The sequence below is a fragment of the Streptomyces sp. NPDC087263 genome (assembly GCF_044744645.1).
Classification (GTDB): Bacteria; Actinomycetota; Actinomycetes; order Streptomycetales; family Streptomycetaceae; genus Streptomyces.
Genome location: NZ_JBIUYT010000003.1, coordinates 229,547 through 330,231 on the forward strand (window position 1 = coordinate 229,547; position 100,685 = coordinate 330,231).

Here is a 100,685-nt window from a genome sequence, read left to right on the forward strand (position 1 = left end):
GATTCCACCATGCCGCCGGACCGGCATCTGTGGCGCCGGACCGGCAGTGCTCGTCCCACCCAAGACCACATACGCCGCTTCGCACAAGGGTGCGTTTCACGGCTTTGGGGGCCCGGGAAACACTGTTTGCAAGCCCGGGAAACTCTGTTGCGCCGCATGACCAGCATCGCTCACGATGCGTTCATGAGCACGACGGGGGAGATCGCGCGGGACGCGCTCGTGGCGCGTACGGGGGTGGCGCCATGAGCGCGCGCCTGCGCGGTATCGCGCATCACACGGAGGAGATCGTCGCGGCGGGTTCGTACCGCGCGTCCGACGGACGCGAGGTGCCGATCGCCGCGGCGGTCGAGGCCGCGCGGGCGGGGACGCGGATGTACGGGCCGGAGCCCGTGGGCGCGTCCCTGGCCGACGCCGTGGACACAAGGTTCGAGGTCACGGGCGAGAGCAGCCTGGAGGCCGCCCGGCGGCTCGTGGATGGAACAGACCCTGTCGCCGTCCTGAACTTCTCCTCGGCGCGCAATCCCGGCGGCGGCTATCTCAAGGGCGCGCAGGCCCAGGAAGAGGCCCTCTGCCGGGCCTCCGCGCTGTACACCTGCCTGCTGCGGGCGCGGCCGTTCTACGACCACCACCGCGCTCACCGCGACCCGTTCTACACGGACCGTGTCATCCACTCACCCGCCGTGCCCGTCTTCCGTGACGACCGCGGGCGCCTCCTGGACGAGCCGCACCCGGCCGGTTTCCTGACGGCCGCGGCACCCAACGCCGGAGTCGTCCGGCGCACCGCCCCTGACCGCGCGCCCGAACTGCCCCAGGCCCTGGCCGTACGCGCCGAGCGGGTCCTGGAGATCGCGGCGGCCCACGGCTACCGACGGCTGGTGCTCGGCGCATGGGGCTGCGGGGTCTTCCAGAACGATCCGGCGCAGGTGGCGGGCGCCTTCCACGGCCTGTTGGTCAAGGGCCGCTTCGAGGGGTACTTCGAGCATGTCGTGTTCGGGGTCCTGGACCGTACGGCGGGTTCGGCGACGCGAGGCGCATTCGAGCAGGCGTTCGCATCGGAACTCTGGGCCGGTAAAGCGCCCCGCTAGGGGCGCGGGGAACTGCGCGACCAGCCACGACGGCCCCGCAGGTTCTCCACAGCCTTTATGCGCGGGTGGCGCTCAGCGCCACCCGTACCGCTCCTGCAACCGCCGCACAACAGAGTTGAACCGCATCCGGTCCAGCGCACACGCCTCGCGCCGCATCCCGTCCTCGTGCAGCCGCAGTACGCGATCCACGTCCACCCACGAGTCCCGGCCGGTTCGGTCCCACGGCCCGCTCCCGATCGGCACCCACTCCCGGTCGCCGTCGTGCCGCTTGCTCGACAACTGGACGGCGAGGAAGGTGCCCGCGGCCTCGCGGGCGACGACGAGCACCGGGCGGTCCTTGCCCCGGCCGTCGTTCTCCTCATAGGGCACCCACGTCCAGACGATCTCGCCCGGGTCGGGGTCGCCGTCGTGCGCGGGGGAGTACTCGGTCCGCACCCGGCCCACCTTGCGGGGCTCGGCCTCCGTGGTCGCGGAGGGGCCGTGGCGGCCGGGGACATCTTCATCGGTCGATGCAGTCACGAGGGTCACGTTACTTCGGGGGCGGGGGGCCCAGGCTTCGGGGGCAGGGGAGGTCAACTCCCCTGCCCCCGAAGCTCACCGCCTCACGCCTTGTCCTGCTCCACCGGCACCTTCTCCGAACGCGGCGGCGGCACAACGCCGTTGAGCCCCGAGGGCCCACTCTCCGCACTCGTACCGTTCTGGTTCATCGACGCGAGCACCTGCCGTGCCAGGCCGAGCCCCGTACCGCCCATGGTGAGTGCCTTGGCGAACATGTCGGACATGCCGTCCGCGCCGTTGAGCAGCACCATGTGCTCGACGTTGCCGAAGGCGCTCGCGCCGGCCCGGACGATCTCCGGCCAGTTCTCGGCGAGTTGCTGGGCGACCACGGCCTCCTGGTTCTCGGCGAGGGCGGCGGCCCTCGCCTTGATGGCCTCGGCCTCCGCGAGACCCTGGGCGCGCGTCGCCTCGGCGGCGGCGAGCCCCTTGGCCTGAGCGGCGGCGGCCTCGGCCTCACCGGTGGCCCGGGTCGCCGTCGCGGCGGCGGCGCCCCGCGCCTTCGTCGCCTCGGCCTCGGCGCCCGCGGCCGCCTTGACCCGGTTCGCCTCGGCCACTGCCGCGAGCTCGGTCTCCTGCGCCTTGGCCTGCGCGGCGGAGATCCGGGCGTCACGCTCGGCCTCGGCCCGTGCGCGTGTCTCGTACGCCTTGGCGTCGGCCGGCTTGCGGACGTCCGCCTGGAGTTGCTGCTCACGGCGCTGCGCCTCGAGTTCGGCGATCCGCGTCTCCTGTACGACGACGTCCTGCCGGGCGGCGGCGTCCGCGAGCGGTCCGGCCTGCTGTGCCTTGGCGGATGCCTTGTCGCGCTCGGCCTGGTAGCCGGCCTGGAGGATCTCGCTGTCCCGGGTTGCCTCCGACATCCGGGCCGCGGCCTTCTGTTCGGCCTCGGTGGCCAGCCGGTTCGCCTCGGCCTGTGCGATGCGTGCGTCGCGCTGTACGGCGGCGGCGTGCGGCATGGCCAGGTTCTTGATGTACCCGGTCGGATCCTCGATCTCGTGGATCTGCAGCGAGTCGACGATCAGACCCAGTTTCTCCATCTCCGTCCCGCAGGCGGCCCGCGTCTGGCCGGTCAGTTTCTCCCGGTCGCGGATCATTTCCTCGACGGTCAACCCGCCGACGATGGACCGCAGATGACCGGCGAACACGTTGTGCACCCGCTCCGACATCAGCTTCTGCTGGTCGAGGAAGCGACGGCCGGCGTTGGCGATCGACACGAAGTCGTCGCCCACCTTGAAGATGACCACGCCCCGCACCTTGAGCGGAATGCCCTGGTGGGTCACGCAGTCCACGTGCAGTTCGGTCTCGTTGAGGTCGAGCGAGATCTTGCGCACCGCCTGCACACCCGGAATGACCAGCGTGCCGCGCCCCGTCACGATGCGGAATCCCATGCCCTCTTCGAGGCCCTCGGTGCGATGCTTCGAACCGGAGATGATCAGAGCTTCGTTGGGCTCCGCGACCCGCCACATGAGCTTGAAGACCACCACGATGAAGATCAGTGCGAGAACGACCGTCCCCGCCACGACGCCGACAATCATCGGCATTCGCCCCCTTTGGATGGTGCCCTTTCGGCACCGAACGAAGGGAGTGTGCTCCTGCGCAACACCGCGGTACAGACGCTGACGAATCCTTGTTGCAATCTTGACGACTACGGCATCTCACCTGGGACGAGAGGCGCACAGACGAGCCATTGACGCACCAACTGCCTTATGCCGCGGGGGAGTCGGCTGCCGCCCGCCCGAGGATGCGTCAACTGCCGTACACCGCCGACGAGGCAACTGGCCTTACGCCGCTGACGAGTCGATTGTCCTACGCCACGGACGCGTCAGCCGTCGTACGCCGCTGACGAGTCGACTGTCCTACGCCGCGGACGCGTCAGCCGTCGTACGCCGCTGACGAGTCGACTGTCCTACGCCGCGGACGCGTCAGTCGCCCTACGCCGCGGACGCGTCAGCCGTCGTACGCCGCGGAGACGTACACGGTCCGCGGCGGCAGGTACTCCACCACCATCACCACCGTGCCCGGCTCGATGCGGTCCTTCGCGGCGGCGGCATACGCGAGGAAGTGCTCGGCGCCGCCGCGCACCCGGACGATCACCTCGCCGACAAGCCCGGGGCCGACCGTGCCGGTGACCCGCCCCATCAACCCGACCATCGACGCATCGCCCATGGTCACAGACTACGGCCGGTGGCGGCCGGTCACAGCGTGCCGGACGAACTCCCTTACTTCGCAGGGAAGTCGGCGGCCGTGGCGAGCGGCGGCCACAGCTCGGGCCAGCGCTGATCCGCCTCCAACTGCGCGGCCAGCGAGATGAGCAGTGGCTCGCTGTTCGCGGGGCCCAGCAGCTGCGCCCCGACGGGCAGGCCGTCGCCCACGAAGCCCGCGGGGACGTTCACCCCGGGCCAGCCCAGCACGTTCCACGGCCAGGCGAACGGGCACGCGGCGATCATCGCCCGGTCGGTGCCGAGCCCGTTCAGATCCACCATCGAGCCGATGCGCGGCGGGGGAGCGGCGGTCGTCGGCGCGAGGAGAACGTCGTACGACTCGAAGAGCGCGCCGATCCGCCGGTGCAGTGCGGCCTCGGCCCGGCGGGCCAACCGGAGCGGGGTTCCGCCGAGGACGCGGCCCAGGCGGGCGGCGTCGCGGGTCCGCCGGTCGAGAAGGTCCTGCTGCGGTACGTCGCGTACGCGTTCGGCGAGGCCGACCGTCGCGCGCGGGATGAACGACAGCCCGATCCGCCCGTACCGCGGCTCCGCCTCCTCCACCGTGTGCCCGAGCGCCGTCAGCCGCTCCGCGAGTGCGAGAACCTGCTCTCGTACGGCGGGATCGAGGCGGGCGGGCAGCGCCGTGAACGGCGGCTTCAGCGACAGCGCGATCCGCAGCCGGCCCGGATCGCGGCCCACCGCGTCCGACACGCACAGCGCGGGGGGCCGGTGCAGATCGCCGTCGTGCTGACCGCTCGCCGCGTCCAGGAGCAGGGCCGCGTCGGCGACGGTGCGGGCGAGCGTGCCGTTGACGGTGATGCCCTGGAACGACTCCGGGCGCGGCCAGGTCGAGATTCGGCCACGCTGCGGTTTGATGCCGATCAGATGGGTCCAGGAGGCCGGGATGCGGACCGAGCCCGCGCCGTCCGAGCCCAGCGCGGCCGGGACGAGCCCCGCCGCCACGGCTGCCGCGGAGCCCCCGGAGGAGCCGCCCGGTGTGTGATCGGTGTGCCAGGGGTTGCGGGTGGCGCCGAAGGCGGGTCCCTCGGTGAAGGGCCACTGCCCGAGTTCGCAGGTGTTGGTCTTGCCGACGACGATCGCGCCGGCCGCGCGCAGCCGGCGTACGGCTTCCCCGTCAGCGGCCTGGCGCGGGAACTCGCCCCGGCAGCCGAACGCGGTCGGCTCGCCCGCCACGTCCATGTCGTCCTTCACCGCCACCGGCACCCCGAGCAGCGGCCGCCGTACCCCCGCGGCCAGTTCCTTGTCCGCCGCGTCGGCCTCGGCGAGCGCCGCCTCGGCGCGCACCAGGCGGAAGGCGTTCAGGGAGGGCTGGGTCGCCTCGATCCGGGCCAGCGCGCGTTCGACCGTCTCGCGCGCGGTCACCGTTCCGTCGGCGAGGGAGCGCGCACATTCGGATAGACCTGGGGCACGGTCGGGAGCCGTGTCTGGAGTCATGTCGGGAGCCAACGAGGACACCTCCGAAGCACGTCGTCTACCGAACGGTAACCTCCGGGCGGGCCGTCCGGTACGGGTTGTCGAACATCCTTTGTGGAAGGGGGAGTTCCAGCCACCTGGTGCCCGCGGGCTTCTCTCGGCGCGGAGCGGCGTGCCGCGGTTCTGCAAGGATGCGTCCCGTCATGGTGCAGATACCAAAGCAGTCCGCCCCGTCAGCGCCCACACAGCGAACCGTGCCGACGAGTGCCGATGTGGCCCGTCTGGCGGGCGTCTCCCGCGCGACCGTCTCATACGTCCTGAACAACACCAGCGCCGTCCGGATCAGCGAACCCACCCGCCGCCGCGTCCACGAGGCGGCCAAGGAACTCGGGTACGTCCCGCACGCCGCCGCCCGCAGCCTGCGCGCCGGCCACAGCCGCATGGTCCTGATGCCCGCGCCGTCCGTACCGGTGGGCCTGCTCTACAGCCAGTTCTTCAACGAACTCCAGTGGGCACTGAGCCGCCTCGACTACACGGTCGTGCAGCACGGCAGCGCCGGCCTGCACGACGACGAGGCCGCCCGTGTCTGGGCCGAGCTGCGGCCGGTCGCCGTACTCGTGCCCGACAGCAGGCTCGGCCCGGAGGGCGTGGCCGTCCTCAAGGGCTCCGGCGCCCGGGCCGTCGTCACGATGGGACCTGATCGCGTCGAGGGCGCGCACGCGCTGCTCATGGACTACGAACGAGTGGGTCACTGCGCGGGCGCCCACCTCGTGGCCCGTGGCCGCCGCCGCATCGGCGTCGTGGTGCCGCGGGAGGCCGGCCTGGACATCGTCTCCGGGCCCCGCCTCGAAGGCGTACGGCGCGCCCTGCACGGCACCGACGCGACGGTGACCGAGCTGCCGCTCGCGTACGAGGAGCAGGCCGCCGCCCGTCTTGCGGCGCGCTGGCGCTCACTCGGCCTCGACGCCGTGTTCGCGTACAACGACGAGTACGCGATGCTGCTGACCCGCGCCCTCCAGGACGAGGGCATCGCCGTCCCGGACGAGACGGCTGTGGTCGGCGCCGACGACCTGATGCTCGGCAGGCTGCTGCGGCCCCGGCTGAGCACCGTGCACATCGAGCTGCCGTCGGGTCGCGACCTGGCCGAACTGGTGGACCGTGTGGTGCGCGAGCCCGGTGCCGCAACCGAAACGCACGAGGTGCTGGGCGCGAGAATCGTGCACCGCGAGTCGAGCTGAGAGAGGCTGGGGACTGTTCCCCGGCCGAAGCCGGGGACCGTTCCCGGGCTGGATCGGACACGGAGGCGCGTCATGCGGACCACGGTCGGCATCATCGGCGGGGGTCCCGCCGGGCTGCTGCTGGCCCGGCTGCTGCACCGGGCGGGCATCGACTGTGTCGTCCTGGAGAGCAGGACCCGGGCGTACGCCGAGCAGCGCCAGCGCGCCGGAATGCTGGAGCAGGGCACGGTCGACGCGCTGCGCGAGTGCGGCGCCGCCGACCGGCTGGACGCCGAGGGCCTGATCCACCACGGCATCGAGCTGCGCTTCGACCGCGAACGCCACCACATCGACTTCCCCGCCCTTACCGGTGGCCGCACCGTCACGATCTACGCCCAGACGGAGATCGTGAAGGACCTCGTCACCCTCCAACTCGCCGACGGACCACCGCTGTTGTTCGAGGCGGAGGCGATCGCCATCGAGAAGCCCGACAGCGACGCGCCTCTCGTGCGCTTTGTGCACCAGGGTCGCGAGCAGACCCTGAGCTGCGACTACGTGGTGGGCTGCGACGGTTCCCACGGCATCGCGCGCCAGGCGTTCCCGGCCGAGGTGAGCCGCACCTACGCGCACGACTACCCCTACTCCTGGCTCGGGATCCTCGCCGATGTGCCGCCCTCCTGCGAGGAGTTGATCTACGCGCGCGGTGACAGGGGCTTCGCCCTGCACAGCATGCGCTCACCGTCGGTGTCGCGGCTGTACCTCCAGGTCCCCAACGGCACCGATGTCCATGACTGGCCCGACGAGCGCATCTGGGACGAGCTCGCGGCGCGGTTCGCGATCGACGGCGACTGGCGGCTGGAGCGCGGGCCCATCACGTCCAAGTCCGTGACGACGATGCGGAGTTACGTCCACGAGCCGATGCGCCACGGACGGCTCTTCCTCGCCGGGGACGCCGCCCACATCGTGCCGCCGACCGGCGCCAAGGGGCTCAACCTCGCGGTGTCCGACGTCCGGGTGCTGGCGCGTGGCTTCGCGGCGCTGCACCACACGGGATCGGCCGAACTCCTCGACCGCTACTCGGAGTTGAGCCTGGCCCGAGTGTGGCAGGCGACTCGCTTCTCGTACGACATGACCAGGATGTTGCACGCTCAACCAGACGGGGACGCCTTCGAACGCCGGGTGCAGCTCGCACGTCTGCGCCGGATCACGGCATCCCGTCCCGCGGCCGCCGAACTGGCCGCGAACTACACGGGGTTACCCCTCGCCCTGTGATGTCCAGCGGCCTCTCGCAGAGCCGTCGTGCCGCTGCCCGACCTCAAGACCTGAGCGTCCCGCCCGCTGTCGGTGCGGTGAGTACGCCGTCACCGAGCCAGCCGCCCGCGAGAGGCTCGGCAGCGTGACACTCGCCACCGCCGAGGACATCACGAGGACCGCAGGGGACCGCCCGCGCCACCCAGTCGCCCCGTCGTCCAGTCGGACAGGCCCTCGGGCGCCCGCACTTCGCCCGCGCCGCCGTCCTGCGCAAGGTGGGCAAGCTGTTCGCCTCGCACGCCGACGAACTGCGCGACTGGAGCGTCCGAGAGCCCGGCTCCATCCCGGGCAAGGCCGACTTCGAGCTCCACGTCGCCGCCCACGAGTGCTACGAGGCTGCCGCGCCGGCCTCGCGCCGACGGGCTGCACATACTGCCCGGTGGCCCGGTGGCCCGGTGGCCCGGTGGCCCGGTGGCCCGGTGGCCCGGTGGCCCGGTGGCCGGGCGCGCACCGGTTGCCGACCCCCACCAGGTGCCGGTGTCTCCACGTCGACCTGGGGCTCGTTCTCCCACCTGGGCCGGATCTGCATGACGACGGGCCGCCGGTCTAGTGCGCGCCTTGCTCTACGAGGAGTACGTCGAGCGGCTCGCCCCGAAGGCCCTCTCCCCCTCAGGCGGCATCGCGGCCTCCGGCGCCGGCGCCCGCCTCGGCGGTGAAGCCAACCTGGAGGCCTTCACCGAGGTGCGCTGGACGACGGTGAGCGGCGGCGCGGCGCCGTACCCGTTCTGAGCGTGGAAGCGGGGCGGGGCTTACTGGCCGGCCTGGGCCTGCTGCTCCGCGACGGACTTGCGGACCTCGTCCATGTCCAGCTTGCGGGCCTGGCCGATCACGTCCTCCAACGCGGCCTGGGGCAGCGCCCCGGGCTGGGAGAAGATCGCGACCTGGTCGCGGACGATCATCAGCGTCGGGATCGACCGGATGTCGAAGGCCGCGGCCAGCTCGGGCTGCGCCTCCGTGTCGACCTTGGCGAACACCAGGTCCGGGTTGGCCTCGGCGGCCTTCTCGTAGACGGGGGCGAACCCACGGCACGGCCCGCACCACGACGCCCAGAAGTCGATCAGGACGAACTCGTTGTCCTTGACCGTCTGGTCGAAGTTCTCCTTGGTGAGCTCCACGGTGCTGCTCATGCCTGTCTCCCACTTTCTCGAGTCGGTTCGTGCCGGTTCGCACAACGCCGCCTTCCGGTGCCGTATTCCGCGCCCGTACCCGTGTGGCCATGAAGCACACCAGGAACCAGACTGGTCCCATGACGGAAACGGAATCCATCGCGTACGACGTCGTGGTGCTCGGTGCCGGGCCCGTGGGGGAGAACGTCGCGGACCGCGCCCGCGCGGCCGGCCTCTCCGCCGCGATCGTGGAGAGCGAACTGGTCGGCGGCGAGTGTTCCTACTGGGCCTGTATGCCCAGCAAGGCCCTGCTGCGCCCGGCCATCGCCCGCGCCGACGCCCGCCGCGTGCCCGGCCTCGGCCAGGCGGTGCAAGGCCCCCTCGATGCCCCCGCGGTCCTCGCCCATCGCGACTCCTTCACCTCCCACTGGAAGGATGACGGCCAGGTCGGCTGGCTGGACGGCATCGGCGCCGACCTGTATCGCGGGCACGGACGGCTCGCGGGACCACGCACAGTGACGGTCGAGGGGCCGGACGGTGAGCGGCAGGTGCTGACCGCCCGGCACGCGGTCGCCGTATGCACCGGCACCCGCGCCCTGCTCCCCGACCTGCCGGGACTCGCCCAGGTCAAGCCCTGGACCAGCCGCGAGGCCACCAGCGCGCAGGCCGTGCCCGGCCGGCTCGTCGTGGTCGGCGGCGGTGTGGTCGCCGTCGAGATGGCCACCGCCTGGCAGGCCCTGGGCTCCCAGGTCACGGTCCTGGTCCGCGGCAAGGGCCTGCTGCCCCGCATGGAACCCTTCGCCGGGGAACTGGTTGCCGAAAGCCTGAAGGAGGCGGGCGCGGAGGTGCGCACCGGCACCTCGGTGTCCGCGGTGACCCGCGAGGGCTCGACCGTGGTCGTCCTGACGGACACCGGTGACCGCCTTGTGGCCGACGAGATCCTCTTCGCGACCGGCCGGGCGCCCCGCACCGATGACCTGGGCCTTGACACCGTAGGCCTGGAAGCGGGGGCCTGGCTCGACGTGGACGACAGCCTCCGGGTGATCGGCAGCGCGTGGCTGTACGCGGTCGGCGACGTCAACCACCGCGCGCTCCTCACCCACCAGGGCAAGTACCAGGCCCGTATCGCGGGAGCCGCCATCGCCGCCCGCGCGGCCGGCGTACCGCTCCTGGAGTCGGACCCCTGGGGCGCCCATGCCGCCACCGCCGACCACGCGGCCGTCCCCCAGGTCGTCTTCACCGACCCGGAGGCCGCCGCGGTGGGCCTCTCACTGGCCGAGGCCGAACAGGCGGGCCACCGGGTCCGGGCCGTGGACGTGGAGATGTCCGCGGTGGCGGGCGCGGGTCTGTACGCGGACGGTTACCGCGGCCGGGCCCGCATGGTCGTCGACATCAACCGCGAGATCCTCCTCGGCGTCACCTTCGTCGGCCCCGGAGTGGGCGAACTGATCCACTCCGCGACCGTCGCCATCGCCGGCGAGGTCCCCATCGGCCGCCTGTGGCACGCCGTCCCGTCCTACCCGACGGTGAGCGAGGTGTGGCTGCGGCTGCTGGAGGCCTACCGGGACGCGTAGCCGAGCGGGCCCGGTGCCCATGTCGGGGTACGGGGCCCAGGGAGACGGTGCGGTTCAGCGGGGGAGGTCGAAGCCGAGGGCTGCGGCTGCCTCTTGTGGTGTCGGCTGCGGCTGCTGGGAGGCCTACCGGGACGCGTGGGCGAGCCGGCCGGGTTCCCCGACGGGATACCCGGCCCAAGCAGACGGCGCGGCTCAGGCAGGGAGGTTGAAGCCGAGGGCCGCGGCCGCCTCCCGCGGCGTCGGCTGCGCCCAGTGCTCGGCCATTGCCTGGTTCGAGGACAGTGAGCGCGTCTCCGCAAGGTCGAGATAGAGCACACCGCCCAGGTGATCCGTCTCGTGCTGGACGATCCGCGCGGGCCAGCCCGTGAACACCTCGTCGACCGTGTGACCCTCCTCGTCCAGTGCGCGCAGCCGCACCTCGGCATGCCGGGGCACCACGGCCTGCCAGCCCGGCACGCTCAGGCAGCCCTCGAAGAACACCGCACGGGCGGCGCCGATCCCCTCGTACGACGGATTGACCAGCACCCGGAACGGCTGCGGCACCCGTCCGCGGACCAGCCGCACCTCCTCGGACACCGGCGCCGGGTCCTCGACGACGGCGAGCCGCAGGGGTACGCCGACCTGTGGCGCCGCGAGGCCGACACCGGGCGCCGCGTGCATCGTCGCGCGCAGGGCGGCGACGAATCGGGCCAGCAGCCCCGCGTCCAACTGGCCGTCGAAGGGCTCGGCGGCCCGGCGCAGCACCGGGTCTCCGGCGGCCACGATCGGCAACGGGCCTTCGTGGGAGAGGAGTTCCTCGACCTGGTCGCTGAGGGAGCGGGAGGTGCTGGGGTCACGTTCGGTTGCCATCGCGCCAGGATGTCAAGCGGTCCGACGCGGAGCGAGTCGGCACGGGGCGAGTCCCCACCTTCTCCAATGTGACGCATGCCACTCGCGGGCCCGGGAACTCCTCGCGCCCGCGCTCCGACTACTGGACCGCCACCGGTGAAGGGAGCCCCACTCCCGGCCCACGGCCCGATTCCGTCCCCTTCCTGACCGGAGAACCCCGCCGATGTCCACCGCTCCCCCGATCACGACGGACGAGTCCCCCCAGTCCGCCACGCCGGCATCCACCCGAAGAGCCTGGTCCTCGCTGCGTCCCCTGGTGCTGCGCCTGCACTTCTACGCAGGAGTGCTCGTCGCCCCCTTCCTGCTGGTCGCCGCGTCCACCGGCTTCCTGTACGCCGCCTCGTACCAGGCCGAGAAGATCATCTACTCCCACGAGATGACCGTCCCGGTCGGCGACGAGAAGCTGCCGCTGTCCGAGCAGGTGGCCGCGGCCCGCAAGGCCCACCCGGAGGGCACGATCTCGGCGATACGCCCCTCGCCGGAGGCCGATGCGACGACCCGGGTGATGCTGTCGGGCACCCCGGGCGTCGACGCCGACCACACCCTCGCGGTCTTCGTCGACCCGTACACCGCGAAGGTGCGCGGGGCCCTGGAGCAGTACGGTTCCACCGGCGCGCTCCCGCTGCGCACCTGGATCGACGAGTTCCACCGCAACTTGCACCTTGGCGAGAACGGCCGCCTCTACAGCGAACTCGCCGCGAGCTGGCTCTGGGTGATCGCGAGCGGCGGCCTGGTGCTGTGGTTCGCGCGCCGACGTTCGCAGCGCAAGGTGCGTGGGACCAGCGGGCGCCGCCGCACCCTGGGGCTGCACGGCACCGTCGGCGTCTGGGCGGCGGTCGGATTCATCTTCCTCTCGGCGACCGGCCTGACCTGGTCGACGTATGCCGGGGCGAACATCGACGTCCTCAGGACCTCGCTCGGCCAGGCGACGCCCTCGGTCTCCGCTGCGGCGGGCGGCGAGCACGCCGAACACGAGGCCGCGGCCGCGACGGGCGACGCGGAGGGCGGAGCGGGTATCGACGAGATCCTCGCCGCGGCCCGCGCCAAGGGCCTCGGCGACCCGGTCGAGATCACCCCGCCCGCTGACGCCTCTTCCGCCTACGTCGTCAAGCAGGTCCAGCGCAGCTGGCCCGAGAAGCAGGACGCGGTGGCCGTCGACCCGACGACCGCCGAGGTCACCGACGAACTCCGCTTCGCCGACTACCCGGTGCTCGCCAAGCTCACCCGCTGGGGCATCGACGCCCACATGGGCGTCCTCTTCGGCCTGGCCAACCAGATCGTGCTGATGGCCCTCGCGGCTGCGCTGATCCTTCTGATCGTCCTGGGCTACCGCATGTGGTGGCTGCGCGGACGCGCCTCCGCGTTCGGCCGCCCCATCCCGCGCGGCGCCTGGCAGCAGGTCCCGCCGCAGATCCTGGTCCCGGCCATGGCGGCCGTCGCCGTGCTCGGCTACTTCGTGCCGCTGTTCGGCATTCCGCTGGCGGTGTTCATCGCCGTCGACGTGCTGCTCGGCGAGATCGCGCACCGGAGGGGGAAGCGCGCGTACGTCGCTGAAAACCCTTAGCCCGTCCGGCATTTGAGGACGAGCGCGTTCCGCGCGATACGGGGTCTGGGGGCGGAGCCCCGGGGGACGGGAAGGGGCAGGGGTGGAGGGGGCGAAAACCCGTCGACCCCAGCCACCACCGGCCCGTTGCTGTTGCTCTGCGTCAGCCATCCACCCGGCCCTCGCCGAGGGCGCACGCGAAAAGGCCGGTCACCGCGGTGACCGGCCTTTTCGCCGCAGGGCTGTTACACCCGCTCGAAGTCGCCCACGAGCGCCGAGGCGATCCGCAGGTGCGGCTCCGCCTCGTCGGCCCGTCCCTGACGCTGAAGCGTGCGCCCCAGCATCAGCCGGGCGTAGTGCTCGACCGGGTCGAGCTCCACGAGTACGCGCAACTCGGCCTCGGCGCGCCACAGTTGGGCCGAGTGGTAGTACGAGCGGGCCAGCAGCAGCCGGGGCCCGACCAGTTCCGGCGCCTCCTCGACCAGACCACCCAGAACCCGCGCCGCCCCGGTGTAGTCCCTGGCATCGAAGAACATCCGCGCCCGCTCCCAGCGCTCCGCGGCCGTCCCGTGGTCGTAGTACATCGTGTCCACCGCTGACCTCCTTTGACGGCCTCAACAGGCGCAGGTGGTTGAATATTCCACTACTGCAAGGTGGTGGGATTACACGTCTGCGAGCTCCGCGTTGGCCCGCTCGGTGACCAGAGTGAGTACGCGACCGGCGGTCGCCAGGTCCTCGGCTGGGATGCCCGCGTACAGCCGGGCCGAGACCTCGCGTACGCCTGGCTGGATTCGGTCGAAGAGCTCCTGGCCGCTGTCCGTGAAGGACACCTGCCCCGAGCTCGACTCCTCCAGCAGCTTCAGAGCTGTCAACTCGTCGACGATCTCCCGGGCCGCCGACTCCTCGATCTTCAGTGACCCGGTCAGGCGGCTGATGATCCAGTCATCCTCGACGGTGCCGCCCTGACTCGAGACGGCATTGAGGGTCACCGACTGGTGGAACGTGGTTCCGGTGCGGGCCAGTACCGTCTCCAGTACTGCCCGGGCTGCGTAGTGGGCCAGGGCTATGACCTGGCCGTTGGCGGGTGGAGTGGCGGTGGTCATGAGTGCTCCTTCTCGGAAAGTACTTGCTTGGGGTGTTCCTGTTCGGGGCGTTCCCTCTGCGGGTGTTCCTGCTCGGAACGTGGATCGAGTGGTACGTCGAGCAGTGCCGCCAACTCACGGCTGAACGCCTGTGTGCGCTCGCCGTGGAATCCGCCGAGGGGTTCGAGGAGCTGGTCCAGGAGGTCGTGGACCACCCCGATGGCGCGGCGCGTGACCTCGTGTCCCTCCTCCGTGAGTGACAGCTGCATCGCCCGGGGATCGGCCGGATCCCGTGTCCGGTCGACGATCCCGGCCGTCTCCAGGGCGCGGGCGAGCTTCGAGACGTAGAGCGCTTCGAGTCCGGTGTGGTCGGCGAGCGCACGCTGGCTCGGCCGGCGGCCACCCCTGTGCATGCCGTACAGCGATGCCACCAGCGAGTACTGCGCGTGGGTCAGACCCAGCGGCGCGACCGCCCGGTCGACGGCCACCCGCCACTTCATCGACAGGCGCCAGACGAGGAAGCCGGGCGTCGCGTTCTCAGGTACCGAACTCATGCAAGAAACCGTACATGGCTACTATATCCATGGCTACTATTTTGAGATCGGTCCGACCAACGGCGTACGCGTCCGAGGCCTCGGACCTAGGCCCGGACCTAGGCCCGGACCTAGGCCCGGACCTAGGTCCTCTGCCCGGATCTGCGCCGAGTGCCCCTCAATGGGCGGGTCGATGGCCTGACGTCGGGTCCCCGGCGGGGCTAGGTTGTGGGCCATGAGCAATCTTGATCGCGAGGCAGTGCCCGCCCTGTGCGGTGGCCGCGGTTTTGTGGTGGCCGAACCGGTGCGCGAACTCCTCAGCCCCCGCAAGGTCAAGCTCGGTGAGTCCACCGAGGTCCGCCGCCTGCTGCCCAATCTGGGCCGCCGCATGGTCGGCGCGTGGTGCTTCGTCGATCATTACGGGCCCGACGACATCGCCGAGGAGCCCGGCATGCAGGTCCCGCCGCACCCGCACATGGGCCTGCAGACCGTCAGCTGGCTGCACGAGGGCGAGGTGCTGCACCGCGACTCCACGGGCAGCCTGCAGACCATCCGGCCGCGCGAACTGGGCCTCATGACCTCCGGCCGGGCCATCAGCCACGCCGAGGAGAGCCCCAAGTCGCACGCCCGCTTCCTGCACGGCGCGCAGCTCTGGGTCGCCCTGCCGGACAGCCACCGCCACGCCGACCCGCGCTTCGAGCACCACGCCGACCTGCCTCTCGTCACGGCCCCCGGCCTCCGTGCCACGCTCATCCTGGGTACGGTCGACGGCACGGCCTCACCGGGCACGACGTACACCCCGATCGTCGGCGCCGACCTGGCCCTCGCGAGCGGTGCCGACGTACGCCTGCCCCTGGAGCCCGACTTCGAGTACGCCGTACTGGCCATGTCCGGAGAGGCCCACGTCGACGGCGTACCGGTACTTCCCGGCTCGATGCTCTACCTCGGCTGCGGCCGCACCGAACTTCCGCTGCGCGCCGAGTCCGACGCGGCCCTCATGCTCCTCGGCGGCGAACCGTTCGAGGAGGAGCTGATCATGTGGTGGAACTTCATCGGACGGTCCAACGAGGACATCGCACAGGCCCGTTCGGACTGGATGGCAGGCTCGCGGTTCGGTGAGGTGGTGGGGTACGACGGTGCGCCGCTACCCGCTCCTGAACTTCCGCCGGTGCCGCTGAAGCCGCGGGGACGGGTGCGCTGACCTCGGGGTTCAGCCCTGGTGCAGGCCTCTCGGGGGAGGCGGCGTCCCTGCTCGACACCCCGTCATCCTGAGGAGGAGATCGCTCCTGGGGAATCCCTCGACGGACAGCCTGCGTTCTCATGTCTGGACATCTGCGGGCGGGTCAGCCTCATGCTGACTCAATGTCGCCGGTCGTGTTCACGCTCCACGTACGCGGGAAATTGCGGCAACCCATCGTTGTCGCCCACGCTGATCGACCGGTGAACCTCCAGAGCGAAGGGCCCAGGAGGGTGAAGGGGGAGCCCAGCGGCCGGACCAGCTGGGCCCTCATCCACGTTCTGCCCACTCGCTCCGTCACGTCCGTGACACGCCACCCGGCCTGGCGGGCCAGTGCTGCAGCCGCCGAGACAGCGTCGACCTGTACGGTCGGAATTTCAGATGAGCCGATGATGCGGTGCACGGAATCCTTCGAGGGGCCGCCCGGCAAAGTATCGTCCGCCGCGACCCGCAGCGGCGATGCGCTCCACGCCGGGGGCACCCGCGGCAAGGTACAACCGGTAGCGCAGATCCTTCAGGTCGGCCAGGGGTCCCGGCGTGACGCATGGCTGGTCGATGCGCCGTTGGCTGCCGCGCTGCGCCCTGGGCTCATCGTGACTCGTCTCGGCATCGTGACCCACCAACTCCCTGTGAAGCGACCGTACTTGACGCATGCGTCCCCGTCCGCTTCGGATCATCGCAACTCATCGGCGACTGCGTGGAGTCCCACGGCCGGCGCCTTCTACTGGAAGCTGTGGTTCGGTCCTGGCTTCGACTACAACCTGCTCAGCAACACGGTCGAGGTGGAGCGGATCGAGAAGTTCTGGCTCGACACCGGAATCGACGGATTCATGTGGGACGTGGGCACGACGGACTCCCGCTGGAAGAATGCCGCGATCGACCTCCCCACGACCTACACCCCCACCGACAAGTGGCTGACCCGCGAACGCGCCAACTCCTCCAACGCCGTGGAGAGCCAGAAGTTCGGATTCACGTCCTGGTTCAACTACGAGGACACCGACACGGAGAACGACTACTCACGGATCGTGGACGGCACCACCGACGCGAACGGTCTGGAGGCCGCACTCCACAACACCGACATCGCCCGCGAGCTGGGAGCGACCACACACACCTGGAGCATCTGGGGCGACGATCCGGCCACGAACCTCGAACCGCACACCTATCCCACGTATCCCAGGGATGACGTGATGCGGGTCCAGGAAGCCGCGCTGCTCGCCGGGTCCGGAATGCTTTACGGATCGGGCATGTACGACCAGTACATCCGTTGGTCTCCGAAGCTCAAGACCAACTGGGAAAAGGTGCTGCAGACCGTCAACGCCAACAAGGCCCTGCTCCCAGCAGCCAGCCGGAGGCGCGTTCCCGTCGGGGATGACCCGAAGGCGTACGCCATGCAGCGCACGAGCGAGGACGGCAAGCAGACGGCACTGCTCGTCTACAACTTCAGCGACACCGCGAAGAACGTGACAGTGCACCTGAACGGTACGGGCATCGACACCACGCAGACGCCGAAGGACCTCTACAACGGCGGCAAGGCGCCCGCCATCAAGGGCACTGAGTACACGGTCAGCCTGCCGGCGTACGGATTCAAGATCCTTGACGTGACGGATCGTTAGCCTTGATCGTTCAATGGCCCCCGTCAGTTCGCTGACGGGGGCTTTGTGCTTGTCATTCCCCCGTTCCGTGGAGACCTTCCCACGCAGTCAGGTCCTCGGTGAGACTGGCCGTGGAGTCTCCTCCTCCGCGCCCGGGATCGAGTCGGACAGCGTCGCCGGCCGCTCCGCGCACCCACCCTGCGGGCGGTGGTCAGCGTGATCTCGCACGCCTGGCTGCACATGTTCGGCGTACTGGACGGGACGAGGGTCGTGCCGCCGGAGGGGCCCACGCACGGACCACGTGTCGGGCTGGTCAACGGCCTAGACGACCAGCCTTCCGTTCTCGCCGGCACGCTGCTGACGGTGGCCAGGGCAGCCGACGTACGGCAATCGCGCGGACCCGCAGGCGGTGTGCGGGTCTTGTGACCGTAGGCCATCTTCTTCAGCCGCTCACCCTCGGCGGCGGTCAGCAGCACGGGGCGGGCGCAGGCTATGCACCTGGCAGAAGGAACGGCCGATCTCGCGAAGTGAATCACTGACGGTTGTGCAGGCTGCCGCGCCGCGGTGGCGTCGCAGGCTCGCCCAACAATGCCCTGGACTGCGCCTGCGGCCTGCACTATGACGGACCGGCCCTGCGGTCCGAGTCGTGTGCGGGGTGCAGGCTACGGGCGGTCAGGCGTTCCCGGCCGTCTGCTTTCCCTGCCGTTCCTCCTGGTCGGCCAGCAGCCCATCAAGGACGTTCAGGGCGCGCCACGTCCGGGTCATCCCGAAGGTCGCGGTGGCTCGGACGGCGGCGCGGACCTCATCGGGCGTCGCCCCTGCTCGCAGCGCGCGGCCGATGTGGACGCGGAAGCTCTCCTGGAGGGTCTGGTAGAGGACGTCCACCGTCATCGTGGCGAACGTCCTCTCGCGGATGCTGATCCGGGACATGCCGGCGCGCATCCGTGACTGCAGGTCCATGTAGTCGGCGAAGCCCGGGTCGAGAGCGCGCACCTCAGCGCGCGTCGGCGCAGGGATAGGACTGCCCGTACCGTCCGCGTTCACCGGGTGGCCCTGGCCGGTCGGGCCGGGCAGGCCGTGTTTGCGCTCGATCTCAGCCAGCCGCTCCAGCGCGGCCAGCGCCGCCGGATAGCCGCTGTCGTAGGAGATGAAGCGGAGCAACTCGCGCAGGTCGTCGGCGTCGAGGCCGTTGTCCAGGGCGGCCCGCACGTGCAACTCGTAGGGCATCCCGAGAATCTGTTCGCAGACGTCGGCAACGAGGCTGAGCAGGATCCGCTCCCGCGGCGTCAGTTCTTGTCCTTCCCCGGCGAGTTGGAAGCTCGCGGCGGCCATCTCGGCGAACACCGGGTCCAGTTCCTTGACTGTGGCCTGGGTGGGCAGCGTCATGGTGAATCCCCTTAAGTTAACGGCTGTAGGGCTACGACTGTAGCCCTAAGGGCTGTCCCATTACAATGCCGGATCATGGATGCCAGCACGCCGGCCCGAAAAACCGCCCGCGCTGCGCCGCGCGGCCGTAACCCGCGCGGCCAGGGTGAGCGGCTGCGCGCCGAGATCGTCGAGGCGGCGCTGCGGCTGCTCGACGAACTCGCCGACGACCAGGCACTGTCGCTGCGTGCGGTCGCCCGCGAGGTGGGCATCGCAGCAACCTCCGTCTACATCCACTTCGCCGACCGCGACGCGCTGGTACTGGCCGCGCTGGAGCAGTGCCATGCGGGCCTGCTGCGCGCGGTGGACGACGCGGAGTCGGGCGCCGCCGACCCGGTGGCCGCGTTGCGCGCCCGTACAGCGCTGCTCGGCGCGTGGTCCCGCGAACACCCGGGCCTGTACAAGGTGCTGCACGAGAGCACCCTCAATCGGCGCACGGACATGTCCTTCAGAGGTGAGATGGCCGAGCGCACGACCGCGGCGATCCGCCGCTGCATGGACGCCGGGCTGGCACCCCGCGACGACGCGGAGACCGTCTCCCTGGACCTGCGCACGGCCGTCCACGGCGCAGTCTCGACACGCGTCAACCAGCCCGAGCTGCCCTGGCCCCCACTGGAGGAACAGGTGGACCGGTTCCTTGTGAAACTGGTCGGCGTCCCACCCGCTAGGAAGTGACGGCGGTGGGGTGCGCGGCGAGATGGCTCGGTGCTGCGCCACGGGTGACCGATCCAGGCAGACCTGGCTCCGCGCTCCGGACCCGGCGCAGGGCTTGGTCGCGTCCTGGGCGAGCCGCTGGCGTAAGGCGGAGGCCGAGGCTGGAGATGCAGCGCGCGGTGAGCTTCCGCAGCCAGTTTCGGGAACAGGCGGGTGCGGCCGAAACGATGGCCGATACGCAGGAAGAGGTCGTCGAGTTCACGGCCCTAAGCCACGTCCGGAAGGTCGTCGCACACGCCGGAAGCCTGGCCCGACCGCGTCCCAGGCGGCTCTCGGTCCACTCCTTGGTGGGACCGTCCACCACGACCGCACCTGACACACCATCAGCCAACAGTATTCCCGACGAGGCTTCTGACCAGGCCAGATAGCGAAACGCTGCTGGAATCAGTACTCCGGCCGTAGATCGTGATCTTCATGCCCGCGCGGCTTGTCACTGGCAGCGGCAGGCCCGGGCCAGCCGCTGCCAGTGGGACGTGTCATGGAGGGGCGGGCGACGAAAGGTGTTTTCCCGGCCTCGGCACCCAACTCGGCGCCCGGGTGCTCGCCGAGATCGGAGACGACCGACAACGGTTCCCCGACGCCCGCGGCCTGAAGGCATACGCTGGCGCCTCACCCATTCGCCGTGAGCAGGGTCGAAGCCGGGGCGCAGCACCGGATACACAGAACTCGCGGGGTTGTTCCGCCGGGCGGTGGTGGACGTCAACGAGGAACGTTTGCTTCGCGAACTGACTCCGGCTGCGATCGTTCACCGCTCCGGACTGTGGGGTCGGTGATAGCAATCTTGGAAGTAACGCCGAGGGCCGGGGCGGAGTCAAAGGGATTGCCAGGCCGTGAGCTTTGAGCTGCTTGGTGGGCGTGAAGTCTCGCCGGTTCGCGCGGACTGGAGACGGAATGCCTGTGCTGAACTCCGCGTCTGGGCTGATCCTCTGTGGAAGTGGCGCTGCTCCGTCAGGTGGTTTTGACGGCGAGGAGGATTCCCACGCTGATGAGCCAGAGGTTGGCGCTGACGAGGAACACCCTCTCGAACAGGCCGAAGATCTTTCGCAGGCGGGGGAGCAGCGTCACGACCAGGAGGACGAGCGACACCAGGGCGATCTCGCGGAGAGTGGACAGGAGTCCGTGCGCGGACTGCCAGGGCGCCAGCGGTTCCAGACGGGATGTCATCCCGGAAATCGCCGCGTAGGTGAACGCGAATGCGGCGATGGCGAAAAGGTAGTGCAGGCGACCGGTGTTGGTGAGTTTCTCGCCCTCCAGGTCAGTGGGGAAGAGGGCCATGCCCAGACGCATGAGCGGAACCAGGTAGAGGAAGACGAGCTGGCTCACCGCGAGCGGCGGAGCTCCCGGCTCAAGGGTGAGGCCGACCGCCAGGAACGCGACGCCCAGCGAGGAGACCAGCAGCCCGAGGCGGAACAGCGAACCGTACCGGCCCACGGCGTAGTCACTGACTGCGTGCCGGACGGGATGGTAGCCGGTGGGCAGCACGTGCAGAGCTACGAAGATTCCCAGATACCCGACCAGCCCGATGAGTCCGAGAATCGCGAAAGCGAATGCGGTAGCCGTCATTCCGTCATCGTTTCACGCCACGCCTTGGACTTCGTGCAGGGCCAGGTCGGTTGACCGGGTGGAGAAGGAATGACGACCTCTGGCGGATCGTCGGCAAGGCATCGACTGATCGCCGGGATTGCGGCACCAGCCCTGGCCGCTACGTCGGCGGGCGTGCTCCTCGGCACCGTGCGCAGTGCTCGCCTTCGTATCCGCCCCTCACCATCCCAAAGCGCCACATCTCAGGGGTGGCTGATGCCCCTTCAGGTCACGTGGAGGCTCGCAGCAGTGCGAGGTACAGCCGCCGGCCGCCCACTCGTAGACGGTGGTGTCGGCGTACATCGGAAGGTGGACCGGTCGGTGCGGCCCACGATGCACAGTCCTGAGGAGACGCTGCCCGTCATGCGATGCCGGCACGTGTCCGGTCCTACGCGGCCGGTGCCGCCAGGCGGAAGCCCACGCCGATCGCTTCAAGATCCGGCTCGTAGGCGCCGTGCCGGCGGGCGCACCGGGCCAGGTCCCGGTCGTGGCGGAACGCGCCGCCTCGGGTGATGTGCCGGTCGAAGGCCCAGTCCTCGGTGTTCGGCACCTCGGCGGGCGCGCCGGGGTAGGGGGCGTAGAGGGTGGAGGTCCACTCGTCGGCGTTACCCGCCATGTCCAGCACCCCGAAAGGGCTGGCGCCTTCGGGGAAAGAACCAACTGCCGTCGTGGTGCCGATACCGAGGTCCACCAGATTGGCCAGGCCGGTGCGGTACTCCGCACCCCATGGGAACTCCCGGCCGTCGTCGCCCCGCGCGGCGCGCTCCCACTCGTCCTCCGTGGGCAGCCGTACATCGAGGCCGTCGAGCCGTTCGCCGAGCCACCGGCAGTAGGCCGTCGCCGCCTCCCAGGCGACCCCGGTGACCGGGTGGTCCGCCGGCGCCCGTGGGACCGGCCGGCCGGTGGCCGCTGCGAAGCGTGTCCACTGGCCGACCGTGACCGGTGTACGGGCGATCCGGAACGCCGGGACGTGGATCTCCGCGCGGGGGACTTCCTTCAGGTACCACTCCACCGGCACCCCGGTGTCCGCATAGTGCCGGGCCACCGCCGCCACCTCGTCGGCCGGCGTACCCCGACGCAGCAACCCGGCCGGGACCCCGACCCAGTTCACCTGCTCCACCTGCATGGCTCCTCATCGCCTCGACCGGACAACCCTCATGATCACCTCGGTGGTCGGGGCGGGCATCGGCCGATGGACCCATTTCGACAGCGACCCTGGAACCAGGACATCGGGGAACGGAAGGCTGTGCTCCGGCATGGAAAGCGGTGCCCGAACCCGTGTACCAGGCTGAGCATCTTCATGGGTTACGCCGACGCACACAGAAGGAGCCGGGGCAGCATGCCGTTGCGAAGCCGACAGGACGTCGGAGAGCAGGCCCAGTTGGTGAGAGTGCTGTCGATGTCCTTCCCAGGAAACCGCGTGGATTCGTCGGGTCAGGCAGGCCTGGCCCATGGACACTCGTCCGTGGAGTGCTCCGCGAGGTTGATGAGCGCGGTCCGCGGTCCTCCGGCCGATGTCCGGCGGTGCCGGTGTGCTTGCTGAAGTGGCCGCCCTCGCACGCGAGTTGACGTCCGAACCGCCGCTCGACGACGTCGAGGACGTCGTCGAGCGGAACGGCCGAGAGCTCGTCCAAGGTGGCTTGCACCCTTGGTCTTTCCTGGACGGGGCTCTGTGGAGGTGTCCACGGTCTGCCAGATCGATTCGGCCGCGGTTCCCGCGGAGGGAGCCACCCACGACACCACCAGGCGCTACCCGGAGGAGATCAGAGGGGACGCGGTCGCGCTCGTCCACTCCTCCGGCAAGAGCGTCATCGACGTGGCCCGGAAGATCGGGGTCAGCACCGAGTGGCTGCGGAACCGGATCAGGCAGGGCACGGTCGACCGCGGGCAGGGGGCTCAGGATGGGTGAGCCCGGATATGCCGAACAGGGGTCGGCGTCAGGGGGAAGGTGATCCCACCGGGACGGCCTCCTCGTTGAAGCTCGCGATGTCCTCCAACAGCTTCGCCAGCATGTCCTCCCGGCTGTGGGCGACAACTCCCAGGCCGATCTTGCCGGTTCGCCACGGGGCGTCGTCCCGGGCCGGATACTCCAACTGCACGAAGGGGAAGAGCTCTTCGAGGTTCTCCTTGCGCAGTGTGCTTCCGGAGTCCTGGCGGAGATGGATGTAGCCGTACAGCTGCTCGGGTTCGTGAGGTGCCACGGTGGCCTTCTCGCCGAGGGAAAGGCTCACCTCCGCGTCGAAGAGGTTGACGCCGTAGGTCATCTCCAGCAGTTCGGGGTACTGCGTTCCGCTCAGCCGCATGGCGCACTCGCTGAACGCGGTCCGCTCCTCGTCCTCGAACGCCTCCATGTGGAAGATGCAGTCGGGGGTTTCGAGGGATGCGAGGCTCTTCTCCGCCAGCGCCACCGCTCGCCGGAGCGACTCCGCGGACTGTTCGGGGGAGGCGATGTAATCGACCAGGACGTGTCCCGCGGCGAGCTGTACGAGCGGCTCCCGGTAGCGGCCCAGCGCCGCCCACTGCAAGGCGCCGTCCTGCCAGATCCCGTCCACGTGCAGTTCCCGGCCGGAGACGAACGATTCGGCGACGAAGGCGACGTCCGAGGACTGGGTCGCCAGCGTTCCGAGGAAGCGGTGCTTCTCGCTCGCGAGGAGCAGCTCGTGGAACTGGTCCTCACTGCGTACGACCGAGGTCCTGATGGAGCCGAAACCCGCCGCCGGCTTGACCACGAAGGGAAGTCCGAGGTCACGGGAAAGCTCGTCGAAGCGGGTACGGGACGTGACGTACCGGCACCGGGCCCGGGGGATGTCGGCGGCGAGCCTGCTCTTCTGTAGGTACTTGTCGCGGAACACGGAGGCGCGGGCGTGGTCCCGGCACCCCGGCAGCCGCAGCTCGTCGCGCAGGACGGCGGCGCTGAACACCCCCTGCTCGTGCCCGGTCACTACGCCCTTCACATCCGACAGGTCGCTGCTCGCGACCGCTCGCAGGACTTCCTGGACGTCCTCCAGGTCACTCACCCGGCAGAACTGTCCCTCCTTCAGGCCCGGGACGTCCCTCTCCACGATGGAGAACGGCACCTCGCCGTGGCGCTCGATGGCTTCGGCCAGAGGCTGGCGGTAGCCCAGCAGAATCACAGTCGACATATCAGAGCACTCTTTCTGTGAGTCACGATGTTGCGAAAACGGGAGAACTCGATAGCGGGAGAACGCGAAAACGGGAGAAGGGGAGGGGATTCACGGGATGTGGACGAGAGCGGACCGCAGTTCCTCCATCTCGTAGTCCGTCATCCCGCTCTCCCGGGCCCACAGGTCCCAGCCGCCCCAGGTGCTCGACACGTGGTCGAGCAGTTTCTCCATGGCGTGCGCGGGCGCGTGGTGGACCTCGGGCGGCAGCAGGTTCATGGCGGCCTCGGCGCTGGGACTGCTGCCGTAGAGCTCCATGATGTTCGCGAACGCGGCGTCGGAGCGGTGGTAGTCGGCCACGATGACCTCGGGGGTGGCGCCGAGAAGTCCGAGGAGCGCGGCCACGAGGACGCCGGTACGGTCCTTTCCCGCCGTACAGGCGATGAGGACCCCTCCTGCGGTGAGCGCACGTGTCACAGTTCTGAGCGCGTCGACCAGATAGGCGGAGCACTCGTCCAGCAAGTGCCCGTATGTGACGGGGAGCAGATCGTCGATCGGGATCCGGCTCAGATCCTGGATCGCCGTTCCCAGGGGGATCCGGTAGAGGGTCTGCGCCGCGGACACGGGGGCGGTCCCGTCCATGACCGCCTCGCGCTCGGAGCGGAGGTCGACGATGCCGGAGATGCCGAACTCGGTCCCGAGCTCGCGCAGTCGGGCCGCGGCGAGCAGGTGGAGGCCGGCTCCGCGGAACAGTGTCCGGGGCGCTATGCATCCCTTGAACACCGGTGTTCCGCCCAGATCGCGGAAGTTCACGGGGTCGCGCATCATCAGTTCCCCCTGGGGCTACAAGGTCCGGAGCGCGCTGCGCCCATGTGTGCTGTCACCATTCGACGTTCAGACCTTCCACGCCGTAGACGAAGGCGCCGTCGGCGAACAGGGGAGGCGCGCCGTCCCTGGGGAGGCGCATGTTCGGAAAGAGCCTGGGCAGCGTCTCGAACACCACGCGCAGTTCCGCACGGGCGAGGGTGTGGCCGAGGCACAGATGCAGGCCGTAGCCGAAGGCCAGATGCCGCGGCGCGACGCGCTCCGGGTGGATCCGCTCCGGCGCGCCGAACACGGCGGGATCGTGGTTGCCCCCGGCGAGCAGCGCGATGACCCCCTCGCCGGCGCGAATCAGCGTGCCGGACAGCATGACGTCCTCGGTGGCGACCCGCGGGACACCGGACTGCACCACGGTCAGGAGGCGCAGCAGTTCCTCGACGACCGGTCCGGAGTCCCGTGTCCCGCGCGCGAGGCTCTGCCAGATCTCGGGCTCGTGGAGGAGCCGCAGCACGCCCAGCGAGATCATGTTGGCGGTCGTCTCGTGCCCCGCGGTGAGGAGGACGACGGCCACGGTGACGATCTCGTCCAGCGTGAAAGCGGACTCGTGGGCGATCAGCCTGCTCAGGACGTCGTCGCCGGGATGGGCCCGCTTGGTCTCGACGACCGCCGCGATGAGGTCGAACAGGTCCTGGTTCGCCCGGTCCACCTCCTCGGTGCCGGCGACCCTGCTGAGGACCACCTGGGACCGGGACTGGAAGAACTCCGCCTTCTCGTAGGGGACTCCGAGCAGTTCGCAGATCACCAGGGACGGCACCGGGAGGGCGAACAGCTCGACCAGGTCGGCGGGGCGAGGTTCCTTCGCCAGCACCTCCGCCTGGCTCTCCACGATGCTGCGGATGCGCGGCTCCAGCGCGGCGATGCGCCGGGTGGTGAACTCGCCGATCAGCGGCGCCCGGTAGCGGGTGTGGGCCGGCGGGTCGAGGACCATGAACGCCGCGGGCGGAACGGACGTGGGTGCCGCGGCCTGGATCTGGGGGAAGCCGGGCCGCAGGATCTCGGAGCTGAACCGTGCGTCGGCCAGGACGGTGCGTACGTCGTGGTAGCCGGTGACGAGCCAGACGCTCTGCCCACTGGCCAGACGGACCCGGGCGACGGGCGTCTCGGCTCGGTGCGCGGCGTACGCGGGAGAGGGGAGCAGGGGGTCGTGGCGAGGAGCCGGGAACGCTATGTCGTGTGTGGTGGACAAGGCCTTGGCGCCTTTCTCATCGGTCGGCCGCACGGGTGTGCCCGTGGCTGGCCGGGTGCGTCACGTCGTGACCAGGAGGACGACGAGGGGAAGGATGGCGGCCGCTCCCGCGAGGAGCCGGCTCCGTACGCGGACCGTGGCTTCCGTCAGGGGCGTGCGTGCGGGGACCAGTCGTACGACGGTCCAGGCGAGGACAGCGATGGTCAGGGCCGATGCCGCCGCCGCGGCACGCAGTACGTGCGCCGCCGTCGACAGGGACTGCGAGGAGAGGGGCGGGTGGCCGCCGGTCGCGAGCAGCGCCCCGGCCGCCACGAGGGCGGAGAGGATGACGGCCAGTACGCCGAAACGGCTCCAGGACGAGGCGAACGCGGACAGTGTGGCGGACGCGCGTGCGGTCCGTACGGCCGCGGCGAGCTGGGCGGGCCGGGAGTTCACGTCGACGAGGTCGGCCTGCGACTTGGCCTCGGCGAGACCGCTGTGCAGGGCGATCCCGACGTCGGCCTCGCGCAGGGCGGGCGCGTCGTTGTCGCCGTCCCCGACCACGGCGACCGTGGCGGAGAGGCCGCGCCAGGCCCTGATCTCGGCGATCTTGCGGTCCGGGTCCGCTTCGGCGACCACGCCGTCCGCGCCGACCGCCTCGGCGGTGGCCCTGGCCACCGCCCCGCTGTCCCCGGTGAGCACCACGACCTCGACACCGAGGTGCTGCAGGGCGCGGATCCCGCCGACGATGTCGGCGCGGTAGGTGGAGTCGAAGACGACGGCCCCGGCCACGCCCGGATCCTGTCCCGGTCCCGAGCCCGCCGCGGACACGACGACCAGAACCGTCTTGCCGGTGGCCTCCAGGCCGGCGATCGCCGTGTCGAGTTCGACGGGCCACGCCAGCCCCTGCCCGCGTGCCCACTCCCTTACCGCCGCCGGGGCTCCTTTGCGGAGGCGTCGGCCGGAGTCCGGTCCGGCGACGTCCACGCCGCTGATCCGGGTCTGCGGGCTGAAGGGCACGGACGACCACGAACCCTCCGGCGGAGGGGCCACCGCCTCCGGCCCGTGGCTGCGCCCGACCAGGTCGAGCGAGGAGCGGCCCTCGGGTGTGTCGTCCCCGAGGCTGGCGAGGGCCACCGCCCTGGCGAGGTCCGCCTCCCGCACACCGGGCGCGGGGAGGAGCCGCTGCGCCCGGCGCTCGCCCTGGGTGAGGGTGCCGTTCTTGTCGATCAGCAGGACGTCGGCGGCGGCGAGGACGGTGCCGGCCTTCTCGCTGCGGGCCAGCAGGCCCAGGTCCGCCAGGTCGAGGAGGCCGAGGCGGTGCAGCAGACCGGCGAAGGGCGAGGGCCGGTGCAGGAGTACGGCGCCGATCAGCACGGCCGCGGTCAGCGCGTCGATGCCGGAGACGACCGCCCTGCCGGCGGACGGGAGGAGGCCTGCGCAGGCCGTGACCACTCCTTCGGCCACCAGGACGCCGCCGAACCACCACCACACCGTCAGGCCGTCGTCCGCGTCGAGCAGTGCGGCCGACCGCGCGATGAGCGAGTCGCGGCTGGAGCTGACGAGCTCCAGCCGGAAGTCGCCGTCCAGCACGCGGGCACCACCGGTGACGGACGACCGGTCGTACCCCTTCTCGCGCGCCAGGACGTCCCCGTCCAGCCCCGGGTGACGGTACGGCAGATCACACACCGAACCCCGGCCGTCGATGACACGGGCGTCCCCCGGAACGAAGTCGCCCGGGCCCACCTCGACGATGTCGCCCGCCGCGAGACCGGCCTTCCGCAGCCGCGCTCCGGCGGCGCGCAGCCCGTGATGACGGTCCGTCACCAGTCGGCGCGCACCGGCCAGAGCGGCCAGCAGGCAGGCCCCTCCGGTGGCGAGGACGAGGCCGTCCGCAAGCGACCCCACGCCGCAGCCAATGCGTACCACGACGACCACCGCGAGGGCGGCTGCCAGGACCGGGACAGCCGCGTGGACGGCCGCGTCCGCCCTGTCCACTCCCTCCGCGCCGGAGCGTGGACGGGAGCCCGGAGCTGCGGCGGCGGGCTGACCGGCGGCCGCTGCGGCGATCCGGTCGGCGGTCGCCGCGGACGCCTCGCCGACGTGCACGACCTGTGTCCGGGAGGGCTCTCCCAGGTGGGCGGCAGCCGGCTCCCCGTTCTCCGGAGGAGCGAGTGGCAGTCCGCGCATCCAGCCCGGCGCCCGGCCGTCAGCGCGTCGCGAATGCACGTGCCACCGCCCGGTGTTCGTGCGGGTAGCGGGCGCAGGAGCCGGCGTGCCCCGGGACGCCAGGGGTCGTGCCGCGATCCGTTTCCGGGGTCGTGGCCGTGGTGCGCGGCCGGTCGAGCGGTGCGGGGCTGTGGCCGACGGGTTCCTCAGCGGTATGCATGAATCCTCCTTCGTGGCGGTGGAGTTGTCCGACGGGGCGTCCGATGCCGGTCTCCGGGTCGGCGGCAGGCAGTGCGGGGCCCCGTTCAGTTGGGTGCTCACAGGTGGCCCGTCTGGATCAGTACGTCGGCCGGCAACTGGTCGGGGGCGGCGACCTCGGCCCGGCGCAGCGCGGCGACGGTGGCCGACCAGCCGACCAGGACCAGGAGGCAGACGCCTGCGATGAACCAGCCGTCATGACCGGCTCGGTCCAGGGCGAGCGCCGTGGCGGGGGCGAAACCGCCGAAGACGGCGTCGGCCACGCCCTGGGAGAGGCCCACGCCCAGACCCCGCAGCTCCACCGGGAACATCGAGGTCATGGCCTGGGGCAGCGCCAGGCCCTGGAAACTGGACAGCAGCATCCCGACACCGCAGGCCAGCACCAGACCGCCATAGCTCGGGGAGAGGGTGGTGTACAGCGCCGGGAGGGCGACCAGGAAGCCCACGCTGGTGAGGGCGAGCACGCGGCGCAGCCCGATCCGCTCCCCGAGGTAGCCAAGTGGCAGTACCAGAAGCAGGAGCAGGCCGGTGACCAGGGTGTTCGCGCCCAGGACGGTGGAGGGCGAGGCACCGAGCCGTTCCTGGGCGACGGTGGGCACGATGACCGCGAAGGTCGTGGTGGAGGCCGAGGCCGCGGCGGCCAGCGCCGCGACCGTCAGCAACGCGCGCCAGTGGGAGGCAAGGACCCGCAGCGGTGGCCGGCGGGGGCGCGCCTGCTTCGCGGCCGTGGCCCGGAGGTTCAGGAAGGCGGGGGTCTCGGGCAGTCCGCGCCGCAGCAGGCACAGCAGGAGTGACAGGGACCCGGCGAGGAGAAAGGGCACTCGCCAGCCCCAGGACACCAGTGCGTCGTGGGAGAGGACCGACGACAGCAGGGTGCCGAGCGCCGAGGCGGCGAACCCGCCTGCCGTGCACGTGAAGATGAAATAACTGCCGTACCGCAGCCGTGACTTGTCGGTCGCCACCTCCATGAGGTAGGTCACCGCGGTCGGCCACTCGGCGCCGAACGCGAGCGCCTGGGCGCTGCGGGCGAGGACCAGCAGAACCGGTGCGCACACGCCGATCGCCGCCGATCCGGGAAGTGCGCCCATGACGAGCGAGGCGACGCCGGCCACGCTCATCCCCACCACCATGGCCTGCCTGCGGCCGGACCGGTCGGCGATGAATCCGCCGAGCGCACCGCCCACCGGGCGCAGCAGCATGCTGCCGCCGTAGACGAGGAACGCGCCGACCGTGGCCCCCACCTGGTCGCCGCCGAAGAACTCCTGGGCGAAGACCGGGGCGAACAGGGAGTAGACGATCCAGTCGAAGAACTGCAGGAAGTTGCCGCCCGTGACCACGAGCCGGGCTCCGCGGCGGACTTCCACGGGGGCGGTCATGACACCGCCGGATTGCCGGACGCGTCATCACGAGAAGAGACGGACCATGCGCGGTCAATGGGTTCCTGAGCAGTCCACAAAGGCACGAAGCGCCCTCCAATAAAGTTCCACGGCCGCATCAGGATGAATTCGAAATTGAATCCGCGCGGTGCGGTGGGTTCTGTCGGTGAGCTGGCAGCACGGGCAGGAATTCGGCTGAATGCTCCGACGCTGAAAGACCGTAAGCCATCCGATGAGAGACCGTCAATCGAAAAGGGGATTCCCTGGTGGAACCCCTTGTGGTGTACCTGTCATCGAGTGTGTTGAATAGGGGCCGGTAGGGGTGGTAGGGGGTGGCCAGGCTCTTTGCGGGGTCCGTAGGTTGGAGGCCATCTGAGGCAATATCGAGGGGGTGCTTCCCGAATGGCGATCGGAATTCTCGAAGTCGGTCATTATGTGCCGGACAGGGTTGTCGGAAACAGCGACATTGCCGATTGGGCGGATGTCCCTGAAGAATGGGTCACGGAACGTACCGGAATCAGGGAAAGGCGCTATGCGCCGCCCGGCACGGCGACTTCCGACCTCGGCCACGAGGCGGTGCGCGCCCTGCTGGCCCGGCGGCCCGTGGCCGGTGGCGACATCGGGTGCCTGATCGTGGCCACCGCCACCCCTGACCAGCCGCAGCCGGCGACGGCCGCGGTGCTCCAGGACCGGCTGGGACTGGACGGCGCTGCGGCCTTCGACGTGAACGCCGTCTGCTCCGGTTTCGTCTACGGGGTCGCGGTGGCCTCAGGAATGCTGTCGGCCGGCTCGTTCACCGGCCCCTATGCCCTGGTCGTCGCCGCGGACATGTTTTCCTCCGTGATGAACCGGCGCGACCGCAGGACGGTCAGCCTCTTCGGTGACGGCGCCGGCGCCGCGCTCCTCGGCCCGGTGCCGGAGGGGTACGGCATCCGCGCGTCGCGGCTGGTCTCGCACGGAAGTCTGCGGTCGCTGGTGGAGGTGCCGGCAGGTGGCACGAGGAAGCCGCTCACCCCGCAGGCGTACCGGGCCGGAGAACACCTCTTCCGTATGGACGGCAGAGCAGTCGCCCAGTACGCGGTGAAGGTCCTCCCCGAAGTCGTCCAGGACGCGCTGACGACTGCGGGGATCGGCCTGGACGACATCGACCGTTTTATCTTCCATCAGCCCAATGTGCGTCTCCTGGAAAAGCTGACAGCCGAATTGGGAATCGACCCGGACCGGGTTCAGGTGACGGCTACGGAGTTCGGCAACACCGGGGCTGCCTCTGTTCCCATCACGCTGCGGGCAGCTCAGGAAAAGCGGCCGTTCCGCCGTGGTGAACGGATCCTGCTGGCAGCGGTGGGTGGCGGAATGACGGCGGCGGCCGTCGTCCTCGTCTGGTTCTGAGAAGAGTTTTCCGGTGCTCCAGGGAAAGCGGCGGCGCTGCTTTCCGTACGGGAGCCCGTACTTCGACACGTATGAGAAGGGTTTATCCATGGGTTATTCCTCGACGAACGCGGTGGGTACGGCAATCGAGGACGACGAGGCCACCGATGCGGGCGGAGGCCGGTACGAGGTCCTCGACGGCCGTATGACGCAACAGGAGCTGCAGGAGGTGGTCCACTCGGTAATCCGGGGGGAGGGTCAGCCAACGCCCGAACTCCAGATGCGGTCCGGGAGCATTCTGACCTGGCTGGACGGGACTCGGGTGGAGGTCCGCAGCAGGCCGGTGCCGCACCCGGAACCCGGCACCCTGGACCACATCCATCCCGCGGCCGGCGCCCTGCAGATCCTGCTCACCGCCTCCGGCCCGCTGTCCGACGCGGCGCAGGCCACCTTCGACCGTCTCGTCGACGCCGTCGCGTTGCGGAGCCGGCGCTACACCGCCGCCGAGATCGACTCGATCGTGCGGGGCATGCCGCTGGTCGCGCGCTACGCCACCCCCGAACCGGCCTTCGCCGACTGGGCGTTGATCTTCCGCGACCACTACGTCGAGAACAGCGTGGGCTTCCTGCTGGGCATGGAGCGCGCCGGCATGGACCGGGAATGGATCTTCACCTTGTCGAAGGGCGACCGGACCCTGCACCGCGACCGCGTCCACGCCTGGTTCCTCGACCACGGGTACCTCAGCGACACGCTGGACAACTCGGTCATCAACGGTACGGCCGACACCGGCGCACTGGCACACGCCCTGGGGGTCAACGCACGGGTGGACGACTTCATCCGCCGTGCGCACGAGGCCGGCCGGAAGGTCCTGGTCATCGACGACGGCGGGCTGCTGGCCCAGGGCTACGGCGCCCACGGCGCACTCGAGGAGAACATCGACGCCGCCGTGGAACTCACGGTCAGCGGGCTCAAACGGATCGTCAACGCCCCCGGCGAACTGTCCGTACCCGTCATGAACATGGCCCGGTCGCAGCTGAAGACCATGCTCGGCTACAACGAGATCGCCGACTCCTGCGTGCGCCGGCTGCGCGCCATCCTGCCCGGTGAGAAGTTCATTGGCAGGCACATCCTGTTGCTCGGTTTCGGCACGCTGGGGGCGCGGGTGGCGCACGCCCTGCGCTCCCTGGGATGCCGGGTCGGTGTGGTGGACCCCCAGGTCCTGCCGCTCATCGCGGCCGCCGAGCACGGCTTCGAGACCTACACCAGTGCGGCCGAGGCGCTGCGCGAACACTCCCCGTTCCTGATCATCGGGAACAGCGGCGAGCTGGCCATCACCGCCGAGGACCTTCCGCTCCTGCCCGACGGGCTCTATCTGGCGGGCTTCGCCACCAAGGACTTCAGCCTCCTCAGCGAGGGCTTCCCCGGAGTGCGCTCCGCGACCGTGCCGTTCGTCGGCGTGCGCCACACCCTGCCGAGCGGCGCCACCGTGACGGTCCTGGGCGACGGCCGCTCGTTGAACCTGTTCGAGTACGAGGGAATCGCCAACCGCGGGTACGACGCCTACCGGGCCGGGACACTCATCGCGGCCAAGGAGCTCTGCCGGAACGCCGACGGGCTCCCGCCCGGCCTTCATCTGGAACCCGTCGACCGGGCGATCGACGAGGCCGGCCTGTTCGAGGCGTACTACCAGGAGTACCTGGTCGCCGGAGGACGCCGCCCACAGGCCGGAGCCGTTCCCGCCGACGCTCCGCTCGCCGCACGGTGAGGCCCCCGGTGTCCAGGACCCACGTGTGCGTGATCGGCCACGGCACCGCCGGCCGACTGCACGAGCGACTGCTGAGCGATCTCGGATTCCGGGTGAGCCTCGTCGATCCCGTGCAGACCGCGACGTCCCACCGGACGCCGGTCTTCGGCGGCCTCGGGGACCTGCCGGACGACCCGCCGGTCGACGTGTGGTCGGTGTGCTCGCCCACCGCCGCCCACCTGGAGAACGTGGCGGCCGTGCTGGCCGTCGACCCCGCGGCCAGGCTGCTGGTGGAGAAACCGGTCTGCCGCTCGTGGGAGACCTCCGCCCTGCTCTCGCTGCTCGCCCGCCACGACCGGGCCCGACTGGTGGTGATGGACCAGTACAGCCACGCCCAGGCGCTGGCGCTGTTCCGCTCGGCCCGGCAGGAGTTCGCCCCGGGGCACCCGCTGCGCGCGCTCCGCGTCGGCTTCGGCAAGGACCGGTTGGCGGACATCGCGGCCGGCCGGTTCGTCGATCGCGACCACGGGGTCTTCGGCTACGAGTGGCTGCACATGCTCGCGCTGGTACGCGGCCTCCTGTCGTCCGCGACGTACGACCGATATCTGAGCACCGAGCCGGACAGCAGTTCCCTACGGGTCGCCGCCGATCCGGAACTCGTCAGCACCGCGGCCTACGAGACCGTGACGGTGGACGGCACCGCTGTCGAGCTGTACTCCACCATCGCGGGTCCGGACACCACCGGTCAGGTGCCCACACCGCCGTGGTTCGTCCCCCGCTCCGCCGAGGAGAGCAGGCAGCGGTACGTGGAGGCGGTCGCCGGTCCGGTGCGGTTCAGCCTCCACCTGGACCCGGTCGTCCTGCCCAACGGGACCCCGCTGCCGCGCAACATGCACCTTCTGAGCGCGGAGGGCCCCGGCCTGCGGCGGGAGTGGATGATCCACGACTCTCCTCTGGAGAACGCCCTGCGCTCGTCGATCGCCACCCTGCTCGGCCACCCGGAACCGGCCGGTCCGGACCTCCGGGGCATCACGCGCATCGGCCGACTCGCCGCATCCTCCCGGTCCACCGGGCGGGAGCCGCTCACGATGTCTCCCCCCGCCACCCCTTCCGCCCGCCTGTGAGGTCATCCGCCATGCGCATCTGCCTGGTCATTCCCAGCAACCGATTCGACCAGTACTTCATCCAGGTTCCGCTCGACGTCCTGCTGGCCGCGGGTCAGCTCCGCGCCGAAGGCCACTCCGTCACCGTGTGGGACCAGCGACTGCAGGACTCCGCGCCCGCCGTCGACCAACCGGACATCGTGGTGGTCTCGTCCGCCATCGCCGACCGCGCGCAGTGCTACCCCCTGGACATCGGACCCGTCCGCGCGGCCGCCGACCGGGCCCGGCAGGTCTTCCCCACGGCCCGCACCCTGGTCATCGGCCCGCACGGCACGCACCTTCCCGAGGCGACCCGGAGCGCGCTCGCCGTGGACCACATCGCCATCGGCGAGGCCGACTCCGCCGCGGTCCATGCCGTGCGCTGCCTGGACAGGGGCGTCACCGCCCCGATCCTGTCCGGCGACCTCGCCACCGTCGCCTCACCCCTGGCCATCATGGGTGACCGCTTCACACCGTTCCCGAACCTCCCCCTGGACGACTGGGCGCTGCCCGCCTACGACCTGGCGCCCATGGACCGCTACACCTCCGAGGTCGTCGTCGACGGCCTCCCGCAGCCCGGCCCGTGCGGCATGGTGCTGGCTGCCCGCGGCTGCACGTACGGCTGCACCTTCTGCCACCTGCCGTTCGGCACCCGTATGCGCACCGGACCGGTCGACCGCGTGATCGCCGAGATCGAGGCGCAGCGTGCGGCCGGCCTGGAGTTCCAGTTCTTCCTCGACTACGTCTTCGGCATCAACAAGCCCTTCTACAGCGAGATCTGCGACCGGATGAAGGGGCGCGGAATCGGCTGGGTCGGCCAGACCCGGGCCGAGATCGTGCTGAAGACGGATGTGCGGGAGTGGGCCGCCGCCGGCTGCCAGGGCATGTGGCTGGGCGCCGAGTCCCCCTCGGTCGCCGGCACCGACGTCCACAAGCGCGTCACCGAGAAGCAGATCCAGGAAGCCGTGGTGAAGCTGCGCGACGCGGGGATCACACCCTTCGCCTTCGTCCTGCTGGGGCTGCCGAACGACGACGCCTGCATCTCGGACTGGCTGGTCGACTGGGCGTCGGGCATCCCCGCCTGGTTCGGCATCAACCAGCTGTTCCTGCGACCCGGGACCACCCTGTACGACCAGCATGCTCCGCTGTACAACTCCGGTGTCCTGCCCACCACATGGGACCAGGTACAGCAGGTGACGGAGCGGTACCGGGAGGCCTACCCGGCCGACCTCGACGACCAGGAGCGCCGGCTCACCGCACTGCCCAACTACCTGGGCAACGCCATCACCCCGGTGGGATGAGGCATCCATGCTGACCTTCGGGATCATCGGATGCGGCTCCATCGGCGGCTTCCTGGGACGCCTGCTCACCCTGACGGACCCCGAACTGGCGGGCCGGGCACGGCTGGTGGCGATCGCCGGCCGCGACCCGGCCGGCGCCAAGGCGCAGTCCGCCGAGCTGGGCTGTGAGCCCATGGACACGGCCGGCCTGCTGGCCCGGCCCGACATCGACGCTGTGATCGTCGGTACACCGACCGGAACCCACGCCGAGCTGGCGACCGCCGCCCTGCGCGCGGGCAAGCACGTGCTGGTGGAGAAGCCCATCGACGTGTCGACCCGGGCCGCCGACCGGCTGATCGCCGTCGCCCGGCAGGAGGGCCGCGCGCTCGGGGTGATCTCCCAGCATCGCTTCGACCCGGCGGCCCGGCTGGCGCGGGCCGCCGTCGAGAGCGGAGAACTGGGGCGCATCACGTCGGTGACGGTGGAGCTGCCCTGGTGGCGGGACCAGTCGTACTACACGTCCGGCTCCTGGCGCGGCACTCGCGAACTGGACGGCGGAGGTGCGCTGATGAACCAGGCCGTGCACGCGGTGGACCTGGTCCAGTGGCTGGTCGGACCGGTCGTGGAGGTCACGGCGCAGACGGCGCTGCTCGGCCACCACGGCATCGAGGTGGAGGACGTCGCCTGCGCCACCCTGCGTTTCGCCGGCGGTGCCCTCGGCTCCCTTCTGGCCACGACGGCGGCCTACCCCGGCCGTACGGCCCGCACGTCCGTGTACGGCGACCGGGGTTCGGTGGTCATCGACAACGACGAACTGGCCTACTTCCACGCCGCACGCGACGGCGAACGAGCCCCCGCCTACGGGGCCTTCGGCAGCGCCGACCAGTCCGCCGAGCATGCGGCCTCCCAGCAGCGGGACCTGACCAGGGACCGCAACGGCCTGCTCTACCAGCCGCACCGCGACCAGGTGCTGGACTTCTGCGACGCGGTGCGCGACGGCCGTCCGCCCCTCGTGGACGGACCGGCCGGACGGCAGGCAGTGGCCGTGGTGACGGCCGTCTACGAGTCGGCCAGGACCGGCTCCCGGAAGCGACTGGACACCGGAGCCAGTCCCGAACAGGAGAAGAACCAGTGAGCGACGTCGTACACGACAGCGTGAAATCATCCCTCGCCCAGCTCTTCGACCGCAGTGCCCCGACCTACGAGAAGGTCGGCGTCGACCACTTCGCTGACCTGGGGCGGCGGCTGGTCGACCACGCCGGCATCGCGGCCGGGGAGCGTGTCCTGGACGTGGGATGCGGAACCGGCGCCGTGCTGGTGCCGGCCGCCCGCGCGACCGGACCTCGGGGCGAGGTCATCGGCGTCGACCTCTCGGCGGGCATGGCGGCGCGCGCCGAGGAGGAGATCGTCCGGCACGGTCTGCCACAGGCGCGGGTGGTCGTCGGGGACGCGGAGACGCTCGCCGCGGACGGCATCCCGGCCGACCCGGGGAGCTACGACGCCGTCCTTGCCGGGATCTGTCTGTTCTTCTATCCCCGGCCTGAGGAGGCCATGGCCCGCTACCGTCGGCTGCTGAAGCCGGACGGACGGTTCGCCCTGTCCTGGTGGGGGAGGCCGGATCCCCGTTGGGACGCGGTGTTCACGGCCAGCGCCCCCTTCGGTCGCGGACCCTCCTCGCACGCCCTGCCCGGCGACAGCCCGTTCCGTTCGGTCGAAGCCCTGCACGCCGCGCTGTTGACGGCCGGGTTCGACGACGTCGACACCGTCGAGGAGGACTGCGTCACCCGCTTCGACAGTGACGAGCAGTGGTGGCAGTGGGTGTGGTCCACCGCGGGCCGCCAGTTCTGGGAGAGCGTGCCGGAGGAACTGCGGCCGGACGCCGTCGCCGCCGTGAACGCCGAGCTGGCCCGGCTGAAGGCCGCCGACGGCAGCCTGTCGAGCACCTCGAAGGTACGGTTCACCCTGGCCCGGAGGGTGAGTTGAGGACCGCCCCGGCCGAGCTGGTTCCCTTCGCCGCGACCGGCCGCCACCCGCTGTTCTCGACCGAGTGGTTCGCCTGCGCGGCGGCGGGCTCCGCCCGGCTGCCCCTCGACGAGTCCTCGGCGATCCGTGTCCGACTGGACGTCACCGACGCCCCCCGGGGCACCGCGGACACCCTGCTGATCCTGGCCGACCTCAACACCGGGACGCTCCGGTTCCTGGCGGGTCCCGCGTCCGAGCGGCCGACGCTCGCCTTCACCCTCACCCACGCCGACGCCGCAACGCTGCTCTTCGGCGACCAGGAACAGCGGGTAGGGCTGTTCGAGCACGGCGGGCTGCGGCTGGAAGGCGCGTTCCTCTTCATCTTCTTCCTCGACCGACTGCTGGCGCAGGACGCGCCGGGAGCGCTGTCCGCCCTCCGGGCCCGCACCGCCGGTCTGCCCGGCGCACCTGCCCCCGCCCGGTGGCCGGACCGGTCAACTCGCGTTCCGGCCCCGGAGGAGGAGGCCGCGCTGCGGGAGGCGGAAGAGGTGTTGCCGCGGACCATGGCGGCGCTTCGCGCGGAGGTTGGCGTCACCACCCCGGGAGCCCAACTGTACGTATCGCACCGGGCATCGGGCGCCCTCGTCTCGGCCGCCCTGGGCGAGAGCCGGCCCGGTACGCCCTTCGCCCGCGACTCCTGGCCCATCTGGTACTGCTGCTCCAAGGCCGTCGGAGCCGTGGCCATCGGCCGGTTGTGGGAGCAGGGCCTGGTGGACCCGCAGGACCCGGTCGCGACGTACCTGCCGTGGTTCCGCGACAGCGGCCGGGAAACCATCACCCTCTTCCAGATACTGACCCACACGACACCGGTGCCCATGGCACTCGATCCGCTCCACGGCAGCTGCGCCGCGCCGGTCGCGCTGCGGCGCGAGCAACTGAGGACGATGACGGTCCCGCCGGGCAGCCGTCCGGGCGAACGCATCAACTACGCGCCGTGGTGGGCGTGGTTCCTGCTGGCCGAGGTGGTCCGGGCGGTCGACGGCCGCAGCTACGAGCGCTACCTGTCCGAGGAGATCCTGGCGCCCTGCGGGATGGACGACACCCGGGTGGTGCTCACTCCGCAGGAGTACCGGGCGGCCGCGGACCGGCTGCCGCTGATCCACATCGCCGGCGGCGGGTTCCCGGTCCAGCCCACCTACTGGTACGCCACCGAAGCGGCCTGCACCCGGCCGATATTCGGGCTCAACATGCGCGGACCGGTCCGCGACCTCGGCCGCTTCTTCGAGATGTTGCTGGCCGGTGGCCGGGGGAGGAACGGCCGGGTGCTGCGGCCGCAGACCGTGACGGCCATGACGTCCCGTCATCGGGTGGGACTGACCGACCCGTTCGGCAACGCGGACTGGGGACTCGGCTTCCGTGTGGAGTCCCGTCATCTGGGCGAGGCGTACACGGCCTTCAGCCGCCACGCCTCACTCCGCACCTTCGGGCACTACGGACTGTGGACGTCCCTCGCCTTCGCCGACCCCGATGCCGGTCTCGTCGCCGCGCTCCACCTCAACGGCAAGACCCTGCAGGACGATCACCAGCGGCGCACCCTCGCCGTCGGTGATGCCCTCTACCAGGACCTCGGCCTCTCGTGACCGAGGCTGCCACGAAAGGAGAACCGATGGCCCCGGTCCCGGTCGACGCCCGGTCATCGCACAACGTCATCGCTCTCGCCACCGCCCCCTGGACCTCGAAGGCGCTGCTTGCCGCGATCGAGTGGGGAGTGTTCACGGAGCTGTCCCGACGCGAGGGCACCGTCGCCGACCTGTGCGGGCGCATGGACATCGAGGACGGCAACGTACCGGAGTTCCTCGACATCCTGGTCGCGCTGGGCCTGCTGGACCGGACCGACGGCGTCTACCGGAATGCGGCGCCGGCCGACGCGTACCTCAATCCGCACGAGCACGGCGCCGACATCACCCCGTACCTGTCCTTTCTCAATGCCGGCCGCGACGGCTGGTCCCGGCTGACCGACGGTCGGGCCGCCGGTGGCCCCCGGTCGGCGGGGGCCTCCTCCAGCGCCGCCTTCGGCGAGGCGATCGCCGCCTTCGAGCGGTTCACGGGCCTTCCCGGCAGCCCTGAGGACATGGACGCGGGCGGTAAACATTAGGGAACGGCTGCTCGACCTAAACGTTTGTGAAAGTCTCCTCCAACTGCTCGCCTGTAAACAGTAAGAGGGGCCCAGGGGGGCAGATGAGCGGTGATATCTTTTTCCGACGGGGACCAGAGGATGATTCCGTGAGCGCATAGGCGGTATCGTGGATTCGTGCAGCTACAATCCGCATGCAAAGACGCTTGATGAATTACTGGCGGGAGATGAGCAATCCGAGGGTGGCGTCATCATTCTCCATGGCGGACCGGGAACCGGGAAGACCGCTGCATTGCGTAGTCTCCGAACGCACTGGACCGCCTCAGGGTCACTTTACCTGGCAGCCACCGGATTTCACAACGAACGCGAAATAGCTGGCAGCACGATCGAGCAACTCGCGCAGACCCCCGGAATACCCGATCCGCTACAAGGTACGCTGCGGCAGCTCATGGGCCGTCTGACCGCACCCGCCGCGAGCGCCACCGCGAGAATCCGCTGTCTGCACGGGTTCGTCGCCACGCTGACCGGCACGGCGCGGCATGCGCGGCCGGTGATCGTCGTGGACGACATGCACAACGCGGATCGGGCCTCGCGGTCCAGCCTGCTCCACATCGCCCGGCGTGCCCGGGACGTCGGCATCGTCGTGGTCTTCTCCTGTACCCGGGAGTTCTGGGAGAGCGGTGTCCACAGTCCGGGCCTCCTCGGGCTACCCGACTGCCGGACGGTCGAGGCGAGCGCACTGTCGGATCCCGATGTACGGCTGCTGCTGGAGGGGGAGGTCGGCGCGGAGGCGGCCGCCGCTTTCGCCGGCTCCGCACACCGGATCTGCGGGGGCAACCCCAGGCTTGTCGCCGGGCTCCTCCAGGATCTCCGTACGGACGGTGTGCCGCCCGACGCGTCGCCGGTTGCGGTCGGTGGCGCCCTGCGGGGGGCCTATCGGGCGGCCCTCGCGCGCCATCCCGCGCTCTGGGACTGCGCCCTGGCCCTGGCCGTGCTCGGTGACGGTGGCACCTCCGCACAGGTGGCCCGGCTGTTACGGCGTGACGTCGACGAGGTCGCGCACCAGATCGGGGAGCTCAACCGTGCGGGCTTTCTCCGGGACGGCGCGTTCCGGCATCCCGGTATCCGTACCGCGGTGCTGGAGGGGGCGGACCGTGTCGAGCGCTCCTTCCTCCACCGGCGTGCGGTAGCGCTGCTGCAGGGCGACGGGGCGTCGCTCTGCACGCTCGCCGGGCATCTCATCGCAGCGGACCGTGTCCCGGATGAGGTGGAGGTGTCGATCCTGCTGTCCGCGGCACGCGAGCTGCTGTCGCGCGGTCAGGCGGAGGAGGCGCGCCGCTGTCTGCGGCTGGCCGACCGGGCCGAACTGGACGAGCAGACCCGGGCGGATGTCTCCACCGATCTGGTCGACGCGCTCTGGCACGTCAACCCTGCGGCGGCCAGGCAGGACGCCGAGTTGCTGCTGGCCGCCATGTCCGCGGGGCTGCTCAAGGAGCACGGGCTGCGGCTCCTCATCCTCCTGCTGCTCTGGTTCGGGCGCCACGAGGAGGCCGAGGAAGCAATCCGCAGTCTGAAAAAGATCCCTCCGTCCGTCCAGACGGAGGGACGAACCCGGGACCTGGCGTTCCTCGTCGGCTACTTCCGGCCGGAACTGCTCGATGCTCTCCCGGTGTCTCCGGTGGACCAGTCCCGCTCGGGTGTCGCGCCGGCCGCTCAGCTGGGAAAGACCGTACCCCCGCCTTTCGGCAGTACCTGGATCGATATCACCTCGGGTGAGCGGTCTTCGCTGTGCTCTTCGCCGCAGGACGGCGAAGGAATAGGTGCCTGTATTCGGTGGGGGCCGACCGCTCCGAATCTGTCGCGGTTCTGGGACCGCAATGTCATATATCTGCTGGAACTCCTCCAGCACGGGCACCTGCTGGACACCGACCGCCTGTGTGGAGAGTTATTGATTCGATTGCCCGCAGCCGAATCGCCGGGACGTCAGGCATTCCTGACCGGCCTGCAATCACATGTGCGGATGCTCCAGGGGGACCTGCGCACGGCGGTGCGACAAGGTGTCGCCGCGTTGGAATTACTTCCCCTGCACAGCTGGGGGGTCGCCATCGGCGCTCCGCTGTCCGCGCTGATCTCCGCCCATACCTTTCTGGGCGAGACGGACGAGGCCGCTCGTTACCTGGAATATCCGGTCCCGTATGAAATGATGCAATCGTACTTCGGTGCGACGTATCTGATGTCCCGCGGACACCACTTTCTGGCCACCGGCCGTCCGGACGCGGCGTTGAGCGACTTCACCGCGTGTTCCTCGCTGGCCACCCGGCAGCGGGGAACGCCCCTCGACCTGATCGGCTGGCGCAGCAGTGCCGCGGAGGCGCATCTGGCCATGGGGGCGCCGCAGATGGCCCGACAGCTGGTCACCACGGAGCTCTCCCTCCTCAGTAGCCGGCCCAGCCTGCCGCGGGGCCGTGCGCTGTGCACCATGGCCGCCGTCGACGAACCCGAGCGACGGCGAGCGTGGCTGGAGGAGTCCGTGCAGGTCCTGCGCGCGTGCGGTGGCCGCATCTCGCTGGCGGGCGCACTCGCCGATCTCAGCCAGTTCCACATGGAGTCCGGCGACACCGAGCTGGCGCGCGCCCGGTGGCACGAGGCGCTGCGCATGACCGACGAGTGCGGCCTGTCTCGCCCGATGGCCGAAGTCGCGGTCTCTCGACCCGATCGATGGTCCGTGTCAGCGCTCCGCAAGGGGCCCGCCGACGGAGAGAGCGCAACCGAGACGGACGGCGAGGTCCTGTCGGAGGCGGAGTGGAAGGTGGCCACCCTGGCCGCCGGCGGCAGGTCGAACCGGCAGATAGCCGCCGAGTTGTACGTAACGGTGAGCACGGTCGAACAGCACCTCACCCGCGTGTACCGGAAACTCTCGGTCAAGCGACGGCCCGACCTTTCCAAGGTGCTGGGTTCATTCGGCCTCGGCACCGGTCAGCAGCACTCCTTCACCGGGAACATCAGCTGACCGCAGGCGCAGCGGCCGGGGCGGCGGGGCAGCGGCGGCGGGACGGCGCACCCTGGACAAGGGTGCGCCGCCGCCCCGTTCCAGGAGGGGGGCCAGCACCGGCGCCGTGGCCAAGCCGGACGCGCCCGGGGCACGGGCCCGCTCACGCCGCCGTTCAGCGCGGCGTTGTTCAGGCCGATCGTTCCCGGAGGGGAGGGGGAGTGTCAGGTGCTGGCGGAGTCGCCGTAGTCGACGGGCTTGCTCAGCAGCTCGCTCGCCGCCCGGTTGACCTTGGCCAGAGCGTTCAAGAGGGATTCACGCTCGGTTTCGGTGAGGTCGGCGGTGACCTTCTCCTCGATCAGCCGCCGTTCCGCTTCGACCGGTTTCTGCAGCGCACGCCCCGCGTCGGTGAGCCAGAGCCGGACGAGGCGGTTGTCCCGGTCGTCACGGCGACGGGTGAGCAGCCCGGCCGTGGTCATCCGGTCGGCCATCTTGACGACGGTGGGCGTCGTGACATTCAGCGCGGCGGCGACCTCGCCCGGCGTGCTGCCATCCCGCTCCCACAGCGCCGCGAGCAGGTAGTTCTGTCCGACATGCAGTCCATGGCGTCGCATGGCCGTGTCGGCCAGTGCCCGGAGGGCCTTGGACGTCCTGCTGTGCAGGTCCAGGAACTCTGCCATCGCGGCCTTTCGGTGATGTGCGGAAGCGGCTGTCCGAGCCGCAAAGCAAGTCGATTGACGGCTAATCATTTACCGGCTAGCGTTCCCTGCGACTCGTTAGACGGCAATCGACTTTGGGAAGCCTTGATGATACTGGTCACCGGAGCCACCGGGAACATCGGCCGGGAACTCACCCGCGAACTCGACGGGAAGGGCGCGAAGTCACGTCTCCTCGTCCGCGACCCGGCCCGCGCCGCCGGACTGCCAGACCGCTCGGAGCGCGTCGTCGGGGACCTGGGTGAACCCTCGACGCTGGCGTCGGCATTCGCCGGCGTCGACAAACTCTTCCTGCTCACCCAGGGCATCGGCACCGACTACACCGCCGCCGCCATCACTGCCGCCGAGGCTGCCGGGGTGAGCCACATCGTGCATCTGTCTTCCCTTCACGTCACCCTTGAGCCGCTGCCGGCCATGGCCCGCTGGCACCACGAACGCGAGGAGATCATCCGGGCCTCCGCGATACCCGCCACATTCCTTCGGCCCGGCGGTTTCATGACCAACGCCCTCGACTGGCTGCCCACCATTCGCGAGGGAAACCACGTCCTGGACCCGGTCGGCCCGGGCCGCTACGCACCGATCGACCCCGCAGACATCGCCGCGGTGGCCGCCCTCGTCCTCACCGAGGCCGGCCACCAGAACAAGGAGTACGTCCTCACCGGCGACGAGACGTTCACCATCACCGAGCAGGTCCGGGTCATCTCCGAGACGGTCGGCCGCGACATCGAGGTCCGAGAAGTGACCACACCGGAGGAAGCCGTACGGTTCCGCTTCCCCGACGGGGCGCCTCAGGCGCTCGCCGACGCCCTGATCGAGGGTCTCAATGTCATGCGCGCAGACACGGTCGGGTTCCGGACGGACACCGTCGAGCGGCTGCTCGGACGCAGGCCGCGGACCTTCGCGGACTGGTGCGCGCGTAACGCCGACTCGTTTCGACGGACCGAAACCGCCTGAGCCGGGAGGCGGGTTGCTCCGGTCCGCGTCCGTAAGGGGTGACGGGCGAGTCATGTGTTCGGCCCGCGCCCGCCCTGGCGCCCTCGCGACGCGTTCGCGCGTACGCCTTTACCCGATCTGACAAAACATGCATATAGTGTCAGCATGTCAGTCACCGTCGAGGGCAAGCGACTTCATATCGCCCGTGCCGCCCTGGGTGTCTTTGTGAGATACGGCTACCGCCGCACCTCCATGGACCTCCTCGCCCAAGCGGCCCGCATGTCCCGGCCCGCCGTCTACCAGCACTTCAAGAACAAGCAGGAGATCTTCCTCGCCGCAGCGACCCTCGTCACCGAGAAGATCACCGCTGCGGCGCGCGAAGCGGGCGCGGGAGACCAAGCCGCCGCGGAGCGGATCTATCGCGTCCTGGTCGTGAAGCTGAACGCGTTCTCCGACGCCGCCCCCGCCGAGTTCCACGCCGACCTGTTCACCGAGGCCGCAGACATCGCCCCTGACCTCGTGCGGTCCTTCGAAGAGGACTACCGGAACGTCATCGAGGCCGCCCTGATCGACTGCGCCGAACTCGACCTGCTCGAAACCGTGCTGCCCGCCCGCGACTGCGCCGCACTCCTGCTCGACGCTCTCAAGGGCATCACCCAGACCCAGCACGACATACACGTCAAGCGCACCCGTCTCCTCCGGCTGGCCGAGCTCACCGTCCGCGGTCTCACCGGCACGTCCCAGGAGTCCTCCGCATGTTGACCTCAGTCCTGAGTTTCCTGGCCGGAGTTTTGGCCGCCAATGCCACGCCGCACTTCGTCAAGGGCATCACCAAGGAGCGCTTTCCCACTCCGTTCGGCGACGGCCCCTTGATCAACCTGGTGGCCGGGTGGGGCATGTACGTCATCACCGCCCTGCTGGCCGCCACCGCCGACATGACCGAACGCCCCCTGCTCGCCTTCACGGCCGCAGCCCTCGGTGTACTCGTCATGGGCGTCTTCCATGCCACCATCGGCGCTTTCGGTAAGGGGCGGGCACCCGCGTAGAACGCATCGATATCCCGGGGAGCGATTTCCGGTCGCGGGGGCATGGTCGTGCGAGGACGGCAATGTGTACTCGGTGTACGCCTCGCCCGGGCCCAAGGTCCCCGCCTGCTCCCGGACTACTGCCCGGCGGCTTGACGCCATGGTCGCAGCGCCAGTTCCGTCGCCTGACGCAGCCGCGCCCGCAGGTGGTCGGCGTCCGTGCCGTCGGTGTCGTTCTCGTCCATGAGCGCGTCGAGTGCGCCACTCACCGCTCCGGTCAGGCCCCCGGCGAGCGCCGCCGCAGTCACCCGGCCCAGTTCGTCGGGGAACGCTGTGTGCAGCTCGCGGGCGATCTCCCGCTGGGCCGCGAGTTGGACCTGCAGCGCCTTGCCGCGTACCGCGGGGACGGTGTGGAACAGCCGCATCCGCACGTTGGCCATCGGGCTCACCATGTCGGCGTCGCTCTCGGCGATGCTGTCCAGCGCCCGCAAGAGCACGTCCACGGGGCCCTCGGCGGGGTCTCGGTCGGTGATCGCCGCGATCGTGGCCCGCGCACGTGCGTCGCTGTCGGGGAACAGGATGTCTTCCTTGCCGGCGAAGTACCCGAAGAAGGTCCGGGTGCCGATCTCCGCCGCCGCGGCGATCTCGGCGACGGTCGTCTCGTCGTACCCCTGGCGCTCGAACAGCTCCGCGGCCGCGTCGATCAGCGCCCGGCGGGTGCGCGCCCGCTTCCGTTCCCGCAGGGAGGGCTCCGGAGTGGCGGTTTCATGTCTGGCCATGGTGTAGAGATTAGTGCATTGACGGCTAAGTTGCACTCGATGCAGACTTGCATCAGATGCAGATTTGTTGTTGGGTTGCAGAGGAGATCGCTATGGATGTTCACGCCAAGACCGTTCTTGTCACGGGTGCCACCGGCAATCAGGGTGGCGCGACCGTCCGTCATCTGCTCGCTGCGGGCTGGCGGGTCCGTGCCCTCGTCCGGGACGACCGCGCCCCGGCGGCCGCAGCGCTCGCCGCTGCCGGGGCCGAGCTCGTCCGCGGCGACCTGGACGACCGCGCCTCCCTCGATGTGGCGGTCCGCGGCGCGTACGGCGTCTACAGCGTCCAGTCGGCCAACGGCAACGAGATCACTCAGGGCAGGAACGTCGCGGACGCGGCTACGGCCGCGGGCGTGCGGCACTTGGTGTACTCGTCGGTCGGCGGCGTCGAAAGCCAGAACCGGTTCTACGTGGAGCAGGGCTGGGGTCCCATCGACAAATGGCAGATCGAGGAGCACATTCGCGACCTGGGCGTGCCGACGACGATCCTGCGCCCGGCCGGGTTCATGGAGGACTTCACCAGCCCGGCGCGGTTCTTCCGGAACGGTTCGCTCGACGTGCCGTGGCGCGATGAACTGGTCATGCAGCTCATCGCCATCGACGACATCGGTGTGTTCGCCGCGCTGGCTTTCGCGGAACCAGACGCCTACCTGGGCAAGGCCGTGGAGATCACCGGCGACAGGCTGACTGCCCCGCAGATCGCCGACGCGCTGAGCACGGCGGCCAACCGCCCGATTCCGCACACCCGGGTTCCACTGAAGATCCTCTGGGAGCACCACCCCGAGGCGGCGAAGGTCTTCACCTGGGCGAACGAGACCTACTACGACACCGACCTTGTACCGTTGCGCACGGCCCACGCCGACCTGATGGACTTCAGCAGCTGGCTGGACCGATCGGGCAAGGAGCGCCTGTTGACACAACTGGACCCCCTGCCGGTGTGACCGGTCACCCGCTCCCGGTCGGAGAGCTTCCGCGGTCAGCCGGCGTAGACGCGCTGACAGATGTGTTCGGCCACCATGATGACGGTGACCTTGGTGGTGGAAGAGGGGACCTCGGGGAGGATCGACGCGTCGGCGACCCGCAGCTCGCTGACGCCCTTGACTGCGCCGACGGAATCGACGACGGCCCAGGGATCGCCGGGGCCGCCCATCGGCCCCGTGCAGGTGGAGCGGCCGTAGACGGCGGGATCCGCGGAGATGGTCCGGGACAGGATGTCGTGTAGAGGCATCCCCGCCGTGTAGGTCCTCAAGGCCCCCGCGACCGTGCTGCCGGCCCGGGCCGCTTCTCGGCTCAGGCGGGCTCGCAGGAGGCAGAATTCGTTGCCCTCCGGGTCGACCGGGCAGTGCCAGGGCTCCACGCCGCTCTGGCCGATGTCGGCGGGGCGCGCCCCGAGCTTCAGGAGGCGTTCGAGTTCGGCGTCCTGGTTGCGGTCGGTGGCGTTGACGTCGATGTGCAGCCGCAGCTTGCCCGTCCTGGGCTCGGTGGTGGGGCTGAAGGCCAGAGTGGGCTGCAGTCCGCCGAACCCTTCCGGTGGCCCGAACTCCACGGCGCCGTCGTCGGTGTCGAGCACGATGAAGTCCAGTACCTCGCACCAGAACTCCGCGAGCCGTTGCGGATCCCGGCAGTCGATCACCAGCTCGGAAATGTGACTGGTCGTATTCGGAGGCTACAGGGCACCAATCGCACGTAGCCAGCTCTTGAACGGCCCAGGGCCGTGACGCGGCGGGTGCCCGGGAGCGGCGGTCGGGCCCGGTCCGCTCCCGGCCCCGACCGCCGTGCACACAGGGATGAGCGGCTTCTTGTCAGCCGAACACCTTGAACTCGTATCAGCCGAAGACCTTGAACTCGTAGACGCGGGTGGCGGGGTCGGTCGTCTGGGTGGGAGTGGTGACGTTCAGCCGGACATAGCGGGCGGAGGTGCCGGTGAGGGTGTGTGTGGTGACGCCGGCGGTGTTGGCGGTGGCCTGGGCGACGGTGGTCCAGGTGCTTGCGTTGGTGGAGACCTGCACGGTGTACGCCCGGGTGTTGTAGGACGCGGCCTCGCCGCCCGCGCCGGCGTGGTCGATCTCAAGGCCGGTGAGGGAGTAGGTCGAGCCGAGGTCGACGGTGAGCTGTGACGGGGAGGTGAGGGAGCAGAACTTGTCGCTGTTCCCGCCGCTCACCGTGCCGTTGACGGCTTTGGCGGCTGTCTCGTTGCTGTTGCAGGAGGTGCTGCCGGTGGCGCTCTTGCCGAGAGCGAGGTTGGTGGGGCCGGTGCCACCGCCCATCGCGGCGCTCACCGAGGCGGCCCACTGCCAGGGTGCGCTGGTGCCGCCGGGCAGGGAGTTGAAGTACTCCCAGCCGGAGACGCCGCCGAAGGTGGGGTACCTGGCGGCGAGCGTGGCGAGGGTGCTGTTCAGAACGCTGGGATCGACGTAACCGCTGCCGCAGTTGGCCGGATTGGTGAGGGTGCCCGCGACGACCCGGTCCGCGGGGATCACGCCGCGGTTGATGATGGCGTCGTAGCCGCTGGTGGAGCTGAGCGAGCCCCAGCCGCAGTAGAACTGCGCGTTGAACCAGGCGATGGAGCTTGCGCGGTCGCGATAGAGCTGGTCGTAGTTGAAGCCGGAGAGGTTGCCGCCCCCGCTCAGCGCGGTGGCGACGGGTGCCAGGGTCACGATGAAGCCGGCGCCGAAGTCGGTGTGGAGCTGGTCGATGAGCCGCTCCACGCCGGCCAGGGACATGGACTCCTCGACGTCCAGGTCCAGGCCGTCGAGGTGGTAGGTGGACACCACATTCTTCAACAGCGGGTAGTAGGTGGCGAAGTTGGTGTCCAGGCGCTGGAAGCTGCCCTGGGCGGCCCCGCCGACCATGCCGATCGCGTGCACGCCCTTCGCCTGCATCGCGGCGACGTCCGTCCACATCTGGTTGAACATCGCGTTGCCGGGCGGGTTGTCGTTCAGATGGACCGACAGGTCGCTGTTGAGATGGATGGCGCCGATCAGCAGGTCCGTGACGCCGGTGTTGTTGTTGGTCAGGCCCAACGGGGAGACGTAGGACCCGTTGGAGTACTGCGTCTGGTAATAGACCACGACCCGCTTGCTGCTTGCCGCAGCCGCGGGTGTCCCGGTGCCGAACAGGACGGTCGCGGCTGCGACCAGTCCGGCCACCATGCGGACGAGTGTTGTCCTGACAGTCATGCCTTGGCCTCCTTGGCCCCGCGGGCGGGGGGCGGTCGCGGTGACGACCACAGCAGCCCCAGCCCGATGGCGATGTTGTCATGAACACTCCGACGTTGTCAGAGGCCATCCGGCTGGTCGATTCGTATACGTGTTTCAGGGGGCGGCGACACTCCCGTACTGCCGCCGTGTGTTGAACCTGTGAAGCCGGTTGTCGGAGCCGTCCTGTCGCGGCAGTCCTCCCAATAGCTCGCGCTTCACAGGAAGTTGCCAGGTTGAGCGGAAGGGAAGTCGCTTGGTCCAGACCTATTGCGGACTGTGCGCTTCAGCAGTTCAATCCCCCACAGACCACAAACCGCATGCAGTAGTGCTCGGCGTGGTGTGTGCCTGGGCGGGCCCGCACCTTCCCCACCGCAAGCCTGCGCAACAGAGCGGAAATCTTTGCACGAACTTTCGGGCCCTTGCGCCCGAGTGCGGGTCAGGGACGCTGAGTTCAGCTGTTGAACATCGGAGTCGACCATGGGTGTGTCACGTCGTACGTTCCTGGCCACGGCAGTCGGCGGTTCGGCCGCCGCGGGGCTGTCCGTGCTCGGCCTGGCCCCGACTGCGTCGGCGGCGAGCCCGCCGGGTGACGTGGTGGGAAAGGTCACGGTCGGCTACCAGGGCTGGTTCGCGTGCATCGGGGACGGTGCGCCGATCAACGCCTGGTGGCACTGGGCCCCCAACTCCGGCCAGGCGCCGTCCCCGTCGAACAACGGCATCAAGTGCTGGCCGGACGTGCGCGAGTACACCAGGACGTACCAGACCGGTTTCGCCGCGCTGGGCAACGGCGGGCCCGCGACGCTCTTCTCGTCGTACGACCAGCAGACGGTGAACACACACTTCCTGTGGATGCAGCAGAACGGCATCGACACCGCGGCCCTACAGCGGTTCAACCCCAACGGAGCCGAGGGCCCGACCCGCGACGCGATGGCCACCAAGGTGCGCAGCGCCGCGGAGGCGTACGGCCGGAAGTTCTACATCATGTACGACGTCACCGGCTGGACGAACATGCAGTCCGAGATCAAGACGGACTGGACCAACAAGATGAAGGCGCACACGGCGTCTTCGGCGTACGCCGTCCAGAACGGCAAGCCGGTCGTCTGCATATGGGGCTTCGGCTTCAACGACAGCAACCACCCGGCCACCGCGGCCGCGGCCCTGGACGTGATCAACTGGTTCAAGGCACAGGGGTGTTACGTGATCGGCGGCGTGCCGACCTGGTGGCGGACCGGCACCAGCGACTCCAGAGCCGGGTTCCTCGACACCTACCACGCCTTCAACATGATCTCCCCGTGGATGGTCGGCCGGATCGGCAACGTCGGCGACGCCGACAACTTCTACAACGTGGCCACCGTGCCCGACCTCGCCGACTGCGCCGCGCGCGGCATCGACTACCAGCCGTGCGTCCTGCCCGGCGACGTTTCGGCACGGCAGCGGGCGCACGGCGACTTCATGTGGCGGCAGTTCTACAACATGGTCCGCGCCGGGGTTCAGGGCATCTACATCTCGATGTACGACGAGTACAACGAGGGCAACCAGATCGCCAAGACCGCCGAATCCCAGGCCTGGACACCGACCAACGGCGGCATGCTGGCCCTGGACGAGGACGGCACCGCCTGCTCCGCGGACTACTATCTGCGGCTCACCGGTGACGGCGGGAGGATGCTCAAGGGCCAGATCGCCCTCACCGCCACCCGCCCCACCCAGCCCATGGTCTCCGGCACCACGCCGGGTGTCGGCTCCGTGATCTCGCTGAAGGCGCTCGCCAACAGTCTCTACGTCTGCGCGGACAACACCGGGACGTCCCCGCTGATCGCCAACCGTACGAGCGCGGGCGCATGGGAGCAGTTCACCCTCGTCGACGCGGGCAACGGCAACGTCGCCCTGCTCGCCCACGCCAACAACCAGTACGTCTCCGCGGACAACACCGGGACGTCCCCACTCATCGCCAATCGGACGGGCGTGGGCACCTGGGAAAGCTTCCAGCTGATCAGGAACGCCAGCGGCACGGTCAGCCTCAAGGCGCTGGCCAACAACCTCTACGTCTCCGCGGACAACACCGGGACGTCCCCACTCATCGCCAACCGTACGGCCATCGGCACCTGGGAGCAGTTCACGATGGCCACCGCGTAGTCCTCCCCAGGGCAGGGCACTCCGGAACCGGTGACGGCGTCCCGGTGGGACCGCCGGTAGGAGGAACGGCGCCACCGGTTCCGGAGGGTCGGGTGGCCCATCGCGGGGCCATGGATGGGCAGTTGGGGTTCAGCCGACGGCGAGGCGTGCGACCAGGGAGTCGTGGATCTCGCCGGCTCGGATGGCCGTGGTGGACAGGAGGGTCGAGGTCAGTCCGTGGGTGTGCTCGGTGCCGCCTTGGAGGTAGATGCCGGCGGTGACCTCCGGCGCGACCTCGACACGGTGGTCGCGGCCGGCCCGGACGGCGTCGCCGTCGTCGCGCAGGCAGTACTTGGCGCATTCGCCCAGCAGGGTGCCGATGTCCTGGGAGCGGTATCCGGTGGTGTGGACGAGGAGGTCTGCCTCCAGGGCCTGCCGCTCGCCGGTCGGCAGGAACTCCACCGTGACGCCGAGGCGGTTGTCCAGGGCGCTCACGTCCCGGATGCGGGAAACGTCGAGGAAGCGCAGCCGCTCCTGGCCCTGCACCTTCTTCCGGTAGACCGTCGCGTACACGGCTTCGATGAGATCCATGTCGACGACCGAGTAGTTGGTGGAGCGGTGGTAGTCGACGAGTGACTGCTTCACCTCGGACGGAGCCCGGACGGAGCCCGGACGGAGCCCGGAAGGAGACGTCGACGGCCTCGGGGTCCAAGATCCGGTTGGCGAAGGGGCTGTCGTCGGCGGGTGCGTAGCCGTACGTGGCGAACACCGCCCAGATCTCGGCCTCGGGGAAGGCGCGGTGCAGGTAGTCGACCGCTTCGGCGGCGCTCTGGCCCGCGCCGAGGACCACGGCCTTGCGCAAGGGGGCGCCCGAGGCCTGGAGTTCGGCGGTGCCGAGCGGCAACGCGTCGGCGACCTCGTCGGCGGACGCGGCGGCCATCGCGCCTTCGTCGCCTTAGATGGCGCCGATGTTCTCCCCGAGCGTGCCGTCGAAGAGGGCGGCGTCGTGCGCGGCGACCAGTACGGCCGTCCGCAGCTCCGCCGGGTCCAGGTCCGGCAGGGGTACGCCGTCCAGCTCGACGACTCCCGAAGCGGGGTCCTCGCCCGGCAGCCGCCCGTTCTCCGCGCCGCCCCGGGGATCGAGTACGCGCCGCACAAGCTCGACTCGCAGTCGGTGCGCCGCCATTTCGGCCGCGCGCTCTCCGGCGCGTGCCCCGAGGCGGAAGCTGAAGGACAGTCCCACGTACACGACGGCGAGAGCGACGAGCCGGCGCACCAGTGCGTTGGTGTCCCGCTCGGCCACGGCCTGGTCGATCACCAGGCCGATCAGTACCGGACCAGGGCCTCCCCGAGCTGGTGACCGGCCCCCAGCAGGGCCCCGACGGTGACGTCCGGTCGCTGCCCCCGGACGGCCCCGCCAGGACATCCCGCCCTCGCGGCTCCCCTGCCCCCATCGGCCCGCTCTCCGGAACCAGCCACCATGAATTTAGGTAAGCCTTGTCTCGGTAGGGGCGTTGTGGTCGAGGTTACGAGGGCGAGCCCGGGGCCGACTGCGCGGCTGCCGGGCCCCGGTCGGGACTGCCGTCGGAGGGCGGGCCGTGTCCCCGGTCGGTAGTGTCGGAGGTGATCGCCGCTCGCTCTCCGTGTCCGGCTCCTGGACCGGGACGGCCGAGCGGAGGGAGGCGGACTGCCGTGACCGTGATCTCCGTGAAGTCCACGCCGGTGGGCGACGGACTCGTGCTCCCCTACGCCGAGGCCGGCTACCCCGATGGCACGCCGGTGGTCTTCGTGCACGGGCTCTCCGAGTCCTGGTGGTCCTTCGAACCCCTCCTGCGGCGTCTCCCGGCCTCCCTGCACGGCTACGCGCCCACCCAGCGCGGTCACGGCGACGCCGACCGTCCCCCCGACGGCTACAGGCCGGAGGACTTCGCCGCCGACCTCGTGGCCTTCCTCGACGCCGTCGGAATCGACCGCGCCCTTCTCGTCGGATCCTCCAGCGGTGGCGTGCAGGCCCGGATCGTCGCGGGCAGCCACCCCGACCGCATCGAGGGACTGGTCCTGCTAGGCGTCCCCGCCACTCTTGCCGACAAGCCGGCGGCGCTGAGGGCGCAGGAGGCCGTGGCAGGCTTCTCCGACCCCGTTCCCCGCCGGTTCGTCGAGGACCTCATGGCCGCCACGGTGGCCGACGGGGTCGCCAGGGGACTCGTCGAGACCATGATCGAGGAGAGCCTGAAGGTCCCGGCCCGCGTCTGGCAGGAGACCCTCCGCGGCCTGCTGGAGGCCGATCTCCCCGCGACCCTCGCCGGCATCCTGGTGCCGACCCTCGTCATCTGGGGCGACCGGGACGAAATCCTCCCGCGCAGCGACCAGCAGATCATCCTGGACGCCATCTTCGGAGCACGCCTCCTTGTCTACGAGGGTGCGGGCCACGTCGTCCACTGGGAACAGCCCGAGCGGGTCGTCGCCGACCTTGCCGATTTCGCCGCCCGTATCGCCCGTCCCGGCGCCGCTCCCTTTCCGAATTCAGGGAATTAACGTTCCAGATTCGACTGATCGCCCGGAGTCACCCAATGGGAGAATGGGTTTTGGTGGTCTCGTGCGGGGAATCGGAATTTCAGTGCTTCGGACAGGAGGCACGTCCGTGGGTGCCGGTGAGCCAGGCCGCGGGTGGTCTCCCTTCCGGCCGGTAATGCGCGCCCTCCCACGGTGACTGTCCACTCAGCACCCCATGAGGGAGTTGTGAGCGCCATGCCCGTTGTCCCGGTCAGCACGAAGCACCATCCCCATGATGACGCCCCCGACACCGCCGCGGCCTTCGCCCGGCTCTCCGCTCTGCCCGACGGGCCCGAGCGGCAGGCACTGCGCGACGAACTCGTCGAATCCTGGCTGCCCATGGCGCGGCGCGTCGCGAGCCGGTTCCGAGGCAGGGGCGAGAACGTCGAAGACCTGAACCAGGTGGCGGCCCTGGGACTGGTCAAGGCGGTCGACCGCTACGACCCGGCCCTGGGCAACGCCTTCGAGAGCTACGCCGTGCCGACCATCACCGGTGAGATCAAACGGCACTTCCGTGACCACATGTGGGTCCTGCACGTGCCCCGCCGCGTCCAGGACCTGCGCAACCGGGTGCGGGCCGCCCTCAAGGACCTGGTGCAGACGATCCCCGGCCGACGGCCCACCGTCACGGAGATCGCGGAATACGCGCACCTGAGCGAGGACGAGGTACGCACCGGCCTGGAGGCCCTCGACTGCTTCGCCGCGCTCTCGCTGGACGCCGAACTGCCGGGCAGCGAGGACGGATACGACCTCGCCGACACCCTCGGCGAGCCCGACGCCGGCTTCGACCTGGTCATCGACCGCGAAGCGGTGAAACCCGCGCTGCGCACACTCCCCGAACGCGACCGGACCATCCTCTACCTGCGCTTCTTCGGCGGGATGACGCAACTTGGCATCGCGCAGGAACTCGGCATCTCGCAGATGCACGTGTCCAGGCTGCTCAGCGGTTGCTGCGCCACACTGCGCGAGCAGGTGGGGACCGACGCGGCCCAAGCGCCGTCGCACGAGGGCGGCCGGGCGAATACGCCCGGCCGCCCCTGAACACTGCGGTCACGCCGCTGTCGTCACCGCCGCCACCGCGGGCGTCCGCAGGGTACGGCGGGCCGTGAACAGACTGGTCCCCAGTGTGACCGTCGCCGCGATCGCGACGATGGTGAGCCAGATACCGAGGCCCTGGTCCGGCCAGGCCGCGTCCGTGCGGACCATGGTGAAGGGGAGAAGCCCGGCGAGCCCGGCCACGGTGCCGAGGACGACACCGGTCACCGTCACGAGCGTGCCCTCCACCCCGATCATTCCGAGCACCTGGCCCGGCGTCGCACCGGCCAGCCGCTGCTGGCCGAACTCCCGGCTGCGGTAGGTCGTCGCCGCGTACAGGGAATTGATCAGCATGATGCAGGAGAAGACCACGATGATGCCGACGACCACGAGGTTCAGGGTTTCGAGATTCTTCGCGTCGATGGTCTTCGGAATGCCCGAGGCCTTGATCGCGTCGCTTTCGACCGCCTGCATATAGAGGGTTGCCGTCGCCATACCGGTGAAGAGGATCAGCGGCATCAGGACCCCGGACAGCTCGGCGGCCCGGCGGCGCATGTTCCGTACGGCCAGATAGCCGCTCGGGCTCGTCAGCGCGAGCCGGTCGAGCAGGCCCTTCAGCAACTGCGGTGAGAGCAGCGCGAACCCCACGGACAACAGGATCGCCCCGTACGCGGGCGCAGCCATCAGCGCGGCGTCCGTCGAGGAGAACCCGAAGGTGGACAGGACCGCGAGGCCCCCGACGGCCAGTGCGGCGTAAGCGAAGAACCTCCTTACGCCGCCCCGGGGTTGACGCCGGTGCGTCGCCCGCCGCACCGCGAGGAACGCCGCGCCCGCCGAAGCGAGCACCGTGATCCAGATGCCCGACATCAGCGCGAGGGGACCGAAGGAGTAGTCCACCGACCGGGCTACCTGGCCGCTGTCGTGGAACACGTCCAGCAGGGCTGTCCCGCCGAGCATCGCCGGGCCGATCGCCAGCACCGCGCCCACCAGCGCGACCACCACCGACTCGCCGACCACCATCCGCTTGATCTGCGCCGGAGTCGCCCCCGAGCAGCGCAACAGCTCGATCTCATCGGCGCGTTGACGGACATTGACCGTCAGCGTGGAGGCGACCGCGAAGAACACCAGCAGGGAGCCGTAACCGCCGACGACGCTCGCCGCCGTGGTCAGCGACTCCGCGCTCACGGAGTCGACGCCCGGCTGCCCCGCCGTGTCGTGCATCGCGTTGAAGGTCATGATGATCGCCGCGCCGAGGAAGGCGGACAGCAGCGTCGAGGTGAAGCGCCCGGGGCGCTGCCGAACGGAACGCAAGGCCAGAGCGAACATGGCTCACACCCCCACCGTGGTGTCGTCACCCAGGTGCGCAAGACGCTCCGCCACGGCGTCGGCCGTCGGCGCGTGCATCCCGCCCGCCAGCCGACCGTCCGCGAGGAACACCACGTCGTCGGCGTACGAGGCGGCGACCGGGTCGTGCGTCACCATGACGACGGTCCTGCCATGCACCCGTACCGCCTCCTGAAGGAGCCGCAGCACAGCCCGAGCACTGCGCGTGTCCAGTGCCCCGGTCGGCTCGTCCGCGAAGATCACCCGCGGCTCGGTGACCAGCGCACGGGCGATCGCGACGCGCTGCCGCTGACCTCCGGAGAGCTGGTCGGGCAGGTGGCCGAGCCGGTCTCCGAGACCGACGGCCGTCAGTGTTTCCTGGGCCCGCTTGCGGTCGACGCGCCGCCGGGCCAGCTTGAGCGGCAGCACCGTGTTCTGGGCGACGGTCAGCGTCGGCAGCAGGTTGTACTGCTGGAAGACGAACCCGATCCGCCTGCGCCGGAACCTCGTCAGCTCCGCCTCGCTGCCGCCCGTCACCTCCGCGCCGTCGACCATCACGATCCCGGAGTCGGCCCGGTCGAGCCCGGCCGCGCACTGCAACAGCGTGGACTTGCCCGACCCCGACGGCCCCATGACCGCGGTGAAAGTACCCCGGGCCAGCGTGAGCGTCACCCCGTCCAGCGCGGTCACGGCATTCTCCTCGGCCCCATAGGTCTTGGTGACCTTGACCAGCCGCAGAGCCTCCGGGGCGGGTCCCGAGTCGTTCGTACGTCGCGCGGTGCTGCGAAACATCGTCATCACCCTCCGTGCGGCACACCCTGTGCCTCGCCCATGACGCTACGGAGAGCCGGGCCGGACCACATTGGGCGCAGAACCCGTATGCCGGGGTGTACCCAGCGACACCCCGTACGGGTCACCACAACGCGCCGACCCCCTTGCCAGGCAGGTGCAATGGACAGGTGACCGCGCCCCCGGACGACTGCCTCGCGCGCAACGAGTGGATCTGCGGTGAGTATCTGAGCACCCGCCGACAGATCCTCATCGACGCCGTGGTCCAGCACCTCCAGCTGACCTCGCTCGCGGTGCTGATCGCCGTCGTCGTCGCCGTACCGCTCGCCGTCCTCGCGCGCCGCTGGGGCTGGGCGGCGGGTCCCGTCCTCGCCGTGACGACGATCCTGTACACGATTCCGTCGCTGGCGATGTTCTCGCTGCTCCTGCCCGTGTACGGACTCTCGGCGGCGCTCGTCGTCGCGGGTCTCGTCCTCTACTCGCTGACCCTGCTCGTACGGAACATCCTCGCGGGCCTGCGTGCGGTACCCGAGGACACCCGGCAGGCCGCGCGCGGCATGGGCTACGGGCCGATCCGGCTCCTGCTCACCGTGGAACTGCCCCTCGCCCTGCCCGCCGCCATGGCCGGCCTGCGGATCGCCATGGTCTCGGCGGTGTCGCTGGTGACGGTCGGGGCGATCGTCGGCTTCGGCGGGCTCGGCAACCTCATCTACGCGGGCATGAACACCTACTTCAAGGCCCAGGTGCTGACCGCGTCCGTGCTGTGCGTTGTCATCGCGGTCCTCGCCGACCTCCTGCTCCTCGGCGTGCAGTGGCTGATCACCCCCTGGGTAAGGGCGGCTCGCGGATGAACACACTGACGGACGCCTGGGACTGGCTCACCGACTCCGCGCACTGGGCGGGCGCCGACGGCATCTGGCACCGGCTCGGCCAGCACCTCGTGCTGACCGTCGTCTGCCTGGTCATCAGCTGTCTCATCGCCCTGCCCGTCGCCCTCGGCCTCGGCCACCTCGGCAAGGGCGGGGCGCTCGCCGTCAACATCTCCAACGTCGGCCGTGCCGTCCCCACCTTCGCCGTGCTGGTGCTCCTGCTCCTCACCCCGGTCGGGAACTGGGGCGAGGGCCCCACCGTCGTCGCCCTCGTCCTGTTCGCCGTACCGCCCCTGCTCACCAACGCGTACGTGGGGATGCGCGAGGTCGACCGCAGCGTGGTGCGGTCCGCGCGCGGGATGGGGATGACCGGGCGGCAGATGCTGTTCCGCGTGGAACTGCCCCTCGCCCTCCCGATGGTCATGAACGGGGTCCGGATCGCCGCGGTGCAACTCGTCGCGACCGCCACCATCGCCGCACTCGCGGGCGGCGGCGGGCTCGGCCGGATCATCACCGCCGGCTTCAACCTGGCGAGTACGCCGCAGGTCGTCGCCGGTGCCGTCCTGGTCGCCGTGTTCGCGCTGATCGTCGAGGGGATCTTCGAGATCGCCGAACGGCTGGCACCGAGTTGGGCGAGGGGTTCGCGATGAGACGGCGCCTGGCACTTCTGACGCTGGTCGTGCTGACCGGCTGCACCACCGGCCCGTCCCTGGAGAACCAGGGCGCGGTCACCGCCCCGCCCGGCGACAGCAAACACCTGACCATCGGCTCGGCCGGATTCACCGAGAGCGACCTGCTCGCCCAGATGTACGCGCTGCTCCTGAACCAGGCCGGCTACAAGACCTCGATGCTCACCGTCGCCAACCGCGAACTGTATGAACCCGCCCTGGAATCGGGCCAGATCGACGTCGTCCCCGAATACGCGGCCACCTTCGCCGACTGGCTGAACGCCAAGACCAACGGCACCGACGCACCGCCCGTCGGCTCGCCCGACCTCGACGTCACCATGACCGCCCTGCGCAAGCTGGCCACGCCACGCGGTCTCACCGTCCTCGACGCGGGCAAGGCCGTCGACCAGAACGCCTTCGCCGTCACCGAGGCGTACGCCGCTCAGCACCACCTCAAGACGCTCAGCGATCTGGGGAAGTCCGGCCTGAAGGTGCGGCTGGCGGCGGGCGACGAGTGCGTGCAACGGCCGTACTGCGAACCGGGGTTGAAGAAGACCTACGGCATCGACATCACCGCCGTCGACCCGAAGGGCGTCGGCACCACACAGGCCAAACTGGCCGTGCAGAACGGCCAGGACCAGATGGTGCTCACCACCACGACGGACGCCACCCTTGGCGACTTCGGGCTCGTCCTCCTCGCCGACGACAAACACCTCCAGAACGCCGACTACATCGTCCCCGTCGTCAACCGCTCCCGCGCCGGCAGCGAGGGCGTCACCAAGGCACTCGGCACGCTCAACGACGTACTCACCACTGCCGACTTGGCGTCCATGAACGAAGAGGTGGACAGCTGGAGACGGCTTCCCGAGGACGTGGCGCGGACCTATCTGAAGGAGAAGGGCCTGCTGAAGTGACGGGTTTGTGACGTCAGTTACCGGACTGGTGCGGCGGGTGGGTTTTCTGCGGGGGCGGGTGTCGGTACACCTGGTCCATGGGGGACAACGGGGGACTGCGCCGGACCTGGCGCCAGGTATTACGTGAGGCGGTCCTGGGGGCCCGCACCGACACCAAGGCCGACGGGCTGGCTAATCTCGTCGAGCCCGGCCGTGAGAAGGCCTACGAGTGGTTCGGGAGCGCCTATCCCAGGCACCAGATGCAGTTGCAGCTGCTCTACGGCGAATCACAGCGGGCTTTCGAGTGGCAGACCAGGCAATCGATGCGCGTCACCATCGGATGCGTGCTGAGCAATGTCGTGCGCGATCATCGGCTGCTCGCCGAGGAGCCCAACCGCTATCTGGGTGACTATCTCAACAAGGAGATCTCCGGACTGCGGGCGCGCATCGACCAGGACTGTGCGCTGGCCGTCAGCCGCGGCATCAACGTGGGGCTCACCCTGGGTGCGCTCATCAGCATGGTGCTGTTGATCGTGCCTCTGCTGGTGGGAGGAACGGGACTGCTCGACCTGGTGGGGATCGAGATGGGCTGCACGGACCGCTGGAGTCTCATGGGCGCCTTCGTGTGCGGGGGAGTCGGCGCCTTCGGCGCGGTGCTCAGCGTCCTCGTACGGCTGCGCAACACCGGCGGGGAGCTCTCGCGGCGCAGAACCAACGGCGACCGGGGCACCGTCGCACCCGGACAGATCGCCCGCGGCATGCGTCACGAGGGCGTCTACCGGATCTTCGTCGGCTGGATCCTGGCGCTGGCCGTCTACTTCCTGCTCAGCGCCGGCTTCATCAAGCTGTTCGACATGCCGGCCGGAACGGTGGAGATCTGCGCGGGAAACACCGAAGGGCAGGGCACCGCCTTCTGGGGGTTCTGGTGCGGCGTCGGTTTCCTGGCGGGCTTCAACGAACGCTGGGCCTTCGGACTCCTGGACCGTTCACATCGCCCGGAACGCCCCGCACCGTCCACGGCTCAGGCATCCGCCACCGAGTCGAACTCCACCTGACCCCGCGATACGCCCAGCGCGTCGGCGTCCACCGACCGGCGCAGCGCCTCGTGCAGCTTCGCCGGGGTCAGCACACCGAGGAAGCGCGCCCCGTCCACCACGGCGACCCAGCCCGCGTCGTGCTGGAGCATCACGCCGAAGGCCTGCTTCAGCGGGGCGCCCACGGCCACCCAGGAGTTCATCCGGTGGACGAGGTCGCGGACGGAACCGCCGACCCCGAGCTCGTCGACGCCGACCCAGCCATGCAGATCACCCTCGGAGTCCAGGACCACCGCCCAGCGCGCGCCCTCCGCCAGCATCCGGGCCGCCGCCTGCTCGGCGGGCTCGTCGAGCCGGACGATCGGCGGCTGTTCGAGGTCGCTCGGCTCGATCGCGGTCACCGACAGCCGTTTCAGTCCGCGGTCGGCGCCCACGAACTCGGCGACGTACGGCGTGGCGGGCATGCCCAGGACAGCGCCCGGCGTGTCGAACTGCTCGATGCGCCCCTGCCCGTACACCGCGATCCGGTCGCCGAGCCGCACGGCCTCCTCGATGTCGTGCGTGACCAGCACCACCGTCTTGCGCACGGCCTGCTGCATCCGCAGGAACTCGTCCTGCAACTGCTCCCGCACCACCGGGTCCACGGCCCCGAACGGTTCGTCCATGAGCAGCACCGGCGGGTCGGCGGCCAGTGCCCGCGCCACGCCGACACGCTGGCGCTGACCGCCCGACAACTGCTCCGGATACCGCGCTCCGTACGTCTTCGGGTCCAGGCCCACCAGATCGAGCAGCTCGGCGGCGCGCGCCCGCGCCTTCGCCTTCTTCCAGCCGACCAGCGACGGCACGGTCGCGGTGTTGTCGAGGATCGTCCGGTGCGGGAAGAGACCGACCTGCTGGATGACGTATCCGATCCGGCGCCGCAGCTGCACCGGGTCGACCGTGGCGATGTCCTCGCCGTTCACGAAGATCTGCCCGGACGTCGGCTCGATCAGGCGGTTGACCATCATCAGGGTCGTCGTCTTGCCGCAGCCGGACGGGCCGACCAGTGTCACGAGTTCGCCGTCGGCGACCTCGAAGGAGAGGCCGTCCACGGCCGTCGTGCCGTCCGGATACCGCTTGGTGACCTGTTCGAACCGGATCATGCCCTCACGCTAACCGCGCCGGTCACTCTCCGCTCAGCAGCACCACCTCAAGGGTGCGCGGACCGTGCACCCCCTCCACCCGGTCGAGTTCGATGTCGCTGGTCGCGGACGGGCCGGAGATCCAGGTCAGCGGACGGGTCGGATCGAGGCGATCCATGGCTTGCGGAACCGAGGCCACGACCTGGTCGGGGACGCGTACGACGCAGATGTGGTGGTCGGGGATCAGGGTGATGCGGCGACGGCCCTGGTCGGGGGAGCCGTCAAGCACGATGGTGCCGGTCTCGGCGATGGCCACCGCACACGCCGTGACCACGCTGTCGACCTCGTCCAGCTCCCGCGGGGTGCTCTCCGCACGATCGGGAACCTGCTCGACGCCCTTCAGCCAGTGGGACGGCAGCCCCGGCGGCACCAGAACGGTCCGCGAGCCCCGCTCGGCGAGCAGTCGGGTGAGCAGCGACGGCAGGCCCTCGGTATCCGTCCGGTGCACGACGGCCCGATAGTCCGCCAGGTTCTCCGCGAGCAGATCCACCGTCTCCGCGACACTCCGGGCGCCGTGCTCACGCAGATAGCTCCGGTCAATGGCCTGCTCGTACGGCGTGTCGTCCTGTGGTACGTCCGCGATCGCGCGCCGCACCCGGCCCAGGATCAGTTCCCTGCTGCTCACTTCGCCGTGTCCTTTCCACCGTTCGTACGCTGCCACCAGTCCCGGAACGGCTCCGCGGGCACCGTTGGTAGATCACGGGTCTCGCTCCACGCCTTGCCGGGTCCCGGCAAGGTCCGAGGGTGGAAGCGGCGGGTGCGGGAGGCGAGCCGCTGGCCGGTGCGCAGGGTGCCGGGGTGGCTGAACGCCCAGCGGGCCGCGCGCATCGCCGCCCGCTCGGCGGCATGGCCCTTGGCGGGCTTGAGGACGACCTTGTTGCCCTGGCTGGTGGCCGGCCCGCCCTGGACGATCCGCTCGCGCAGATGGACGAGCACTTCCGGGATGTCGATGGCGACCGGGCACACCTCGTAACAGGCGCCGCACAGCGAGGAGGCGTACGGGAGTGAGGCGTCGATCTCGCTTGCGGTGCCCCGGAGTTGGGGGCTGAGGATGGCGCCGATCGGGCCGGGGTAGACCGAGCCGTACGCGTGGCCGCCGGCCCGCTCGTACACCGGGCAGACGTTGAGGCACGCCGAGCAGCGGATGCAGCGCAGGGCCTGGCGGCCGACCTCGTCGGCGAGCGTGTCGGTACGGCCGTTGTCGAGGAGGACCAGGTGGAAGGTCTGGGGGCCGTCCTCGTCGGTGGTGCCCGTCCAGGTGCTCGTGTACGGGTTCATGCGTTCGGCGGTCGAGGAGCGCGGCAGGGTCTGGAGGAAGACCTCCAGGTCCTGCCAGGTGGGGAGGATCTTCTCGATGCCGACGACCGAGATCAGCGTCTCGGGGAGGGTGAGGCACATCCGGCCGTTGCCCTCCGATTCCACGACCACCAGCGTGCCGGTCTCGGCGATCATGAAGTTGGCGCCGGAGACGCCGACCTTGGCGCGCAGGAACTTCTCGCGCAGATGGACGCGGGCGGCCTCGGCGAGCTCGGCGGGTGTGTCGGTCAGGCCCTCGGGGGCCGGGCGGCCCCACTCACTCATCTCGCGGACGAAGATGTCGCGGATCTCGCCGCGGTTGCGGTGGATGGCGGGGACCAGGATGTGTGAGGGGCGGTCCTTGCCCAACTGCACGATGAGTTCGGCGAGATCGGTCTCGTAGGCATGGATGCCCTCGGCTTCGAGCGCCTCGTTGAGCGCGATCTCCTGCGTGGCCATCGACTTGACCTTGACGACCTCGCTCTCGCCGGTCGCCTTCACCAGCTCCGTGACGATCCGGTTGGCCTCGTCGGCGTCGGCGGCCCAGTGCACGATGCCGCCTGCGGCCGTGACCGACTCCTCCAACTGGACGAGGTACCGGTCGAGATGGCGGAGGGTGTGGTCCTTGATCTGTTTGCCCGCCTCGCGCAGTTCCGCCCAGTCCGCCAGCTCCGCGACGGCCTTGGCGCGCTTGGTGCGGATCGTGTGGGTGGCGTGGCGCAGATTGCCCCGCAGCGTCGTGTTGTGCACGGCTTCGTGCGCGGCCTTGGGGAAGGCCGGCATACCGACGAACGTCCCGCTCATGCCTTCGACTCCGCTTCCGTGAAGGTCCCCGGGACCGTGCTCGGCTCTTCTTCCGTGCTCGCCAGGATCTCCGCGATGTGCACGGGCCGCATGCCCGTGTGCAGGCGGGACATCGTGCCGCCGAGGTGCATCAGGCAGGAGTTGTCGGCGGCGCACAGCACATCGGCGCCGGTCGACTCGGCGTTGCGCACCTTGTCGGCGCCCATCGCCGCCGAGACATCGGCGTTCTTGAGGGCGAAGGTGCCGCCGAAGCCGCAGCACTCGTCGGCGCCGGGCAGCTCGCGGAGCTCAAGTCCCTTGACTGCCTGGAGCAGTCGTTGCGGGCGGTCGCCGAGACCGAGGCTGCGCAGACCGTGACAGGTCGGGTGGTAGGTCACCGTGTGCGGGTAGTACGCGCCGACGTCGGTCACGCCGAGCACGTCCACGAGGAACTCGGTGAGCTCGTACGTCTTCGGCACGACCGGCGCGAGCGTGGCCGCGAGAGTGTCCCCGCGGCCCTCGGCGCGCGCCCGCTCGCCCATCCGCGGGTACAGCTCCCGCACCATCGCGCCGCACGAGCCGGACGGCGTCACGATCGCCTCGTACTCCCCGAAAACATCGGAGAAATGCCGGGCGAGCGGCTCGGCCTCGTGCCGGTACCCCGTGTTGTAGTGCGCCTGCCCGCAGCACGTCTGCGCCATCGGGAAGTCGACCTCGACGCCCAGCCTGGTCAGCAGTTTCACCACGGAGCGGCCCGTGTCCGGATAGAGCGTGTCGTTGACACAGGTCAGGAACAGGGCGACACGCATCGCGGCTCCTCGGGTTCGATCATCGGATGAGTGCAGCGTACGCGGCGGGCGAGCGACACGGGAGCCCCCTCTCACGGGGCCGGTCGGCAGCCGCCCCTCCGCGGCACGCCAGCCGTGCGCGCCGCCCCTGGCTCGCAGCGCCGCAACGGCAGATGTACGAGCCAGGAGTCGCCGTATCGACGCACGGTTGCCGACGAAGCCCGTGCGCGCGGGCCCGCACGAGGACGTTGCCCAGCGCCGCCGCCGCGGCCGTCCCGCTCACCTCCGTACGCCGGCCCGCCGCGACCATGGGAGCCCGCGCCGCCGAGCTTCTCCTTGAGGAGACCGGGGCGGATACCGCGCCCACGCCGCACGAACACCGGCGGGTGGTGCTCCGGCCGGAGCTGGTGGTATGCCGTTCCAGCCTGCCGGTGCGCTGAGTGACCGTTCAGTTGTGGCAACGGCCGCGCTGAGCCGCTGTTCAGTAGGATTTCTTGATCCCTGGGCTCGGCAGCTCACGGATCATGTGCTCAACTGGGACGCAGCCTGGAATCCGTACGTCTCGGGAGCTCTGTTGACCGTCAGCTACCGCCAGCCCGGTGTCGTCCTCACCGACCGACACTTCACCGTGCCTCTCGACCACGCCGAGCCGGCCGGCGAGAGCATCGAGGTGTTCGCCCGCGAGGTCGTCGCGAGCGAGAAGGCACGCCAGAACCTGCCGTGGCTGGTCTTTCTCCAGGGTGGACCCGGGTTCGGGGCGAATCGCTTTGTCGGCAAGCAGGCCTGGCTCGGCCGAGCCCTGCGGGACTTCCGGGTACTGCTCCTCGACCAGCGGGGCACCGGCAACTCCACCCCCGCCAACCGGCAGACCCTGCCCCTGCGCGGCGGCCCCCGCGAACAGGCCGACTACCTCGCGCACTTCCGCGCCGACTCCATCGTCCGCGACTGCGAGGCCATCCGCCAACGGCTCACCGGCGGTGCCCCCTGGACCGTACTGGGCCAGAGCTTCGGCGGCTTCTGCGCGGTGCACTACCTGTCCACCGCGCCCGAGGGCCTGAGCGCCGCCCTGATCACCGGCGGACTGCCGACCCTGGACGGTCACGCGGACGACGTCTACCGGGCCGCGTATCCGCGCATCGAGCGCAAAGTCGTCGCGCACTACGCGCGTTACCCGCAGGACGTAGAGCGGGCCCGCCGGATCGCGGAGTACCTCCTCCAGCACGAGCCGGTCCTGCCCGGCGGCTTCCGCCTGACCGCCGAGGCCTTCCAGTCGCTCGGCATCCTCCTCGGCGGCAGCGAGGGCAGCCACCGCCTCCACTACCTCCTGGAGCAGGCCTTCGTCCGCACCCCACAGGGCCCGGCCCTCTCCGACGCCTTCCAGGAGGAGGTGCAGGGACTGCTGTCGTACGCGGGCCACCCGCTGTACGCCCTCGTCCACGAGGCCTGCTACGCCCAGGACGACCGCCCCACCGCCTGGTCCGCCGAGCGGGTGCGCGGTGAGTTCCCGCAGTTCGACGCGGCCAAGGCCCTCGCGGACGACCGGCCGCTGCTGTTCACCGGCGAGTCCGTGCACCCCTGGACGTTCGACACCGACCCGGCGCTGCGCCCGCTGCGCGAAACCGCCGAGGAGCTGGCCGCCCGCACCGACTGGCAGCCGCTCTACGACACCGCCCGGCTCGCCGCCAACGAGGTGCCGGTCGCCGCCGCGATCTACCACGACGACATGTACGTCGACTCCGGGCACGCCCTGAGCACGGCACGCGCCATCCGAGGGCTGCGCACGTGGGTGACCGACGAGTTCGAGCATGACGGCGTACGGGCGGGCGGACCACGTGTCCTGGACCGGCTGCTGGCACTCACCCGCGACGAGGTCTGAGGTTCCGAGGCGTGGAGACTCCCCCTAGGATCTGACGAGTCGTCAGAATCCAGAGGGGGCACGGATGATCGACACCACCCGTACCGACATCCCGGAGGGCGAGGAGCGGCTGCGCCTCGACGTCGAGGACGGCATCGGCGTCCTCACCCTCTGCCGCCCGGCGAAGCTCAACGCCTGGAGCTGGGAGTCCACGCGCCAACTCGGCCTGTTCGCCGAGCGGATGCGGTTCGACGACTCGATCCGGGTGGTCCTGCTGCGGGCCGAGGGCCGGGCCTTCTGCGCGGGGATCGATGTCACCGCGCCGGGCGGGGCGATCACCGGCCGCTCCGGCGCCGAGCGTGCCCGCAACTACTACGAGGGCCTGCGCTGGGCGCACGAGCGGTTCGCCGCCTTCGCCCGGCTGCCGCAGCCGGTCGTCGCGGCGGTGCAGGGCTACTGCCTGGGCTTCGGATTCGAGCTCGCGCTGATGGCGGACATCAGGATCGCCGCAGCCGACGCGGTGTTCGCGCTTCCGGAGGCGCAGCTCGGGGTCGCGGTGGATGCGGGCGGTGATCTGCGGATCGCGCGCGAGGCGGGCGCCGGCTGGGCGAAGTTCCTCGCGCTGACCGGACGGCGGCTGGACGCGGTCACGGCGGAACGGCTGCACCTGGTCCAACTTGTTGCCGGGCGGGATGAGTTGGACGCTTCCGCCCGTGGCGTCGCCACCGAGATCGCGGCGAACGGCCCCCTCGCCGTGCAGGGGATCAAGCGTGACATCGACGCCTACGCGGACGCCGGTCTCGCAGCCGCCCTCGACCGCACCGCCATGTCGGCCGCGCTCACTCTGACCTCCGAGGACTCGCGCGAGGGCTACGCGGCCAAGGGTGCTCGCCGCGTACCGTGTTTCGAAGGTAGGTGACCGCTCGTTCTGATCGATTCCGATCGGCATGTCGGAGGTACGGGGACTGAATGAACGACAAGGACCTGCTCGCGGACCGATTCGAGGAGAACCGTGGCCGCTTGAGGGCCGTGGCCTACCGGATGCTCGGCTCGCTGAGCGAAGCGGACGACGCCGTCCAGGAGGCCTGGCTGAAGCTCAGCCGCACCGATGCCGACGAGGTCAGAAACCTCGCGGCCTGGCTGACGACGGTCGTCGGCCGGGTATGCCTGGACATGCTGCGCTCACGTGCTTCGCGCCGTGAGGACCCCATGGACGCCTTCCATGTCCCCGACCCGGTCATCAGCCCCCTGGACCGGATCGACCCCGAACAGGAAGTGCTGCTGTCCGACTCGGTGGGCCTCGCCCTCCTCGTGGTCCTGGAGACGCTGGAGCCCGCCGAGCGGCTCGCGTTCGTGCTGCACGACATGTTCGCGGTGCCTTTCGACGACATCGCTGCCGTGGTGGGCCGCACCCCGGCGGCGGCCCGCCAACTCGCCAGCCGTGCGCGCCGACGAGTGCAGGCCGCGCCGGCTCCCGACCCCGACATCGGCCGTCAGCGCAAGGCGGTCGAGGCCTTCCTCGCGGCCTCGCGCGACGGGGACTTCGAAGCGCTCGTCGCCGTTCTCCATCCGGACGTCGTGCTCCGTGCCGACTCCGGCGCCCCGGTCGGCGGCGCGGTCGCGTCCAGGCTGCTGCGTGGCGCGGCGGATGTGGCCCAACAGGCGCTCTTCTTCCGGCAGTTCTCGATGTCCTCCCGGCTCGTGCTCGTCAACGGCACGGTGGGCGTGGTCGCGACCCTCGACGGCCGGCCGATGTCCGTCATGGGGGTCACCGTCGTCGAGGGGAGGATCGTGGCACTGCACATCCTGGCCGACCCCGAGCGGCTCGCGCGGCTCGACCTCGCCGGGATCGGGGACTGAGCGACGGCTTCGGCACGCGTCCAGTACGCCGTCGGGAGGGTCAGCCGGTGAACGGGCCCCGCCCCAGTTGTTCCCTCACCGGCACCACCGGCGGGCTGACGATTCCCCTGCGTTGCCAGTTCGCGCCGTCCACCACCAGGGTGTGACCGGTGATGAAACGGGCGTAGGGGGAGGCCAGGAAGGTGGCGGCCCAGCCGAGTTCGCGTGGGGCACCCACCCGCAGGGCGGGCTGACGCAGGTCGTGTCCGTCGGCCCGGTCCAGGGTGCCGCGAATATCGGCGGTCATGTCCTCGTGCGGCATCAGCCCGGGCACCAGCCCGTTGATCTGGATGCCGTACGGCCCCCACTCCACGGCCAGCGTCTCCACCAGGTTGCGTACGCCCGCCTTGGCCGCCGCGCTGTGTGCGAAGCCGGGGCCGCCCGTCCAGGCGTACGACGCGCCGACGTTGATGATCGAGCCGGGTGTGCCCGCGGCCAGATGACGCCTGCCGAACTCACGGGTCATCAGAAACGTGCCGGTGAGCGTGATGTCGAGGACCGTACGCCAGGCGTTCGGGGACATCTCCTCCGCGGGTACGGGGAAGTTGGCGGCGGCGTTGTTCACCAGCACGTCAGGGAGGCCGCAGGCGTCGAAGACCGCGGTGATGCGCTCCGGGTCCCGTATGTCACACACGGCCGTGGTCACCCGCGTGCCCGCGGCCGCCAACTCCTTTCGCGCGGACCGCAGATGCTCTTCATTGCGGCTGGCGATCACCAGGTCCGCGCCGAGCCGGGCGAACTCCGTCGCGATCGCCTTGCCGAGTCCGGTGCCGCCGCCGGTGACCAGGACCAGCGAGCCGTCGAACGTCCCGGGCGGCAGTGCGGTCGCGCCCTGCGGGGGAGGGGCGGGCAGCCCGCGTGGGGCTGGTGTCTTGTCCATGGCTGCCTCGATACCCGGTGCGTCTTCAAATCTCCAGACGCGGGGCGGGGAGGGGCGGGGCGCGGTGGTGCAGAGGGAGATGTTTTCGCCCCCTCCGGCCCTACCCGTCCCTTGTCCCCGGGGCTCGGCCCCAGAGCCCGCCAGGGGCCCCGGCCCCTGGACCCCCGCTCCTCGGACACCGGAGGGGCTGAATCATTTCCCGGCCGGGGCTGAGATCTTCCAGCCCGTCCGGCGTTCGAGGACGAGTGCGTTCCGCGCGACAGCGGGGGTCTGGGGGCGGCAGCACCCAGGAAGCAAGGGACGGGTAGGGGCGGAGGGGCGAAAAACGCATAGCCCCAGTTCAGTAGGCTGGGCGCCATGCAAGAGGACAGCGCAACTGCGCGTGACCGGCGCCTCGACCTGGAGGCGGACTGCGGCCAGTGCTTCGGGCTGTGCTGCGTCGCCCTGCCCTTCACCCGGTCGGCCGACTTCGCGATCGACAAGGACGCGGGGAAGCCATGTCCGAACCTGCGGACCGACTCACGGTGCGGCATCCACACGGAGCTGCGGCAGAAGGGCTTCACGGGCTGCACGGTGTACGACTGCTTCGGCGCCGGCCAGAAGGTCTCGCAGATCACCTTCGGCGGCCAGGACTGGCGCGCGGGGACCGGCGAACGAGCGCGACAGATGTTCGACGTCTTCCCGGTCGTGCGCCAACTCCACGAACTACTCCGGTATCTCGAGGAGGCCCTCACGCTTCCCGCCGCCCAACCCCTCCACGCCGACCTCCGCCACGCGCTCGACGACACCGAGCGCCTCACGCGCAGGACCCCGGAGGAACTGGGTGAGCTGGATGTGGGCGCGCACCGGCAGCAGGTCAACGTACTGCTGCTGCGGACCAGCGAACTCATGCGCGCCGGAGTCGGCCGGGGGAAGAAGAAGGACCGCCGGGGCGCCGACCTGGTGGGCGCCCGGCTCAAGGGAGCCGACCTGCGGGGTGCCGACCTGCGCGGCGCCTACCTCATCGCCGCCGACCTGACGGGCGCCGACCTGCGAGGCGCTGACCTGATCGGCGCAGATCTGCGGGACACCGACCTCACGGACGCTGATCTGACCGGCGCCTTCTTCCTGACCCAGCCGCAGCTGAACGCGGCCCGGGGCAGCGCAGGGACGAAGCTGCCGGGGTCACTCACCCGGCCGGGCCACTGGAGCGCCCAGCACTGAGTCAGGTGCGGGAGTGCGACCTTCGAGGTGCAGTCGCAGACCTTCCGGCATCAGCGTCAGCCGTTCGGCCACACGGAGCCGGTAGCCGGGGTCCGGCCGCAACTCGTAGCGGCGCAGCAGCAGCCCCAGCACCAGCGTCGCCTCGTGCAGCGCGAACTGCCTCCCGATGCAGGCCCGCGCCCCGGTCCCGAACGGCTTGAAGGTGTGCGCGGGCCGGGCCCGTACCGCCTTGGCGTCGAAACGCTCCGGGTCGAACTCCTCGGCGTCCACGCCCCAGACGTCCGGATCCCGGTGCAGCATCGCCGTCAGGACCAGCGCCCACGCTCCCTGCCGCATCGGATGGACGCCGCCGAGGACCGTGCCACGGCGGGCCTCGCGCGCGAAGGCGGGCGCAGTGGGCCAGAGCCGTAGCGACTCGTCGAGAACGCGGCGTACGTACCTGAGCCTGGCGACCTGGTCGTAGCCGGGCCGGGCCGTGTCGCCCCACACGCGGTCGACCTCGGCGCGGGCGCGGGCGGCGACGTCCGGGTGCCGGGAGAGGTAGTGCAGGGCGAAGGAGAGGGCGCCCGAGGTCGTCTCATGGCCCGCGACCAGGAAGGTGATGACCTGGCGGCGGATGTTCTCCGGCGCCAGCCGTTCGCCGGTCTCGGGGTGTGCGGTCTCCAGCATGCGGTCGAGCAGGTCCCCTTCTCCGCTTGAGGACTGACGGTCCGTCACCACGGCGTCGACCGTGCGGTTGAGATACGCGATGTCGGCCGCGTTGCGACGTGAGGGGCCGCGGAGCAGCAGCGGGGCCAGGGGAGCGGGGACGGAGTTGAGGCGCTGGGCGTAGGTCAGTGTGCCCACCATCGCCTTCACGAAGGGATGTGGCCGCGAGCGTTCGAAGGAGCCGAAGTCGTGGCCGAATCCGGTCCGCGCGATCGTCTCCAGGGTCAGTTTCGTCATGTCACCGGGCACGTCGACCGCGTTCCCCACCGCACGCTCCCGGTCCCAGCGGTCCATCAGCCGCTCGGTCACCGCGAGCATCATCGGGTGGTAGCCCTCCATGGCCTCGCGGCTGAATCCCGGAGCCAGGACGTCGTGCGCGAGCTGCCAGTTCGGCTCGTGGTTGTACGCCGTGAACAGGCCGTCCCCGGCGACCGGCCGGAGGTTGGCGACGCCGAGGCCCACATGCTTGCTGAACCGCGACTCGTCGGCCAGCTCCGCCGCGAGGTCCGCGCCCCAGACGAACACGATCTCCTTGCCGAAGCCCCTGCGCCGGAAGATCGGCCCGAGCCGCCGCCCGAGCCGCAGCGAATCCTGAATGGGCGTACGGACGTTGGCGCCGATCGCGTCGCCGATCAGCGGAACCCGGCGCGGCGGATGCGGAATGCGGTGCAGCTCCGGCCAGCCCAGCTCGGCACTGCGGAACCCCTTGGGCAACGTGGCCGCCGTCGTCTCCGCCATGACGCCATCTCCCTTGTCCCTACGGCAGATTGAGCCTGTTGTATGCCAGTTCAATAGCGGATTTCAGTGTGATCCCGTTGTTGAACCGACGTCAAGTAAAGTGCGGGCATGTCCGGGAACCAGGGGGAGCGGGTACGCCGCCGCCTCAGCACCGAAGAACGCCGGGAGCAGCTTCTCTCGGTCGGGGCATGCCTGTTCTCGGAGAGTCCGTACGACGAGGTGTGGATCGAGCAGCTCGCCGAGATCGCCGGAGTCTCCCGCGGGCTGCTCTACCACTACTTCCCGACCAAGCGGGACTTCTTCGCGGCCGTCGTCGAGCGCGAGAGCAAGCGGATGCTGCGGATGACGGCGGCGGTTCCCGGCATTCCGGTGCGCGAACAACTCGGCGCGGGCCTCGACATCTTCCTCGGCTATGTCGAGCAGCACGCGCACGGTTTCCGCGCCTTCCACCGCGCCGACGCGGCCGGCGACCAGGCCGTCCGGCAGGTGTATCGGGAGGCGCTGGCCGCGCAGGAGCGGCAGATCCTGGCGGCGCTCGCCGCGGACCCGGAGATCGGCCGGACGCCCGAGGGGGAGCCTGAGCTGCGGATCGCCGTTCGCGGGTGGCTGGCCTTCACCACGGCCGTGTGCCTGGAGTGGCTGCGGGGCTCGGAGTTGAGCCGGGAACAGGTGCGCGATCTGTGCGCACGGGCGCTGCTGGGTGCGATCGCTCGCTGAGGCCGGGTTCGGTCGCCGCTCGTCAAAAGCGTTCTCAAAGGATGGCGCGTGTGGTTGGCGTACACCCGGATCTTCGATAGCTTAGGCAAGCCTTACCTAAGGAGGAGTCTGATGGGTGACCGTCACACCTGGACGGCCGCGCCTGCCGCGGCGGAGCGGGCGCGCTCGGTGCTCGCCGCGGCGTGGTCATGCGCGGTGACCGCGGAGGGCGGCCGGGAGGAGTTCGTCGGCGCGCACTCCGTGGCCGCGGACGGCAGGATCCTCCTGCACGTGCCGGACGACAGCGTGCTGCTCACGGCCGCGATCTGCGCACCCCGCGGCGAGCCGTCCGCGGTGCTGGAGTTCGCCGACGTCGCACCCGTTCCCGTACGGAACCGGATCCGCGCCCGGCTGTGGCTCGCCGGCTGGTTCGCTCCCGAGGACGGGCATCTCGCGTTCCGTGCGACGCGCGCGGTGCTGCGGCAGCCCTCCGGGACAGTCGTGGTCGACCTCGACGAGCTGGCCGACGCCGAGCCGGACCCCCTCGCCACGGCGGAGTCCGCGCTGCTCACCCATCTCGCCGAGGCCCACCCGGACGCGGTCGACCGGCTGACCCGGCTCGTCGAACCGGACAGTCTGCACGGCGCGGTGCGCGTCCAGCCTCTCGCCGTCGACCGCCACGGACTCACGCTGCGGATCGAGCGGATGCGCGGCAACGGCGACGTACGCCTGCCTTTCCACAAGCCCGCCGACACGGTCGCGCAGCTCACCGAGCGGATGCACGTCCTGCTCAACCAGGCCAGCGCCGCGTCCTGCCCCCGTGCGCTACAACGGCAGCGCACAGACGGCGACGGGTGAGGCGAACGGCTCACCCGCGAGCCGGAGTTCACCGCTCTCGTCGTCGACGTGGAAGACGCTGACGGTACTCGACCTCTGGTTCGCCGCGAACAGCAGCTTCTCGTTCGGTGAGAAGGCGATGTGGCGCGGGAAGTCGCCGCCGACCGGCACGGTGTCCAGCAGCTTCAGGCGGGCACCGTCCGCCTCGATCGCGTACCGCGTGAGGCTGTTGTGGCCCCGGTTGGCGAGATAGGCGTACGACCCGCGCGAGGTCACCAGGATCTGCGCCGGATAACTCGTGCCCGCACCCGTTCCGGTGGGCTGCGGGTCACCCGGTGTGAGCCGCCCGGTCGCCGGGTCGTAGGCGCAGACCACGACCGTGTTGTCGACCTCGTTGGCGAGATAGGCGAAGCGGCCGCCGGGGTGGAAGGTGAGATGGCGCGGTCCCGCACCCGGGCGCGTATGTGCCTGGGAGATCTCGGTGAGCGTGCCCTTCGACTCGTCCAGACGGTAGGTGTAGACGGTGTCGGTGCCCAGGTCGACGGCGAGCACATGACCGCCGTCGGGGCTGGTGATGAACTGGTGGGCGTGCGGCCCCTGTTGACCCGGACCGGGCGCGGGGCTTGAGTGCGTGACGAGGTCGGTACGCTCACCGAGCGCCCCAGAGGCGCCGATCGGGTGCACGGCCACACTCCCCGACCCGTAGTTCGCGCTCAGCAGCCAGCGCCCGCTCGGATGCACGGACAGATGACAGGGGCTCGCGCCCCCGGTGGCGCGTGTGCCGAGAACGTCGTTCTGGGCGAGGCGTACGGCCGTCACTCTGCCCGCCTCCCGCTCGTCGACGGCGTACAGCGTGCGGCCGTCCGGGTGGGCTGCGAGATACGAGGGGTCGCCGACGCCGGTGATGACGCCGCCCTTGCCGGTGATATGGCCCGTCACGGAGTCGTACGTGGCCAGGCCGATGCCCTTTCCGCCGCCCTCGACCGAGGTGTACGTCCCGAGAAACAGCGGGCGGGATCCCGAGTCACCGGTGGACGGCGCGGACGAGCCGGCCGTCGGTGCGGTCGCCCCCGCCGCGGGGCCGGCCGTCGGCGGAACCGTCCTGGGATCGGCCGGCGAGGGATCCGAGCCGAGGGTGGCGCCCGCCGCGACCGTCGTCACCGAGCCGACCCCGGCCAGCGCGCCGACGAAACGGCGCCTGGTCCAGCCGCCACGGCCCGAGTCGCGTGGCCGGTCCGCCTCACTGCTCATGCCTGCACCTCGGGTGTCGTTTGCCTCACCTGTCACAGCCACCTTGGCGTGCGGCACCCGAGAAGTGCAAGAAGGGCAATGAGTGTTGCGGACCGCGCAACGGGATCTTGGTGGTTACCAGTCACCGTCCTCGACCGGCTTGCCCGGCGCGTCCCCGAGCGGCTTCACCTGGCCGGGCGAGGGCTGCTGCCAGGGCTCGTGGTCGTCGCCCAGCCAGTCGCCGACCGGCTGCACCGAGCCGAGCGTGTCCGTGGGGGAGAGGTCCGTGGCGTCCTGGTCGTAGTAGTCGAACCAGGGGAGCCCCGCCCTGGTGTAGGCCGCGCGGTCCACGGGGGACGGCGGGGGCACCTCGCCCGTGATGCGGCGCCACTCCGGAGGCGTCACCAGATGGACGAACACCCGCCCTGCGGGCTCCTCGGCCCAGGCCTCGAGCGGCCGGTCGTCCGCGTAGACCTCCTGACGCATCGAGCCGCCGACCCCGAGCCCCATCGCCGGAGCGCTCCTCGCCGGCCCGCCCGGCGCGCGGGCGGGACCCGGTGCGGCGCCCGCGGGAGGTGCGGCCATCGGGAACGCGGCGCCGTAGCCCCCGCCGAACGCCGTCATCTCCCTGCGCGCCGCGGTCCTGCGCCGCTCCGCCTCGCGCCAGGCGCGCAGTTCCTCCTCGCGCAGCGGGAACGACTGCAGTTGTACGCCGCCCCACACCTCCTCGCCGGTGACCTGGCCCTCGACGGTGGCGCCCAGGCCAAGGGGCACCGCCACGAACTGACGGACCGTGCCCTTGCCGGAGTTGATCCCGTCGAGCCACGGCTGACGGGGCAGCACCACATAGTTCTGCGGATCCCGGCCGAGCCGGGAACTCCACGGCTTGCCCGAGACCGCGCACACCTTGCCCACGCCGACCTGTAGAGCGGCCGGCTCCGCCGTACCCCCGAAACTCAGCCACATCGCCTCGCGCAGATACACCGGCAGCATCACCCCGCCGCGCGCCCGCCATTCGGCGGGCACCGTGTCCGCGTAGTCCTCGACACGACGTATCGGGAACTCGCCGAGTCCCGGGGGCAGCGCGTGGGTGCCCTTCTCGGGCAGGCGCAGGGTCCGGATGAACCGCACCCGCACCTCGCCCGGCAGGCGCAGCGTGTTCCCGTCGATCCGCACGGTGCTGTCGGTCATCCGTCCGCTCCCCTCGTCGTTGTGAGGCACGCCTGTGAAGCGTCCTCGCGGCTGCTTCACCTGGATGTGCGGCTTCCTCACCTAGAACGACGGGAAGCGGTGCGCCGGTTCCTGCGCAGCACCCGCGGGACGCGCAGATAGGGGCGCAGTCGCGTGAGCCGTGGCCAGCGCTCGCGGTCCTCGCGTGCGCAGCGGTCGAGCTCCTCCAGGAGCCGTCGGGACCGGTACTCCGTGTCGAGCTCGGCGATGATGCGGTTGACCTCGGTGAGCACCGCGCCCTGCAACTGCCACTGGCTGGCGTCGCGCTGGATCTCCTCGAGGAACAGCTGGGCGAGCTTGTCGCGGGTGGCGGCGGCCGTGGTGATCTCCGCGGCGAGCCGCTTCTCCGCCGACTCGGCGCTGCGGGAGACATCGGTGGTCACCAGGACGGCGAAACTGACGATGGCGTTGGCGACCTCGGACAGCAGCTGCTCAAGCGCGGCCCCGGCCTGCGGCTCGAACAGCGGCTCCGGCTCGCGCTCCTTGGCCAGGTCGGTGAGGCTGCGCGCGAGCACCCGCAGGACCACGGTGCAGATCTCCAGCGTGTCGAGACCGGTGCGCAGCACGACCCGGTGCAGCAGGCCCTCACGTACGCGCGGATTGAGCTTCAGGCTGTCCTCGGCCTGCCGCAGCGCCGCGTCCACCTCGACGATGTCGTGGTCCAGGCGGCGTGCCTCGTGCAGCCGCTCGGCCGCCAGCGAGGCCGGGGTACGGCCCGCGACCTCCTCGCCGATCCGCAGCATCAACTGCCGCATCCGGCGCGCCAGATCCTCGATGGACTCACCGGCCACGCCCACCCACACCGGTGGCGCCAGTACGAGGTTGCAGGCGAGCCCCACGACCGCCCCGATCAGCGTTTCCAGCACCCGGGCCCAGGCCGTGTCACCCACCCTGGTGACACCCAGGATCAGCATGGCGCTGATCGCCACCTCGGGAACGAACTCGCTGACCCGTACGAGATGACCCACCGCCAGCGAGGTGATGATCAGCAGGGCCAGACTCCACCAGGTCAGCCCGACCAGGCTGCTGAAAGCGATGGCGATGATGACGCCGGCGACCACGGAGTTCACCCGCCGGATGCCGGTGGTGATCGTGGCGTACAGCGTGACCTGCACGACGAGCAGGGCCGTCAGGGGAGCGGTGAGCGGTGCGGGCTCGGGGCTGAGGTGCAGGGCGATGACGTACGCGATCGTCGCGGCCGCCGCCGATCTGAGCGCCTGGACGACCACAGGCTCTCGTCGTCGCTTCACGAGTTGGGCGACGGATGTCGCCCACTCACCACGGTCCCCACTACGTTGCTGTCGCACCCTTGGGCCTTTCCCGTTCCATAGGTGCATCGAACGTGTGGGGAAAACCGCATCTTCACCGACGAGTTTCCCCCCGGCTCTCTGCGGGGGCCCGTCGGATGGTTCGAACGGGTCCGGCACGGGAGCCTCGGAGCATGAAAAAGCACCGGTCTGGAACCGTTCTGGCCCTCCTCGTCTGCCTCGGCGCACCCTTGCTCGGCGCGCCCCCGGCATCCGCCGCCGAAGCGGTCGACCACAAGGTCGTCGACGCTCTCGAACGCGACGCCTACTCGCTGCGGACCGTGGAGCCGGGCGGCGACACCACTGATCTGCGCGCCCTCGACCGGATGATCGGCCACGCGCGCGTGGTGGGCGTCGGCGAGGCCACCCACAGCTCGCACGACTTCTTCGCCCTCAAGGACCGTGTCTTCCGCCACCTAGTGGAGGAGAAGGGGTTCCGCACCTTCGCCCTGGAGGGCTCCTGGAGCACCGGCCTGCGCCTCAACGACTACGTCCTGTACGGCAAGGGCGATCCGCGGCGCATCATGAGCGAGGAGTTCCAGAGCGACTACTCGTGGTGGAACAACACGGAGTACCTGGAACTCGTCTCGTGGATGCGCGCGTACAACATCCAACACCCGCACGATCCCGTGCAGTTCATGGGCGACGACTTCGGCTGGGCCGGACCTGAGCTCTACGACAAGGTCACGGACTATGTGGCCCGCGCACACCCCGAGCTTCTCGCGCGCTTCACCGAGCTCTACCGAGGGCTGCGCCCCACCGTGGCGACGGGGACGTACATGGATCAGTACTTCACCAAGCCGCTCGCCGAGCGGAAGGACATGGCGGCCAGGACCGGTGAGGCGCTGAAACTGCTGCGGCAACAGCCTTCCGGCTCGGGCGAGGCGGCGAAGGAGGCGTACGACTGGGCGGTCCAGCACGCGAACGCCATCGACCAGACGGCCCGCGGCTACTCCTTCGACATGGAGGACCCGGCACAGGGCGCGGCCGCGATGCGCTATCGCGACTCGGTGATGGCGGAGGACGTCGCCTGGTGGGAGCGGCACACGGGCACGAAGGTCCTGCTCTCCGCGCACAACGCGCATGTCGGCTACGAGTCGTTCGCCCCGGCCGACTACCCCAGGATGCAGGGCGCGTTCCTGCGCGACAGCCTCGGCTCCGACTATGTGAGCGTCGGCCTCACCTTCGACCAGGGCTCGTTCAACGCCACAGGTCCCGACGGCAAGGTCCAGCGCTTCACCCTGGGTCCGGCGAGTCCCGGCACGAACGAGTACACCCTGGACCGCGTGCGGTACCGCGACTACGTGGTCGACCTGCGGACGACCGGATCACCGGCCAGGGCCTGGCTGAACAGGGCCCGGCCGACCCGGAGCATCGGCACCGACTACCCGGACGGCCCGTACGACGTCGCGCTCGCCCCGAGCCACGACATCCTGATCCATCTTCACCGAGTGGAGGCGGCCCGGCTGCGGGATCGGTAACCGGCCACCTTCGCGAGGTTGCCGCAGCGGTCCATGGAGCACCAGCGGCGCCGACGGGCCTGGGAGTCGTCCAGGAACAGCAGGGAGCAGGTGGGGTTCTCGCACTCCTTGACCCTGGCTGGCAGGGGGCCGCCGGTCAGGAGGACGGCATCCCGGGCCACGGTCGCGAGGGCCGCGGCTCCGGGATGGCCGGCCTTCCAGTACAGGTGCGGCGCGGAGCCGTCGTCCGGCGCGGCGAGCTGGGGGGCGAGGTCCGGGAGGGCCGCCGCTTCGTTCACCCGCGTGATGTCGTCCGGGTCCGGAGGATTCCCGTCCATCGAGGTGCGTACGAGGCGGTAGACGGCCTCGCGCAGTGTGCGGGCGTAGGACAGGTCCCCGGTGGTGACGTGCACCGGAGCGTCGTCCGCCCCCGCGTACAGGCCCGCCTCGCCGATCCAGCGGGCCAGGGCGGCCGGGTCGGGGAGCCGTTCGAGGGGGGTGTCGCCGTGCCGTTTGCCGAGCGTGGCCACGAAGTTCAGGCAGGGGCGCCCGCCGATGAGGGGGAACGCCGGCGCCGGGTCGGCGGCATCGGGCGGCGGAGGAGCAGGTACGCGAGGCATGACCCGAGTCTATCGCTTGACACTGGTTCATGGGGTGTCGCATGGTGACACCAGTTCAACCGGTGTCACCGCTCCCCGCTCTGGCAAGTCGCGGTGCTCCGGTGTGTCCTCCCGAGAGAGCAGGTGCAGGAATGCGTGCGATACGGATCGACGAGTTCGGCGGGCCCGAGGTGCTGGTACCCGTGGAGGCGCCCGACCCGGTCGCCGGGCCCGGCCAGGTGCTGGTCCGGGTGGTCGCGGCGGGCGTGAACCGGGTGGACGCCCTTGTCCGCGCCGGGTTGTACCACCGGGCGGGCCGCCCGCCGCTGATCCCGGGCGTGGAGGCGGCCGGAACCGTCGCCGCGGTGGGGGAGGGGGTGACCGGAATCGGAGTCGGGCAGCGGGTGATGGCCCTGGACGGTGTGGACGCACCCGGTTTCTACGCCGAGTTGGCCGTCGTACCGGCCGAGCGGGTGACCGTCCTGCCGGACGGCGTGGGTCTGACGGAGGCGGCGACGCTGCCCGTCGCATGGCTCTCCGCCTGGTACAGCCTGCGCCGGCTGGCCCTGGTGACCAAGGACGACACCGTGGTGGTGAAGGCCGCCGCGAGCGGTGTCGGCAGCGCGGCCGTACAGATCGCGGCGGAGACCGGTGCGCGCGTCATCGCGATCGCCGGTTCACCGCAGAAGACGGCCTGGGCGGCCGCGTTCGGCGCCGATTCCGTCATCGACACCTCCGCGCACCCCGAAGACGCGGAGGTCGAGGAGGTGCTGCGGCTGACGGAGGGGCGGGGGGCGGACGTCGTCCTCGACACCGTCGGTGGCCGCGCCTTCGGGCGGAGCCTGCGCGAGATCGCGCACGGCGGGCGGGTCGTCGCCCTCGCCAACGTCGCCCTGGAGCCGAGCACCGTCGACACCCGCGACTTCTACCCGAAGAACGCCTCCATCCTCGGCTTCCAGCTCACCAACCTGCAGATCCACGGCTACGACCCCCGCGCGGACCTGCGGGAACTGGCCGAGAAGGTCGCAGCGGGCACCTACCGCGTACCCGTCGAGACGGTCTTCCCGCTGGAGCAGGCGCGTGCGGCCCACGAGCGGCTGGAGCAGCGCGACAACCGGGGCAAGATCGTGATCGCCGTGGCGGAGGGCTGATCGCCGGGGAGGTGAGCCGCACGGCCGCTGTCAGGCGTACAGCCTCTCCAGGAACGCCGACAGGTTGTCCGCCGTCCGGGCGATCTGCTGCTCCACCGTGAGGCTCTCCTCGAAGCGACTGCCGGATTCGAGGGACTTCTTGCCGCGCAGGTACAGGGAACAGGCGAGGTCGGCGCACATATAGATGCCGACCGAGTTGCCCTCGCGACCGGCCGCGCCCGTCTTGCGGGCCGTCATCAGTGACACGCCATTGCCCGGATGCGTCGTCAGACATAGCGAGCACATGCTGCGGTGCAGGAAGCCGCGTTGGGAGGAGGGGAAGCGCAGGGTGACTCCGACGAGGTCGCCGGCCCGATCGGTGACCAGATAACTGCGGTCGGGCGCCCCTGGGTCCCGCCAACCGAGGAAGTCCAGGTCGTCCCAGGGGCGTTCGCCGAGATCGCGCGGTATCGAGAGACGCTTGGCCTCGCCCTTGGAGCAGTTGATGAACGAGTTGCGGATGTCCTGCTCGGTGAGTGATCTCATGGGGGAGTGCTCCTGGGTTCGGACGTGACTAAACCTAGGGGTACTAGGTTTTTGGCTAAGCTACGGAAACCCGTCGGAGAGATCCAATGCATTTCGGGAACGGCCACACACCGCAGGAGCGGGCCGTGCGTCACGTCGAGGCCCACTCCTTGGGCCCGGCGGTGGATCCCGCCCTCCGGATAACCCTGAACCTCCACCCGGACCGGCTGGCACGCGGACTCCCGATCCTCGAGGCGCTGGCCCAGGACCGCACGTACCGCTCGCAGTTCGTCACCGGCACGAGCAACGGCGGCCTGACCGCGCACCCCGGCGGTGACCGCTGGCGCTGGGAGAGCCGGATCTTCGGGGCCGCGTACGACACCGCGCCCGGGCACGAACGCCCCGTGTACGGCGCGCTGAACTTCCGGCGCCAACTGGTCGGCGCGGCACCCCGGTTCGGCTCCTCGCACTTCCGGCTGACCGGCGAGACCCTGCGGCGGGCCACCTTCTGCTACCCCGACAGCGCGGCCGAGCCGTCCGCCTTCGGGGTCGCCGCCGGGATGTCGCTCATCGAGCTGGCCGAGGCGGACGACCAGGACGCTCTCAACGACTACATCGAGGCGCAGGTGCACGGAAGGGTCGTACTGGCGCGGGACATGGAGGCACTGGTCCTCGACGAGTCCTACCGCGGGACGCCCGTCGAGACCGCCGCCCTGCGGCTGCCGTGCCCGGTCGAATGGCACCCCGGATACCGGCTCTCCGTCGAGGAGTTGAGACGCCACCCGGACTTCCGCGGCACGGAGTTCGTCGAACTCGGCGCCCGGATCGCCGAGGACGGCCACCTCGACTCACGGATCATCGGCGACGCGGCGCGCACCGGCCGGCACGAGTTGCAGGATCTGAAGATGGTGTGGCACTGCCTCGCGCACTTCGGTGCTCCTCAGGGGGCGGGGACGGCCCTGGGCGGCCACACTCCTGGGGTCAGCACGCCCAGTGCGTAGGCGCGGGCGACCAGTTCCGTACGGGTGGCCGCGCCCCAGCGCTCGGACAGGCGACGCAGGTGGTAGTTGACGCCGTCCACGGTCAGGCCTGTCTCCCGGGCGGCCCCGGCCGTGGTCGCGCCCCCGGCGAGCAGCGCCAGAATGCGGGCCTCGGTGTCGCCGACGGGCGGGGCGGACGGCTCGGCCTGCCCGGGGTCGGGGCCGGGGCATTCACCGAGCACCCGGAGCGTGACCAGCAGAGCCGTGGACGCCTCGGCGCTGTCGCTGACAGGGTCCGCGGTCAGCTCGCCGCGCCGCCGCACTCCGTCGGCCGCGTCCCAGCGCACCGAGACCGGGTAGCGGGAACGGTGCCGCAGCCGCAGCGCCTGGGCGATCCGCTCCACCTGCGTCGCCTCCTGCGGGCGGAACAGATCCAGCACGTTCCGCCCGCGCAGCCGGCCCGGCGTCTCGCCCCACTCCGTCGCCATCGCGGGATTGGCCAGGACGATCACCCCATGCACATCGCACACCGCGACGGGCATCGGAATCCGGTCGAACAACAGCAGGGCCCGGTTCCGCCACACCACGGCGTCCGCCCGCGTCAGGTCCACTCACGCCTCCTGCCGTGCCGGGCTCCTCGGAGCCGGTGTGGTCCGGTCTTCGGCACCACACGTTACCCGCAGCTCAGTGACCGAATTCAGCCCGCCGAAGCGACCGAAGCCGTGTGGCGGAGATCTCTGTCGCCGTAGGGGGAGGCGTCCTCGTCCCCGCCGTGCAGGCCACCCGGCGTGCCGCCGGTGGAGACGTCGAAGCCGCGCCCTCCGGGGCCGGGCGCCGGGCGTCCAGTCGAAGAGAGCCCCGGAAGGCGCCCGCGCTCGGGGTCGGCCACCCCGGGCTGGATGCCGAGGCCCCGTGGACTGCGCAAGCCCCGCCGCACACTTTCGACTGCACAATCATGTAGTGCCACGGCGCAGGCGAACGGTACCCAGCGATCAAGCTTGACCGCAGTACCCGTACCGCGAAAGGCAGTTGTCGCGCCATGCCCCCCACCGCGCCGCACCCCCGCACGACAGAGACCCAGCACACCGCAGGCAGCGTGCACACCACAGGCACCCCTCACACCACAGGCACCGTCCACGGCCTCCCTCTGATCGACGTGTCCGCCACCGGCCCCGGCCGCACACCGGTCCAGCAGGTGATGGGGCTCATGCGTGAGCACGGACCCGCGATCGTCCGTCGGCTGCACGGTCGGGACGTGCTCTTCGTGAGCGACCTCGATCTGGTCACCGAGCTGGCCGACGAGAACCGCTTCGCGAAGGCGATCGGGCCGGCCCTGGAGAACGTCCGTGAGTTCGCCGCCGACGGACTGTTCACCGCGTACAACGAGGAGCCCAACTGGGCCAAGGCGCACGACATCCTGATGCCGGCGTTCGCGCTGGGCTCGATGCGTACGTACCACCCCGTCATGCTGCGCGTGGCGCGTCGGCTGATCGAGTCCTGGGACCGCGGGGCCCGTGACGGGCAGCCCGTGAACGTCCCCGACGACATGACGCGGATGACGCTGGACACCATCGGACTCGCCGGGTTCGGCTACGACTTCGGGTCCTTCGAGCGCGCCGAACCGCACCCCTTCGTCGAGGCCATGGTCCGCTGCCTGGAGTGGAGCATGACGAAGCTGGCCCGCACGCCGGGCAGTGACCACGCGGCGGCGGACGTGGCCTTCCGGGCGGACGCGGACTACCTCGCGGGAGTCGTCGACGAAGTGATCGCCGCCCGTGTGGGAGAGCGGCAACGCCAGTCGGACGACCTCCTCGGGCTCATGCTCACCGCCGAGCACCCCGCCGACGGCAGCACCCTCGACACCGCCAACATCCGCAACCAGGTGATCACCTTCCTGATCGCGGGCCACGAGACGACCTCCGGCGCGATGTCCTTCGCGCTGTACTACCTGGCCAAGCACCCCGCCGTACTCCAGCATGTGCGGCGCGAGGTCGACGCGCTGTGGGGCGACACGGCCGACCCGGAGCCGACGTTCGACGAGGTCGGACGGCTCACCTACACCCGGCAGGTGCTCAACGAAGCGCTGCGGCTGTATCCGACCGCCGCCGTGTTCAGCCGGCACGCCCGCGAGGACACGCTGCTCGGCGGCCGGATCCCGGTGCGCGCCGGGCAGCCGGTCAGCATCATCGGGCCGATGCTGCACCGGCAGCCGGCCTGGGGCGACAACCCCGAGCTGTTCGACCCCTCCCGCTTCACGCCGGAGGCGGAGGCCGCGCGCTCACCGCACGCCTTCAAGCCCTTCGGAACCGGTGAACGCGCTTGTATCGGGCGGCAGTTCGCGCTCCACGAGGCGACCATGCTGCTGGCGATGCTCGTCCACCGCTACCGGCTGCACGACCACGCCGACTACCGTCTGACGGTCAAGGAGACACTCACTCTCAAGCCCGACGGCTTCACGCTCACGCTCTCACCGCGCACCGCCGCCGACCGAGTCCACCCTGCCCTGCCGGGCACGGTCGAGGACCGGTCGGAGGCAGCGGCCGACGAGCGGGCCGTGCTGCCCTCCCGGGTCCGCTCCGGCACCCGCGCCCTCTTCCTGCACGGCAGCAACTACGGCACCTGTCGCGAGTTCGCCGCGACCCTCGCCGACGAGGCCGGCGCGATCGGCTGCGAGACGGAGGTGGCACCCCTGGACGCCTACGCCGACGGGCTGCCCACCGACCGTCTCGTCGTCATCACCGCCGCCTCCTACAACGGACAGCCCACGGACGACGCCACCGCCTTCGCCGCCCGCCTCGACCGCGCCGAGCGGGCCGATGGCCTCACCTACGCCGTCCTCGGCGTCGGCGACCGCAACTGGGCCGCCACCTATCAGCACTTCCCGACCCGCATCGACGAACGCCTCGCGGAACTGGGCGGCACACGCTTCCTGGAGCGCACGGCGGCAGACGCCTCGGGCGACCTCGGAGGCACGGTCCGTGCCTTCAGGGCACGGCTGCGGACCGCCTTCCTCGAGCGGTACGGCGACCCCGAGGCAGCCACCGACTCGGAGGGGCCCGCAGAGGAGGCCTACGAGGTCCGCGCGCTGACCGGCGGTCCCCTCGACGCCCTCGCCGAGCGGCACGGCCTCGTCCCGATGACCGTCACCGAGGCGTACGACCTCACCGCACCCGGACACCCGAGGACCAAGCGTTTCCTCCGCCTGGCGCTGCCGGACGGCGCGACCTATCGCACCGGCGACCACCTCACGGTGCTTCCCGTCAACGACCCGGCCCTCGTCGAGCGGGCCGCCTCCGCGCTGGGCCTGGCCCTCGACACGGTTCTGGACATCAGAGCCGCACGCCCTCGCCGCGACGGAATCGCCGTCGACCGACCTGTGACGGTCCGTCACCTACTCACCCACCACGTCGAGTTGCAGGATCGCCCGACCGTCGACCAGCTGTCCGCTCTCGCCGCCGCCAACCCGTGCCCACCCGAGCGCACGGCCCTCGCGGCGCTCTCGGACGACCCGCGCACCCTGGTCGAGCTCGCCGAGGCGTACCCGGCCCTGCGCGGTGCACTCGGCTGGCCGGCCCTGCTCGACGGGCTCCTCACGCCACTGCGCCCGCGCCACTACTCGGTCTCCTCGTCCCCCGCGACCGGCCCGGCCCACGTCGACCTGATGGTCTCGCTCCTGGAGGCGCCGGCCCGCTCCGGCAAGGGAACGTACAAGGGAGTCGGCTCCGGCTACCTGAACACCCTCAAGCCCGGCGAGACCGTGCTCGCCCGCATCCAGCCCTGCCGGGAGGCGTTCCGGATCGACGACTCCTCGAAGGTCATCATGGTCGCGGCGGGCACCGGTCTCGCACCCTTCCGAGGAGCCATCGCGGACCGCCGCGCACTGGTGGCGACCGGCGCCGGGACCCAACTCGCCGCCGCCCTCTGCTACTTCGGATGCGACGCCCCGGACGCGGACTTCCTGCACGCCGACGAACTTCGCTCAGCCGAGGCCGCCGGCGCGGTCTCCCTGCGCCCGGCCTTCAGCGCGGCCCCCGTCGACGGTGTCACCTACGTGCAGCACCGGATCGCCGCCGAGGCGGACGAGGTCTGGGACCTGCTCGACACCGGAGCGCGCGTCTACGTCTGCGGCGACGGCTCCCGGATGGCCCCCGGCGTCCGCGAAGCCTTCCGTACGCTGCACGCGGACCGGAACCCGGGCGGCGACTCGGAGCAGTGGCTGAACGACCTGATCGCGTCCGGGCGTTACGTCGAGGACGTCTACGCGGCCGGATGACCCCCGTACGGACTCGTGGGCCCTGCCCGGCCCGACAACCCCGGTATGGACCGGTGGGCCCCACCCGCGACAGGGGGCCCACCGGCAGCCGTATCGGCTAGGCGGCGTTCCGCCGCTTCCTTCCGTGCGCCCGGATGATGTCCGCGTACCGGTGCCCGGTTCCCTTCACCGTGCGGCGCTGGGTCTTGTAGTCCACGTGCACGAGCCCGAAGCGCTTGTCGTAGCCGTACGCCCACTCGAAGTTGTCGAGCAGCGACCACGCGAAGTAACCGGCGAGCGGAGCGCCCTGGGCGGCCGCCGAGGCGCAGGCCGCGAGGTGCTGCTCCAGGTACTTGGTGCGCTCGGGGTCGTCGACGGTGCCGTCGGGACGCACGATGTCGGGATAGGCGGAGCCGTTCTCGGTGACGTAGATCTTCTGGGCGCCGTAGTCGTTCGTCAGCCGCAGCAGGAGGTTCTCGATGCCGTGGGCGCCGACCTCCCAGTCCATGCCGGTGCGCGGCACGCCGAGACGGCGGACGCTGCGGACGCGGGGCGCCGGACCGGTGGGGTCGTCGGCGACCGTGGACGGGAAGTAGTAGTTGAGGCCCAGCCAGTCCAGCGGAGCCGCGATGGTCTCCAAGTCGCCCGGCTGCTCGGGGAGTTCGACTCCGTAGACCTCCTGCATGTCCGCCGGGAAGCCGCGGCCGTGCACCGGGTCGAGCCACCAGCGGTTGGTGTGGCCGTCGAGCCTGCGGGCCGCCGCCACGTCCTCGGGGCGCTCGGTGGCGGGCTCGATGTAGGACAGGTTGTTGACGATGCCGACCTGGGCGCCGGGGACGGCCGCGCGGATCGCCTGGGTGGCGAGGCCATGCCCGAGGAGCAGGTGGTACGACGTCTGGACCGCGGCCGTCAGGTCCGTCCAACCCGGGGCCATCCGGCCCTCCAGGTGGCCGATCCAGGCCGAGCACAGCGGCTCGTTGAGCGTGGTCCAGTGCTTGACGCGGTCACCGAGGCGCTCGGCCACGGCCGCCGAGTAGGCGGCGAAGTGGTAGGCCGTGTCGCGGACCGGCCAGCCGCCCCGGTCCTGGAGCACCTGGGGCAGATCCCAGTGGTAGAGCGTGACGGACGGCGTGATGCCCGCCTCCAGGAGGGCGTCGATCAGCCCGTCGTAGAAGTCGAGCCCCTTGGCGTTGACCGGGCCGTCGCCGCCCGGTACGACACGTGGCCAGGCGACGGACAACCGGTAGGCGTTGGTGCCCAGTTGGCGCATGATCTCGATGTCCTCGCGCCAGCGGTGGTAGTGATCGCAGGCGAGGTCCCCGTCGTCGCCGTTGTCGATCTTGCCGGGGGTGTGCGAGAAGGTGTCCCAGATGGAGGGGGAGCGGCCGTCCTCGGCGACGGCGCCCTCGATCTGGTAGGCCGACGTGGCCGTGCCCCACAGGAAGTCCTCGGGGAGGGCGGCAAGGTCGATGGTCACGGAAGTCCTTTCGGGGAGAGGAGAGTTGGTCACTTGACGGCTCCCGCGGTGAGCCCGGTGACCAGGAAACGCTGGAGGAGCAGGAAGCCGGCGACAACGGGGACGCTGACGACGAGCGACGCGGCCATGATCTGGTTCCAGTAGACGTTGTAGAGCGTGGAGTAGCCCTGGAGCCCGACGGCGAGTGTGCGGGTCTCCTCGGTGGTCATCACCGACGCGAACAGCACCTCGCCCCAGGCGGTCATGAAGGCGTAGACGGCGACCGCGATGATGCCGGGGATCGCGGCCGGCACGACAACCCGGAACAGCGCGCCGAGCGGCCCGCAGCCGTCCACCAGTGCCGCCTCGTCCAGGTCGCGCGGCACCGAGTCGAAGTACCCGATCAGCATCCAGATCGAGAACGGGAGGGAGAAGGTGAGATACGTCAGGATCAGCCCGCCGCGGGATCCGAACAGCGCGATGCCGGTGGCGTTGCCGATGTTGACGTAGAGAAGGAACAGTGGCAGCAGGAAGAGAATGCCCGGGAACATCTGGGTGGACAGCACGGTGATCGTGAAGACGCGCTTGCCACGGAAGTTGTAGCGGCTGACGGCGTAGGCCGCGAAGACCGCGATCACCACCGAGCAGGCCGTCGCGGCGCCCGCCACGATCAGCGAGTTCACGAAGTACCTGGCGAGCGGGATCGTCGTCCAGATGTCGATGTACGGGCGGATGGTCAGGGTGCTCGGTACCCACTGGAACTTCGTCTGGACGTCCTGCAAGGGCTTCAGCGAGCTGGAGACCATGACGTAGACGGGCACCAGGACGAAGCCGGTGAGCACGGTGAGGAAGATCCGCCGGGTCCAGAGGAAGGACTTCGGCTGGGCCATCGGGGAGCGGAGCTTCGTGGAGGTACTAGACATCGGCCGTCTTCCTTCCTCGGGAGGTCAGCAGGAGGTAGACGCCCGTCACGACGAGCAGGAAGAGCAGCAGCATGACCGACATGGCGGAGCCATAGCCGAAGTTCCAGCTGACGAACGACGCCTGGTAGATGTGCACCGAGATGAGGTCCGCGGCCGGTGGAGCGGTCTTGCCGAACAGGACGTACGGCGTGTTGAAGTCGTTGAACGTCCACAGGAACAGGACCAGGATCAGTACCTGGTTGACGGGCCGCAGCGACGGCAGGGTGATGCGGCGGATCTGCTGCCACACGCCTGCGCCGTCGAGGGCGGCCGCCTCGTACAGGTCCTTGGGGATGTTCTGCAGGCCCGCCATGACGATGAGGAAGGCGAACGGCCAGCCCTTCCACACGGACACCGTGAGCAGCGCGTAGAACGCGTTGTCGCCGAGGAGCCAGAAGGAAGGCTTGTCGGTGATGCCCAACTGGTCGTGCAGGACGTGGTTCACCAGGCCGTTGTCGTGCTGGAACATGAACACCCAGGTGATGACGGCCGCGTAGACGGGCAGCGCGTACGGCACCAGGAACAGGGCGCGCAGTAGGCCGCGGCCGCGGAAGGCGTCCTGCATGCAGATCGCGGCCGCCGTGCCGATCAGCCAGCACAGGCCGACCGACAGCAGGGTGAAGCCGACGGTGGCGAAGAACGAGTCGAGCAGCGCCTTGCCGACGGGCGCGGCGAAGTCCACCGTCACCTTGTAGTTGTCCAGGCCGGCCCAGGGCGCGGTGCCCCAGTCGCGGATGTAGAACTGCGTGAGCTCCTTGAAGCTCATCACGATGCCGATCACCATCGGCACCAGGTGCACAAGGAGTTCGAGGATCAGGGCGGGCAGAAGCAGCAGGTAGGGCAGTCCGATGCGTTTGATCCGCCCGGTGCGGCGCGGGCCACGCGCCGCACCGGGGGAGTTCTTGCGCACCGTCCGATCGCCGGCCTCTTGGGAGGCGGTCGTGGTGGTCATTTTTGTGCTCGCGCTCACTTCGTCGGCATCTGCGTCTGGGCCTTTTCGAGCTGGGCCTTCACCGACTCCGTGGTCACCGGCTTTCCGGCGGCGGCGTCGGCGAACAGGTTCTTGATCGCCGTACCGACGGCCGTCTCGAACTGGGACTCGTCGGCGACCTGCGGAGCCGCGACGGCGCTCTTGGCGAGGGTGTCCTTCAGCACGGCGGTCGCCGGGGTGTTGAAGGCGGCGTCCGCCTGGGCGGTCTTGACCGGCGGGATGGAACTGTACGCCGTGTTGAGGATCTTCTGCTCCGCGTCACTGGTCAAGAACTTCACGAACTCGGTCGAGCCGTCGAGGTTGTCGGTGTTCTTGAAGACGGCCAGGTTGATACCCATGACCATCGAGTTGACGTTCGTGCCGGCTCCCGGGGTGCCGGACTGCACGGGCACCGGAGCGATGCCGAAGTCGTCCGCGCTCATGCCCTGCGACTCCAGGTTGGCGGACGCGGACTGCCACAGCAGCATCCCCGTCTTGCCCGTGGCGAAGTCGCTCACGGACTGGTTCTGCGCGTACTCGGCGTTGCCCGGCGCGACGACCTTGTCCGTGGCCATCAGGTCGACGAACTGCTTGACCCCTTCGACCGCGCCGTCGTTGGTGAAGTCCGGCTTGCCGTCGGCGGTGAAGAAATCGCCCCCGTGCTGCTTGGCGAAGACGACGGCGTGGTGAATGTTCTCCGCCGGGTTGGAGCCTTCGAAGGCCGCACCCCACTTGCCGTCCTTGGAGAGCTTCTTGCCGTCGGCGACGAACTCGTCCCAGGTGGCCGGCGGCTTCGCGATGCCGGCGGCGGCGAACTGGGCCTTGTTGTAGTAGAGCGCGTACGACATCGAGTACAACGGCACCGCGGCCGGGTCCTGGCCCGTAGCGCCCGTCGAGCCGAGGGCCGAGTCGACGAAGCGGTCCTTGCCGCCGATCGCGTCGAAGTTCTTGGTGTCCCAGGGCAGCAGCCCCCCGGTGGCCTGCAGAGAGGCGCTCCAGGTGTTGCCGATGTTCAGGACGTCGGGCCCCTGGCCCGAGGTGGTCGCGGTGAGGATCCGGTTGAGCAGATCCGACCAGGGCACGACCTCCAGCTCCACCTTGATCCCGGTGTCCTTCTGGAACTTGTCGAGCTCGGGCTGGAGCACCTTCTTGTCGATCTCGACACTGGCGCCCTGGTTGGAGGCCCAGTAGGTGAGGGTCTTGGGCGAGTCGTTGGACCCGCCGTCCGTCGACGAGCCGCCACCACAGGCGGTCACGGCGGTCAGCATGGAGACAGTGACCGCACCGGCGGCCGCGGCTCGGATTCTGCGCATGGCTCTGGCGTCCCTTTCCGAAGGAGCGTCATGACGGCGTCCGCGGCGTGTAGAGACACCGCGCGTACGTCCCTTGCGAGTGTTCACTTCTCGAACGCCCCTCACGACTTAATTTAGGATGTGAGTTAAGACTCGGAAGAAAGTCGCGTCAAGGGATCGCGCAGCGGTATCTTGCAAGTCGGGCGAACCGGAGGGGAGCCACATGACGGGCCGGAACGGGCGCACAGTCCGTGACCTGCGGCGGGGCAATCGAACCGCCGTACTGCAACGGTTGTATTTCGACGGACCGATGAGCCGTTACGAGCTGGGTCCGGCCACCGCACTGAGTTCCGGTTCCATCAGCAACGTCGTCGCGGAACTGGTCGCCGACGGACTGGTCGAGGAGGCCGGCAGCGTCGACTCCGACGGCGGCCGCCCGCGCACCCTCCTGCGTGTCGCGCCCACCAGTGGCTACATGATCGGCGTCGACGTCGGCGAAACCCGCGTCCGCGTCGAGCTCTTCGACCTCACCCTCACCGAACTCGCCCGCACCGACCGGCCGTTGGAGCAGCAGGGTTACGACGTCGAAGTCGTCGTCGGCCACATACGCGACGGGATCGCCGAGGTACTTGCCCAGACGGACATCACTCCGGACCAGCTCCTCGGCGTCGGCATCGGCGTCCCCGGCATAGTGGCCCGGACCCCGGGGCTCGGCGCGGTGGTGCACGGCCAGACGATCGGCTGGGACGCCGTCCCGCTGGAATCCCTGCTCCGGCAGACCTGCGAACTCCCCGCCACCGTCCCGTACTTCGCCGACAACGGCGCCCGGACCCTCGGCCAGGCCGAGATGTGGTTCGGCGCCGGACGCGGCGCCCGCAACGCGGTCGTTGTCCTCTTCGGCTCGGGCGTCGGCGCCTGCCTCGTCACGGAGGACGTGGAATACGGCCGGGCCGTCGAATGGGGGCACCTGACCGTACGGGTCAGGGGGCGCCGCTGCCGTTGCGGTGCCCTGGGCTGCCTGGAGGCCTATGCCGGAGCGGAGGCGCTCCTGGACCGCTGGCGGGAGGAGGGCGGACGCCCGCCGGACGGTGTCGACGAGGAGACGGCGCTGACCGCGATGCTCGCGGCCGCCTACCCGCCCGAGGACGCCGAGGACGGCCGGCAGATCGAGCCCGACGCGGTGGCGCTCGCCGTCCTGGAGGAGACCGCCGAGTACCTGGGCGCCGGCCTGTCCGACCTGATCAACCTCTTCCAGCCCGAGCGCATCCTCATCGGCGGCTGGGCGGGCCTCCAGCTCGGCTCCCGCTTCCTGCCCGCCGTACGTCGGTACGCGACCGAGTACGCCCTGCGCTATCCGGCCGAGCGCGTCTCCATCGACCTCGGCAAGCTGGGCCCCGACGCGGTCACCGTGGGTGCCGCCATCCTGCCCCTCGCCGACTTCTTCGCCCGCGGCGGCCGGCGTGCCGCACCGGTCGGCGAGGGCCCGTCCCCGGCCTGGCGCACCGCGCTGGAGGACCGGGCACCGCACTGACCCCGGGCGGCCGGTTTCGCCGATCACCCCTGCGGTACTCGCTCCGGGCCGGAAACGGCCCGGCCGCGTGTGCGGGCCGTGCCGGCAACGGCCCGGCCAGAGGGCCGGCCACGCCTGGCTGCCGAAGAGTGGGGTGCGACATGACGGAATACCGGCCGGAGGGTCCCGGCGAGAACACCGATCCGGTCCCGCGGGACATGCCGGACCAGCAGGTCCAGGAGGGCGAGGACCCCTGGGACCTGGCTCCGACGGCGCGTCCCGGCGAGGACGAGCCGGCCGTGGATGTCCCCGACACGGACGAGGCGGGCACGAGCAGAAAGGGCGCCCCGCGCTCGGACACCGTCCACCCCGAGGACCCCGATCCCGGCGAGTCCCCGGCCTGACCCCGACGGGGAATGGTAGGCCTTTCACGGCTTCGGGAGGCCGCGCCGGGTCGATCACCTCGCGGGCCTCACGCGAACGCGTTCACTCCGGTCAGCTCCGCCGACAGCTCCCACAGGCGTGCGGCCTGCTCGGGGTCGATCGCATACGCCTGTACGCCGGTCAGCGCGCCGTCCGCCGGAGCGGGCTCGGCGATGTCGCAGTCGAGGCAGTACACCCCGCCCATACCGGCCAGTTGCGGGGAGGTCGCCGCCCACACCTGGGTGGCCGCACCTTGCTCCGGCGACTTGAAGGTGCTGGGAGGCACCAGCTCGCCGTCCTCCTCGACCCAGCCGCGCGACAGCAACTCCTCCTTGGGGAGGTGACGCTGGAGCGGCGTCCGGATGGATCCGGGGTGCACCGAGAAGGCCCGTACGCCGGACTCCTGGCCGAGCCGGTCGAGCTGAACGGCGAACAGCACGTTCGCCGTCTTCGCCTGCCCGTACGCCTGCCACTTGTCGTAGCCGGTCTTCCAGTGCACGTCGTCCCAGCGGATCCCTGAGAAGTGGTGGCCGCCCGAGGACACGGCGACGACCCGCGCTCCGCCGGGGGCGATCGCCGGCCAGAGCCGGTTGACGAGGGCGTAGTGGCCAAGGTGGTTGGTCGCGAACTGGGCCTCCCAGCCGGGCCCGACACGGGTCTCGGGGCAGGCCATGATGCCGGCGTTGTTGATGACGAGGTCGACGGTGCGGCCCGAGGAGAGGAACCGCTCGGCGAAGGCGCGGACGCTGTCGAGGTCGCCGAGGTCGAGTTCGTCCACCTCGACGCCCTCGATACCGTCCACGGCCTCGCGGGCGGTGGAGGGGCGCCGCGCGGGGACGACGACATGGGCGCCCGCCTTGGCGAGCGCGCGCGTCGTCTCCAGGCCGAGGCCCGAGTACCCGCCCGTGACGATCGCCAGCTTTCCGGAGAGGTCGATGCCCTGAAGGACGTCGTCGGCGGTGCTCCGGGCGCCGAAGCCCGAGCCGATCTTGTGCTGTGCAGTGGTCATGCCTCGAACGCTACGAATTGGAGTGCACTCGAAGTCAAGCGGACGCCGCCGCCCGGGGCGCGGGCAAGGAAAGACCCCGACCGGACGGGGGAATCGCGATCGGGGTCGTCTGTGGTGGGCACGGACGGCGGTCGCCTCTCGGCGGGGGCTCCGCAGGGCTTCAGTCGAACGATCTTCCCTGCGGGCGATGGATTAGGCCCGGGGACACTGTTCCATCCGTACCCACGGTTTGTTCAACGGAGAACTACCCGTGGGTGTTCCCCGGGGCGTACTCGGGATCGGTGACGTGCGTCACGACGTACACGCTAGGGGGCGGTGTGGCGATGTCAGGGACCGCTCGCGCGCGCCGGGGTCGTCCGGTCCCTGGTCCAGGACAGCAGTTCGTCGGCTGTCCAGGTGGTGATCACGCGCTCCGCGGGCACCCCGCACTCCTCGGCCCGCGCGCAGCCGTGGATCTGCCAGTCGAGCTGGCCGGGGGCGTGCGCGTCGGTGTCCACGGAGAACAGCACGCCCGCGTCGACCGCACGGCGCAGCAGCCGGCGCGGTGGGTCGAGCCGTTCGGGGCGGCTGTTGATCTCCACGGCCGTGCCGGACTCCGCGCAGGCCGCGAAGACCGCGTCCGCGTCGAACTCCGACTCGGGCCGGCCGCGCCCGGTGATCAGACGCCCCGTGCAGTGTCCGAGCACGTCCGCCAGCGGATTGCGTACGGCGGCGACCATACGGCGGGTCATCGGCCGCGCTTCCATGCGCAGCTTGGAGTGCACGGACACCACCACGACATCGAGCCGCTCCAGCAACTCCGGGTCCTGGTCGAGCGACCCGTCGTCGAGGATGTCGCACTCGATGCCGGTGAGCAGCCGGAACGGCGCCCATCGCCGGTTCAGTTCCGCGACCACGGCCAGCTGCTCGCGCAGGCGCTCCGGGGACAGCCCGCGCGCCACCGTCAGCCGCGGCGAGTGGTCCGTGAGCACCGCCCACTCATGGCCGAGTCGCGCCGCGGCCTTGCCCATCTCCTCGATGGGGCTGCCGCCGTCGGACCAGTCGGAGTGCAGATGGCAGTCGCCGCGGAGTAGTCCTCGCAGCCGCTCACCTCCCTGGGCGAGCGGCGCCCCGGCCTCCTGCTCCAGCTTCTCCAGATAGCCCGGCACCTGACCGGCCAGCGCCTCGCGTACGACCTGCGCCGTCTTGGGGCCGACGCCCTTGAGTGACTCCAGCGACCCGGCCGCCGCGCGCTCCGCCACCTCGGCCCCGGGAAGCGCCGCCAGCACGGCCGCAGCGGTGCGGAAGGCACGTACGCGATAGGTGGGGGCCTGGTCCCGCTCCAGCAGGAACGCGATCCGGTCCAGCGCCTCGACGGGATCCATGGGCACCTCCCTCCCCTCAAGCCTTGCCCAGCCGTGGCCGGGCCGCACGGCGGATGGCCGCCGTCGGCCGGCAGCGGGAACGCTCACCCGGCCGGGCGAACACGCCCACTCCGGCCGTCCCGCCGCACCAGAGGCCGCCGGAGCGCCCGGAGCCCAATGTGTGCAGCCGCTGACCGGAGGGAACCGTTCTACGCTCGAGGCATGACCGAAATCGCGAGCCCCCACCTTTCCTACCCGCGGATCATGGTGCTCGGGGTACAGCCGGGGACACCGCCGTTCCGGATCATGGAGATCGACGGCGAAGTGGTCGCCCGGGCTCAGGCGCTCATCGACGTACTGACGACGGCCGCGGCCTACGGCATCACGGTCCACGACCTCGACGACCCGGCCGTGGTGCGCTGGGTGGGCGGCGACAAGCTGACCTGGCAGCCGCGCTGACCCTGCTGTGGGAGGCGCGAACACGAAAGGTCCGGCAGGGACGAACCCTGCCGGACCCTCCGCCTGCCCGCCCGGGCGGTCTGTCAGCCAACCGTCCACTTCTGGTTGGCTGTGCCGGTGCACGTCCAGATCTGCAGACGTGTGGCATTGGCCGAGTTGTTGCCCGTGACATCCAGGCACTTGTTGGCCTGTGGGTTCACGATGTCGTTGGCCGAACTGACCACCCACTGCTGGGCGGCGCTCCCGTTGCAGTCGTAGAGCTGCACGGTCGAACCGTCCGCCGTGCCGCCGCTGGTGATATCGAGGCACTTGCCCAGCGCGCGGATCGTGCCGTCCGAGCCGACCGTCCACTGCTGGGCGGTGCTCGCGTTGCAGTCGTAGAGCTGTACGGCTGCGCCGTTGGTCGAGCTGCCCCCGGCAACGTCCACGCACTTGCCCGCGAGGCCCCTGATCGGGACCCCGGTGGTCACGGTGTCGCTCGTGGTCACCTTCACCTCGTCGACGACGAGGGTCTGCGGGAAGACGGTGGAGCTGTTGGGGTCGCCGGGCCAGTAGCCGCCGACCGCGAGGTTGAGGATCAGGAAGAACGGCTTGTTGAACACCCACGCGTTGCCGCCCACATCGGCGGGCGTGCGCGTCTGGTAGACGATGCCGTCGACCGACCACTTGATCGAGTTGGGCGCCCAGTCGACCGCGAAGGTGTGGAAACCGTCCGCGAACTGCTGGCCGTTCGGCAGGGTGTACCCGGCGCCGATACCGGTCGAGCCGGAGTATCCCGGTCCGTGGATCGTGCCGTGGATGGTCGACGGCTCGTAGCCGACGTTCTCCATGACATCGATCTCACCCGACGCGGGCCAGCCGACCGATCCGAGGTCGTTGCCGAGCATCCAGAACGCGGGCCACATGCCTTGCCCGCGCGGAACCTTCAGCGTGGCCTCGACACGGCCGTACTGCGCCGTGAACTTGCCGGAGGTGTTCAGCCGGGCCGAGGTGTACTGGCACGTTCCGTACCAGCACTGGTAGTTGGCCGGATTCTCCTTGCGAGCGGTGATCACCAGGTGGCCCTGGCCGTCCAGCGCCGCGTTTTTGTTGCCGGACGTGTACATCTGCCGCTCGGCGTTGTTGACGTTGTCGCCGGTCTCGATCTGCCACTTGGAGGAGTTCACGGCCGATCCGGCGGCGCCGTCGAACGTGTCCTGGAACGTGACGGCCGCGGCCGACACGTCATCGACCGCTGCGGGACCCGCCTGCGCGGGAGCGATGGCGGCGGAGGCCACGAGGGCGGCCGACAGAGCGGCAAAGAGGCATCTTCGGAGCAGGCGCGGAGAAACCACGACTCTCCCTTCTGTACGCGACCCGGGGAGAGAGGGGCGGGTCGACTGAGGTGGGGGGTACATGCTTTGCCTCTTGATTTAAGAAGTGAGGTAAGGGGGTGTCAAGGTCCTGGTCCGGACCTATTGTTCACACTGCCGCCTCAGGCGTTCTTGGATGTGTTTCGGGTGCGACGACGCCCGTGCACCGCCCGCCCGAGCCGGCGCCCGAGCAGCAGATAACCCACCAGCGCCCCGGTCGTGTTGAGGATCACGTCGTCGATGTCGAAGGCGCGCCCGGTGATGAGGGCCCCCTGGAGCATCTCGACCAGCAGCATGACCACCGCCGTCAGCAGCAGGACGCGCAGGACTCCCCGGGTCTTGGGCGCCAGCACGGGCAGCAGCAGCCCGAAGGGCACACCGAGCAGAATGTTCCCGCCGATCTGCCTGAAGGCGTCGCGCATCTCCGGCTGGTTGAGATAGGCGTTCAGGGAACGGCCGGGGTGCAGATTGGTGTGGATCAGCGCCTCTGACGCCGGGGACGGCTCCAGGGTCACCCGGGCCAGTGCGGCGGCGAAGGCGACCATCGCCCCCAGGGCCAGCAGCATGACCAACAGCCGTACGGGGAGGGGGAGCGCTCCCCGCTCCCGTGCCGGCTCTCGTCCCCGTTCCTGCTTCCGCGTGGACGGCTGGCGACCCGATTTCGCGGTCCGAGCACGCAACGCCGTACGCAGCATGCGATCCTCCATATTTCAACTGCCTGTGGATAATGCCGACTACCCGCGATGGGGGAGTCGATGTCGAAGGGCACGGCGACTTGATGAGCTTCGCGCCGGGGCGCGACTCACGCGGCGTAGGTGACCTTCACCTCCGTGAAGCCGAGCGAGGTCAGCAGGCCTTTGAGCATGCTCGTGGTGTTCTCCTCGGCCCGCGCGGTGAGTTGGCTGTCCTTCGCGGCATCGCTGATGTGCTCGACCGCGAGTTTCTGCACCGCCTGCTCGCCGTTAGGGTTGTCCGAGAAGATGTCGCCGATCCGGTCGAGGAGACCGCGCTGCTTGGAGACGGCGTACGAGTGGTCGGGGTCGAGCGCGGCCTTGCCCAGCGCCGCGTGCGGCAGCCGGAGCGTGGCCGACGTACGGTCCTCGTTGACCGTCACGTCCTTGTCGTCGATCTTGCCGAGGTCGACATACGAGTCGACGGTGCCGGCACCCACGTACAGGGTGCGGGTGCCGCGGAGCGCGTCCGGCAGGTACTTGGCGTCCTTCTCCAGATCCACGACCACCTGGAAGTTCCCTGAGGCGGCGTCGTAACGGCTCATGTCCTGGATGGACTTGAGGAGCGTGGGGCCGCTGCGGTCGTTGGTCTCGGTGCCGAACACATCGCGCAGCCCCGGCAGAACGGCCAGTCGCAGGCCGGCGAACAGCACCACGAGCACCAGCACGAAGGCGCTGAGCACCTTCGCCCACCCGGGCAAGCGCTTGATGGACGTCGTCATGTCTACGGTCCTCCCTTTCTGCTAACCGGATGCCCCTCAAATCCCTTGGTAGGCCGACCTGTTGGTGGAGGTTCCGGTGACGGATGCGCGGGGCCCGTCCGGCGCGGCTTACGGCCCTGTACGTACCTGGCAGCTCGCGTACGCCGGGGACCCGCCGCGTCTTACAGGCTGTACCGCATCTGTCCGACACACTGTGCGCAGCTCAGCAGGACACGGTTCGTGCCCGGACGCCCTCGACGTCGAACGGTAACCAGTCGGTGACGCGTGTCACCGGTGGTCGTCCGCAACCGGATTTCCCCCGGTGGGGACACCCGGCGCGGCCCAGTAGCATGAGGCAGGCATCCCGGATCGATCATGCCGACCGGCGGCGCATCCTGTTCGATCATGCGAGGAGCGTCCGTGCGTGATATCGCCGTGTTCAGCGGTAGTGCCCATCCCGAGCTGGCCGCCGAGGTCTGTGCGCATCTCGGTGTGCCCCTCAGCCCGAGCCGCACCAGTCGGTTCGCCAACGACTGTCTGGAAGTGCAGCTCCAGTCCAACTGCCGGGAGCGCGATGTCTTCCTGGTGCAGCCGTTGGTCAGGCCGGTGCAGGAGAATCTCGTCGAGCTGTTGCTGATGTGCGACGCGGCGCGCGGCGCGTCCGCCGGGCGGATCACGGTGGTCATGCCGCACTACTCGTACGCCCGCTCGGACAAGAAGGACATGCCGAGGATCTCGCTCGGCGGGCGGCTGGTCGCGGATCTGATGGTGGCGGCGGGTGCGAGCCGGGTGCTGGCGATGACCCTGCACTCCCCGCAGGTGCACGGGTTCTTCTCCGTGCCGGTCGATCATCTGCACGCCCTGCGAGAGCTGGCCGCGCACTTCCGCCACTACGACCTGTCGCGGACGACGGTCGTCTCGCCGGACCTGGGCAACGCCAAGGAGGCCGCCCACTTCGCGCGGCTGATCGGCGCCCAGGTGGCCGCGGGCGCCAAGCAGCGGTTCGCCGACGACCGGGTGAGCATCAGTTCCGTCATCGGTGAGGTCACCGACCGGGACGTCATCGTCCTCGACGACGAGATCGCCAAGGGCAGCACGGTCCTCGAACTCCTCGACCGGCTGAGGGAGCTGCGGCCGCGCTCCATTCGGGTCGCGTGCACCCACGGCCTGTTCGCGGCGGGCGCGCTCAAGCGGCTCAGCGACCAGCCCGACGTCCTGGAGATCGTCTGCACGAACACCGTGCCGATCCCGGCGGAGGAGCACACCGAGAAGCTGCGGGTCCTGTCCATCGCCCCGGCGCTCGCCGAGGCCGTGCGGCGCATTCACAACGGTGAGTCCGTCAGCGCCCTGTTCGACACGCCTGAGAACGAATAGACAGGCGCAGTAGCGAGACTTCCTGCCGTCGCTCAGGATCGAGAAGCTGGATTTGTCCAGCCAATGGTGTGCAGGCCGAGGCTGGATCAAGAGGGGCTAGCCGGGTGGCCGGGCTAGCCGGGGTGGCCGGGGTGGCCGGACGGCCGTCAGAAGGTGCCCGATGTGGCCTCGGGTTGCCCCAGCGCCTCGTCCAGTGAGGCGGACGGAGGCAGCAGGTGCGTGAGGCCGGTCACCTTGAGGATCCGCAGGGTCAGCGGCTGGGTGCAGACGAGGTGCAGCCGGCCCTCCCGCGCGAGCACGCGGCGCCTGGCCCGGTACAGCAGGCGCAGCCCGGAGCAGTCGAAGAACTCGACCGGCCGCAGGTCGATCACGACCTGCGGCGCCGGGCCGCCCGTCGCGGAGTCCAGGAACGGGGTGATCTCCATCGCCGCGAGGATGTCGATCTCCCCGTGCAGTTCCAGCACGGTGTGGCCGCGGTGCCGGTGGACACGCAGATGCCGGGTGTGTGGTGCGGGGCCGGGTGCCACGACGGCGTCACCTCCAACCGGCTGCTGAACCGTTCCTCATTGCAGGGTCCGGAGTCACCAGGGGCCGGGGTGACGGCGCCCGCGAGCTTAGACGCGACACCGGGGTACTGGTGGTTGCAAAACCGTTCCTTGCCCTGCAAGTTACCCTCGTTAGGATGAAGTTCAGCATGTTCGATTGACATATGTCTTCGATTTGCGCGAAGCGTCGTCCCGGTTTCGCCCTTCGGCACCGAAATCCACGACCACCGGCGGGGGGGGGGGGGCCCCCGCCAGAGCCCCCCCCGGGCCGCGCGAAACCAAAAAATGTGTTGGGGGGTTGACGCCCGGGGCCACCACCCAGACCCCCCGGGGGCGGCGGGGGC

At 70.2% G+C, this 100,685-nt stretch carries 93 protein-coding genes and 5 pseudogenes; 48 read left to right on the forward strand and 50 right to left on the reverse strand.

The features are described 5' to 3' along the window. Positions 1-242: 242 nt before the first annotated feature. Positions 243-1,085, forward strand: coding sequence for a TIGR02452 family protein (locus ACIPC1_RS10305; RefSeq protein ID WP_402515231.1), 843 nt, complete (start codon positions 243-245; stop codon positions 1,083-1,085). A 72-nt stretch (positions 1,086-1,157) separates the two neighbouring features. Here the strand turns inward: ACIPC1_RS10305 and ACIPC1_RS10310 are convergent, their stop codons facing one another. From ACIPC1_RS10310 to ACIPC1_RS10325, 4 genes are all read right to left on the reverse strand, one after another. Beyond that, entirely contained in the window at positions 1,158-1,604 is a 447-nt protein-coding gene (locus ACIPC1_RS10310; protein ID WP_384382546.1) for a type II toxin-antitoxin system PemK/MazF family toxin, read from the reverse strand. An 83-nt stretch (positions 1,605-1,687) separates the two neighbouring features. After that, entirely contained in the window at positions 1,688-3,181 is a 1,494-nt protein-coding gene (locus tag ACIPC1_RS10315) for a flotillin family protein (protein ID WP_402515234.1), read from the reverse strand. 406 nt (positions 3,182-3,587) lie between these two features. Then, complete coding sequence (locus tag ACIPC1_RS10320; RefSeq protein ID WP_402515236.1) at positions 3,588-3,806, reverse strand: hypothetical protein; 219 nt, start codon at positions 3,804-3,806, stop codon at positions 3,588-3,590. A 53-nt stretch (positions 3,807-3,859) separates the two neighbouring features. Continuing rightward, a complete protein-coding gene (locus ACIPC1_RS10325) occupies positions 3,860-5,296 on the reverse strand; it encodes an amidase (protein ID WP_402515238.1) in 1,437 nt (478 codons plus the stop codon). A gap of 182 nt (positions 5,297-5,478) precedes the next feature. Between ACIPC1_RS10325 and ACIPC1_RS10330 the strand changes: the two genes are divergently transcribed. Both ACIPC1_RS10330 and ACIPC1_RS10335 read left to right on the forward strand, forming a co-directional pair. Continuing rightward, positions 5,479-6,513 carry a LacI family DNA-binding transcriptional regulator gene (locus ACIPC1_RS10330; protein WP_402515241.1) on the forward strand — a complete coding sequence of 345 codons (1,035 nt, stop codon included), beginning with the start codon at positions 5,479-5,481 and terminating at the stop codon, positions 6,511-6,513. Positions 6,514-6,585: 72 nt separating this feature from the next. Beyond that, positions 6,586-7,764 (forward strand): 4-hydroxybenzoate 3-monooxygenase, encoded by a 1,179-nt coding sequence (locus ACIPC1_RS10335; protein ID WP_402515243.1) that lies wholly within the window; start codon positions 6,586-6,588, stop codon positions 7,762-7,764. Between the two features lie 149 nt (positions 7,765-7,913). Here the strand turns inward: ACIPC1_RS10335 and ACIPC1_RS10340 are convergent, their stop codons facing one another. After that, a complete protein-coding gene (locus ACIPC1_RS10340; RefSeq protein ID WP_402515246.1) occupies positions 7,914-8,114 on the reverse strand; it encodes a hypothetical protein in 201 nt (66 codons plus the stop codon). Positions 8,115-8,361: 247 nt separating this feature from the next. Here ACIPC1_RS10340 and ACIPC1_RS10345 point away from each other — a divergent pair, with 247 nt between their 5' ends. Continuing rightward, positions 8,362-8,532 (forward strand): hypothetical protein, encoded by a 171-nt coding sequence (locus tag ACIPC1_RS10345; protein WP_402515249.1) that lies wholly within the window; start codon positions 8,362-8,364, stop codon positions 8,530-8,532. A gap of 20 nt (positions 8,533-8,552) precedes the next feature. Here ACIPC1_RS10345 and trxA read toward each other — a convergent pair whose 3' ends face one another. Continuing rightward, a complete protein-coding gene (gene trxA, locus ACIPC1_RS10350; RefSeq protein ID WP_384382540.1) occupies positions 8,553-8,930 on the reverse strand; it encodes a thioredoxin in 378 nt (125 codons plus the stop codon). Between the two features lie 119 nt (positions 8,931-9,049). Here trxA and ACIPC1_RS10355 point away from each other — a divergent pair, with 119 nt between their 5' ends. Continuing rightward, positions 9,050-10,483 carry a dihydrolipoyl dehydrogenase family protein gene (locus ACIPC1_RS10355; protein ID WP_402515252.1) on the forward strand — a complete coding sequence of 478 codons (1,434 nt, stop codon included), beginning with the start codon at positions 9,050-9,052 and terminating at the stop codon, positions 10,481-10,483. A 192-nt stretch (positions 10,484-10,675) separates the two neighbouring features. On the opposite strand, the gene ACIPC1_RS10360 is transcribed toward ACIPC1_RS10355, so the two are convergent. Next, positions 10,676-11,332, reverse strand: a complete 657-nt coding sequence (locus ACIPC1_RS10360) for a peptide deformylase (protein ID WP_402515255.1) — start codon at positions 11,330-11,332, stop codon at positions 10,676-10,678. Between the two features lie 202 nt (positions 11,333-11,534). Between ACIPC1_RS10360 and ACIPC1_RS10365 the strand changes: the two genes are divergently transcribed. Next, entirely contained in the window at positions 11,535-12,935 is a 1,401-nt protein-coding gene (locus ACIPC1_RS10365) for a PepSY-associated TM helix domain-containing protein (RefSeq protein WP_402515257.1), read from the forward strand. A 224-nt stretch (positions 12,936-13,159) separates the two neighbouring features. On the opposite strand, the gene ACIPC1_RS10370 is transcribed toward ACIPC1_RS10365, so the two are convergent. The 3 genes from ACIPC1_RS10370 to ACIPC1_RS10380 all read right to left on the reverse strand — a co-directional run bounded on the left by ACIPC1_RS10370 (position 13,160) and on the right by ACIPC1_RS10380 (position 14,550). After that, complete coding sequence (locus ACIPC1_RS10370; RefSeq protein WP_384382536.1) at positions 13,160-13,507, reverse strand: tetratricopeptide repeat protein; 348 nt, start codon at positions 13,505-13,507, stop codon at positions 13,160-13,162. A 69-nt stretch (positions 13,508-13,576) separates the two neighbouring features. Next, positions 13,577-14,017 (reverse strand): MarR family winged helix-turn-helix transcriptional regulator, encoded by a 441-nt coding sequence (locus ACIPC1_RS10375; RefSeq protein ID WP_402515260.1) that lies wholly within the window; start codon positions 14,015-14,017, stop codon positions 13,577-13,579. Then, positions 14,014-14,550, reverse strand: coding sequence for a MarR family winged helix-turn-helix transcriptional regulator (locus ACIPC1_RS10380; protein ID WP_402515263.1), 537 nt, complete (start codon positions 14,548-14,550; stop codon positions 14,014-14,016). The genes ACIPC1_RS10375 and ACIPC1_RS10380 overlap by 4 nt, the downstream gene beginning before the upstream one ends. A 214-nt stretch (positions 14,551-14,764) precedes the next feature. On the opposite strand from ACIPC1_RS10380, the gene ACIPC1_RS10385 reads away from it, so the two are divergent. From ACIPC1_RS10385 to ACIPC1_RS10395, 3 genes are all read left to right on the forward strand, one after another. Next, entirely contained in the window at positions 14,765-15,730 is a 966-nt protein-coding gene (locus tag ACIPC1_RS10385) for a pirin family protein (protein WP_402515265.1), read from the forward strand. Positions 15,731-16,410: 680 nt separating this feature from the next. Beyond that, a complete protein-coding gene (locus ACIPC1_RS10390) occupies positions 16,411-17,379 on the forward strand; it encodes an alpha-glucosidase C-terminal domain-containing protein (protein WP_402515268.1) in 969 nt (322 codons plus the stop codon). Positions 17,380-17,565: 186 nt separating this feature from the next. Further along, the gene (locus ACIPC1_RS10395) at positions 17,566-17,784 is read left to right on the forward strand and encodes a hypothetical protein (RefSeq protein WP_402515271.1); all 219 of its coding nucleotides are present in this window, start codon (positions 17,566-17,568) and stop codon (positions 17,782-17,784) included. A gap of 246 nt (positions 17,785-18,030) precedes the next feature. Here the strand turns inward: ACIPC1_RS10395 and ACIPC1_RS10400 are convergent, their stop codons facing one another. Next, positions 18,031-18,744, reverse strand: a complete 714-nt coding sequence (locus ACIPC1_RS10400) for a carboxymuconolactone decarboxylase family protein (RefSeq protein ID WP_402515274.1) — start codon at positions 18,742-18,744, stop codon at positions 18,031-18,033. Positions 18,745-18,819: 75 nt separating this feature from the next. Between ACIPC1_RS10400 and ACIPC1_RS10405 the strand changes: the two genes are divergently transcribed. Next, a complete protein-coding gene (locus ACIPC1_RS10405; protein ID WP_402515277.1) occupies positions 18,820-19,458 on the forward strand; it encodes a TetR/AcrR family transcriptional regulator in 639 nt (212 codons plus the stop codon). A gap of 453 nt (positions 19,459-19,911) precedes the next feature. Continuing rightward, positions 19,912-20,226, forward strand: a complete 315-nt coding sequence (locus tag ACIPC1_RS10410) for a transposase (protein ID WP_402515279.1) — start codon at positions 19,912-19,914, stop codon at positions 20,224-20,226. A gap of 219 nt (positions 20,227-20,445) precedes the next feature. On the opposite strand, the gene ACIPC1_RS10415 is transcribed toward ACIPC1_RS10410, so the two are convergent. After that, positions 20,446-21,060, reverse strand: coding sequence for a DUF998 domain-containing protein (locus ACIPC1_RS10415; protein WP_402515280.1), 615 nt, complete (start codon positions 21,058-21,060; stop codon positions 20,446-20,448). 406 nt (positions 21,061-21,466) lie between these two features. Further along, positions 21,467-22,204: a formylglycine-generating enzyme family protein gene (locus ACIPC1_RS10420; RefSeq protein ID WP_402515283.1), complete on the reverse strand. Its 738-nt coding sequence runs from the start codon at positions 22,202-22,204 to the stop codon at positions 21,467-21,469. Between the two features lie 546 nt (positions 22,205-22,750). On the opposite strand from ACIPC1_RS10420, the gene ACIPC1_RS10425 reads away from it, so the two are divergent. Further along, entirely contained in the window at positions 22,751-22,987 is a 237-nt protein-coding gene (locus ACIPC1_RS10425) for a transposase (RefSeq protein ID WP_402515285.1), read from the forward strand. Between the two features lie 28 nt (positions 22,988-23,015). On the opposite strand, the gene ACIPC1_RS10430 is transcribed toward ACIPC1_RS10425, so the two are convergent. The 6 genes from ACIPC1_RS10430 to ACIPC1_RS10455 all read right to left on the reverse strand — a co-directional run bounded on the left by ACIPC1_RS10430 (position 23,016) and on the right by ACIPC1_RS10455 (position 30,050). Continuing rightward, positions 23,016-24,221, reverse strand: a complete 1,206-nt coding sequence (locus ACIPC1_RS10430) for an acetyl-CoA carboxylase biotin carboxylase subunit family protein (RefSeq protein ID WP_402515288.1) — start codon at positions 24,219-24,221, stop codon at positions 23,016-23,018. A 90-nt stretch (positions 24,222-24,311) separates the two neighbouring features. Beyond that, positions 24,312-25,028 (reverse strand): tyrosine-protein phosphatase, encoded by a 717-nt coding sequence (locus ACIPC1_RS10435; protein WP_402515290.1) that lies wholly within the window; start codon positions 25,026-25,028, stop codon positions 24,312-24,314. A gap of 52 nt (positions 25,029-25,080) precedes the next feature. After that, positions 25,081-26,268, reverse strand: a complete 1,188-nt coding sequence (locus ACIPC1_RS10440) for a cytochrome P450 (protein ID WP_402515292.1) — start codon at positions 26,266-26,268, stop codon at positions 25,081-25,083. Between the two features lie 60 nt (positions 26,269-26,328). After that, positions 26,329-28,437 (reverse strand): HAD-IC family P-type ATPase, encoded by a 2,109-nt coding sequence (locus ACIPC1_RS10445; RefSeq protein ID WP_402515294.1) that lies wholly within the window; start codon positions 28,435-28,437, stop codon positions 26,329-26,331. Between the two features lie 19 nt (positions 28,438-28,456). Continuing rightward, the gene (locus ACIPC1_RS10450) at positions 28,457-28,636 is read right to left on the reverse strand and encodes a hypothetical protein (protein WP_402515296.1); all 180 of its coding nucleotides are present in this window, start codon (positions 28,634-28,636) and stop codon (positions 28,457-28,459) included. Between the two features lie 97 nt (positions 28,637-28,733). After that, positions 28,734-30,050, reverse strand: coding sequence for an MFS transporter (locus ACIPC1_RS10455; protein ID WP_402515299.1), 1,317 nt, complete (start codon positions 30,048-30,050; stop codon positions 28,734-28,736). A 402-nt stretch (positions 30,051-30,452) separates the two neighbouring features. On the opposite strand from ACIPC1_RS10455, the gene ACIPC1_RS10460 reads away from it, so the two are divergent. The 9 genes from ACIPC1_RS10460 (at position 30,453) to ACIPC1_RS10500 (ending at position 42,690) form a co-directional block, all read left to right on the forward strand. Next, positions 30,453-31,439, forward strand: a complete 987-nt coding sequence (locus ACIPC1_RS10460; protein ID WP_402515301.1) for a 3-oxoacyl-ACP synthase III family protein — start codon at positions 30,453-30,455, stop codon at positions 31,437-31,439. 88 nt (positions 31,440-31,527) lie between these two features. Further along, positions 31,528-33,183, forward strand: coding sequence for a hypothetical protein (locus tag ACIPC1_RS10465; RefSeq protein ID WP_402515303.1), 1,656 nt, complete (start codon positions 31,528-31,530; stop codon positions 33,181-33,183). Positions 33,184-33,191: 8 nt separating this feature from the next. Then, entirely contained in the window at positions 33,192-34,286 is a 1,095-nt protein-coding gene (locus tag ACIPC1_RS10470; RefSeq protein ID WP_402515306.1) for a Gfo/Idh/MocA family oxidoreductase, read from the forward strand. Positions 34,287-34,297: 11 nt separating this feature from the next. After that, positions 34,298-35,605 (forward strand): B12-binding domain-containing radical SAM protein, encoded by a 1,308-nt coding sequence (locus tag ACIPC1_RS10475; protein WP_402515308.1) that lies wholly within the window; start codon positions 34,298-34,300, stop codon positions 35,603-35,605. 7 nt (positions 35,606-35,612) lie between these two features. Continuing rightward, on the forward strand, positions 35,613-36,719 hold the full coding sequence (locus ACIPC1_RS10480) for a Gfo/Idh/MocA family protein (RefSeq protein ID WP_402515310.1): 1,107 nt from the start codon (positions 35,613-35,615) through the stop codon (positions 36,717-36,719). After that, the gene (locus ACIPC1_RS10485; protein WP_402515312.1) at positions 36,716-37,567 is read left to right on the forward strand and encodes a class I SAM-dependent methyltransferase; all 852 of its coding nucleotides are present in this window, start codon (positions 36,716-36,718) and stop codon (positions 37,565-37,567) included. Before ACIPC1_RS10480 ends, ACIPC1_RS10485 begins: the two co-directional genes overlap by 4 nt. Next, entirely contained in the window at positions 37,564-39,186 is a 1,623-nt protein-coding gene (locus ACIPC1_RS10490) for a serine hydrolase domain-containing protein (RefSeq protein WP_402515315.1), read from the forward strand. Before ACIPC1_RS10485 ends, ACIPC1_RS10490 begins: the two co-directional genes overlap by 4 nt. A gap of 26 nt (positions 39,187-39,212) precedes the next feature. Then, a complete protein-coding gene (locus tag ACIPC1_RS10495) occupies positions 39,213-39,701 on the forward strand; it encodes a methyltransferase dimerization domain-containing protein (RefSeq protein WP_402515317.1) in 489 nt (162 codons plus the stop codon). A gap of 148 nt (positions 39,702-39,849) precedes the next feature. Next, a complete protein-coding gene (locus ACIPC1_RS10500) occupies positions 39,850-42,690 on the forward strand; it encodes an AAA family ATPase (protein ID WP_402515318.1) in 2,841 nt (946 codons plus the stop codon). Between the two features lie 203 nt (positions 42,691-42,893). Here ACIPC1_RS10500 and ACIPC1_RS10505 read toward each other — a convergent pair whose 3' ends face one another. Further along, positions 42,894-43,349, reverse strand: coding sequence for a MarR family winged helix-turn-helix transcriptional regulator (locus ACIPC1_RS10505; protein ID WP_402515320.1), 456 nt, complete (start codon positions 43,347-43,349; stop codon positions 42,894-42,896). A 126-nt stretch (positions 43,350-43,475) separates the two neighbouring features. Here ACIPC1_RS10505 and ACIPC1_RS10510 point away from each other — a divergent pair, with 126 nt between their 5' ends. From ACIPC1_RS10510 to ACIPC1_RS10520, 3 genes are all read left to right on the forward strand, one after another. Then, positions 43,476-44,339, forward strand: a complete 864-nt coding sequence (locus ACIPC1_RS10510; RefSeq protein ID WP_402515322.1) for an NAD(P)H-binding protein — start codon at positions 43,476-43,478, stop codon at positions 44,337-44,339. A gap of 144 nt (positions 44,340-44,483) precedes the next feature. Then, positions 44,484-45,080 (forward strand): TetR/AcrR family transcriptional regulator, encoded by a 597-nt coding sequence (locus ACIPC1_RS10515; RefSeq protein WP_402515324.1) that lies wholly within the window; start codon positions 44,484-44,486, stop codon positions 45,078-45,080. Further along, positions 45,074-45,364 carry a hypothetical protein gene (locus ACIPC1_RS10520; protein WP_402515326.1) on the forward strand — a complete coding sequence of 97 codons (291 nt, stop codon included), beginning with the start codon at positions 45,074-45,076 and terminating at the stop codon, positions 45,362-45,364. Before ACIPC1_RS10515 ends, ACIPC1_RS10520 begins: the two co-directional genes overlap by 7 nt. 116 nt (positions 45,365-45,480) lie before the next feature. Here ACIPC1_RS10520 and ACIPC1_RS10525 read toward each other — a convergent pair whose 3' ends face one another. Then, positions 45,481-46,122, reverse strand: coding sequence for a TetR/AcrR family transcriptional regulator (locus tag ACIPC1_RS10525; protein WP_402515328.1), 642 nt, complete (start codon positions 46,120-46,122; stop codon positions 45,481-45,483). 92 nt (positions 46,123-46,214) lie between these two features. On the opposite strand from ACIPC1_RS10525, the gene ACIPC1_RS10530 reads away from it, so the two are divergent. After that, positions 46,215-47,102, forward strand: a complete 888-nt coding sequence (locus ACIPC1_RS10530; protein WP_402515330.1) for an NmrA/HSCARG family protein — start codon at positions 46,215-46,217, stop codon at positions 47,100-47,102. Between the two features lie 35 nt (positions 47,103-47,137). Here the strand turns inward: ACIPC1_RS10530 and ACIPC1_RS10535 are convergent, their stop codons facing one another. The 3 genes and pseudogenes from ACIPC1_RS10535 to ACIPC1_RS10545 form a co-directional block, all read right to left on the reverse strand. Beyond that, positions 47,138-47,389, reverse strand: a complete 252-nt coding sequence (locus ACIPC1_RS10535; protein WP_402516273.1) for a GMC oxidoreductase — start codon at positions 47,387-47,389, stop codon at positions 47,138-47,140. A gap of 60 nt (positions 47,390-47,449) precedes the next feature. Further along, positions 47,450-47,794, reverse strand: a pseudogene (locus ACIPC1_RS10540) (VOC family protein); the annotation flags it as partial. Between the two features lie 193 nt (positions 47,795-47,987). After that, positions 47,988-49,340 (reverse strand): discoidin domain-containing protein, encoded by a 1,353-nt coding sequence (locus ACIPC1_RS10545; protein ID WP_402515333.1) that lies wholly within the window; start codon positions 49,338-49,340, stop codon positions 47,988-47,990. A gap of 498 nt (positions 49,341-49,838) precedes the next feature. Between ACIPC1_RS10545 and ACIPC1_RS10550 the strand changes: the two genes are divergently transcribed. Next, positions 49,839-51,494 (forward strand): xylosidase, encoded by a 1,656-nt coding sequence (locus ACIPC1_RS10550; RefSeq protein ID WP_402515335.1) that lies wholly within the window; start codon positions 49,839-49,841, stop codon positions 51,492-51,494. Positions 51,495-51,623: 129 nt separating this feature from the next. Here the strand turns inward: ACIPC1_RS10550 and ACIPC1_RS10555 are convergent. Both ACIPC1_RS10555 and ACIPC1_RS10560 read right to left on the reverse strand, forming a co-directional pair. Further along, positions 51,624-52,359: pseudogene (locus tag ACIPC1_RS10555) on the reverse strand (SidA/IucD/PvdA family monooxygenase); the annotation flags it as partial. 213 nt (positions 52,360-52,572) lie between these two features. Beyond that, positions 52,573-52,927 (reverse strand): annotated as a pseudogene (locus ACIPC1_RS10560) (ABC transporter ATP-binding protein); the annotation flags it as partial. A 238-nt stretch (positions 52,928-53,165) separates the two neighbouring features. Here ACIPC1_RS10560 and ACIPC1_RS10565 point away from each other — a divergent pair. Together ACIPC1_RS10565 and ACIPC1_RS10570 are read left to right on the forward strand one after the other, a co-directional pair. Then, positions 53,166-54,008 carry an alpha/beta fold hydrolase gene (locus ACIPC1_RS10565; protein ID WP_402515337.1) on the forward strand — a complete coding sequence of 281 codons (843 nt, stop codon included), beginning with the start codon at positions 53,166-53,168 and terminating at the stop codon, positions 54,006-54,008. 213 nt (positions 54,009-54,221) lie between these two features. Beyond that, the gene (locus tag ACIPC1_RS10570; RefSeq protein ID WP_402515339.1) at positions 54,222-55,067 is read left to right on the forward strand and encodes an RNA polymerase sigma factor SigF; all 846 of its coding nucleotides are present in this window, start codon (positions 54,222-54,224) and stop codon (positions 55,065-55,067) included. Between the two features lie 9 nt (positions 55,068-55,076). On the opposite strand, the gene ACIPC1_RS10575 is transcribed toward ACIPC1_RS10570, so the two are convergent. Then, complete coding sequence (locus tag ACIPC1_RS10575; protein WP_402515340.1) at positions 55,077-56,387, reverse strand: FtsX-like permease family protein; 1,311 nt, start codon at positions 56,385-56,387, stop codon at positions 55,077-55,079. A 3-nt stretch (positions 56,388-56,390) separates the two neighbouring features. After that, complete coding sequence (locus ACIPC1_RS10580) at positions 56,391-57,182, reverse strand: ABC transporter ATP-binding protein (RefSeq protein WP_402515342.1); 792 nt, start codon at positions 57,180-57,182, stop codon at positions 56,391-56,393. Between the two features lie 161 nt (positions 57,183-57,343). Between ACIPC1_RS10580 and ACIPC1_RS10585 the strand changes: the two genes are divergently transcribed. The 4 genes from ACIPC1_RS10585 to ACIPC1_RS10600 all read left to right on the forward strand — a co-directional run bounded on the left by ACIPC1_RS10585 (position 57,344) and on the right by ACIPC1_RS10600 (position 60,658). Beyond that, on the forward strand, positions 57,344-58,024 hold the full coding sequence (locus ACIPC1_RS10585) for an ABC transporter permease (RefSeq protein ID WP_384382515.1): 681 nt from the start codon (positions 57,344-57,346) through the stop codon (positions 58,022-58,024). Then, the gene (locus tag ACIPC1_RS10590) at positions 58,021-58,692 is read left to right on the forward strand and encodes an ABC transporter permease (protein WP_402515344.1); all 672 of its coding nucleotides are present in this window, start codon (positions 58,021-58,023) and stop codon (positions 58,690-58,692) included. The genes ACIPC1_RS10585 and ACIPC1_RS10590 overlap by 4 nt, the downstream gene beginning before the upstream one ends. Beyond that, complete coding sequence (locus ACIPC1_RS10595; protein ID WP_402515346.1) at positions 58,689-59,624, forward strand: ABC transporter substrate-binding protein; 936 nt, start codon at positions 58,689-58,691, stop codon at positions 59,622-59,624. The genes ACIPC1_RS10590 and ACIPC1_RS10595 overlap by 4 nt, the downstream gene beginning before the upstream one ends. 77 nt (positions 59,625-59,701) lie before the next feature. After that, positions 59,702-60,658, forward strand: a complete 957-nt coding sequence (locus tag ACIPC1_RS10600) for a hypothetical protein (RefSeq protein WP_402515347.1) — start codon at positions 59,702-59,704, stop codon at positions 60,656-60,658. Here ACIPC1_RS10600 and ACIPC1_RS10605 read toward each other — a convergent pair. From ACIPC1_RS10605 to ACIPC1_RS10620, 4 genes are read right to left on the reverse strand one after another with little or no spacing between them, the layout of a single operon-like run. Further along, positions 60,625-61,779 (reverse strand): ABC transporter ATP-binding protein, encoded by a 1,155-nt coding sequence (locus ACIPC1_RS10605; RefSeq protein ID WP_402515349.1) that lies wholly within the window; start codon positions 61,777-61,779, stop codon positions 60,625-60,627. The genes ACIPC1_RS10600 and ACIPC1_RS10605 overlap by 34 nt on opposite strands. 22 nt (positions 61,780-61,801) lie before the next feature. After that, positions 61,802-62,443: a lactate utilization protein C gene (locus ACIPC1_RS10610; protein WP_402515352.1), complete on the reverse strand. Its 642-nt coding sequence runs from the start codon at positions 62,441-62,443 to the stop codon at positions 61,802-61,804. Then, positions 62,440-63,918, reverse strand: a complete 1,479-nt coding sequence (locus ACIPC1_RS10615) for a LutB/LldF family L-lactate oxidation iron-sulfur protein (protein ID WP_402515354.1) — start codon at positions 63,916-63,918, stop codon at positions 62,440-62,442. Before ACIPC1_RS10615 ends, ACIPC1_RS10610 begins: the two co-directional genes overlap by 4 nt. Further along, positions 63,915-64,706, reverse strand: a complete 792-nt coding sequence (locus ACIPC1_RS10620) for a (Fe-S)-binding protein (protein WP_402515357.1) — start codon at positions 64,704-64,706, stop codon at positions 63,915-63,917. The genes ACIPC1_RS10615 and ACIPC1_RS10620 overlap by 4 nt, the downstream gene beginning before the upstream one ends. A gap of 236 nt (positions 64,707-64,942) precedes the next feature. Between ACIPC1_RS10620 and ACIPC1_RS10625 the strand changes: the two are divergent. The 5 genes and pseudogenes from ACIPC1_RS10625 to sigJ all read left to right on the forward strand — a co-directional run. Next, a pseudogene (locus tag ACIPC1_RS10625) lies at positions 64,943-65,125 on the forward strand (substrate-binding domain-containing protein); the annotation flags it as partial. Further along, positions 65,098-65,922 (forward strand): annotated as a pseudogene (locus ACIPC1_RS10630) (alpha/beta fold hydrolase); the annotation flags it as partial. The pseudogenes ACIPC1_RS10625 and ACIPC1_RS10630, both read left to right, overlap by 28 nt. 150 nt (positions 65,923-66,072) lie before the next feature. Next, the gene (locus tag ACIPC1_RS10635) at positions 66,073-66,561 is read left to right on the forward strand and encodes a hypothetical protein (protein WP_402515360.1); all 489 of its coding nucleotides are present in this window, start codon (positions 66,073-66,075) and stop codon (positions 66,559-66,561) included. A 64-nt stretch (positions 66,562-66,625) separates the two neighbouring features. Next, positions 66,626-67,459 (forward strand): enoyl-CoA hydratase/isomerase family protein, encoded by an 834-nt coding sequence (locus ACIPC1_RS10640; protein WP_402515362.1) that lies wholly within the window; start codon positions 66,626-66,628, stop codon positions 67,457-67,459. 50 nt (positions 67,460-67,509) lie between these two features. Next, a complete protein-coding gene (sigJ, locus tag ACIPC1_RS10645; RefSeq protein ID WP_402515364.1) occupies positions 67,510-68,400 on the forward strand; it encodes an RNA polymerase sigma factor SigJ in 891 nt (296 codons plus the stop codon). Between the two features lie 40 nt (positions 68,401-68,440). Here the strand turns inward: sigJ and ACIPC1_RS10650 are convergent, their stop codons facing one another. Then, positions 68,441-69,319 carry an SDR family oxidoreductase gene (locus tag ACIPC1_RS10650; protein ID WP_402515367.1) on the reverse strand — a complete coding sequence of 293 codons (879 nt, stop codon included), beginning with the start codon at positions 69,317-69,319 and terminating at the stop codon, positions 68,441-68,443. 357 nt (positions 69,320-69,676) lie between these two features. Here ACIPC1_RS10650 and ACIPC1_RS10655 point away from each other — a divergent pair, with 357 nt between their 5' ends. Then, positions 69,677-70,522 (forward strand): pentapeptide repeat-containing protein, encoded by an 846-nt coding sequence (locus ACIPC1_RS10655; RefSeq protein ID WP_402515369.1) that lies wholly within the window; start codon positions 69,677-69,679, stop codon positions 70,520-70,522. Here ACIPC1_RS10655 and ACIPC1_RS10660 read toward each other — a convergent pair. Further along, positions 70,484-71,968, reverse strand: a complete 1,485-nt coding sequence (locus ACIPC1_RS10660) for a cytochrome P450 (RefSeq protein ID WP_402515371.1) — start codon at positions 71,966-71,968, stop codon at positions 70,484-70,486. The genes ACIPC1_RS10655 and ACIPC1_RS10660 overlap by 39 nt on opposite strands. A 108-nt stretch (positions 71,969-72,076) precedes the next feature. On the opposite strand from ACIPC1_RS10660, the gene ACIPC1_RS10665 reads away from it, so the two are divergent. Then, entirely contained in the window at positions 72,077-72,685 is a 609-nt protein-coding gene (locus ACIPC1_RS10665; protein ID WP_402515373.1) for a TetR/AcrR family transcriptional regulator, read from the forward strand. Between the two features lie 111 nt (positions 72,686-72,796). Continuing rightward, positions 72,797-73,522, forward strand: coding sequence for a DUF2470 domain-containing protein (locus ACIPC1_RS10670; protein ID WP_402515375.1), 726 nt, complete (start codon positions 72,797-72,799; stop codon positions 73,520-73,522). Here ACIPC1_RS10670 and ACIPC1_RS10675 read toward each other — a convergent pair. The 3 genes from ACIPC1_RS10675 to ACIPC1_RS10685 form a co-directional block, all read right to left on the reverse strand. Next, positions 73,490-74,752 carry a lactonase family protein gene (locus tag ACIPC1_RS10675; RefSeq protein ID WP_402515376.1) on the reverse strand — a complete coding sequence of 421 codons (1,263 nt, stop codon included), beginning with the start codon at positions 74,750-74,752 and terminating at the stop codon, positions 73,490-73,492. The two genes, ACIPC1_RS10670 and ACIPC1_RS10675, sit on opposite strands and share 33 nt — an antisense overlap. A 114-nt stretch (positions 74,753-74,866) precedes the next feature. Further along, positions 74,867-75,922: a hypothetical protein gene (locus tag ACIPC1_RS10680; protein WP_402515377.1), complete on the reverse strand. Its 1,056-nt coding sequence runs from the start codon at positions 75,920-75,922 to the stop codon at positions 74,867-74,869. A gap of 77 nt (positions 75,923-75,999) precedes the next feature. After that, entirely contained in the window at positions 76,000-77,211 is a 1,212-nt protein-coding gene (locus tag ACIPC1_RS10685) for an aromatic acid exporter family protein (RefSeq protein ID WP_402516277.1), read from the reverse strand. Positions 77,212-77,402: 191 nt separating this feature from the next. Here ACIPC1_RS10685 and ACIPC1_RS10690 point away from each other — a divergent pair, with 191 nt between their 5' ends. Continuing rightward, positions 77,403-78,749: an erythromycin esterase family protein gene (locus ACIPC1_RS10690; RefSeq protein WP_402515379.1), complete on the forward strand. Its 1,347-nt coding sequence runs from the start codon at positions 77,403-77,405 to the stop codon at positions 78,747-78,749. Here the strand turns inward: ACIPC1_RS10690 and ACIPC1_RS10695 are convergent. Continuing rightward, positions 78,713-79,348, reverse strand: a complete 636-nt coding sequence (locus tag ACIPC1_RS10695) for a CGNR zinc finger domain-containing protein (RefSeq protein ID WP_402515381.1) — start codon at positions 79,346-79,348, stop codon at positions 78,713-78,715. The genes ACIPC1_RS10690 and ACIPC1_RS10695 overlap by 37 nt on opposite strands. Before the next feature lie 131 nt (positions 79,349-79,479). On the opposite strand from ACIPC1_RS10695, the gene ACIPC1_RS10700 reads away from it, so the two are divergent. After that, positions 79,480-80,478 (forward strand): zinc-binding alcohol dehydrogenase family protein, encoded by a 999-nt coding sequence (locus ACIPC1_RS10700; protein ID WP_402515384.1) that lies wholly within the window; start codon positions 79,480-79,482, stop codon positions 80,476-80,478. Positions 80,479-80,508: 30 nt separating this feature from the next. On the opposite strand, the gene ACIPC1_RS10705 is transcribed toward ACIPC1_RS10700, so the two are convergent. Next, positions 80,509-81,003 (reverse strand): FBP domain-containing protein, encoded by a 495-nt coding sequence (locus ACIPC1_RS10705; protein ID WP_402515387.1) that lies wholly within the window; start codon positions 81,001-81,003, stop codon positions 80,509-80,511. Between the two features lie 86 nt (positions 81,004-81,089). Here ACIPC1_RS10705 and ACIPC1_RS10710 point away from each other — a divergent pair, with 86 nt between their 5' ends. Continuing rightward, complete coding sequence (locus tag ACIPC1_RS10710; protein WP_402515389.1) at positions 81,090-81,983, forward strand: DUF3626 domain-containing protein; 894 nt, start codon at positions 81,090-81,092, stop codon at positions 81,981-81,983. Here the strand turns inward: ACIPC1_RS10710 and ACIPC1_RS10715 are convergent. Then, positions 81,923-82,573, reverse strand: coding sequence for a PAS domain-containing protein (locus ACIPC1_RS10715; protein ID WP_402515392.1), 651 nt, complete (start codon positions 82,571-82,573; stop codon positions 81,923-81,925). The two genes, ACIPC1_RS10710 and ACIPC1_RS10715, sit on opposite strands and share 61 nt — an antisense overlap. Before the next feature lie 428 nt (positions 82,574-83,001). Between ACIPC1_RS10715 and ACIPC1_RS10720 the strand changes: the two genes are divergently transcribed. Further along, positions 83,002-86,235, forward strand: coding sequence for a bifunctional cytochrome P450/NADPH--P450 reductase (locus ACIPC1_RS10720; protein ID WP_402515394.1), 3,234 nt, complete (start codon positions 83,002-83,004; stop codon positions 86,233-86,235). A gap of 97 nt (positions 86,236-86,332) precedes the next feature. Here ACIPC1_RS10720 and ACIPC1_RS10725 read toward each other — a convergent pair whose 3' ends face one another. From ACIPC1_RS10725 to ACIPC1_RS10740, 4 genes are read right to left on the reverse strand one after another with little or no spacing between them, the layout of a single operon-like run. Next, positions 86,333-87,691: a GH1 family beta-glucosidase gene (locus ACIPC1_RS10725; protein WP_402515396.1), complete on the reverse strand. Its 1,359-nt coding sequence runs from the start codon at positions 87,689-87,691 to the stop codon at positions 86,333-86,335. 29 nt (positions 87,692-87,720) lie between these two features. Continuing rightward, positions 87,721-88,560 carry a carbohydrate ABC transporter permease gene (locus ACIPC1_RS10730; protein ID WP_402516279.1) on the reverse strand — a complete coding sequence of 280 codons (840 nt, stop codon included), beginning with the start codon at positions 88,558-88,560 and terminating at the stop codon, positions 87,721-87,723. A gap of 25 nt (positions 88,561-88,585) precedes the next feature. Then, positions 88,586-89,584, reverse strand: coding sequence for a carbohydrate ABC transporter permease (locus tag ACIPC1_RS10735; protein WP_402515398.1), 999 nt, complete (start codon positions 89,582-89,584; stop codon positions 88,586-88,588). Positions 89,585-89,598: 14 nt separating this feature from the next. Next, positions 89,599-90,915 carry an ABC transporter substrate-binding protein gene (locus tag ACIPC1_RS10740; RefSeq protein ID WP_402515399.1) on the reverse strand — a complete coding sequence of 439 codons (1,317 nt, stop codon included), beginning with the start codon at positions 90,913-90,915 and terminating at the stop codon, positions 89,599-89,601. 202 nt (positions 90,916-91,117) lie between these two features. On the opposite strand from ACIPC1_RS10740, the gene ACIPC1_RS10745 reads away from it, so the two are divergent. Both ACIPC1_RS10745 and ACIPC1_RS10750 read left to right on the forward strand, forming a co-directional pair. Continuing rightward, on the forward strand, positions 91,118-92,425 hold the full coding sequence (locus ACIPC1_RS10745; protein ID WP_402515401.1) for an ROK family protein: 1,308 nt from the start codon (positions 91,118-91,120) through the stop codon (positions 92,423-92,425). A 140-nt stretch (positions 92,426-92,565) separates the two neighbouring features. Further along, positions 92,566-92,808, forward strand: coding sequence for a hypothetical protein (locus tag ACIPC1_RS10750; RefSeq protein WP_384379118.1), 243 nt, complete (start codon positions 92,566-92,568; stop codon positions 92,806-92,808). Positions 92,809-92,876: 68 nt separating this feature from the next. Here ACIPC1_RS10750 and ACIPC1_RS10755 read toward each other — a convergent pair whose 3' ends face one another. Further along, positions 92,877-93,836 carry an SDR family NAD(P)-dependent oxidoreductase gene (locus tag ACIPC1_RS10755; protein WP_402515403.1) on the reverse strand — a complete coding sequence of 320 codons (960 nt, stop codon included), beginning with the start codon at positions 93,834-93,836 and terminating at the stop codon, positions 92,877-92,879. A gap of 326 nt (positions 93,837-94,162) precedes the next feature. Further along, positions 94,163-95,200: a PHP domain-containing protein gene (locus ACIPC1_RS10760; RefSeq protein ID WP_402515406.1), complete on the reverse strand. Its 1,038-nt coding sequence runs from the start codon at positions 95,198-95,200 to the stop codon at positions 94,163-94,165. Between the two features lie 201 nt (positions 95,201-95,401). On the opposite strand from ACIPC1_RS10760, the gene ACIPC1_RS10765 reads away from it, so the two are divergent. Next, positions 95,402-95,638: a hypothetical protein gene (locus tag ACIPC1_RS10765; protein WP_384379127.1), complete on the forward strand. Its 237-nt coding sequence runs from the start codon at positions 95,402-95,404 to the stop codon at positions 95,636-95,638. A gap of 83 nt (positions 95,639-95,721) precedes the next feature. Here ACIPC1_RS10765 and ACIPC1_RS10770 read toward each other — a convergent pair whose 3' ends face one another. From ACIPC1_RS10770 to ACIPC1_RS10780, 3 genes are all read right to left on the reverse strand, one after another. Continuing rightward, complete coding sequence (locus tag ACIPC1_RS10770) at positions 95,722-96,972, reverse strand: ricin-type beta-trefoil lectin domain protein (RefSeq protein ID WP_402515408.1); 1,251 nt, start codon at positions 96,970-96,972, stop codon at positions 95,722-95,724. Positions 96,973-97,112: 140 nt separating this feature from the next. After that, on the reverse strand, positions 97,113-97,685 hold the full coding sequence (locus ACIPC1_RS10775) for a VanZ family protein (protein WP_402515410.1): 573 nt from the start codon (positions 97,683-97,685) through the stop codon (positions 97,113-97,115). 107 nt (positions 97,686-97,792) lie between these two features. Beyond that, the gene (locus ACIPC1_RS10780) at positions 97,793-98,443 is read right to left on the reverse strand and encodes a DUF4230 domain-containing protein (protein ID WP_402515412.1); all 651 of its coding nucleotides are present in this window, start codon (positions 98,441-98,443) and stop codon (positions 97,793-97,795) included. 399 nt (positions 98,444-98,842) lie between these two features. On the opposite strand from ACIPC1_RS10780, the gene ACIPC1_RS10785 reads away from it, so the two are divergent. Beyond that, positions 98,843-99,796 carry a ribose-phosphate diphosphokinase gene (locus ACIPC1_RS10785; protein ID WP_402515414.1) on the forward strand — a complete coding sequence of 318 codons (954 nt, stop codon included), beginning with the start codon at positions 98,843-98,845 and terminating at the stop codon, positions 99,794-99,796. Positions 99,797-99,942: 146 nt separating this feature from the next. On the opposite strand, the gene ACIPC1_RS10790 is transcribed toward ACIPC1_RS10785, so the two are convergent. Further along, positions 99,943-100,323 (reverse strand): anti-sigma factor antagonist, encoded by a 381-nt coding sequence (locus ACIPC1_RS10790; protein WP_402515416.1) that lies wholly within the window; start codon positions 100,321-100,323, stop codon positions 99,943-99,945. Between the last annotated feature and the right edge of the window lie 362 nt (positions 100,324-100,685).

Bases quoted from the DNA above. Each gene is read 5' to 3' on its own strand.
- ACIPC1_RS10305 (WP_402515231.1), top strand. From the start codon at position 243: ATGAGCGCGCGCCTGCGCGGTATCGCGCATCACACGGAGGAGATCGTC.
- ACIPC1_RS10315 (WP_402515234.1), bottom strand. From the start codon at position 3,181: ATGCCGATGATTGTCGGCGTCGTGGCGGGGACGGTCGTTCTCGCACTG.
- ACIPC1_RS10320 (WP_402515236.1), bottom strand. From the start codon at position 3,806: ATGGGCGATGCGTCGATGGTCGGGTTGATGGGGCGGGTCACCGGCACG.
- ACIPC1_RS10325 (WP_402515238.1), bottom strand. From the start codon at position 5,296: ATGACTCCAGACACGGCTCCCGACCGTGCCCCAGGTCTATCCGAATGT.
- ACIPC1_RS10330 (WP_402515241.1), top strand. From the start codon at position 5,479: ATGGTGCAGATACCAAAGCAGTCCGCCCCGTCAGCGCCCACACAGCGA.
- ACIPC1_RS10335 (WP_402515243.1), top strand. From the start codon at position 6,586: ATGCGGACCACGGTCGGCATCATCGGCGGGGGTCCCGCCGGGCTGCTG.
- trxA (WP_384382540.1), bottom strand. From the start codon at position 8,930: ATGAGCAGCACCGTGGAGCTCACCAAGGAGAACTTCGACCAGACGGTC.
- ACIPC1_RS10355 (WP_402515252.1), top strand. From the start codon at position 9,050: ATGACGGAAACGGAATCCATCGCGTACGACGTCGTGGTGCTCGGTGCC.
- ACIPC1_RS10360 (WP_402515255.1), bottom strand. From the start codon at position 11,332: ATGGCAACCGAACGTGACCCCAGCACCTCCCGCTCCCTCAGCGACCAG.
- ACIPC1_RS10365 (WP_402515257.1), top strand. From the start codon at position 11,535: ATGTCCACCGCTCCCCCGATCACGACGGACGAGTCCCCCCAGTCCGCC.
- ACIPC1_RS10375 (WP_402515260.1), bottom strand. From the start codon at position 14,017: ATGACCACCGCCACTCCACCCGCCAACGGCCAGGTCATAGCCCTGGCC.
- ACIPC1_RS10380 (WP_402515263.1), bottom strand. From the start codon at position 14,550: ATGAGTTCGGTACCTGAGAACGCGACGCCCGGCTTCCTCGTCTGGCGC.
- ACIPC1_RS10385 (WP_402515265.1), top strand. From the start codon at position 14,765: ATGAGCAATCTTGATCGCGAGGCAGTGCCCGCCCTGTGCGGTGGCCGC.
- ACIPC1_RS10400 (WP_402515274.1), bottom strand. From the start codon at position 18,744: ATGACGCTGCCCACCCAGGCCACAGTCAAGGAACTGGACCCGGTGTTC.
- ACIPC1_RS10405 (WP_402515277.1), top strand. From the start codon at position 18,820: ATGGATGCCAGCACGCCGGCCCGAAAAACCGCCCGCGCTGCGCCGCGC.
- ACIPC1_RS10410 (WP_402515279.1), top strand. From the start codon at position 19,912: ATGCCCGCGCGGCTTGTCACTGGCAGCGGCAGGCCCGGGCCAGCCGCT.
- ACIPC1_RS10415 (WP_402515280.1), bottom strand. From the start codon at position 21,060: ATGACGGCTACCGCATTCGCTTTCGCGATTCTCGGACTCATCGGGCTG.
- ACIPC1_RS10420 (WP_402515283.1), bottom strand. From the start codon at position 22,204: ATGCAGGTGGAGCAGGTGAACTGGGTCGGGGTCCCGGCCGGGTTGCTG.
- ACIPC1_RS10430 (WP_402515288.1), bottom strand. From the start codon at position 24,221: ATGTCGACTGTGATTCTGCTGGGCTACCGCCAGCCTCTGGCCGAAGCC.
- ACIPC1_RS10435 (WP_402515290.1), bottom strand. From the start codon at position 25,028: ATGATGCGCGACCCCGTGAACTTCCGCGATCTGGGCGGAACACCGGTG.
- ACIPC1_RS10445 (WP_402515294.1), bottom strand. From the start codon at position 28,437: ATGCGCGGACTGCCACTCGCTCCTCCGGAGAACGGGGAGCCGGCTGCC.
- ACIPC1_RS10450 (WP_402515296.1), bottom strand. From the start codon at position 28,636: ATGCATACCGCTGAGGAACCCGTCGGCCACAGCCCCGCACCGCTCGAC.
- ACIPC1_RS10455 (WP_402515299.1), bottom strand. From the start codon at position 30,050: ATGACCGCCCCCGTGGAAGTCCGCCGCGGAGCCCGGCTCGTGGTCACG.
- ACIPC1_RS10460 (WP_402515301.1), top strand. From the start codon at position 30,453: ATGGCGATCGGAATTCTCGAAGTCGGTCATTATGTGCCGGACAGGGTT.
- ACIPC1_RS10465 (WP_402515303.1), top strand. From the start codon at position 31,528: ATGGGTTATTCCTCGACGAACGCGGTGGGTACGGCAATCGAGGACGAC.
- ACIPC1_RS10475 (WP_402515308.1), top strand. From the start codon at position 34,298: ATGCGCATCTGCCTGGTCATTCCCAGCAACCGATTCGACCAGTACTTC.
- ACIPC1_RS10480 (WP_402515310.1), top strand. From the start codon at position 35,613: ATGCTGACCTTCGGGATCATCGGATGCGGCTCCATCGGCGGCTTCCTG.
- ACIPC1_RS10495 (WP_402515317.1), top strand. From the start codon at position 39,213: ATGGCCCCGGTCCCGGTCGACGCCCGGTCATCGCACAACGTCATCGCT.
- ACIPC1_RS10505 (WP_402515320.1), bottom strand. From the start codon at position 43,349: ATGGCAGAGTTCCTGGACCTGCACAGCAGGACGTCCAAGGCCCTCCGG.
- ACIPC1_RS10510 (WP_402515322.1), top strand. From the start codon at position 43,476: ATGATACTGGTCACCGGAGCCACCGGGAACATCGGCCGGGAACTCACC.
- ACIPC1_RS10515 (WP_402515324.1), top strand. From the start codon at position 44,484: ATGTCAGTCACCGTCGAGGGCAAGCGACTTCATATCGCCCGTGCCGCC.
- ACIPC1_RS10520 (WP_402515326.1), top strand. From the start codon at position 45,074: ATGTTGACCTCAGTCCTGAGTTTCCTGGCCGGAGTTTTGGCCGCCAAT.
- ACIPC1_RS10525 (WP_402515328.1), bottom strand. From the start codon at position 46,122: ATGGCCAGACATGAAACCGCCACTCCGGAGCCCTCCCTGCGGGAACGG.
- ACIPC1_RS10530 (WP_402515330.1), top strand. From the start codon at position 46,215: ATGGATGTTCACGCCAAGACCGTTCTTGTCACGGGTGCCACCGGCAAT.
- ACIPC1_RS10535 (WP_402516273.1), bottom strand. From the start codon at position 47,389: ATGCCTCTACACGACATCCTGTCCCGGACCATCTCCGCGGATCCCGCC.
- ACIPC1_RS10545 (WP_402515333.1), bottom strand. From the start codon at position 49,340: ATGACTGTCAGGACAACACTCGTCCGCATGGTGGCCGGACTGGTCGCA.
- ACIPC1_RS10550 (WP_402515335.1), top strand. From the start codon at position 49,839: ATGGGTGTGTCACGTCGTACGTTCCTGGCCACGGCAGTCGGCGGTTCG.
- ACIPC1_RS10570 (WP_402515339.1), top strand. From the start codon at position 54,222: ATGCCCGTTGTCCCGGTCAGCACGAAGCACCATCCCCATGATGACGCC.
- ACIPC1_RS10575 (WP_402515340.1), bottom strand. From the start codon at position 56,387: ATGTTCGCTCTGGCCTTGCGTTCCGTTCGGCAGCGCCCCGGGCGCTTC.
- ACIPC1_RS10580 (WP_402515342.1), bottom strand. From the start codon at position 57,182: ATGACGATGTTTCGCAGCACCGCGCGACGTACGAACGACTCGGGACCC.
- ACIPC1_RS10590 (WP_402515344.1), top strand. From the start codon at position 58,021: ATGAACACACTGACGGACGCCTGGGACTGGCTCACCGACTCCGCGCAC.
- ACIPC1_RS10595 (WP_402515346.1), top strand. From the start codon at position 58,689: ATGAGACGGCGCCTGGCACTTCTGACGCTGGTCGTGCTGACCGGCTGC.
- ACIPC1_RS10600 (WP_402515347.1), top strand. From the start codon at position 59,702: ATGGGGGACAACGGGGGACTGCGCCGGACCTGGCGCCAGGTATTACGT.
- ACIPC1_RS10605 (WP_402515349.1), bottom strand. From the start codon at position 61,779: ATGATCCGGTTCGAACAGGTCACCAAGCGGTATCCGGACGGCACGACG.
- ACIPC1_RS10615 (WP_402515354.1), bottom strand. From the start codon at position 63,918: ATGAGCGGGACGTTCGTCGGTATGCCGGCCTTCCCCAAGGCCGCGCAC.
- ACIPC1_RS10620 (WP_402515357.1), bottom strand. From the start codon at position 64,706: ATGCGTGTCGCCCTGTTCCTGACCTGTGTCAACGACACGCTCTATCCG.
- ACIPC1_RS10640 (WP_402515362.1), top strand. From the start codon at position 66,626: ATGATCGACACCACCCGTACCGACATCCCGGAGGGCGAGGAGCGGCTG.
- sigJ (WP_402515364.1), top strand. From the start codon at position 67,510: ATGAACGACAAGGACCTGCTCGCGGACCGATTCGAGGAGAACCGTGGC.
- ACIPC1_RS10650 (WP_402515367.1), bottom strand. From the start codon at position 69,319: ATGGACAAGACACCAGCCCCACGCGGGCTGCCCGCCCCTCCCCCGCAG.
- ACIPC1_RS10655 (WP_402515369.1), top strand. From the start codon at position 69,677: ATGCAAGAGGACAGCGCAACTGCGCGTGACCGGCGCCTCGACCTGGAG.
- ACIPC1_RS10660 (WP_402515371.1), bottom strand. From the start codon at position 71,968: ATGGCGGAGACGACGGCGGCCACGTTGCCCAAGGGGTTCCGCAGTGCC.
- ACIPC1_RS10665 (WP_402515373.1), top strand. From the start codon at position 72,077: ATGTCCGGGAACCAGGGGGAGCGGGTACGCCGCCGCCTCAGCACCGAA.
- ACIPC1_RS10670 (WP_402515375.1), top strand. From the start codon at position 72,797: ATGGGTGACCGTCACACCTGGACGGCCGCGCCTGCCGCGGCGGAGCGG.
- ACIPC1_RS10675 (WP_402515376.1), bottom strand. From the start codon at position 74,752: ATGAGCAGTGAGGCGGACCGGCCACGCGACTCGGGCCGTGGCGGCTGG.
- ACIPC1_RS10680 (WP_402515377.1), bottom strand. From the start codon at position 75,922: ATGACCGACAGCACCGTGCGGATCGACGGGAACACGCTGCGCCTGCCG.
- ACIPC1_RS10690 (WP_402515379.1), top strand. From the start codon at position 77,403: ATGAAAAAGCACCGGTCTGGAACCGTTCTGGCCCTCCTCGTCTGCCTC.
- ACIPC1_RS10695 (WP_402515381.1), bottom strand. From the start codon at position 79,348: ATGCCTCGCGTACCTGCTCCTCCGCCGCCCGATGCCGCCGACCCGGCG.
- ACIPC1_RS10700 (WP_402515384.1), top strand. From the start codon at position 79,480: ATGCGTGCGATACGGATCGACGAGTTCGGCGGGCCCGAGGTGCTGGTA.
- ACIPC1_RS10705 (WP_402515387.1), bottom strand. From the start codon at position 81,003: ATGAGATCACTCACCGAGCAGGACATCCGCAACTCGTTCATCAACTGC.
- ACIPC1_RS10710 (WP_402515389.1), top strand. From the start codon at position 81,090: ATGCATTTCGGGAACGGCCACACACCGCAGGAGCGGGCCGTGCGTCAC.
- ACIPC1_RS10720 (WP_402515394.1), top strand. From the start codon at position 83,002: ATGCCCCCCACCGCGCCGCACCCCCGCACGACAGAGACCCAGCACACC.
- ACIPC1_RS10730 (WP_402516279.1), bottom strand. From the start codon at position 88,560: ATGGCCCAGCCGAAGTCCTTCCTCTGGACCCGGCGGATCTTCCTCACC.
- ACIPC1_RS10735 (WP_402515398.1), bottom strand. From the start codon at position 89,584: ATGACCACCACGACCGCCTCCCAAGAGGCCGGCGATCGGACGGTGCGC.
- ACIPC1_RS10740 (WP_402515399.1), bottom strand. From the start codon at position 90,915: ATGCGCAGAATCCGAGCCGCGGCCGCCGGTGCGGTCACTGTCTCCATG.
- ACIPC1_RS10745 (WP_402515401.1), top strand. From the start codon at position 91,118: ATGACGGGCCGGAACGGGCGCACAGTCCGTGACCTGCGGCGGGGCAAT.
- ACIPC1_RS10750 (WP_384379118.1), top strand. From the start codon at position 92,566: ATGACGGAATACCGGCCGGAGGGTCCCGGCGAGAACACCGATCCGGTC.
- ACIPC1_RS10755 (WP_402515403.1), bottom strand. From the start codon at position 93,836: ATGACCACTGCACAGCACAAGATCGGCTCGGGCTTCGGCGCCCGGAGC.
- ACIPC1_RS10760 (WP_402515406.1), bottom strand. From the start codon at position 95,200: ATGGATCCCGTCGAGGCGCTGGACCGGATCGCGTTCCTGCTGGAGCGG.
- ACIPC1_RS10765 (WP_384379127.1), top strand. From the start codon at position 95,402: ATGACCGAAATCGCGAGCCCCCACCTTTCCTACCCGCGGATCATGGTG.
- ACIPC1_RS10775 (WP_402515410.1), bottom strand. From the start codon at position 97,685: ATGCTGCGTACGGCGTTGCGTGCTCGGACCGCGAAATCGGGTCGCCAG.
- ACIPC1_RS10780 (WP_402515412.1), bottom strand. From the start codon at position 98,443: ATGACGACGTCCATCAAGCGCTTGCCCGGGTGGGCGAAGGTGCTCAGC.